A 114,350-nucleotide genomic window follows, 5' to 3' on the forward strand; every position below is an offset into this window, starting at 1 on the left:
CGCGCGTGATCTCTGGCCGGGCAAGAAGAAGACGGATGCCGCGCAATGCGGGCGAAGCTGCGAGGCCGGGGAGCGGCTTGTCGCCGCCGACATCCAGCATGCGGATCGTCACCGATCTGCCGTCGGCCCAGTCAAGGACGCGCCGGTAGATGGCGAGTTGCTTCTCCTCGTTTGCCGCATCAGCGAGTGACGCGACTGCGAATTCGGAGCGCATCAATCCGATGCCGGCCGCCGTCGTTGGGGCGATCCCGTCGATTTCCTCGAGGGCGTTGAGATTGATAGACAACAGAATCTGCGCGCCATCCGACGTCTGCAGCATCCCGTTGTCAGTCGGTACTGTGCTTGATACTGGAAGCTCGGGCCGGATTGGCGCTGCGCCCTCCTTGCCCTTCTGAAGGACGATCACGCCTGCATCTCCATCAACGCGTATATGTTGGCCGCCAGCGGTGACGAAACGTCCCGCGCCGATAACCATCGGGACCGACCGTGATCTGGCAAGAAGGGCGACGTGGCCCGCGGCACTTCCGGCGTAGAGCGCAATGCCGCCGCCTGCAGACCAGTCATGTGCGAGAAAGCGGCTGGGCTCCATGTCCTTGCCGACATAGATAGATCCGGCCGGAAAGTCCTTTACCGGCGTTCCCGTCAGCGCCGCCAGTACGCGATTTTTGATGTCCAGAATATCGACGGCGCGTGCCCGCAGCTGGTCTTCTTCAGCGCTTTCCAGTTCACGGATGTATCCGTCGAGTGTCCCGACCCACGCGAATACGACATTCTCGCCCGCATCGATACGCACACCTGCCATTTCGGCGATCGTCGGATCGCGAAGCACTTCGAGCTGAAAATCGATGATGTCGCCGCCTTCTGCGTCCGTGCCTGTGGCAAGGTTTTGAAGCTCCTCGGTAGCGGTTTCGATGGCCGCTGCCAGCTCCGCGTGCCCCGAAACGGCCGATTGTGACAGGGCAGCGGCAGCCGGCTGTTCCGCGATATAGGCCGGCCCGGATGCGACGCCCGGAGAGGCGCTCGTTGCTTGCAATCTAAGCGGTGCGGCCATGTTTCTTTTCTTCATCAAAGTTACGCTCGATGAGGTCCTTCAATGCCCGGATTGCCTCTTCTGCGAGGATTCCGTCGGCGCGGATCTTCAGCATGGATCCCTTGCGGATCCTGGCGCCCATGATCTTGATGATGCTCTTGCCGTTCAGCCAGACGTCGCTGCCATTGACGGCGACTTCGATCGAGCAGGGAAACGACTTTGCCAGCCGCGTGAACGTCACCGAGGGGCGGGCGTGCAAGCCTACCCCGTGCTTCACTTCGACCTCCGTCTGGCAACTGGCATGCACTTGTTCGGCCTCCCGATTTTCTTTGCGCAATCCGCCGCTCATCACGGTGACAGTTCCTCTGCTGTCGCTACAACCTTTGCCAGCGATGCCCCGCCGGAGGCCTCGGCAGCGGCGATGACGGCGCCTTCCACCACCGGAGCATTGCAGATCGAGATGAGCTTTGCGCGCGGCAAACCGAGCATTTCGATGGCCATCTCGCTGTTGGTTTCGGCCCCGCCAAGGTCGACGAAAACGGCGACACCCGCCTCTGACCAGGCCTCCTCTATGGCTGTCAGGATACCGCCGGCATCCGTGCCGAGCTCTCCGCGACTATTGCCGCCCGACCAGGCGAGCGGCACGCTGTCGCCCACCATCTGCCGCACCATGTCGGCCGTGCCTTGCGCGACCAGCGGCGAGTGGGAGACGATCACAATCCCGACGTTTGGGGTCTTCACACTCATGCCGGGCGGTGCTCCTCAAGGTAGCGGCAGATAGCAATTGTCAAGAGAGCGCAGCTCGAGGCGCCCGGATCAACGTGGCCGATCGAACGCTCTCCAAGGTAGGCTGCTCGGCCGCGCATGGCCTTCATGGCGGCGGTGAAGCCTGCGGAAAGCTCCGCCCGACGCACGATATCGGTCAATGGCGAGCGGTGCGCAAGCGCATCTTGCACAGGGTACAGCACGTCGAGCAGGGTCTTATCTCCGGCGTGCGAACGTCCGCGACGGGCAACAGCATCAATGGCCTGCTTTAACGCCGAGGAAAAATCCTGTCCCTGATCCGATTTGCGAAGCTCGCGTCCCATCTCCATTAGCAGCGTTCCGTAGAGTGGGCCGGCCGCACCGCCTATGCTCATCACCAGTGTCAGGCCAATCCTTTCCAGCGCGTCAGGCAAGGGGAGGCTTGAGACCGTTGCCTCTTCGGCGCTAACCGCTTCACAGCCTCGCTGCATGTTGGTTCCATGATCGCCGTCACCGATTGCGCGATCCAGTGCGCAGAGATGATCGCTGTTTGCCGCAATCGTCGCACGGCAAACTTCAATCAATCCCGCAAGAAGAACTGGTTCTGCCTGCACGTGTTACCCTCCCAGCAGCAGCGCCGGCTATGTCAGCGTCGCTGCAACTTCGAATGCGTTTGCCACAGCGACGGCGCCCGGATCCGGCACTCCCTCCAGATCCTTCTCGCCGACATAAGAGGCGCGGCCGGCTTTTGCCTTCCGCATTGCCTTGGTCGACTCGGCACCGGCTGCCGCAGCCTTTGCCGCGGCCGCGACATTACCGGATGCCAAAGCCGCAAGTGCCGGAGCCAGCGCATCGACCATCGTGCGGTCGCCGACGCCGGCCCCTCCATAGAACGTCATCCGCTCGAGCCCGGCAAGCAGGGCAGCAGCGAAATCAGCCTTTTCCGCCATGGCCTTGGATGCGGCCGTAAAGAAGATCGAGAGCAGCACGCCGCTCGAGCCGCCCATGCTCGTGCTCAGGACCTCGCCGACCGAGGCCATGGTGGCGGCAGGATCCTTCAACGGCAGCGTGTCGATGCGGGAAAGAATACTGCGCGCTCCTGTTGCCACGGTGGAACCCGTATCGCCATCGCCGACGCGGCTATCCAAGCGATTCAGCTCGATTTCGAGGGAAATCAGATGCGCGCAAAGCGCCGTCAATAAGCGACGATTGCGACTGTCGGCGCTGGGCGGCGTCGCTGCATCCCGCACGGATACTCGCGGTGCAGCAACAATGGCGATCGCGTGCCGTTCGGTGGCAGGTACCCAGGCATGCGGCTCGACGGCAGCCTTCAGCGCGGCTTCGCGAACCGCATCCAGCCGGATCAGTGAAAGTGAGAAGCCGTTCATGTTGAGTGCGGTCATCATCGGTCCCGGGCCGATGATCAGCCGAACACGGCCGGAGAGAGGTGAAGACAACACCGCGTTGGCGATAACGCCCATCTCGAGCGGCGGCACCGCGCCAAGGTTGTTGATCAGCAGCCCAAAGTCTCCTGCCTCGTCAATCTTGGCGGCCAACCGGTTGGTCATGGTGGCCACCAGATCGGCAACCGGCTGTAGGGAAATGCGCTCGACCCCTGGCTCGCCGTGGATGCCGAGACCGAGCTCTCCCTCGTCGGCGCCAAGCCGATCCTCATGCGCCTGACCGGGTACGCTGCAGGTCGAAAGCGACATGCCGAGCGAAACGATGTCGTGTGCTGCGGCCGCCGCCTGGGCTGCGACCGTCTTCAGCTCGGCCCCGGCTTCCGCGTGATAGCCGGCGATCTTGTGCACGAACAGCGTACCGGCAACGCCGCGCGGCTGGTTGATGCCAGGAATTGCGATGTCGTCGGCGACAATCACCATCTCGACGGCGAATCCCTCGGCGCGCGCCTTCTCGGCGGCAAGGCCGAAGTTCAGACGGTCGCCTGTATAGTTCTTGACGACCAGCAGGGCGCCCCTTGGGCCTGTTACGGCACGGATGGCTGTGAGCACGGCATCGACACTGGGCGAGGCAAAGATCTCGCCGGATACGGCCGCCGTGAGCATGCCCTTGCCGACGAAGCCGGCGTGTGAGGGCTCATGGCCGGCTCCGCCGCCGGAGATGATTGCAACCTTCGATTTATCCCAGTCCGCGCGCAGGATCACCTTGATCTCGGGGAAGGTATCCAGGCGGGCAAGACGACCGGCGCTGCTTGTCAGGAGCAGACCGTCGAGTGCTTCAGTAACGATGGTTTCCCGGCGATTGAAGAAATGCTTCATGGAATGAGACCCGTCTTTTGATGCCAGTGTATTCGTTTCGTTCAATATTTATCCGAGGCGCTGGCCGCTGGCGTCGAAATAGAGCGGATCGCGCAACGTCAGGCCGATTCGATCACCCGGCCGGATCGCGAGATATGGATCGGCAAGCGTGACGAGCTTGTGGTCACGCACCCGGATGTGCAGGTGGTTCTGGTCTCCCAGGTGTTCGATCCAGTCGATTTTGGCATTGGCGTTCTGATCGACGATGATATCGAGATGCTCTGTTCGCGCGCCGATCGTCTTGGTCCCGGGAGGCGGATTGGCGCCAGGAAGAAGATCGGGGGGCAGTAGGTTGATGTGCGGTTGGCCAAGACGGGCAGCGACATGAAGACTGGCAGGATTGCCGTAGATTTCGCGGGGCGTTCCCACCTGCAACAGCCTTCCTCCCGCAACAATGCCGATCCGATCCGCCATCGTCATGGCTTCGACCTGGTCGTGGGTTACATAGAGCAGCGTCGAGCCGAGCTCCTTCTGGATCCGCTTGAGTTCCAAGCGAAGTTCCGCCCGTAGCTTTGCATCGAGCGACGACAGTGGCTCGTCCATCAGATAGATGGCCGGGCGGCGCACCAGCGCCCGCCCAATCGCAACGCGCTGCATTTCGCCACCCGACAATCGTGTCGAACGGTTCTCGAGCTTATGGTCGATCCTGACCATGCGCGCAATTTCCCGCACGCGCCGGTCGATTTCTTCGCCGCTGAGCTTGCGCACTGGCGCTCGTAGCGGGAAGGCGAGGTTGTCGTAGACCGTCATATGCGGATAGAGCGAATATTGTTGGAAGACGAATGCGACGTCCCGGTCGGCCGGAGCTTCGCCTGCGACGTTGCGCCCGCCTATCTCGATGCGGCCGCTGTCGGGGCGTTCCAGGCCGGCAATCAGCCGCAGCGTCGTCGTCTTGCCGGCGCCCGTTGGCCCAAGCAGGACGACGAACTCACCGTCATGGATCGATAGGTCCAAATCAGCCAGAGCCTGTGTATCGCCAAAACGCTTGCTGAGGCCTTTGAGAGCGACGTCAGCCATGTCGTGCCTCCGAATAGAGTGCCGAAGCAATGGCGCGGCCCGACTTGCAATCGAACAGCGCGAGCTTGGCCGGGTTGAACGCAAGACCAACCGTCTCGCCGATACGAAAGTTGCGATTTGCCGGAACGCGAGCCTTGATGACGCCGCTCGACGTCTCGATTGCCACAACCTGATTGGTCCCGAGATATTCGCTGCCGTAGACCGCTCCGCGCAATGGAGAGGTATCGCTGAAGCGAATATGTTCAGGCCTGACACCAAGCGCTAGTTCGGCTTCGGCCACGTCCTGGTGCACCTCAGGAATGCTGACATCGACGCCATGAAGCGATATCGACCGTGCTCCCGTCTGAAGGCCTGAGGTGAAGCGCATGAAATTCATCGGCGGCGAGCCGATGAAATCCGCGACATACATGGTGGCTGGCTTGCTGTAGATTTCCTGCGGTGTGCCGAATTGCTCGATGACACCATGGTTCATGACCGCGATCTTGTCGGCCATAGCCATGGCCTCGTGCTGATCATGCGTGACGTAAACCGTCGTCGCATGGATGCGGTTGTGCAGTTCGCGCAGTTCGTGGACCATGACTTCGCGGAATTCCGCGTCGAGCGTGCCGAGGGGTTCGTCCATCAGGAAACACTTCGGACGGCGCACGATCGCCCGGCCAAGAGCCACGCGCTGGCGGTCGCCGCCGGCAAGTCCGGAAACGGATCGGTCAAGGATATGATTAATCTGCAGCAGCCGCGCAGTTTCCTCGACGCGCTGGCGGATTTCCATCTTCGGCATGCCTTGCGAGAGCAGGGGAAAGCCGATGTTCTTGCGCACGTTCATATGCGGATAGAGCGCAAACAGCTGGAACACGAAGGCTATGTCCCGGGCACTGGCGCGATTGAAGGTGACGTCTTCGCCATCAAGATGGATCTTGCCGCTGGTCGGCAGTTCAAGTCCGGCAATCATACGAAGTGTCGTCGTCTTGCCGCACCCAGACGGTCCGAGCAGTGCCAGGAACTCGCCGTCATGAATGCGCAAGGTCGAGTCCTGCACCGCGACGAAGCTGCCGAATTGCTTGCGGAGATTTTCGATTCTGATGTCCGCCATGGCTCACTCCGGGAACTTCGAGACGATGATGAACATGGCCGTGCCTGCAAGCAGCGTTACCAGCGAATAGGTATAGAGAACCAGCAGGAACGGCTGGAAGAGCGTGAGAAAGCCGATCGCAATCAGTGTGGTTGCGATATTTTCCATCGGACCGCGGCGCAGGAAGAAGGGGCGCTTAGGGCGGGAAGGGGGCGGTGTTTCGATCAGATGCGTCATTTGCGGACCGCTCCGAAGGTTATGCCACGCAAGAGCTGCTTGCGCAGGAGGATGGTGAAGACGAGGATCGGGATGAGGAAGATCGTCGTTCCCGCCGCGACTGCCGGCCAGTCCTGACCGCCCTCGCCGATGATGGTCGGAATGAAGGGTGGCGCGGTTTGAGCTTCGCCCGATGTCAGCAGGGCCGCGAAGGCGTATTCGTTCCAGGCGAAAATCAGGCAGAAGATCGCGGTGGCGGCGATGCCTGTGGTTGCCTGCGGCAGGACAACCTTCCAGAAAGCCTGCAGCCGGGTATAGCCGTCGATCATTGCGGCTTCCTCGTATTCGCGCGGGATCTCGTCGATGAAGCCCTTGAGCAGCCAGACTGCGAGCGAGACGTTGACCGCCGTGTAGAGCAGGATCATGCCGAGCGCCGTATCCGATAGGCCAAGCTCGCGGTACATGAGATAGATCGGGATGGCGACGGCAATGGGCGGCATCATGCGCGTCGACAGGATGAAGAACAGCAAGTCGTCGGCAAGCGGCACCCTGAAGCGGGAGAAGCCGTAGGCGGCGAGCGTTCCCAGAAAGACCGCCAGGAACGTCGAGCCAAAGGCGATCACCAGCGAGTTTGCGAAACGCGGCAGGAAGTTCGAGGGGCCGGCGATCACCATGTTTCGCTTGCGTGTCACCTCGTCGCAGGTGCCGGTCGGCATGGGCAGGGAGGCGATGTATTCCGGCGTCTGGCGCGTCCTCGTCGTCAGAAGGTTGCAATAGCCTTCCAGCGTCGGTGTAAAAACGATCTTGGGAGGGTAGCTGATGGAATCGGGCGGTGACTTGATGCTGGTCAGGAAAATCCAGACAAGCGGGATTAAGGTGATCAGGGCGTAGAGGATCACGATAGCGCCGGCGATGCGTTTGCTGGTCAAGCTCGGCTCTACGACCGAATGGGCTGAGGTGACGGAGCTCATCGTTGCTTCACCCTGTTGAGTGCCTTGACGTAGATGTTGGCGAGGCCGAACACGGCCACGAAGAGGACAATGGCGAAGGCAGAGGCCCGACCTGTTGCCCAGCTCTCGAAGGCCGTACGCTTCAGCGTGATGGAGGCGACTTCGGTGGTCGAGCCCGGGCCACCGCCGGTCAAGAGCGTGACCATGTCAAACATCTTGAAGTTCTCGATGCCGCGGAAAAGCACAGCGAGCATGATGAAGGGGAGGGCCATTGGCACGGTGATCGACCAGAACTGGCGCCATGCGGAGGCGCGATCGACCTCGGCGGCCTCGTAAATGTAGTCCGGAATGGAGCGCAGACCTGCAAGGCATATCAGCATCACGTAGGGGGTCCACATCCAGGTATCGACGATGATGATCGCCCAGGGTGCCAATGAGACACTGCCGAGCATCTGGATCTCGGCTGTCGGTATGCCGGTGACGAGAGAGACGGCGTAGGCGAAGAGGCCGATCTGTGGCTCGTAGAGGAAGCGCCAGAAGTTGCCGACGACGGCCGGCGACAGCATCATCGGGATCAGGATCAGCGTCGTCCAGAACGCGTGGCCGCGAAACTTGCGGTCGATGAGATAGGCGAGCGTAAAGCCAATCACCGTCTGCAACAGGATCGTCCAGAACACGAAGTGCGCCGTCGTCTGCATCGCCTGCCAGATGTCGGGGTCGGTCAGGACGCGCTCGTAATTGCTCAATCCGACGTTCAGGACCGGCGCGTTTGGACGGTTGGCGCGATAGTTCGTGAACGAGAGATAGATGGCCCAGATGAGCGGGAAGATGTTGATGGCGAGAAGAAGGATGATGGTGGGGGCGATGAACACCCAGGCAATCGCTCGATCGGACAGGCCGCGGACGCGGTGAGCGACCGATGTTGGCGTCGCCCTTGCAGTCGCTTCTGCTGCCTTCTCGACCATGGATGAAGAGGAAATGTTCAAGATGTCACCTGGTCTTTGCGTATGTGAGACATCAGGCGGCCCGGCAGTCTTGGCGATCCGGGCCGCCATTCTGGCAAGAATGTTGCGCGTCCAGGTGGACACTAGATCTTGCCGTCGTCCTTGAAGACTTCCGTCCAGTCCTTCACCAGGCCATCAAGCGCTTCCTGAGCGGTGCCGTTGCCGGCCACCACATAGTTATGAACGCGCTTTTGCATATCCTGGAGGAGGGTTGCATAGCTCGGCTCGGCCCAGAAGTCCTTGACGATCGCCATCGAGTCCAAAAACGCTTGGGCGTAGGGTTGGCTGGAGGCAAAGTCAGGCGCATTGACAACCGATTTCAGGCAGGAATAGCCACCGAGCTGCCACCATTTGGCCTGGACTTCCGGCTGGGCAAACCACTTGATGTACTGCAGAGCGGCATCCTTCTTGTCGGAATAGGAGACGACTGAGATGCCCTGTCCGCCAAGCTGAGCGAAATGCTTCTTTTCGGCAGGATTGGGGAAGAAACCTATCCGGTCGCCGCCGACCTTCTCGTCCTTGTAGAGGCCGGGCCACGTGAAGGCGAAGTTCATCTGCATCGCGACCTGGCCGGATTTGAAGGCATCGGCGGATTCGACCATGTAGACGTTCGAACTGCCAGGTGGGGTGCAGCAATCATAGAGAGCCTTGTAGAATTCCAGGCCCTTGACTGCATCCGGCGAGTTGACGAAGCCCTCCATTTCATAGGGCTTGTCCGGGTTGCCATACTGGAAGCCCCAGTCGTAGAGCACGTTCGTCACGCCCATGGTGATGCCTTCGGAGCCGCGCTCGGTATAGATCGAAGCGCCGTAGACGGTCTTGCCGTCGATCTCGCGCTTCTGGAAGAACTCGGCAATCTGCTTCAGCTCGTCGTAGGTCTTCGGGGCCGCGAGATCCCGGCCGTACTTTTCCTTGAATTCCTTTTTCAGTTCCGGCTTTTCGAACCAGTCCTTGCGGTAGGTCCAGCCGACCACGTCGCCCATGGCAGGCAGCGCCCAGTAGTTCGGCGTGTTCTTCGGCCATTCCGAATAGCCAACGACCGTCGCCGGCACGAAGTCATCCATCTTGATGCCTTCCTTGTCGAAGAAGTCGTTGAGCTTGACGTAGTGGCCGTTTTCCGCCGATCCGCCGATCCACTGGCTGTCGCCGATGATCAGGTCGCAGAGTTTTCCGTGGGAGTTCAGTTCATTGAGGAAGCGATCCGCGTAGCTCGTCCAGGGCACGAACTCGAACTTCATTTCCGTACCGGTCTTGGCGGTGAAATCCTTGGAAAGTTCGACAAGTGCGTTCGCCGGGTCCCAGGCCGCCCAGCAGAGTGTCAGTTGGTCAGCTTTTGCGAGATTGGGCAGCGCCGACGATATGATGAATGCCGATGCCAGCCCGAGAAGGGCTTTCGATTTCGTTTGCATACGTTCCTCCCAGAACCAAAGGCCGACGCCTGCCGACCGCGCAAGTTCACCCGTTTCAGAGAATGCCTACATGAACTCCTCAACCCCTCATGTTTAGCAATATGTTTAGTGATAGACGTTTTTATAAACATTGCAAGTGACAATCGTTGCTGCGCTGCACACGGGGTATATGGCGTGCGCTCTTCGTCTGCTGGTCACACCAATGCCATGGCTATTCCGCCAGGTGAACATCATGTGCGGCATACGTCTGATTGGCGATTCCAAATGCTAAGGGGGAGACCCGCAGGAGGATGAGAGCCTTCGCGCTTTCGCTGCGCACAGCAGTGTTTGCGGCCATCCCTGGTTTCTCGGTGGCGCAGTCGGTGTTGACGAAGGTCGAGCTCACAAGTAAAGGCATGGCGCCTGCCTTGGTCCCTGCGAACGACCAAACACGGCCCTGGACGAGTTGACGACCTGCACGGCCAGGAGGCCGCACATCGTCTGGATTGTCGTCGATGACCCTGGCTCCGGCGATCCCGGCGCGCTTGGTGTGGCGTTACGCGGCCACACCCTGTTCAGCTTAAGGGCACGTAATCGCGCCCGCTATCGATCCGCGCGGGCCGGCCGTCGAGGGAGAGCTCGGCGATGCACGGCATGGAGCGGGCGATGACCTTGCCGCGGCGGATGACGCCAAGCCGCGTCGGCTTCAGCCGCAGCGCCTCAAGCGGGTCGGCAGCCTGCAGGATGGCAAAGTCGGCATTGCACCCCTTCTCAAGACCGTAGCCTTCGAGGCCCATTGTCTTAGCCGGAATTGACGGTGATGGCGTCGAAGATCTTCTTCTTGTCTTCGAGCCCGGCCATCTGCGCCACATGGATCGCCATGTGGCCGACTTCCAGCATGTCACCCGAGCCCATCGAATACCAGGGGTCCATGACGCAGTCGTGGCCGAAAGAGACGTTGAGGCCTGCATCCATCAGCTCGCGCACGCGGGTGAGGCCGCGCCGCTTGGGATAGCTGTCATGTCGGCCCTGCAGCATGATGTTGATCAGCGGGTTGGGGATGACGTTGATCTTCGCCTCGGCCATCAGCGGGATTAGCTTGGAGACGTAATAGTTGTCCATTGAATGCATCGAGGTGAGGTGGGAGCCGGCGACGCGGCCCTGCAGGCCAAAACGCACCGTCTGGGCGGCCAGCGTCTCAATGTGCCGCGACATGGGGTCGTCGGTCTCGTCGCAATGCATGTCGACCGCCAGGCCGCGATCGGCGGCGATCCTGCAGAGCGCTTCCACCGAGGCACGTCCGTCGTCCATCGTCCGTTCGAAATGCGGGATCCCGCCGACGATGTCGATTCCCATGTCGAGGGCGCGGTTGAGCGACCCAACGCCGTTTTCGGCGCGGTAATAGCCATCCTGCGGGAAGGCGACGAGCTGCAGATCGATATAGGGCTTCACCTTCTCGCGGACCTCGATCATCGCCTCGACTGTCACCAGGCGCGGATCAGATGTGTCGACATGACTGCGGATGAACAGCAGGCCTTGGCTGACGGCAAGGTCGCAATAGCGCAGGGCTCGCTCGACCAACGCCTCCTTCGTCAAAAGCGGCCGAAGCTCGCCCCAGAGCGAGATGCCCTCCAGGAGCGTACCGGAGACGTTCATTCGCGGCAGGCCGAGCGACAGTGTCGCGTCCATATGGAAATGAGGATCGACGAAGGGCGGCGTTACCAGCCGGCCGGTCGCATCTATTTCCGCTCTCGCAGGGCTGTCGATCTGGGGTTCGACGGCGGCAATCTTTGCTCCCTTTACGGCGTCGACGCCGGTGCGGCCATCGGGAAGGTTGGCCTTTCGGATGATCAGGTCGAACATGGGATCTCCTCGTTATCGTTCGCCGCGGCGATAGGATTGCATCAGCGCCTGTGGCACGCGGGCGCGCCGCGCCATGGCGGCGAGTGCGGCGATCGACAGCACATAGGGGGTCATCAAAAAAATCTGGTACGGTATGCCCTGCACCACGGTCTGCAAGCGTAGCTGGAAGGCGTCGAAGAAGGCGAAGAGCAAAGCCCCGAACAGGGCACGCCCCGGCCTCCACGATGAAAAGACGACAAGCGCGATGCAGATCCAGCCGCGGCCCTGTACCATGGTCGGGAAGAAGCTGTTGAAGGCTGAAAGCGTGAGGAAGGCACCGCCCATGCCCATCAGCGCGCTGCCGACGATCACCGCGCCATAGCGTATCCGCATCGGATCGACGCCCTGCGCTTCTGCCGCATGCGGGTTCTCGCCGGTCATGCGGATCGCAAGGCCAAGCGGCGTGTGGAAGACGACATAGGCAAGCAGCAGCGCCATGACGATGGCGAGATAGGTTGGCGCCGTCTGCGTGAAGAAGGCAGGGCCAACGAAGGGAAGAGTGGACAGAACGGGTATGCTGATCGGCTGAAAGGGCACAATCGTCGGCGGCGTGCCCGCGACCGGCACGATCAGGCGGAAGAGATAGTAGCTGAAGCTCGATGCAAACAGCGTCACGCCCAGACCCGAGACATGCTGGGAAAGGCCGAGCGTGACCGTCAGGGCGGAATGCAACAAGCCAAATATCATGCCTGCGATGGCCGCCACCAGAAGACCGGTCCAGAGATCGGCCCCGTGATAGACTGTTAGCCATCCGATCATTGCGCCAAAGGTCATGATGCCCTCGATGCCGAGGTTGAGCACCCCGGCGCGTTCGCAAAGCAGCGCGCCCAGGGTGCCGAATACCAAGGGCGTCGCGATGCGTAGGATCGCCGCCCAGAGGCCCGCCGATGTGAGGATGTCGACGATCTCGTTCATCGGCGGATCCTGTATTGGGTGAAAAACAGCGCTACCAGCATGGTGAGCAGCGACAGCGCCACCGTTACATCGGCGATATAGGTCGGGATGCCGAGGCTGCGGCTCATGCCGTCCGCACCGACGAACATGGTGGCGGTGAAAAGTGCCGCGAGCACGACGCCGAGCGGGTTGAGATTGGCGAGCATGGCGACGACGATGCCGGAGTAACCGAACCCGGGGGACAGATCAGTGGTGACGTAGCCTTTGACGCCCATGACCTCGATCGCGCCGGCAAGGCCGGCAAGCCCGCCCGAAAGGCAGGCCACTTTGACCAGCGTGAGCGCCAGGGGCACGCCTGCGAACACGGCACCTTGGGGATTGAGCCCGGCAGCGCGCGACTGCATGCCGAAGACTGTCCTGGCCTGCAGGAAATGAACGATGACAGCAAGCGCGATCGCGATCACGAAGCCGATATGCAGTCGCGAGCGGGCGATCAGCTTGGGCAGCACGGCGTGGTCGACGACGGATTGCGACTGAGGCCAGCCGAAGGCCATCGGGTCCTTCAGCACGCCGTTAATCAGCATCGAGACGAAAAGCAGCGCGATGAAGTTCATGAGCAGGCTGGTCACCACTTCATCGACCGAGAAACGGAGCCTGAGCCAGAGCGGGATCAGGATCATTACCATGCCGGCGACCGCGCCAATCACCAGCAGGACCGGAATGAGGATGGGGCCGGGAAGGCCCGCCAGCAGTTTCGAGCCGCACGCGGCGACCGCGACCGCGCCGATATAGAACTGGCCCTCCGCGCCGATATTCCAGAGTCTTGCCCGGAAGGCGACGGCGGCGGCGAGCCCGGTGAGAACAAGCGGTGTCGCCCGGGTCAGGGTCTCTGTCGCCGACAGACGCGAGCCGAATGCACCGGTGAGGATGCGCCGATAGGCTTCGAAGACCGGCCCGCCGGCAATGGAGATCAGGATGCCAGAAAGCGCGAGTGCCGCGGCGACGGCGATGATCGGCATGCCGACAAGAAGGTAGAACGGCCGATGCTCGCGACGCTCAAATCGCATCTTCGGCCTCCCCTGTCGTATCGCTCCAGTCGCCCGCCATCATCAGGCCCAGCCGGCGCGCATCGACATGTTCTGCATCGATTGGCGGAGAAAGCCGACCGCCGACGATGGCCTGGATGCGGTCCGCCAGCGCGATCACCTCGTCGAGATCCTCGGAGATCAAAAGCACGGCCGTGCCCTGGCGGCGGGCTTCAAGGAGCCGGGTGTGCACCGCGGCGACCGCGCCCTCGTCGAGGCCGCGCGCCGGCTGCGCTGCGATCAATATGCGCGGGCGCTGGTGAAGATTGCGGCCAAGGATGAGCTTCTGCATGTTGCCGCCGGAAAGAAGCCGGGTGCGGTTTTGCGGATTGCCGCCGCGCACGTCGAATGCGTCGATAATCTCGCGGGCGAAGGCGATGCCTGCCTTGCGGTCCACCAGTCCACGGCTGGCAAAGGTGGAAAGGCGTTCGAGCACGGTATTTTCCCAGATCGCCATTTCGCCTATCGCGCCTTCCCTGTTTCGGTCCTCGGGAATGCGGCCGATATGCGCTGCCACGATATCGGCGACAACGAGATTGCCGACGGGTTGGCCAAACAGGATGAGATCGCCCGCCGTGCGCGAAAGCGTGCCCGACAGCAGCGCGGCCAAAGCCGCCTGGCCATTGCCCGAGACGCCGATGATGCCGAGCACCTCACCTTCCCGGAGACGGAAGCTTGTATTCTTCAGTCTGTCGACGCCGCCGATCCTAACCGTGATGGAAGCGGCTTCCAGTACGACGGCGCCTGGCGTCGAAGGCTCGCGCACCGGCCGGCTGACCCGGCGGCCGACCATCAGTTCGGCAAGTTCCGCCTTGCTGGTTTCTGACGCCCGGCGCTCGGCCACCATCTTGCCGCCGCGCAGCACGACGATACGGTCGGCTGCCGCCATGACCTCGTCGAGCTTGTGGGAAATGAAGATCAGCGACAGACCGTGCCGTGCCATTTCTTTCAGTGTCGAAAACAGCTGCTCCGCCTCGATATTGGTCAGGACCGCGGTCGGCTCGTCGAGGATCAGAATGCGGGCGTCGTTGAAGAGCGCTTTCAGGATTTCGACGCGCTGCTGCTCGCCGACCGAGAGATCCCCGAGGCGCGCGTCCGGAGAGACCTTGAGGCCGAAGCGGTCGGAAATTGCGAGCAGCTTCTTGCGCGCGGCGCCTGTTTCGGAGCGCCACGCCCAGAGCTTTTGCGTGCCGGTCATGATGTTTTCGAGCACCGTCAGATTCGGCGCCAGCGAGAAATGCTGGTGAACCATGCCGACGCCGGCGCGGATCGCGTCCCGGGGCTTGCCGGGGGGCAGTTCGCGGCCATGGATCAAAATGCGCCCGGCATCCGCGACGTAATGGCCGAAGAGAATGCTCATCAGCGTCGTCTTGCCGGCACCGTTCTCGCCCAGAAGCGCGACGATCTCGCCCTCGTTGAGAAAAAGCGAAATATCATCATTGGCGAGGTTGTCGCCGAAGCGCTTGGAGACGCCGGAAATTTCCAGCACCCGCGTCACGCTGCAAAACCCGCGATCGGGAAGCGATGCTGCCAGCATTCCTCAGCTTCTAGGCGCCTAGCAAGCGAGAGCAACAGCAATTCACGGCCGATCGGCGCCATGAGTTGGATCGGCAAGGGCAGGCCGGCGGCGTCTGTTCCGAATGGAAGTGTCAAGGCAGGAAACCCCGAGACATTGGCGAGTGACGCGAGCAGCGCGAAGGCCGTCATGCGTTCGAAATGCTGCTTCATGTCGCCATGATCGGACGGAAACGAGCCGATCGCAAGCGGCGCCGAGGACAGCATTGGCGATAGGATGCAATCGACCGTTTCGAACAGCATCCACATATGATGGCTGACGAGGACTGCCTCGTTCAGCGATGCCCAGAGCGTAGTCGCGGGCATGGCCCGGCCATAGGCGGCCACTGCCTGCGTCATGGGTTCGGCCATGCCGATGTCGAGATCAAGGTCTGCGACAAACCTGGCCAGGTTGACGGCGACGATCTCCGCGAAGGCACGCGCGCTCGGCTCCACCACGGTTTCAATATCGCTCCAGTCGAGCTGAACGATCGAGTGACCTTTTTTCTCAAGGGCGATAGCTGCGGCCTCGACGGTTTCGAGCCGGTCGGCCCCGGTCGGCCAGCGCGGGCCGGTATCCGCAAGGAGGCCGATCCTGAGTGGGCGGTGTCGGTCCGCATGCATGGCGATGTCGGGAAAGGGGCCGCGGGCATTGCCGCTGAATGCCTCCAGGGCGCGTGCCGTGTCGCGCACCGAGCGTGTGACGACGAGTTCGCTGGCGATGCCGCCCAGATGATTGCCGAAAGAGGGACCGGCCGGCATGGCACCGCGGCTGGGTTTTAGCCCGACAAGGCCGCAACAGGCGGCCGGAACCCGGATCGAGCCGCCAGCGTCCGTGGCGTGTGCAATCGCGACGATACCGGCCGCGACGGCTGCGGCCGCCCCACCCGACGAACCTCCGGCAGTGCGGGTCGGGTCATTCGGATTTCGGCAGACGGGGCCGATTGCCGGTTCGCTTGCCAGCGACAGGCCAAATTCGGGGCTGGTCGTCAGGCCGAACATGCAAAAGCCGGCCGCGCGGAACCGGGCCGCAAGCTCGGAGTCGGCGGCCCCGCCCCGCCGCTGGAAAAGGCGCGAGCCGCCTGTCACCGGCAGACCGGCGAAGGGGCCACCAAGATCCTTCGCCAGCGTCGGCACACCGCCAAACGGTCGAGCGGCGAAGCGCCGGGGCGCAGCCAAACGTTCGTCGTCGGCTGCACGCGCCGCGGCCATCCCCATCTCTTCGTCGAGATGGGCAATCGCGCCCAGGCCGGAATGCCGCACAGCGGCGGCGAGGGAGGACTGCATCGCTTCCGCTGCAGTCAACTGTCCGGAACGGATCATCTCCGCCACGTCGGTGGCGTCTGCTGGCGGCTTGCGGGGCATGATCGAGCCGAATTACTTCGGCTGTTCCATGTTCTGCGGCACCTCGAACTTGCCGGCCTTGATGTCGGCGCGCTTGGCCTCCATCGCCGCTTCCGCCTCTGCCGGCGCCACTCCCTTCACGAAGACGATGTCGCTGCCACCTTCCTTCATCAGGCCATAGGCTGTGTAGTTGCGGCCGACGGGCTTGCCGGCCACAACGTCGGCGATCGCCGCGTTAAGGATCGGCCGGAAGCCCCACAGCGCGTTGGCGAAGACGGTGTCGGGGTAGCGCGGCGTATAGTCGATCAGTGAACCGACGGCCTTGATCTTGCGCTCCTTGGCGGCGTCGGCAGTGCCGATGCGTTCGCCGAACAGGACGTCGGCGCCGGCGTCGATCTGGGCGAGGCCCGCTTCGCGCGCCTTCGGCGGGTCGAAGAAGGTGCCAATGAAAGCGACGAGGTGCTTGCAGTCGGGATTGACGGACTTGACGCCGTCCGCGAAGGCGTTGATCAACATGTTGACTTCGGGGATCGGCATGGCGCCGACGGAGCCCACGACGTTGGACTTGGTCATCTTGCCCGCCAGCATCCCGGCGAGATAGGCACCGTCATAGTTCCAGGTACCGAACACGCCAAAGTTACTGTCTTCCTCCTTGCCGCTGGATCCGAGCACGAAGGCGGTATCGGGGTAATCGGCCGCCACCTGTCGGGCTTCCTTTTCGACGGCATAGGCTTCGCCGATGATCAGTTTGTTGCCCTGCTCGGCATATTCGCGCATGGCGCGCGGATAGTCGGTGCCGGAGACGCCTTCTGAGAATACATATTCGATTACGCCCTCCTTGGCAGCGTCTTGCAAGGCCTTGTGAAGACAGGAATTCCAGGCATTCTCAACGGGCGATGCATGGATGCCGGCCACTTTCAAGGGTGCGGCTGCGCGCGCCAGCGGCGCCAGGCCGCTCACGCCAAGGGCAATGCCCGAAGCGATTATCGCGCGGCGCGACATAAGCAGATCTTTGGTCATCATTGTTCCCCTTTTTTTACCATTTGGTTCAAAACCATATGGAGGGGCTAAAAAAGTGTCAAGCGATCGCCGGGTTCAGAAAATGTGCATCGCTCCCTTGCCGGGCGGGTCGTGGCGTTAGCCCGAATTGCCTGTGCTTCCGGGCAGGGGCAGGCCGGCTTTCGGCATGACCGTCGACCGGATCCTCAAGGATTTCTTCGTCCCATTCGTTGCCTTGCGCAATCGAAGAAGAGGCTATGCCGTCTCGATCATCAAGGCGGGGCTAAAAGGATAGGCCGCGATCGCTATTTGCTGATAGCCACGTCGGCATACCAGTTGACCAAAACCCGTTAAAGTAGTACTGGGTCTATGTAACCATTTGAGTTCGGGCCTAAGCCGACCTCCCTCCACTCACCGCAATCTAATGACTTTCACCTGAATAGACCGAGATTATTGTCCGAGTCCTCGCCGTTTCCGGCGATCTGTAGATGACCCTGGCATTTCGGATACAACGGAGGAGAGAAATTATGATGCAAAAACACGCCCTGTCGCTCGCGATCGGCGTTGGCCTCACGAGTGCCTGTCTTCTTTTCGCTAAACCTTTGGTAGCTGCCGATCAAGAGCCGTGGCCTGGCACCAAGGCTGGAGCGCCCACCCCGAAAGTCGAGGGGATGCCGCCCGAGCTGGCAAAACGCCTAGCGAACTTTGATGACCTCGATTTCCATGTCTACAGCGGCCAGCAGTGGGAGGACCTTCATAAGAGCCACGCCAAGGACATCATCGTGCACTATCCTGACGGTCATACCACTAAGGGCATTCCAGATCACATCAAGGAGCTGGAGTTCTTGTGGACCTTTGCTCCAGACAACCGCATTACCGAACATCCAGTAAGGTTTGGCACAGGCGACGCCGAGTGGACTGCTGTGATGGGATTTCTTGACGGCACCTTTACCAAGCCTATGGCTATGGCGGATGGAACGGTTATTCAACCGACTGGCAAAACCTACCATCTACCCATGGCTACTTTAGGACATTGGAACAAGGAAGGCACAATGGACGAAGAGTATCTGTTCTGGGATAATGCCGCTTTCATGACGCAAATCGGCGTTGGCAAGTAGGGGTCTGCTACCAGCATAGCGGTACCCTCGTGTTTGCGTACCCGGAGCGTTTACGCGAATTGTAATGCCGATAGAGCTAACGGGATGTCGGGGCCGCCCGTCGTAAAACCGAAAATGACCCGCTGCGGCCGCCGCCAACCTGGGCCTCACGACCGAGCCAGGCAGCCTGCTGCGACTGGTTTTTTCAAGCCGCGCATCGATCAACAGGATCTCTCGACGCACCAGGGGCATTTTGCAGTCGAGATCAGGAAACGCGTCGAACCAATGGGTCGGCGACGCTCCGATTGAAGCCGTTCTCGGGCATTGCAACGTCGACGACTCAAGGAATAGCGGTGGGCTGCGATTCGATTCCCCGAAGAGACGCAATCGCCTTTATCGAACCACAGTCAAACTTCGAAGAAACGCCTTAAATTTCAGATACATGTTCGACATTAATTCAGTGCCCCCGGCAAGGGGCACTGAACGGGCGTTTCGAAAATGCCCGCACACTCACGGCTAGACTAACTAGATCTGCGGCGGCCCGACCTTCACCGTCAGCTTGTCGAGCGTGCCGGTAAAGCGGAAAGGCACTTGGTAGTCCTTGTCGTCGATCGGCGATCGGGTGTCGACACCCACATCGAACGACTCGTCGATTGTCGCAATGAAGGGGATGGTATGCGGGATCGCCTGCTTGGCGACCTCGGCGCCATCGACGCTCAAGACACCAGTACCGCCCTTGGCGAAGCCGGGCCCTTGATAGGTGAAATCGAAGACTATGGTGTGTTTGCCGGACGTCAACGCATCCGTGCCTTCCCAGCGGAATCGCTCCAACCCCAGCAGGTTGTAGGTGAAGACCGGCTTGCCCTTCAGCAGATAAAGGCCATAACCGCCAAAGCGCCCTCCGAGCGTATTGATCACGCCTTCGCCGCCGCCCTCCGGGACGTCGACCTCGGCGGTGATCGTGTAGGACCGGGTCAAGGGGCTGGGCGCAGCCGATGGCGGCAGGCCCGAGAGCTCGCCAGTGTAGGTGAACGTATCCCGGCCCGCTGTGGCGCTGGGCTGCTGGCCGAAGCGCGTGGCAACCCTGTTGTCCAGCGGGAACACCTGGTATTTTGCGGCTTCCACCAGGAACTGGTCATGCAGCTCCTTGAGCTTTGCCGGCTCCTTGGTGGCGAGATCGTCGAACTGTGAGAAGTCCTTGGTAAGATCGTAGAGTTCCCAGTTATAGCCGTCGAGTACATTTGGAAGCTTGCCGAGGCCGAGCAGCCACGGCCCGGCGTCCGGCGTGGTAGAGGCGATCCAGCCGTCGTGGTAAATCGCGCGGTTCCCGAACATCTCGAAATACTGGGTCTGACGTGCAGAGGGTACATCCTTTCCCCCCTTCGACCACGTATAGGCCATGCTAATGCCCTCAATTGGCTTCTGGGCAATACCGTTTACCGTCTGCGGCGCCTTGATGCCGGTGGCCTCCAGAATCGTTGGCACGATGTCGATCACATGGTGGAACTGGCTGCGGATGCCGCCCTTGTCGGTGATGTGGCCCGGCCAGGACATCGCTATGCCCTGACGGGTGCCGCCGAAATGCGAGGCAATCTGCTTGGTCCACTTGAAGGGCGTGTCAAAGGCCCAGGACCAAGCAACCGACATATGCGGCGTAGTCACGTCGGATCCCCAGGCGTCATAGTACTTCAGCTGGTCGGCGACCGGCATGTTGATCCCCTGGATGGCAGCAAGGTCAAAGGCGGTGCCGATGGTCGAACCCTCGGCGCTAGTACCGTTGTCGCCCTCGATGTAGATGATCAGGGTGTTATTGAGTTTGCCCTGCTTTCGCACTTCATCGACCACCCGACCAATCTCGTTGTCGGCATAGGCGACATACGCGGCGTAGACCTCTGCTTGGCGGGCGAACATCTTCTTCTCGTCGGGGTTCAGCGTGTCCCACTTCGGCAGGTCATCCGGCCACGGCGTCAGTTGGGTGCTCTCCGGTATCACGCCGAGCCTCTTTTGATTGGCAAAGATCTGGTCGCGCATGGCATTCCAGCCCATGTCAAACTTTCCCTTGAACTTATCGATCCATTCCTTGGTCGGATGGTGCGGAGCGTGGGTCGCTCCCGGCGCGTAGTAAAGGAAAAACGGCTTCTCAGGCGTCGCTGCATTGGTCTGGCGCAGGTAGTTGATGGCCTCGTCGGCCATGGCGGTGGTCAGGTTGTAACCGGGCTGGTCTTCCCAGGGGAATATCTGTGTGTGATCGCGGAAGAGCCACGGGGTCCACTGGTTGGTTTCGCCGCCCATAAAGCCGTAGAAATAGTCGAAGCCCATGCCCGAGGGCCATTGATCGAATGGACCCGACATCGAATAGTTGTAGGTAGGGGTATTGTGGTCTTTGCCGAACCACGAGGTGGCATAGCCATGGTTCTTGAGGATGTTCCCAATCGTTGCGTTCTCGGGACCGATAATTGAATCATACCCCGGAAAACCGGTCGCCTGTTCGGCGATCACCCCGAAGCCCGACGAATGGTGGTTGCGCCCGGTGATGAGTGCGGCGCGCGTGGGTGAACACAGCGCGGTGGAGTGGAACTGCGTGAAGCGCAGCCCATTGGCTGCGATCTGATCAAGCGTCGGTGTCGGGATGACGCCGCCGAAGGTGCCCGCGACGCCGTAGCCCGCGTCGTCGGTTATGATCAGCAGCACGTTCGGCGCGCCCTTCGGCGGCACCACGGTGGGCGGCCACCAGGGGGTTGACGCCTTGGCATCCAAGTTGATGGTCCCCCCGAAAGCCGGCGGCGTAGCCGGCAGCGACTGGCCGTCGATCGTCGACGTGGCGCTGGGTGAACCAAGCGTACCGGTGACTTCTTGGGCGGTGGCAGGAAACACTGAAAAACAACTGGCGGCGAACACTGCTAGATAGACGCGCGTTTTCATCGTTGATTGCTCCCTGTTGAACCGTAGGCAAACGGGAAGAGCGAGCGAATGTCCCGCTCTATAGTGGCGCTCATATGGGCTGCAAAGTTCAGAACCAGCCGGCGTATCGGTCAACTAGCCGTAAGATTGCGGAAAGTATCAGAGTGCTACCACCCACGGAAGTATCTTACCGTATGATACGGGGCCTCTTAGGGGTCAACGAAGGCCATTGACGCCTTGCTCAATCCCGTCGCCTTCATGATCTGAGGGACCGTCATCGTCTCCCTCATGCCTTTGATCTCGGTCACCTTATCTGGTGTCGCCTTAGCGAGGCGTCCGAACCGTGTTCCGCCCGCCTTGGCCTTGGCGATACCGTCCATTTGCCGCTCCGACCTGGTAGCCGTCTCAAACTCAGGCGATTTCTCAAGGTTGATGCCGCAAGACCTTTGCCATCTCGCTCCAAAGACATCACCGATGGTGTCTCAGCGGCGCAACAGGGGAAGCAGCTGGTTACCCTGCCGCCTGATTTCCGCCAGGTAAGGCGTATCCGAGAGGACGAAATGCGTAACGCCCAGATCCTCGTACTTGCGTAGTGAACGCGCGACGTCTGCTGGCGAGCCCACAAGCCATGTGGTGCCGGCGCCTCCGCCCCCGTATTTGCCCGGGGCAGTATAGAGGTTGTCGTCAAGGACATCGCCGCGCTTATGAAGGTCGAGCAATCGCTGCTGTCCGACGGCCACCGACCGTCTGTGGTCATTCCAACCTGCACCTGCGTTCTTGGCCATCTCGGCTACCTTCGCTTCGGCGTCGGCCCAGGCCTGTTGCGTGGTGTCACGCACGAGTGTCGTGATGCGCAACCCGAACTCCAGAGGCGGCAAGTCGCGGTCGAGCTTCCTGCCGAGCCGCTTGAGGCGCTCGATCCGTTCGCTGACACCGGCAATCGGTTCGCCCCAGAAAAGCTGAACGTCGGCTTCAGTGGCCGACACCCGCTCCGCTGCCTCCGACGCCCCGCCGAAATAGAGTTTGGGGTGGCGGCGCTTGCCGCGGACCACTATGCGTGGCGCGACGTTGGATTGACTGACTCGAAAGTGCTCCCCCTCATAAGTGACGGTCTCTTCGGTCCAAAGCCTGCGCACGAGCCGCATGAACTCCTTCGTCCGGGCGTAGCGGTGGGCCTGATCGCCCTCGCTGTCTCCATAGGCAGAGAGATTGTCCTGACCGGACACGATGTTAACGCGAATGCGCCCGCCGGTCAGGTGGTCGAGTGTTGCCGCGGCCGACGCAAAGTGTGCTGGTCGCCAATAGCCGGGGCGGATCGCAACCAGCGGCTCGAAGGTCGTGGTCCGGGCGGCGAGTGACGTCGCGACCGTGAAGGTGTCGGGTCGGCCCCAGCCGGTCCCGATAAGTGCGCCCTTCCAGCCGTGTTCTTCCAGCGCCTTTGCCTGTTCGGTCAACGTATCCAAGCTGTTGTGATGTTCGACCGCCAAATCGCCGCGATGGCCCGGCTTAACGTCGTTGGGAATGTACCAGAGAAATTCGGAGTTGCCGCTCATGATGCGAATTGCCTGTGTGCTGATGGACTGGACGAACAGAGCGAAGGCCCGGGGCCGGTCACTCCAAAACAAAATGACAAGAACCGATGTGCTCTCGTGTTCAGTCTTGTCCTCCCCGTTGAAGCGGTTTCGGCACAACCAAGAAATCGTGTCGTGCTACTCAATGAACGTGCTTCCGATGTCTAGAATGATTTTGGTAGGCGCTCATTGATGGATTGCTTCTCTGCCGGTTCATTTGGTCAGATGGATCCAAGGGGATTTCGAACTTCGATGCCACCGCTTGCCATCATGTCCATTCTTTCGTCGCGTGAAACCTAATCACTATTAAGTGTATAGAGAAGATAGATTATTCTATTTTTTTAATGAGGATGGCCATTTCTCGTTCGCGCACGATCTTCAGCCGAAGCGGCTGCCGGAGATCGAACCGGACGACAAGATCTCAATCACGGAACTCCGAGATGGGCCACGGCGTTCTGGTAGCTGCTCAAGACGGAGAACGGTGTGCGATGGTCTATGATGTGGTGATCGTGGGCGCTGGATTTTCCGCAATTGCCAGCGTCTGCAATCTCATCGAACTGTTGCCTGCCTCCTTTTCGGTCGCGGTCGTCGGCGACGATCCGGGATTCGGGCGCGGTACTGCCTACCGCACGGAGCTTTATCTTCACCGCCTCAACGTGCCGGCAGGGCGCATGAGCCTGTTTGCGGATCGACCAGACGCATTCGTCGATTGGCTTGCTGAGCACAAGCGGCCCGTGGGTGCTGGCGATTTTGCCTCTCGCCAGGATTACGGCCTTTACGTCCGCGACAGTCTGGCGGGGCTTCTTCGAAGGAAACCGCGCTGCCGGGTCGATTTCATCAAGGCAAAAGCGACGGGGTGCCTTGGGCGCTACAACGCGGCCCTCGGCTTTCTGTTCGACAACGGCAACGAGATCGCAGGTCGCAACATTGTGCTTTGCCTCGGCGTTGGGAGCGCCAAACTGCCGATTGACTTGTCCGGACTGCCAGCGCTCGGGGCCAGTCATGTCGTCGACAATCCCTGGCGGTTGTCCTGGCTCGGGCGCGTGGCGTCCGAAGACAGCGTCTGCATCCTCGGTTCGGGGCTGACGATGATCGATCAGGTTCTCGCCCTTCATGCTCACGGCTTCAAGGGTCATATCGATGTCATCTCCAGGCGCGGTCTTGCGCCACTCAGCCATGCGCGCGCACCGAAGCCGCCGGCGGAACTCGATGTTGCGACGCTGCCGACCAGATTGAGCGAACTCATGGGGACACTGCGCCGGGAAAGCAGGTGCGCCGATGATTGGCGCAGCATCATGGACAGCCTGCGTCCGCAGACTCAGACGCTGTGGCAGCGTTTGCCGTTGTCCGAACGAAGCCGGTTTTTGCGCCACGCTCTACCGTGGTGGAACATCCATCGACACCGGGTCGCGCCCGATGTCTTCGAACGATTTGAGGAGATAACAAGAAGCGGACAGATCGCGCTCCACGCGGGTTACCTGCTCAACGTCGAAGCTGGAGATCGGCTCACGCTTTGCTATCGGGCCAGGGGGCGGCGCGATGTCCTGTCCATTCAGACCGATTGGATCGTGAACTGCACCGGCATGGAGCGGGCAGGTATGGCGCATTCGCCGCTATTGCGCGCGATGCAGCACCAGGGTCTGATCGAAGCCGACCCACTTGGGCTCGGCATCATAGTCGATCCTCGGTCGCGCATCCCGAAAACCTCGGAAAATGGCGTGTCCATCTACGCCGTGGGCGCGCTGACTGCCGGCCAGTTCTGGGAAATCACCGCCGTGCCTGATCTGCGGGTGCAGGCCCGCAAGGTAGCAGAAGCGATCGCGAAGCGCCGTTGGGCTAAGAGTGGGCAGGACGATGGTTGAGCCGACTGCAGGCAGGGTCAAGATTGCGGCGTTGCGCGGCCAAGCGCGTTTCGGGCGGCGATCGTTCTGATCATGTGGTTCTGCGGCGCATGTGAGCGCCCCGTTATGGCGTCGCGGTGATGGCGCTCAAGCTGAAAATCACGGTTCAGGCCCGGGTTTCCGGAAAGGTCGAGGGCAAGGCTGGTAATGGCAACGGCATTGTCGATGACAACGTGGCGAACGCTCATGCCCTCCATTCCAACAGGTCTGCCGGCGTCGACGTCTTCGCCAAGCGAACGCAAAAGTCTGGCGTTGGTGGCAAGCCGAACCTCGATCTCTCCCAGTCCGTCCTGGATACGCGGCACGGTAGCGATCGGTGAGCCGAGGCTTGCAGGCCTATGATGGGCGGCAAAGGCGAGCACGCGGTCGCGCGCAGAAACTGCCACGCCATGGTAAACCGCGCCGATGAGCGAGAAGAAGAAGGCTGTTGCGTGCTCTTCGCGACGCAGCGGCTCCGATGCGGGCTGAGCTTCGATGACATCTTGAAGCGGCACGACGACACCGTCGAGTATGATATCGTCGCTGGCCGTCGCATGCATGCCTGCGGCGTTCCATGTCTTTTCTATGTGCAGGCCAGGACTGTCCGTGGCGACGAGGAAGGAAGCAAGCCGCGGCTCCTTCTCATCGGTCAGCGCCAGTAGCGATACCCACTTGAGAACCGGTATACCGGTGACGTAGGACTTACGACCGGTGATGCGCCAGGTGTCGCCATCAAGATGCGCGATCGTTTCGGGCAATGCCCCGTGAGCGGGAGAGCCGATGCGGGGCTCGGCCTGGGCGGCGTTGATCAGGGCAGGGCCAAGCCTGTTTGCCGACAACACCCGTTCGGCGAGATGTGTAGGCCATTTTTTATAGCGGCGCAGGCTATAGTGGCTGTTGTAGTGCATCGCCAGAACAAGCGCGGTCGAAGGTTCGCCGCGCGCGATCTCGCTTACCACTGCCTGTGCCTCGGCAAGCCCGCCGCCATGGCCCCCGTGTTCGCGTGCGGTCACAAGGCCAAGCAGTCCGGCCTCGAACAGACGCGTGAAGTTTTCGAAGGGAAACTCTCCCGTCGCGTCATGGTGGGCGGCGCGCTCGGCAAAATCCGCGGCGAGCCGCCGGGCCTTGTCCACCGGGTCGGTCGGTTGCTGAAGCATGGTCTCGATCGTCCTTTTGGTTCAGGCCACAGCATGCCGGTCGAAGCCGTCGATGTGGCGGCGATCGACCCAGTCGGCGATGCTGAAGTCGGCTTCAAGAAAGCCGAAATCGCGCAGGAAATCCTTGTAGTGGCTGATCGCGTCGACCAGCTCCGGCTGAAGCCCGAGGCCGAGATGCCTGTGGATGTCGGGGCCATTGGCGGCGAGCACCTGGTCTTCGCTGGCGCCAGATTCACGTGCAACGAAACGTCTCGTCTCCTCCGGATGGGCTTCAGCCCATGTGCTTGCCTTGAAAATCGCTTCCAGCAGGCGGGCGACGAGATCCGGCCGCTCGTCGGCCAGGCGTTCGTCCACCGTCAGCACGCGTGGCGAACCGGAATTGATGCGGATCTTCGCATCGGGGTGAAAGCCGAACTCGACGACCTCGACGGCACCGATGAGGTTTGCGACGTTGATGCCGGCCGTTCCCTTCACGTAGATGGCGTCCACGTCGCCGCGGATGAGTGCGGCAACGTCCTCGCCATATGCCTGCCGGCGTTTCAACCCGAAAAGCGACAGGCCCTCCTGTGTCGAAAGCACTGAATCGGCAAGGGTGATGTCGACGATCTCGACATCGCTCAGTGCCAGGTCTTCGAGCGAAAGCGCCGAAACGAGGCCCTTCAATGCGGTGGCGCGCATGAAATCGACAATGCCTTCCGGGCGGCGGGCAATGCCGAAGCGACGCCCCTTCAGATCCTTCGTTGTCTTTATGCCGGTTTCAGGCAGGGTGATGATCGCCTGAAATTCGTCGGTCCAGGTGATGCCGACGAGGCGTGTCTTGCGTCCCTCCGAGCGCGCCCGGATCGGCGGCACGTTGCCGCCATGGCGGAACGACCAGTCGAGCGTATGGTTGAAATGGCTCTGGCGGATGCTGCGGTCGGGCGAATCGATGATCGACTTCAGCGTCACGCCCTCCTTGCGGAAATTTTCTTCGAGGTAACCGAGCTGCGCGGCAAGGCCGACAGGCGTCGGCACGGGGCAGCGCGTGTACCAGATTTCGGAAATGGCATTGCTTGTCATCGCGCCTCTCCTCAGTGCCGAAGGCCAGCTTGTTTCATCAGGGGAAGGACGTGCGAACCGAAGAATTCGAGATCGTCGCGGAAGTCGAAGAAGCTGAGCTGCAGGCCGTCGACGCCAGCCTCCTTCAGCTTGACGAACTGGTCGACCACCTGTTCGGGCGAGCCGATGACGCGGATGTTGCCGCCGATGGCGCGGTAGGGATCCTGGGGATCGCGCCCCTTCCAGGCTTGCGCGTCCGAATTCAGCGACTGGAAGCCCTGTGGTGAACGATGATCGGCATGGGCAACAATTCGCTCGGCCAATTCCCAGGCCTCCTTCTCCGTCGGCCGACAGATCACCATTGGATTGAGAAGCGTGCGGACCGTGCGGCCGACGTCGATTGCGGCGTCCTTGACCCGCTTCGTATGCGCCGGCAGCGATTGCAGGGCACTGTCGATGTCGGCACCCGTCGGACTGGTGATGAAGACGATATCCGAGTAGCGGCCTGCAAAGGCAATCCCTGCATCGGAACCGGTGGCGTTGACGAGGATCGGACGGCCGAAATTCGGCTTTGGTGTCACAAAGCCGCCGCCGAGTTTCCAACTGCTTTCTCCTTCGAAGGAGAAATTTTCCGTATCGCTCCACAGGCGCTGTACAACTTCCAGGAATTCGGCTGCGAGCTCATACCGCCTATCGTGTTCGATGCGCGGCCAGCCGAACATTTCATGTTCGACGGCGCGATGACCGGTCACCACGTTGATGCCCCAGCGCCCGCCGGTGATGTGATCGAGCGTTGCCCCGAACTTTGCCAGATGCAAGGGATGCCACGGGCCATAGAGCACGTGCATGGTCGAAATCAGCATGATCTTCTTGGTGAGGCCCGCCAACGCCGCTATCGATACAAAGCTGTCCAGTGCCTGGCCGTCGAAGACGCCACCATACCCGCCCTTCGGCAGCCATTGAGACAGCGCAAAGACGAGATCGAATCCGAGTTCTTCGGCCTTCAGCGTCAGAGCCTTGTTGTAGTCGAAACGCCAGTCCGTCGATCTTTCCAGCGTCGATTGGGTCCAGCCGCCGGCCTGGATCGGCAGGAAGAGGCCGAGAAGAAGCGGTTGCTTGAGCGCCTGCGACAAGGGGCTTTCGGCAAAGTCGGTCGGGGCCGCAAATTTCGGCAGGCCAACGATCGATCCGGGACGATGTTGAATGGACATGCATAATGCTCCCGTTTGTTGGTCGTTGCATGATCAGGATGCGGCGACGTAGGCATAGGCAAATGCCGGCCACGCCCTCGCCACCAACGGTGTGATCGGAGATGCGCCTGTTATAGATCGTCAGTTCCGGCTGGCTGACGATGTCGATCGCCGGCACGTCCTCGACGAGGATCTGCTGGATGTCGCGCCACTGCGCGATGCGCTTTTCCGGGTCGACTTCGACGGCAGCTGCTTCAAGCAGCTGATCGACCTTCGGATTGCTATAGGCCGCTCCGTTGGAGAATGGCACGCCGGGCTTGAAGTTCTTGCTCCAATAGAGGCGCTGTACGCCGACCGTCGGATCGAAGAGGTTGCTCATCCCTTCGAAGGCGAAGTCGAAGTCGCGATCCGTATAGATGCGCTTGGTGTAGGTTGCAAAATCCTGGCTGCGAACCGTCGCGTCGATGCCGACCTTGGCAAGCGCCTGGCGAATATATTCGGATCCCCGTGGATAGGTCTCGCCGCTCGGCACGTAGTCTAGATTGATGCGGGCGCGTATGCCGTCGGCGCCGCGCGGGTAGCCGGCCTCATCCAGGAGTTTCTCGGCCGCGGCCAGATCGATCGGATAGGTCTTGAGATCGGGCACATACCATTTTGCCAGATGGGGATTGATCGGGCCCGGGATGGCGGCGCCGTAGCCATAGTTGATGGTGTTCAGGATGACGTTGCGGTCGATGACATGGGCAAAGGCACGGCGCACCCGTACATCCTTGAAGAAGGGACGCTCGAGATTGAACTCGATGCGGCTGACGCCATTTGCATATTGGTAGCCGTTGGCCTCGAAGGCGAGCGTTTCGACGCCCTTCAGTCGCTCGAGATCGCTGAGCGGCACGGGCGTTGACGGCGCAAGGTCGATTTCGCCGGTCTCGATCGCGATCGAACGGGCGGCTGCATCCGGAATGAAGCGGACGATCAGCTGGTCGAGATAGGGGCGTGGCTGATCCCAATAGTCGGGGTTGCGTTCATAGACGATGTGGCTGCCGCGCACCCATTCCTTGAACTTGAAGGGGCCGGTGCCGATTGGCGCCAGATTGGCCGGGTTCTCCGCAACCTTGGTACCCTCATAGACGTGGCGCGGCACGATCGGCGTTTCCGATGCGGCAAGAGCAGTGATCAGATAGGGCGCCGGCTTTGACAGTTTCAGAACGACCGTCAGCGCGTCGGGCGTTTCGATGTCGACAAGATTGAGGAAGGTGTTGCGCCCACGCGGGTGCACCTCTTTCAGGGTCTTGATCGAGAAGGCGACATCGGCGGAGGTGAAGGGCTGCCCGTCATGCCATTTCACGCCCTCGCGCAGCTTGAATGTGTAGGTCACTCCATCGGGACTGACGGTCCATTGCTTGGCGAGCAAGGGACGCGGGTTCAGCTCGAAATCGTAGGTGAGAAGGCCTTCCGTCGTCTTCGGCGATACGTAGACCGCATTGAACGCCGTGTGGGCGATCGTTGTCAGGACAGGTGGCTCGGCCGAGAGCAGGAGCGTTGCTGTGCCTCCGCGCGTTGCTGCAGCAAAGGCTGGAAGCCGGGCTGCTGCCGTGACGGCAATTGCGACCGAGGCAAGGAGGAAGCTGCGGCGTGTGGGTGCCGGGAATAGTGACATTTCGTTCAACCCTCATGATCTCAAAGGCCGCTTGGGCCTGGTTCGGTGCCATTGCGCAGATCACTCCCGGCGTAGAGATTTTTGTCAGTCGATCACGATGATGTGGTATAAAATTCCGCAATTGAACAGTTGGCGGTATTGAATTCCTAAAAGTAGGTTGTAGAACGACTCCTTTGGAATTATCTACCTATATGATTTGACAAAACCCACAGAATTAGTCAACTAATTACACAGCAAAACGAGGCGAAATCTTTTCAGGTCGCGAGGCGGGACACATGTCGGCTTACAGGCGGATCGGACGAACCATCGGCAGGACGATTATTCAGGCCGTGCCCACAATGCTCGGGATCGTCATTTTGAATTTCTTCCTGCTCAAGCTGGCACCGGGCGATGCGGCCGATGTCATGGCGGCAGAATCGGGTTCGGCGACGGTGGAGACCATGGCCGCGTTGCGGGAGCGCTTCGGATTAGACAATCCTATCCTTGTCCAGCTGGCCAACTACCTGAACAACCTCGCGCACTTCAGCCTGGGCTTCTCCCCGCGCTACGGAATGCCTGTCGCCGATCTGATTGGTCAGCGGCTGCCCGGCACTCTTGTGCTGATGCTGGCGGCGCTGGCGATCGCAATTGCCGTCGGGCTACTGCTCGGTTCGCTGATGGCAACCTTCTCGGGGCGTTTGCCCGACCGCATCATCTCCGTCGTTTCGCTGCTGTTTTATTCGATCCCTGGCTTCTGGATCGGTCTGATGCTGATCCTTCTGTTTTCCGTCAAGCTCGGCTGGTTGCCGAGCGGCGGCGACAGCACGATCGGCTCGCGGCTGACGGGATTGCCGGAATTGATCGACAGGGCGCGCTACATGGTGTTGCCGGCCACCTCGCTGGCACTCTTCTACCTCGCGATCTACGCACGGTTGACACGCGCCTCAATGCTGGAGGTCAAGTCGCAGGATTTCGTGCGCACGGCACGCGCCAAAGGTGTCTCGCCCTTCGTGCTGACGACGCGCCACGTCCTGCGCAATGCCCTTATCCCCATTACGACGATGGCCGGTATGCACTTTGGCGGCATGCTCGGCGGCGCGGTCGTGGTCGAGACTGTCTACAGCTGGCCGGGACTAGGCCGGCTGGCATTCGAAGCCGTCATGGCGCGCGACTTCAGCGTGCTGCTCGGAATACTCCTGCTGTCTTCCTTCCTCGTGATCGTCGCCAATGCCGCCGTCGACCTCGTGCAGGCATGGATCGATCCCCGAATTGGAGCAAGTCGATGAACAGTCCAAAACTTGGAACTCTTGCCGGTCGAGCAATCGACTTTGCGCCGCAGGCAAAGCTTAAAGACAGCCAGCCGGCGCCGGCCCCGCCCAAGCCGCCGCGCTGGACACATATTCATGCCCCCGACGTGCGTGCGTCGATGTCTGGCACCGCCTGGCGCGGCATGCGGCGGGAGGTGAAGGTCTTCCTAGCCAATCCCAATGCGCTCTTTGGCACAGGCATCCTCCTCGTCGTTGCTCTTTCAGCTTTGTTTGCTCCACTCCTCTATCCGGGCGATCCGCTGGAGATGGTGGCGAGGCCGTTCCTCTGGCCGGGCCAGAATCCAGCGTATCCGCTTGGCACCGACTCCATGGGGCGTGATGTGCTGGCCGGCATCGTTCACGGGGCGCGGATCTCCCTGACCGTCGGGCTTGCAGCCACCGCACTTGGGCTGACGGCCGGGATTGCCATCGGTGCTGCCGCGGGATATTTCGGCGGCCTGGTCGACGATGTGCTCGTCAAGTTCATCGAGATATTCCAGACCATTCCGAGCTTTGTGCTGCTTGTCGTCCTCGTGGCCATTGCCCAGCCGACGACAGCAACCGTTACGGTTGCGATCGCAATTGTCAGCTGGCCGACCGTGGCGCGGCTGACGCGCGCCGAATTCAGGGCCATTCGCGAGAAGGACTACGTGCTTGCCGCCCGCAGCCTCGGGTTCGGCCATGCGCGCATCATCTTCCGCGAGATCCTGCCGAACGCCCTGCCGCCGCTGATCGTCACCTCCTCGGTGATGGTGGCAAGCGCCATTTTGATGGAATCAGCGCTGTCCTTCATGGGGCTCGGCGATCCCAACCGTGTCTCCTGGGGTTCGATGATCGGTGCGGGACGCGATGTCATCCGCACCGCCTGGTATCTGACGGCGCTGCCTGGTCTGGCGATCGTCTTTGCGGTGCTTGCTCTCAACCTGATCGGCGACGGTCTCAACGACGCGCTCAACCCGCGTTTTTCGGAGGAACGCTGATGACAAAGCTCCTGGAGGTTTCCAACTTCTCGGTGCGCTTCCCGTCGGCCGAGCCTGTCAAGAGCGTCAGCTTTTTTGCAAATCCGGGCGAGATGCTGGCGATCGTCGGCGAATCCGGCTCGGGCAAGTCGCTGACGGCGCTCGGACTGATGGGGTTGCTGCCGCGCCAGGCACGCGCCGGCGGACAGATCCTCTTCGGCGGGCGCGATCTTATAGGTCTTTCCGAACGCCAGTTGCGTCGCATTCGCGGCCGCGATATCGCGATGATTTTTCAGGAGCCGATGACATCGCTCAATCCGGTGCTGACGATCGGTGATCAGATCATCGAGGTGCTGCGCATTCACGAGAATCTGACCCGGCGCCAGGCTCGCGAGCGCGCCATCGCGCTACTGGATCTCGTCAGTATTCCGCAAGCCGCCCGTCGTATCGACGAATATCCTCACCAGCTTTCTGGCGGAATGCGCCAGCGCGTCATGATCGCGATTGCCGTTGCCTGCAATCCGAAACTGCTGATCGCGGATGAAGCCACGACCGCGCTGGACGTGACGATACAGGCGCAAGTGCTGCAACTGCTCGACAATCTTCGCGTCCAGCTGCAGATGGCCGTCATCCTCATCACCCACGATCTTGGCATCGTCGCACAATGGGCAGACCGCGTCGTCGTCATGTATGCCGGGCGCAAAATCGAGGAGGGGTTGCCCGATCAGGTGTTCGAGACGCCCTACCATCCCTATACGCAGGGTCTGCTGTCGGCCTCGCCGCGCTTGAAGGCCGACTATCACTACCGTGACGGCCCGCTCCTAGAAATCCCGGGCTCGATCGTGTCGGCGGCCGGCGAGAAGGGCTGTTCCTTCCGCCCGCGCTGTCACGCCGCACGGCCTGCCTGCGGGTCCAGTGTCCCTCAGCTCACCGCTCTTCCGGCCGGTCGGCAGGTTGCATGCCCCTATGTTCCAGCAATTGCGGAGGTCGCCCATGTCGCTCCTGTCGGTTGATCGGCTTTCGACCCATTATCCTGGAACGACCGGCATCGTGCGCGCTGTCGACGGCGTCTCGCTGGAGATCGCCGAAGGCGAGACGGTGGCGCTGGTCGGAGAGTCGGGCTGCGGCAAGTCCACGCTCGGCAAATCGCTGGTACGGCTCGTCGACCCATCCTCGGGCCGTGTGACCTTCAAGGGCAGGGACGTGACCGCCATGTCGGGCAGCGAGCTGCAATCGGTCCGCCGCAGCATCCAGATGATCTTCCAGGATCCATTCGCGTCTCTCAATCCAAGGCAGACGATCCGCGCCATCCTGACCGCGCCGCTTGCCGTTCATGGCGTTGGCGAGCGCAAGCGCCGCGAGGCGATTGCGGCTCAGATGGTTGCCCATGTAGGGCTTCCCGCCGACGCGCTCGATCGCTATCCGCACGAATTCTCCGGCGGTCAGCGCCAGCGTATCGGGATCGCCCGTGCCCTCATCCTGCAGCCGGAGCTGGTCATCTGCGACGAGCCGGTTTCAGCGCTCGATCTTTCCATCCAGGCACAGATCCTCAATCTGCTGGTCGAAATGAAGACCGAGCTGTCGCTTTCCTACCTCTTCATTTCGCATGATCTTTCCGTTGTGCGCTATTTCGCCGATCGCGTGCTCGTGATGTATCTGGGGCGCATTGTCGAAAGTGCCTCGACAAGCGAGCTCTGGACCAATGCGAAGCATCCCTACACGCAAGCGCTGCTCGCGGCTGTTCCCGATCCGTCGCGCCGCAAGCAGGCCGCCCCCATCACTGGCGATCTGCCGAGCCCGCACGATCCGCCTGCCGGTTGTCGTTTCCATACGCGCTGTCCGCTCGCAACCGATATCTGCCGGGCCGAAGACCCGACGTTTCGCCAGTTCGGCACCGGCCACGCCGCTGCCTGTCACCACGCTCAGTAACAAGGAGAAGAAAATGGTCGATTATCGCTATCTGGGGCGCAGCGCGCTGAAGGTATCACCGCTCAGCCTGGGAACCATGATGTTTGGTGGGCCGACGCCTGACGACGTCGCCTTCCGCATCATCGACAAGGCACGTGAGCAGGGGATTAACTTCATCGATACCGCCGATGTCTATCACGACGGCAAGTCGGAAGAGGTCGTCGGCAAAGGCATCAAGGCGCACCGAGATCACTGGGTGCTGGCAACCAAGTTCGTCAACTCCCACAAGAAGGGTCCGAACCTCGGCGGCCATTCGCGCAAGTGGGTGATCGAGACGGTCGAGAATTCGCTGCGCCGCCTCAACACCGACTATATCGACATCCTCTACTTCCACAGAGCTGTCTTTGACGCGCCTCTGGAAGAGCCGGTGCGCGCCATTGCAGACCTCATCCGCGCTGGCAAGCTGCGCTATTTCGGCGTCTCGAACTTCCGTGGCTGGCGGATCGCCGAGATTGCCCATCTTGCCGACGAGCTCGGCATCGATCGTCCGGTGGCAAGCCAGCCGCTCTACAACATCGTCAACCGCACCGCCGAAGCAGAGCAGCTGCCTGCAGCCCATCACTACGGCCTCGGCGTCGTTTCCTACTCGCCCCTTGCCCGCGGCGTCCTGACGGGCAAGTACGAACCCGGCAAGGAGCCAGCTGCCGACACCCGCGCCGGTCGCGGCGACAAACGCATCCTGGAAACGGAATGGCGTCCTGAATCGATTGCAATTGCCACCGAGATCGCCGCTCATGCTGCCCGCAAGGGGATTTCACCGACGGAATTCGCGCTTGCCTGGGTGCTCAACAACAAGCTGATCTCGGCGGCCATCACCGGACCACGCACGCAAGAGCACTGGGACAGCTACATCCGCGCGCTCGACGTCAAGCTCGATGCTGAGGATGAGGCACTGGTCGATCGGCTGGTCACGACAGGGCACCCCTCGACGCCCGGTTTCAACGATCCGAGCCATCCGGTCGAAGGCCGCGTGCCGCGCAGTACTGCTTCGGGCATCTACAATGGGGTGCCGCTGACGCGCGCCGTAGCCTGAACATGCCTCGAGGATCCGCCCGCTGGGCGGATCCTCCGTCCTTTTCTTCAGCGCCGAGAAGGTTCCTGAATGCCGAATATCGCTCCTTCAGCACTGTCTGCCACTGCCGCGCCCGGCCTTTCTGCGCAGGGGAACAATCTTTCCGAGCTTCTTGCGAAGATCCTAACGCTATCGGCCGAAATATCGAAAGAGGCGGCAAGGCGCGACCTGGAGAGGGAGCTTCCTTTCGAAGCTTTCCGCCTTTTCAAAGAGGCTGGGCTCGGCGCGTTACGCATTCCGGTGGCACTCGGTGGTCCGGGTGGATCGGTCGCGGACTACATCGACATGATCATGGCGATCGGTGCCGCAGATTCAAACGTTGCCCATGCGCTGCGCAGCCATTTCAATTTCACCGAAAGCCTCATTCTCAGCCCCAATACGGCCATCGACCGAACGCAGCTCGGCCGCGTTCTCTCTGGCAAGCTTTTCGGGGGTGCTCATACCGAGCAGGGGACCAAGCGCCCGGGCGAAGTGACGACACGGTTGACGAGAACCGGCGAGACCTACCGCCTCAACGGCCGGAAATGGTATGCGACGGGGACAGCCTTTTCCGATTTTGCCTCTTTCAGCGCCCGGAACGACGAGGACGAGTTCGTCAGCGTCCTGCTACCGGTGGATCGCAAAGGCATCACCATTCTCGATGACTGGGACGGCATGGGCCAGCGGCTGACAGCCAGTGGCGGCGTGATGCTCGAAGACGTCGAGGTATTACCGCACGAGATCTCCAAACGGGGTCTGAACACGCTGGTCGGGCGCCATACCTCGACGTTGCGTCAGCTCCACCTGGCCGCCTCAATGGCAGGTGCAGTGCGCGGCGCACTCGCAGAGGGGACCGATTATGTGCGCAGGCAGGCGCGGTCGGCTGCCCACAGTGCGGCCGAGACGGCCAATGCCGATCCCTTCGTGCAGAAGATATTGGGTGAGATTGCTGCAGGCTCCTTTGCTGTCGACACGTTGATCCGCGAGAGTGCGCGTGCGCTGGATCGCTCGGTGGTGGCCTTTGCAGGGGGTGACGCCGAGGCGATCGAAACAGCCTTGATCGAAAGCGCGCTGACGACGGCCCGCACGCAGATCATCGCCTCGCAGCTCGCGCTTGCGGCCGCCACCAACGTCTTTGAGCTTGGCGGCGGGTCGGCGACCTCCCGCCATCTCAATCTCGATCGACACTGGCGCAACATCCGCACGGTGCTGAACCATAACCCGCTGCTGCACAAGGCGAGGGTGGTCGGCGACTATTACATCAACGGAACCACGACGCATCTGGAAGAAGGCAAGGTCTTCTAAGATCGGCCGCCTAAAGAAGGAGTGTCTCATGAGCTCGGAATTCATCGGTCACGTATCGAACCGCGAGGGGTCGGATATCGTGCCACCCAAGGGACCGGTGGTGGACAAGGACTATATCCTCAACCATGCAACGGCCGCTGAAGAGGCGGGTATCGATCGGCTGCTGATCGGCGCTTTTTCGACCTGGCCGGACAACAACCAGATTGCCGCCTACCTGTTTGCCAAGACGAACCGGATCGGCGCATTGCTCGCCCATCGCACCGGTTTCATGTCGCCGACGCTTGCCGCGCGCCAGCTCGCGACACTCGATCAGTTTTCAGACGGGCGACTGTGGGTCCACATCATCACCGGCGGCTCTGACGCCGACCAGCAGCGCGACGGCGATTTCCTCGATCACGACAGACGCTACGACCGCACCGACGAATATCTGACGGTTCTCAAGAAGGTCTGGGAAAGCGAAGAGCCTTTCGACCATGAAGGCGAATTCTACAAGGTCAAGACTGCGGTTTCGCAGGTCCGACCGTCACGGCAATCACGGATTCCGATCTCTTTCGGCGGTTCGTCTGAGGCTGCCTTCAAGGTTGCCGGCAAGCACGCGGACATCTACGCGCTGTGGGGCGAGCCACTCGATGGCGTGCGCGAAACGATCGGCAAGGTGCGAACGGCCGCTGAAGCTTTCGGGCGCGCCGATGACATCCGCTTTACCATCGCCTTCCGGATCGTTGTTGCGGAGACCGAAGACAAGGCATGGGAAAAAGCCAGTTCCATCCTGCAGAAGGTCAAGGCGATAGCCCGGCCCGGCGGTAACGGGGAGAGGTTGCCGTCGAACGCAGGATCAGTGCGTCTGAGGGAAGCGGCTGCGCGCGGCAAGGTCCTCGACAAGCGCCTGTGGACTGAGGTCGCAGCGCTCACCGGTGCCGGCGGCAACTCGACGGCACTCCTCGGTACGCCGGACCAGGTCGCCGAAGCGATCCTCGATTACTATGACGCCGGCGTCTCCAACTTCCTGATGCGAGGTTTTTATCCGACGGAAGACACGGTGACCTATGGGCGCGATGTCGTACCGCTCGTCAAGGCCGGCATTGCCGCACGCAAGTCACGCTCCATCGCTGCTGAGTGACCATGGGCAAGCTCAACATCGTCGATTTTCATGCGCATTTGCTGCCGCAAGGCTGGGAGATCTACCGCGCGCCCGGCTGTCCGCTCGATCCCCTGTGGGCTCGCATCGGAACGAAAATCTCGGATATCGATGCACTGATTGCCGATAGCGACGCAGCAGGGATTGCGCGGCGCGTGATTGGTGTGGCGCTGTCCATGGTCGCCGCACCTGACGCCGATCTCGGGGACGTCAGCCGCAGGCTGAACGACGATCTCGCAACCACGGTTTTGCACCATCCCGACCGTCTGTTCGCATTGGCGACGGTGGACGCATTCGGTGGCGAGGCAGCGGCTGTCGAAGCGCGACGTGCCATCCTTGATCTTAATCTGTCCGGGTTATTTCTCGACAGCGCAAAGGGGGCCAAGCTGATTGACGCGCCGGAGGCCAGGCCTGTCCTGACAGTTGCTGCCGAACTCGGCATCCCCGTCTTCCTGCATCCAATCAACCCCGAGCCACTTTCGAGCCAGCTGGCCGGACTTGGCCGGCTTGGTACCCGCCTGAGCCGCGGCACCATCAACGCGGCCGCCGCGATTGCGCTTGTGACATCGGGCGTTTTCGAGGAGTTGCCCGAGCTTCGGGTCGTCATCACAGCGCTTGGCGTCGCGGCTTTGGCGCTGACTGGTCCGTTCGGCGAACTGCCGTCGATTTTCGCCAGTGCACCTGCCGGCAGGCGGCGTCATCTCTACATCGACATCATGCCGTGGGAAGCGCGTTTCATCCGCTTCCTCACCAGTCTCGTCGGTGCCGATCATGTTCTGGTCGGGAGCGACTGGCCGATCCTTGAACACGGTGCGGCGCGGGAAGAGCTTGCAAGGGCATTCGAGGCGGCCGGTCTGAGCGACCATGAAGCCGAGTTGGTTGCTGGGAGAAATGCCCTTGATCTGCTTGAAGGCCACCGCCGCAGCGGTGGCCGCTTGATCGCGTAGCAACGTTTCGCAGAGCTTGCGTTCGCATGCCGATTTTACACCCCGATCTACCATGCCTGTCATTGCTGACGGGAGAGGAGGTTCATTGCGTATCGATCGTATTGCGCATCATTCGGTGACCATTGTTGGCGGCGGCTTTGCCGGGGCGGTGACAGCGTTGAAGCTTCTGGAGCGGACCGAAGTGCCGCTTGCGATCACTGTGATCGAGCGGCGTGCCGAGCTTGGCCGCGGGGTCGCCTACAGCACGCCCGACCCCGTCCACCTCGTGAATGGGCCGGCTGAAATCTTTTCGCTGTACCCCGAAGACCCCGGCCATCTGTCACGCTGGCTTGTCGAGAATGGCGCCGGCAACGGCTGGGTGCCGCCCGTCGATGTGGGCTCAAGTAGTCCGCCGCGCTATCTTTATGGAACCTATGTTCGCGATGAGCTTGCCCGTGCCGTTTCAAGTGCGCGGTTCGGGTCGACGTTGCGGCATGTCGGGTCGTCGGCATCCGCGCTGGTGTCCACACCGCACCGGATCCGCATAACGATAGCGGACGGGACGGTCGTGGAGGCCGACGAGGCTGTGTTGGCGCTTGGCGTGTTCCAGCCGCGACTGTCCGAAGCTGAGGCCACTCTTGCAAGTCACGCGCGCTTTGCAGCCAATCCCTGGGACGCGGATGCGCTTGACCGCGTGAGCGGCTGTGAGGAGATCCTCCTGATCGGTTCCAGCCTGTCGATGGTCGATGCGATTGCCAGCATGGAAGCGAGAGGCAATCGCGGTCGCTACCGGGTGATATCGCGCCGTGGTCAGTTCGTGGAAGGTCGCAGAACCGTCGCCGCCGCCCGCGATTTTCTCTCTGATGGGCCGTTGCCGGTGACGGCGCGCGATCTGCTGTCGCGCGTGAAGGCGGAGCGGCGTGCGATCTCGGCAGCCGGTACGGACTGGCAGGGCCTGCCTCTCGCGATCCGGCCCCATATCCTTACCTTGTGGCAGGGCGCGAGTGATCGTGAGCGGTTGCGTTTCATCAGGCATCTGCGACCCTATTGGGATGTCACGGCACATCGATCGGCGCCGGAGAGCCACAAGACCATCGAGACCGTGATCTCCGAAGGCCGGCTGGCTCACCGTCGCGCGCGTGTGCTTGGCTTTGGACTCGAAGGAGACCAGATCGTCGCCCGACTAGGGACCGGAACGGGTATCGAGACCGCACGGTTCGACGGTGTCATCGACTGCCGCGGTCATCAGTTGCACGATTGGCGACAGATTGCCGATCCTTTCGTCAAGAGCCTGCTTGCAAGTGGCGAAGTCCGGCCGCATAGCACCGGCTATGGCATCGACGCGACGCCCGAGGGAGATCTCATCAATGAAGAGGGTCGCGTTCATCGCAACCTCAGCGCCATAGGGCACCCGCTGCGCGGTGTCGCATGGGAGTCGAGTTCGATTACCGAGCAGCGCACACAGGCGGTCGCGCTCGCCGATCGCATCCTTGCCAAACTGACGCCGGCGCGCGTCGCCTGATATGCGAGCGAAAAAAGGGGCGCATCGCCGATGCGCCCCTTTCGTGCAGGCCCGCACATCGCCCCGATCAGCCTTCGCCGTCTTTGATGTATACTTCCGCGAAATTGGATTGCACGCCCTCGGCCCCGATCGTGTGATTTTTCACGCGCTTGTTGAAAACGGTGACATTCTCAAGCGCGATCAGGTTTACCACCGGCACCTCGTCGGCAATGATTTTCTGGAAAGCATAGAACTGCTGCTTGCGCGTCTCCTCGTTGGTCTCGACGGAGGCCGCTTCGAGCAGCCTGTCCACTTCTGGATTCGCGTAGTGGCTGGCGTTCGAAAATGGCAGGCCGAGCTTGAAGTTCTTCGACCAGTAGATGCGCTGCACGCCGAGGGTCGGATCGAACTGGTTGCCGAGATATTCGGCCGTCACGTCGAACGCGCGGTCGGTATAGACCTTCTTGATATAGGTCGAAAAATCATAGGACTCGATCGTCGCCGCAATGCCGATGCGGGTCAGGTTCTGCTTCAGATACTCGGCGACCCGCTTGAAGCCCTCATTGTAGGAATTGTGCGTGAGCCGAAGGCTGAAACGGATGCCATCGGCGCCGCGCTTGTAGCCTGTTTCGTCAAGCAGCTGTTCGGCCGCCTTCAGATCATAGGCGTAAGGCTTGATCGAGGCATCGAGGTAGCGCGGCAGGAAGGTGCTGATTGGGCTCGGCGAGACGTGACCGTAGCCGTACCACACGGTGTTGAGGACGACATTGAGGTCGATCGCATGGGCAATCGCTCGGCGGACGTGGACATTTTTGAGGTATTCGTTGTCGAGATTGAAGATCAGCTGGGTCTGGTCACCCTTGGTCTCATAGCCGCGTGAATCGACGCCAATATTAGGCAATGCCTTGACGCGCTCGAGATCGCTCAGTGGGATCGGATTGTCACCACCGATATCGAATTCACCGGTCTCGAAGCCCGCCGCACGTGCTGCGCCATCCGGTACGAAGCGCACGACAATCCTGTCGAGATAGGGCTTTCCGGCATCCCAATAGTCCGGATTGCGCTCCAGGATAATGTGGGAGCCACGCACCCATTCCTTGAAGACGAAGGGTCCGGTGCCGATCGGCGCGCCGCCATTCTGGTTGGTTGGTACGTCGGCAATCTTGACGCCGCCATAGACGTGCTTGGGTACGATCGGCGACTCCGCGGCATAGAGGGCGCTCAAAAGGTACGGCGCGGGTTTGGAAAGCCGGATTACCGCGGTCAACGGATCGGGCGTGTCGACCTTTGTTACGTTGGCGAAGGTGCCACGACCGCGTGGGTGTACTTGTTTCAGCAGCTCGATCGAATAGGCGACATCCTCGGATGTGAATGGTTTGCCATCGTGCCATTTCACGTTTGGGCGCAGCTTGAATGTGTAGCTCAATCCGTCTTCGCTGATGGACCACTCGGTTGCAAGCTGCGGCTTCGGCGCGAGACCGAAATCATAGGTCAGCAATCCCTCGGTGATCTTCGGACTGACCTTCTGCGTGCCGCCAGCAGTGTGAGCGAGCGCCAGGATCGTGGGGGGCTCCGGCTCGACAATGAAATTCAAAGTGCCGCCCGTTGTTGCCCCTGACGTCTCTGCGAAACTACTGAGCGGCACGAGTGCGGTCAGGCCCGTCAAGGCAAGAAGCTTGTTGAGTTGGCGTCTACGAATGTCCATCAATACCCCCTGAGTCTGTGACGCCTCGGTCGAAACGTCCGTCAGAGGCATCATCGGGCCGGCTGAGGGAAAATCGGAAGAATGTTTTTCTCCGTGATTAGAAAAGGAAAGCTTCGCGCCTGTCCAAATTGGCGGAGAGCGGTTGCTATAATCTACCAAAAAGATAGACAATTTATGAAAATGAGTTTTTGCATCTCCAATTGATGTCCACGACGCAAGAAAATGTTCTGCCGGCAGAGCTGGAGGAAATGCCGGTGCTCGCCTCGAGCGGCCCGATTGTGGTGCAATCGGTGTCATGAGCACGCTTCCCAACTCCCGCCGGAAAGCAATCCAGCCCACACTTGCGCGGCTTCCGCCGTTGACGTCGCTACGCACCTTCGTGGCAACGGCAAGGCACTTGAATTTCGTTCGCGCTGCCGAAGAACTGCATGTCACGTCCGCCGCCGTCGGGCAGCAGATTCGCCTGTTGGAGGACTATCTCGGACAATCCCTGTTCAACCGTGTCCGCGGCCAGCTGCAACTGACGCCGGCCGGGCTGGCATTGGTGCCAGGATTGACGGATGCCTTTGATGCGGTGCTCGCCGCAATGGCCCAGTTCGCTACGAGCGATCACGAACAGCCGATCCGCGTCTCAGTGGCACCATCCTTTGCCAGCAAGTGGCTCATCCCGCGCCTCGATGCACTGCGGCGAGCGGCTCCCGGGCTGCAGGTCCTTGTCGACGCGTCGACTCAGCTGACTAATCTCGACGCGGGCGACGCTGATTGTGTTATTCGCTACGGAAGCGGTGCCTATGCTGGGCTCGTCGTCGACCATCTCTTTTCCGAGGCCGTCCTGCCAGTCTGCAGCCCGGAATTTGCCGATGCCCATTCGCTATGGGACGGGCCGCATGCAATTGACGGTGTGCCGCTGTTGCACGAGGAGGGGCCAGAGCATGATCAATCCTGCCCGGACTGGAGCGGATGGCTGCGTGCGGCCGGGCTCTCCTGCCATGCCTCGCAAGGTGGTTTCCGGCTGAGCCAATCCTCTCTGGTACTCGATGCGGCGCTGGCCGGGCAGGGACTGGGGCTCGGGAAGATCAGGCTTGCGGAAGCCGAGATCCGGTCCGGACGGCTGGTCAGCCCTTTCGGCGTGCCCCAGCCTGTCAGTTCCTCCTACTTCTTTGCGACCACTGCGCATACGGCGCGGCTGATGCGCGTCGATCTGTTTCGCGAGTGGCTGCTGGCCGAGGCGCGCACCTTGCAGACAATGGACAAGATCGTCGCACGCCGTATTCGCCCGGCAACGGACATGATTGCCGCCGAGTAAGCTGGCGCGGTGTCTTCATCGTTCTATTTCAGCTGGAAACCCAGTCTGCGCGCTGCAGCAGCAAGTACGTGCCGGCCCTTCAACGCTTCGAGCGTACCGATGCGGTGGCTGACCTGATCTGTCCAGTCGACTGATGGCATGGCTTGTTCGGCCTGGAAGCTTCTGAGCACCTTGTTATAGGCGGCAAGATCCTGGGTGCGTCTTTCCTTGGTATATTGCTCGCGGTACAGGACAGTCGATTGCGGTAGCCGCGGCTTGACTGCGGCGGGCTGGGCCGGATCGTGAAAGCCTACCGTCAAGCCGAAGACTGGGAAGACCCCGTGGGGTAATGCAAGCTCGCGCGCGACGCCTTCCGGGTCGTTGCGGATGGCACCGATGTAGCAGGTTCCAAGGCCCAATGATTCAAGCGCAACGACGGCGTTCTGGGCGGCAAGTGCGGCGTCGATCACGCCAAGCAGAAAGCTCTCGATGTAGTCGAGCCCATCGGCGGTCGATCCGCCGTCTTCAGCGATCTCGCGAGGCCGGGCAAGGTCGGCCAGCCAGACGAGGAGAAGCGGTGCCTGCGCAATCTGGCGCTGATTTCCGGCAATAGCGTTAAGCCGGCTTCGGCGTTCGGTATCTTCTACGGCCACCACGCTCCACGCCTGCAGATTGGACGAACTCGGCGCCGACTGGGCCGCGGCAACGGCAAGCTCCACTGCCATGTGCGGAACCGGTTTTGGCAGATAGCTGCGTACGCTGCAATGGGAGAGAATGGTCTCCAGGGTCTCGTTCCAATCGCCCCCAAGCTGCTGCGCGTTTCGGTAGCGCTCGGCGGCAAGTGCCGCCAGCCGATCAGCGTCGTCAGCCTTTGTCGCAAGGGTTGGCGTCATGGCAATGTCCTTTTGTCGTCTGTCATTCTGCTGCCGCAGCATAGGGATTGTCCGGACGGGCAAGACCGAGATGATCGCGCAGTGTCCGACCGCTATATTGGTGCCTGAAGAGCCCGCGTCGACGCAGGATCGGAACCACCTCGTCGACAAAGACATCAAGCCCATGGGGCAACACGTCCGGCATCAGATTGAAGCCGTCCGCCGCACCAGCGGTAAACCAGGTTTCGATGTCATCGGCGATATCCTTCGGCGTGCCGACAATCGTACGGTGCCCGGTGCCACCGTTGAGCGCACGGATCAAACCTTGAACCGTCAATCCCTCTCGCCGTGCGAGCGCCACGGTTGCGCGGAAGAATGTGTGACCGCCTTCGGCCGGCAGCGGTATGTCACCTGGCAACGGAGCGTCGAGTTCGAGCCTCCGGCGATCGACCTGCAGCACACCTGCCAGCCGCGCAAGACTGTATTCAAGAGGGATCAGGTCGCGCAACTCGTCCTGGCGGCGCTTGGCTTCTGCCTCAGTGCTTCCGATGATCGTGGCCAGGCCCGCCAGCACCAGGATACTGTTGTCTGGACGGCCATAGAGGGTAGCGCGCCGGCGAAGATCTCGCACATAATCCAGCGACTCCTCGAAGGATTGCGAAGCGGAGAAGACGGCTTCGGCATGCTCGGCGGCAAGCTCCCGCCCATCATCTGAGCCGCCTGCCTGGACGATAACCGGGTGACCTTGAGGCGGGCGGGGAATGTTGTGCGGTCCATGAACTGAGAAGTGCTTTCCGCTGTGGGCGATCGGATGGACCCGACCGGCATCGACGAAGCGGCCTGTCGTGGCGTCGCCGATGAAGGCCTCTTCCTCCCAACTGTCCCAGAGCGCCTTGACCACGGCTGCGAATTCACTGGCGCGCTCATAGCGGCTTGCGTGGGCCACAGGCTTTTCAAGGCCGAAGTTTCGGCTTTGCGCCAGGTCTGCGCTGGTGACCATGTTCCAGCCGGCGCGCCCGTTGCTGGCGTGATCGAGCGTCGCGAAACGCCGGGCGATGTTGTACGGCTCGTTATAGGTCGTCGAGGCGGTGGCGATCAGACCTATCCGCTCCGTGTTGGCCGCGACCATGGCCAGAACGATGGTCGGTTCAAGTGACGTCAACGGTCTGAAATCAACCCGGTCGGAGATCGCCGCCTGGTCGGCAAGGAAAACCGCGTCGAAGGTACCGCGTTCGGCAATCTGGGCGACCCTGACGTAGTGGTTGACGTCGAAGGACGCTCGCGGATCGCTGCCTTCCATTCGCCACGCCGCGGGCGAGAAGCCGGAATGGAGGATATTGATATTGAGATGGAGCTGTCGTCCGCTCATTGGAAGATACCAGGCTCTGGATAGTCGCCGGTCAAAAACCAGGCGCCGACATTGCGGGTCTTGTATTCAGCAGGATTGTGGAGAGTGTGGATACGCACGTTGCGCCAGAAACGGTCGAACCCAAGGGGTCGTACAGCCGACCGGGCACCCATCACCTCGAAGATCTCGCTGGTGACTTCGAGCGCTACCTTGCCCGCCAGCACGTTGGCACAAGCAACCGCGATCGCCGTTGCGCCGCGCTCTTGCGCTGTCAATGCGGCGCCCTTGGCGTAGGCGGAATCCATGGCCGATGCCGCCCTATCCGCCAATGCGGTTGCAGCCTGCACCTTTGTCCATAATTCGCCGTATTGCCGCTTGATCCAGGGATCGTCTGAATGGCGTTCGACACCGGAATAGATCCATGGGCGCGACGTCGTGACGGTGTATTCGCGCGCTGCGATCAGGGCACCCTGCGCGCTGCCGACGAAGACGTTGAGAAGAACGCTCTGCTGTTGCTGGGGTATGAGAAGCGCGCTCGGATCCTTCGGGCGTTCTAAGAGGATCTCGTCATCCCTGACTGTTACGTCCTTGTAGAAGACGCGGCCGCTACCCGTCTGACGCTGGCCGATGCCGTCCCAGTCGTCGGCAATGGTAATGCCGGCCCGGTTGGCAGGAATATAGGCGACGTTTCGCGCGTTCGTCTTCTCGTCTTCCCAGGCGACCATCAGATAGTCGGCGACATGGGAGCCGGAGGCGAATGGCCGATCGCCATTAAGCAGGACGCCACCTTCGACCTTTCTGCCAAAGAGGCTTTTGGAAAAGCTATTCGTGGTGTTGCCCCAGAACCAGCGACCCTCAGCCGACCGTCGCAGGATCGCGGCGGATCGTTCGTCGCTCCCGCTCGTCACGGCGTTCTGGATCGGACTGAAATGATATCCGAACAGATGAGCGAGCGAACCGTCGACCTTGGCGAATTCGCGCACGATGCGCAGCGCCGTCGAATAGGGTTGCCCCTCACCGCCAAACTCTGTGGGAATGAGCAGATTGACGAGATCGCTTTCCTTGAGACGCCGGATCTCATCGCTCGGGCGCCCGCCCTGTTGATCCCGCTCGGCGGCGTCGAGCGCAAAGATCTCTCTCAGTTCGATTGCCTTGGCAAGGTAGGGATTGGTCTGGTCCTGTTCGAAAAGAGCGGGTGGCAGAGCTGGTTCGAAGCTCGTGGGCTTTACGGTCATCGTCTTTCCTCCGTCATACCAACGAGCGCTAATCAAAACCGGTGCGCCCAATCACGCATTCCAATTGACATGATCTTCCACGGCTGCGCGACCAGCTTGTTCCATGCGTCACAGCAATGGGAAACGATGTCGTCGTAGTCTTTGAATATCCGGTTGGACAACCAGTTCTCCCTCATAAATTGCCACAGGTTCTCGACAGGGTTCAATTCGGGCGACCGCGGCGGCAGGAACAGCAGGGTGACGGTGTCGGGTACTTTGAGTTTCGGCGTGACGTGCCATCCAGCCTGATCAACGATCAGCACGGCATGAGCACCTTCATCGACCGCCTGGCTGATTTCGAGCAGATGCTGGTTCATGGCATGGTTCATGGCATCGGTGTCGCAGTAGGGAAGAACAAGGCCCGCAGCTTTGCCCTTCTTGGGGCAGATGGCGCCGAAGATATAAGTCCACATCGTGCGTTGATCGAGTGGTGCCGAAGGCCTTGTGCCCTTGCGTGCCCATCGTCGGGTGATCTTGTTCTTCTGCCCTATCCGAGCTTCGTCGGCCCACCAGAGCTCGATCTCGATGTTCTTGGGGAGCCTGCTTTTGATGGTTGCCAGTGTGGCGGGGAAGTTTTTTTAAAACTCTCCAGGTCACCCTCGTTCTGGGCGTAATGGCGCGGACGAGCAGACAGCTTTGCAAAGCCGAGCGCCTTCAATTCGCGGCCAATGGTCGTCTCGTCCACAGAGATCCGGTATTCCTGGAAAGCCATTGAACCAGATCCTTGCGCCGCCAGCGAACGACGCCATGCACTGCTGGTATCGGCCCGCTTTCGACAATCTTCGCCAAAGCCTGGCGATGCACAGCGGAAAGCTTTCCTTGATTGCCAGGCGCTTTGCCGTTGATGAGCCCTGACGGACCGCGGGCATTGAAGCGCATAACCCAATCGCGGACAATCTGCAGGGTCACGCCTCCGATCCTGGCCGCGTCGCTGCGTGAATGACCATCATAGATTTCGGCAAGGGCAAGAAGCCGCCGAGCCTGTGCCGCATCCTTCGTGCTCTTGGCCAATGCCCGCAGGGCAAAACCGTCGAAGTCATCGCGCAGTGGAATTCCCAATGTCATCCGCAAACCTCCGTTTGCGACAGAGATTCAGAATTCAACTGATTTGGAAACCGCAAAACGAGTCAGAAACCGCTCACGTTGGTATCATACCAACGAGCGCTAATCAAAACCGGTGCGCCCAGTCACGCATTCCAATCGACATGATCTTCCACGGCTGAGCGACCAGCTTGTTCCATGCGTCGCAGCAATGGGCGACGATGTCCTCGTAATCTTTGAAGATCCGGTTGGACAACCAGTTGTCACGCAGAAATTGCCACACGTTCTCGACGGGATTTAATTCGGGCGAGCGTGGCGGCAGGAAGAGCAGTGTGATGTTGTCGGGCACATCGAGCTTCGGCGTGACATGCCACCCCGCCTGATCAACGATCAGCACGGCATGAGCGCCGTCATCGACGGCCTGGCTGATTTCGATCAAATGCTGGTTCATGGCGCTGGTGTCGCAGTAGGGAAGAACGAGACCCGCACCTTTGCCCTTCTTGGGGCAGATAGCGCCGAAGATATAGGTCCACATCGTGCGTTGATCGTGTGGTGCCGAAGGCCTTGTTCCCCTGCGTGCCCATCGCCGGGTGATCTTGTTCTTTTGGCCTATCCGAGCTTCGTCGGCCCACCAGAGCTCAATCTCGACGTTCTTCGGGAGCCTGCCTTTGATGGCTGCCAGTGTGGCGGGGAACTTTTTTTAAAACTCTCCAGGTCGCCTTCGTTCTGGGCGTAATGGCGCGGGCGGGCAGACAGCTTTGCAAAGCCGAGCGCCTTCAATTCGCGGCCAATGGTCGTTTCATCGACGGATATCCGATATTCTTGGAACAGCCATTGAGCAAGATCCTTGCGCCGCCAGCGCACAACGCCATGCACCGCCGGTATCGGGCCACTTTCGACGATCTTTGCCAAAGCCTGGCGATGCACGTCGGAAAGCTTTCCTTGATTGCCGGGTGCTTTGCCATTGATGAGCCCCGACGGGCCACGCGCATTGAAGCGAATAACCCAGTCGCGGACAATTTGCAGGGTCACGCCTCCGATCCTGGCCGCATCGCTGCGGGAATGGCCATCATAGATTTCGGCAAGGGCAAGAAGCCGCCGAGCCTGTGCCGCATCCTTCGTGCCTTTGGCCAACGCCCGAAGAGCGAAGCCGTCGAAGTCATCGCGCAGTGGAATTCCTGATGTCATCCGCAAACCTCCGTTTGCGGTATTGATTCAGAACTCAACTGATTTGGAAACCTCAAAAAGAGTCAGAGATCGCTCACGCTGGTATCAGTCGTGAAGTCGTGGAAAACCGTGCCGCTCGGCAAGCAGCTCGAGAATGCGACCGGTCTTGGTGACGAAACGCTTGCCTTTCCAATCGGCAGCATCGGGCGGCGCGTTGGCGGAGAGAACCAGCACCGGCAAAGACTGGTTCTCTTCGCCCAGCGCCTCGATCACGCGCGTTCGCGGACGAGGGAAGGGGACTCTCTCCACGTCGATCCGGGATGCAAGCTCGGGGAAGCTTGCAAGCAACCCTTCGATCGCATTGCAGTAAGGGCAGATGAACGTCTGGCCAGGTCGCTTCGGGGCCGAGAAGCCGGGTGCGATGAGAAACAGTTTGTCGCGGCTCATTGTTGTTCTCCTATTCAGCCGCGACTGCGCCGCCGTTGGCAGCAAGGCGGTTCTCGGGACGTTTGAGGCCCAGGTTTTCCCGCAGCGTGGCCCCCTCGTATTCGTGGCGGAAGAGACCGCGACGCCGTAGCTCCGGCACGACGAGTTCGATGAAATCGGCAAGTCCCCCCGGCATGATCGGCGCCATAATGTTAAACCCGTCGGCGCCGTAGTTCTCGAAGCGCTCTTCCAAGGCATCGGCGATCTCGTTTGGCGTGCCGACGACCTGCCAGTGACCACGCGCGCCGGCGATGCGCAGATAGAGCTGACGGATCGAAAGGTTCTCGCGGCGGGCGAGGTCCAGAACGAGCGCCTGCCGGCTCTTGCCGGCATTTGTCGAAGGCGGATTTTCCGGCACCGGCCCGTCTAGCGGGAAGTCGCGAAGATCGACGCCGGAAAGCTGAGAAATCAGGTTGAGCCCGACCTCGGGCTGAATGAGCTCCTGAAGCGATTCGAACTTTTCCTGCGCTTCCGATTGCGTGTGACCAACGGTCGGGAAAATACCCGGCAGGATCTTCAGATCCTCGTGCGATCGACCGTATTTCGCGAGCCTTGCCTTCACGTCGGCGTAAAAGCCGGTGGCTTCCTCCAAGGTGATCTGGGCAGCAAAGATGGCTTCTGCTGTTCGGGCTGCAAGCTCCTTGCCGGGTTCGGAGGCACCCGCCTGGACGACGACAGGTCGCCCCTGCGGCGAGCGGGGAATGTTGAGCGGGCCACGGATCTTGAAGTGCCGGCCGCTGTGATTGAGGCGATGCAGCTTGGCTGGATCGAAATAGCGGCCGCTTTGGCGGTCGCGCAGGAAGGCGTCGTCTTCCCAGCTGTCCCAAAGGCCGAGCACGACATCTGCAAATTCCTCGGCCCGCTCATAGCGATCGGAGTGAAGGATCTGCGTCTCGTGGCCGAAATTGTAGGCCGCATCCGGATCCGAGGATGTCACGAGGTTCCAGCCGGCCCGGCCGCCGCTTAGTCGGTCGAGTGAGGAAAATTGCCGAGCAAGATTATAGGGGTCGGAGTAGCTGGTGGAGGCGGTGGCGATCAGGCCGATGTTGCGGGTAACCGACGACAGCGCCGAGAGCAGAGTGACCGGCTCGAAGGGATAGACACCGTTATGGGCATTGCGGCTTGCCGCTTCGACGTCCTTGATGCGTGCGGCAACACCATCTGCGAAGAAGATCGTGTCGAACTTCGCAGCCTCGGCAAGCCTTGCCAGTTCCAGATAGTGTTCAAACTCGGTGCCGACCGATGCCTTCGGGTGGCGCCATGCGGCGACATGGTGGCCGGTAAAGAGCAGGAAAGCGCCGAGCTTGATCTTATCCTTGCGTCTCGCCACTGCTGTTCCTTTCAGCGATAGATCGCCGGCACGGGAAATTCGCCCGTCAGCAGCCAGGTGCCGACGGTGCGTTTCTTGTACCTGGCGGGATTGTGGAGCGTATGGGTCCTGACATTGCGCCAAAACCGATCGAAGCCGTTGGCATTGGTGGCCGAGCGCGCGCCCATCAGCTCGAAAACCTCGCTCGAGACGGCAAGGCCGACTTCGCCGGCATAGACGTTGGCGGTTGCAATATCGATTGCAGCTGCGCCACGGTCGGCGAGGCTCAGCGAGGGACCCTGGGCGTAAGCCACGTCGAGACTGCGAGCCGCCTTGTCCGCGAGTTCCGTTGCCGCCAAGGTGCGGATATAGAGATCGCCGTACTGCCGCTTGATCCATGGATCGTCGACATGGCGTTCTACGCCTGAATGGATCCAAGGCCGCGAACTCCTCGTCGTATAGGCGCGACCCTCCTCCAGCATGCCCTGGGCGCTGCCGATGAAGACATTGAGCAGAACACTCTGCTGGAGGAGTGACGTGAGCGAGGAATAGGGCGTCAGCGGTACATCAGGCGAGCTGATCAGCTCGTCGTCATGAACCTGAAGATTGACGAAACGCACCGTACCGCTTCCGGTCTGCCTCTGGCCAATGCCATCCCAATCGTTTTCGATGACAATGCCTTCGCGATCGGCAGGCACGGCAGCGGTCAGCCGAGCGCCCTTGGCATTCTCCCAGGAGATCTGAATGTAGTCGGCGACATGCGAGCCCGAGGAGAATGGCCGGCTGCCATTGATGACCCAGCCCATTGCCGTCTTTTCACCCGATGATGTCCTCGACATGGCGTTTCCGGAATTGCTCCAGACCCAATTGCCCGCCGCGGAACCCATCAGCCATTTTTCCTTCTGGGCGGCCGAACCGCGAAACAGGATGAGGTTGAGCGGCAGATGGTGATAGCCGAAAAGATGGGCGAGCGAGCCGTCCGTCTTGGCGAACTCCCTGACGATCCGCAGGATCGTCAACCACGATGCACCCTGGCCGCCATATTCCCTAGCGATCTGCGCGGAGGGAAGAGAGCTTTCCTTCAAGAGCCTGATCTGCTCGACAGGTCTACCGCCCTGCTTGTCTCTCTCGACGGCATCGAGATGAAATGCTTTGCGAAGCTCAGTAGCCTTCGCCAAGAGTGGGTCATCAACGTCTGTTTCGAACGGCATACTGCCTCCCGGATGTCGGAGCAGGGATGTGCCCCTACCTTCGGCACCAACGGTTGGCCGGCTGACTGCTCAAGTCCAGAAATATCTGATTGATTTTACGGAAAGAAATTCTTTTCGGAGTTTGCAAAACGCCATTCTCGCCATGGACAAGATCGCCGTGGTTTGCGCGGCAGCAGAACGTCGTCATTCGAAACGCGGCGTTGCCGATTGCAAAAATCCTGCTTCGTCGAGCTAAATAGAATACTATTTCTATAGATAATACTTTGTGCTGTTAGCCTATCGTCTTCCTGACGACGGAGGCTGATATGAGTACCGCGCAACGACAGCTCAAACTTGGCGCCTTCCTGTATCCGACAGGCCATCATGTGGCTGCCTGGCGGCATCCGGAGGCACAAGCGGATGCCGGTTCCAACATCGCTCACTATATCGAGCTTGCGCAACTCGCCGAAGCGGCAAAATTCGATCTCATCTTCATGGCGGACGGCGTCGGTACTCGCGGTACCGACATCGACGCTCTGAGCAGGACCGCGGTACGCTACGTGGCGCAGTTCGAGCCGATTACGCTACTCTCGGCTCTCGCCACGGTGACAAAAGACATAGGCTTCGTCGCCACAGCGTCCACCTCCTACAACGAGCCCTACCATATCGCCCGGAAATTTGCCTCGCTCGACCACATCAGCGGCGGACGCGCGGGCTGGAATCTGGTTACCTCCTCCAGCGAGCACGAGGCGCATAACTTCGGCCGTGATGAACACTATGCGCATGCGGAGCGATACGAGCGCGCCGAAGAGTTTGCCGACGTCGTACGCGGTCTTTGGGATACCTGGGAAGAAGATGCGTTCTTGCGCGACAAGGAAAGCGGCATCTACTTCGATCCGGACAAGCAGCATATTCTCAATCACAAGGGCAAGTTCTTCAAGGTCAGAGGACCCCTGAACGTTGCCCGAGCGCCCCAGGGCCATCCCGTGCTCGTACAGGCGGGATCGTCGGAACCAGGCAAGGAGCTTGCCGCGCGCACCGCGGAAGTCGTCTTCACGGCGCATCAGACGATCGAGGATGCGCGGGGCTTCTATATCGACCTCAAGGGCCGCCTGGCCAAATACGGACGCCGGCCCGACGAGCTGAAGATCATGCCGGGGATCTTCCCGGTTGTCGGCCGAACGCAGGCGGAAGCCGAAGGCAAATTCCAGGAGATCCAGGATCTCATTCACCCGGTCGTCGGCCTCTCGATGTTGAATGGCATGGCTGGCGGCGTCGATCTTTCGAAATATCCTCTGGATGGTCCCGTTCCCGGCGTGCCTGAGACGAACGCGAGCAAGAGCCGCCAACAGCTGCTTGGCGACCTTGCCCGACGCGAAAACCTGACGATCCGCCAGCTCTATCTGAGGGTCGCCGGCGCGCGAGGGCATTGGCAGATTGTCGGAACGGCGAGCCGGATCGCGGACGAGATGGAACACTGGTTTACGACCGGCGCCGCCGATGGCTTCAATGTGATGCCGCCACACCTGCCGGTCGGACTGCGAGACTTTGTTGAACTGGTGCTGCCCGAACTGCGGCGGCGTGGTCTGTTTCGCACTGAATACCAGGGCAGGACCCTGCGAGAGAATCTCGGGCTCAGCGTACCTCAACATCCGGCGCGCCTTCAGGCCGCGGCAGAGTAGGGGCACAAAATGAACCGGCCCCATCTTACAGTCGAGCATATCACCCGGCAGTTCCAAATCGACGGCGAGCCGCTTGTCGCACTTGACGATATCAACCTCGATATTGCCGAAGGCGAGTTCGTGACGATCGTCGGCGCCAGCGGTTGCGGAAAGTCGACGTTGCTGCGTCTTTTCGCCGGTCTGGATGTCGCGACATCGGGCACCATTCGCCATGCGGGCGAGGCAGTCAACGAGCCTAGCCTCGATCGCGGCATCGTCTTTCAGGAACCGCGCCTCTTTCCCTGGCTCACGGTCGAGAAGAATGTCTCCCTTGGCCTTTTGAACAGCAGACTGCCAAAGGCGCAAAAGTCGGAACTCGTGCGCGACCATCTGGAGCTGGTCGGGCTTTCCCGCTTTGCCAATGTCTACCCGTACCAGCTGTCGGGCGGCATGGCGCAGCGCGCCGGTATCGCCCGTGGCCTCGTCAGTCGGCCAAACGTCCTGTTGCTCGACGAGCCCTTCGGCGCGCTCGACGCCATCACCAAGGCGCATCTGCAGGACGAGCTGGAGGAGATCTGGGCCAAGGAAAACATCACCATGGTGATGGTCACGCATGACGTCGAAGAGGCGGTCTATCTCGGGGACCGCGTCGTCGTGATGTCACCGCGCCCAGGCCGCATCCGTGAAATCATACCGGTCAGGCTGGCGCGTCCGCGCCGCCGCACATCCAGCGAGATTGCCAGTGCGCGCGATCGCGTCCTGAAAAGCCTTCATGCGACGGGCGAGAACACGCAGTCCCAGGCCAAGGGGTCTAAGCCATCCGATGACGGCGGTCGCACCGAACGCACGGTTGCTCTGGCGAGGTAAGCTTCACAAAACGGAGAGAAATCATGAAACGCGCATTTCTGTCACGACTGGCCGTCAGCCTCGCCCTGATGCTTGCCGCCGCGCCGGTCACGGGCCAGGCGGAGGAGCCGCTGGTTATTCATGTCGGCTATGCCGCCATCGGCGTCGACAATCGGCCTTATGCGGAAGGCACCTCTGCCGCGACCGCACGGGCCGGTGAATTTCTGGAAAAGGAATTCGCCAATGATCGGAACGTTAAGATCGAGTGGACCTTCTTCAAGGGCGCTGGCCCTGCCGTCAATGAAGGCTTTGCCAATGACCAGCTCGACTTCGCCTATCAGGGCGATCTTCCTTCGCTGATCGGCCGCGCCAACGGTCTGAAGACGAAGTATCTCCTTGCGAGCGGCGCGCGAAAGCCGCTCTATCTCGCCGTGGCGAAAGCCTCCGGCATCAAGTCGATCGAGGATCTGAAGGGTCGCAAGATTGCCCTCCAACGCGGCACGAACGGTCATCTCGCCGCCATCAAGGTTCTCGAGGCGCACGGCTTGAAGGAGCGCGACGTTCAGGTCGTCAACCTCGACAGTGCCGGCACGGTTGCTGCATTAACCAGCAAAGACATCGATGCGGCCTTCGGCGACACGCAGTTGATCAACCTTGCCGCCAAGGGTGCCGCCGACGTCATCTACACGACGAAGGGTGACGATCCGCGCTTTGGTCGCAATGCGGGTATCATCGGCCGGGAGGCATTTATCGATGCCCATCCGGAGATTACCCAGCGGGTCGTCGATGCGTTCGTCAAGGCGGCGCAATGGTCGTCCGATGAGCCCAATCGCGCAGCCCTTCTCGAACTGTGGCACAAGTCCGGAACGCCGGTTCCGATCCTCGAGGAATACTTCAAGGGCGATGCGCTTGCCTATCGCAATTCGCCGTTGATCGATGAGCTCCTCGTCTCGCAGTACAAGGAGCAGGGCGAAAAGAGCAAGGAATTCGGGCTCATCCGCCGCGATGTCGACCTCGAAGGCTGGTTCGAGCCACGTTACCTGAACAGCGCGATCGAGCGCTTCGGCCTGCTGCACTTCTGGCAGGCTTACGGCGCCGACGGCAAGCCGGTCGCCTCGTAAACCGGGACCGGAGTAGCAGGCTAATGGCAACCTATCTTGAACGTTCTGGCCATGACGGCATCAAGGACTGGCCGAGATATCTCAGGGGACTGCTCTTTTCGCTCTTAGCCTTGCTTCTTCCCGTACTGCTGATCTCAGTCTGGTGGCTTGCCTGCGCAAGGGGGTGGCTGCCAGAGCAGATCCTTCCGGCACCCGCCTATGTGCTGCAGACGGGCCGCGATATGATTGCGAGCGGTGAACTGCTCTATCACGCCGCAGTCAGCTTGCGGCGCGTGATCTTCGGTTTTGCGATCGGTGCGGTGTTCGGTCTGGCGCTTGGCATCGCCATGGGGCTGTCGCAACGCGCCGAAGACTATATCAAACCGCTCTTCCTCGCCTTTGCGCAGATCCCGACGCTTGGGTGGATTCCGCTCCTCATGCTGCTGGTCGGTATCGAGGAGACGCTGAAGATCATCATCATCGCCAAGGGGGCGCTCGTCCCGATTGCGCTCAACACCTTCTCGGGTATCCGCAACGTTCCCGGCAAGTATATTGAAGTCGGAAAGGCGCTGCGTTTCAGCCGCTGGCAGACGCTTCGGCTGATCGTTCTGCCCGCTGCCGTTCCGTCGATCTTCACCGGAATCCGCTACGGCCTCACGCACGCATGGACATCGCTCGTCGGCGTCGAGTTGCTGGCATCGTCCGAAGGGCTTGGATACCTGCTCGTCTGGGGCCGGCAGATGTTCTGGCTGGATACCGTGATCGTCGCGATGATTGTGATCGGGCTCATCGGCTTTGCGATGGACAAAGGACTGAGTGGCGCCGAGGTCTTCATTCAGCGCTGGAAGAAAGAGGGGCTTTAAACGATGGCCGCCACATCAACGGATACCGTCCGCCTCCGGCGGGGCCTCACGCTTCCATTTCTTCTTCTCGTCGCATGGGAAGCTTCCAGCCGCTTGGGGCTCGTGGATCCACGCTTTTTGCCATCCATCGAGGATGTCATTTCGACGGCCAAGCGCGAGATCATCGACAATGGTCTGACGGGACAGCTCGGATCGAGCCTGTTGCGCAATCTTGCCGGCTTCCTGATCGGCTGCGTTTTCGGCGTCAGCTTCGCTACGCTGGTCGCCGTTACCCGAACGGGGGATCGGCTGATCATGCCGACCTTCAACGGCCTCAAACAAATTTCCCTGCTGGCGTGGATTCCGCTGATCTCGGTATGGTTCGGTTTTGGTGAGCAGGCGAAGGTCGTGTTTGTTGCGCTCGCTGCCTTCATCCCCATCGCTCTCAACACCTATGACGGCATCAAGGGCGCGCCAGCCGATCTGGTCGAGGTCGGCCGTTCGCTGCGGTTCAGCCCGTGGCAGCGCATCACCAGAATCTACCTGCCCTCGGCCCTGCCGGCGATCGCAACCGGCATTCACCTCGGCCTGATATACTCGTGGTTGGCAACGGTTGGCGCGGAATACTTCCTCGCGGTGGGCCCAGGCATCGGCGGCCTTGTGATTGCCGGGCGCGAGCGTTTCGATATGGCATTGGTGATGGTTGGCGTGATCATTCTCGGCCTCGTCGGGTTTGCACTCAACAGGCTGGCTGGCGCGGCCGAAGCAAGGCTCCTGCGCTGGCGCAGTTGAGAGCAGCGAATTTCAAGCTTCCCAACCGAACGTCGTTTCTCTTGTCCACGAATGTGGCGCTTCGGGTTTCGAGCCGACGGGCAATGGCGAGGGCTGTTCGGGCAGGGACGAGGGTACAAGGCTGCGCGAGCCTCGGCGGCCTGACACGGCCGGACAACAGGTTTCTCGCTGGTTTTTGATCCGTACCGCGCGAACCGGCCCACCGACCATCGCGCCCTACGATACGGTTTTTGCCAATCCTTTTGCGGGGTTTGCCGCTGCATACGATATTTCTTCGTTTCCCTTTTTGCTTCGCCGGCGCAATCGTCCTGCTCGGTGCGAAGCTGCCGGAGCATGCGCATTCTCGCAATCTCGTCAGCGGGACGAAAAATCTTCTGCGCGCAGTTATTCTTTCCCATGCGAGAAGAAACTTTGACTTCGTGTTTCGGCACGCGAGACGGATGCTTCTGTCGAGGACCATTTCGGAACCAAGAGGAGCCTTCGCGTGTCCATCAACCGTCGTAGTTTCAATCAGTTAATTCTGCTTGCCGGCGCGGGTGCATTTCTTCCGTCGATCTCCTTCGGGCAGGGCGCCGCGCCAGCTTCCGGCGGCACCTTGAATTGGATCTACCGCGTGGATCCGGGCAACGCATTGCTTGCGATCAACACGTCGTCGGGAACCGGCCAGGCCATCGGTCCGAAGATCGTCGAGGGGCTCCTGACCTTTGACTTCGACGTCAAGCCGCAGCCACTCTTGGCAACCGACTGGGCCGTCTCTGAAGACAATCTGCGCTACACGTTCAAGCTCCGTAAGGGTGTCAAATGGCATGACGGAGCCGACTTCACCTCCGCCGACGTTGCCTTTTCGATCCTGCGGCTGAAGGAGGCTCATCCGCGCGGTCGCATCACCTACCAGAATGTCGTCGAAGTCCAGACACCTGATCCGCTTACCGCCATCATCGTACTATCCAAGCCCGCACCCTTCCTGCTAGCGGCACAATCGAGTTCGGAATCGCCGATCGTTCCGAAGCATATCTTCGAGAGGCTCGCACCGGGCGATGGCCAAACCCTGCAGACCACGATCGGCACCGGGCCCTTCAAGCTGACGGAATGGGTGCCCGGCAGCCATCTGATCTTCGAGCGAAACACGGACTACTGGGATGCCGGAAAGCCCTATCTCGATCGCATCATCCTGCGCGTGGTGACGGATCCGGCAGCGCGGTCTGCCGCCTTGGAGACGGGCGAGGCCGACATAGGCGACAATCCCGTGCCGCTCGCTGACCTCGACCGGTTGAAACAGGATCCCCATCTTGTCGTTGACACCACCACCTACGCCTATTCAGGTCCGCAGCAGCAGTTGTTCTTCAACTACGACAATCCGCTGTTCGCCAAGCGCGAGGTGCGGCTTGCCATCGCCAAGGCAATCAATCTGCAAGAGATCGTCGATGTTGCGCTTTACGGCTATGCGCAGGTTTCGCCGAGCCCCGTCAGTACGGCATTGCCGAAGTGGTACGATCCAAGCGTTGTGGCGCATCGGTTTGATCCCGTCGCTGCCGAAAAGCTCCTCGACGAGGCAGGCTATCCGCGCAAGTCGGACGGAAAGCGCTTCGATCTCCGGCTGACATACAATTCCTATCTGCCGCAAGGCTATGCCGATGTCCTGAAAAGCCAGTTGGAAAAGATCGGCATCGGCATCGAGATCAAAAAGTACGACCTCCCCACATTCTTGAAGACTGTCTACGCCGACAGGGCCTTCGACTTGGTGGTGGAGTCTCTCTCGAACACCTTCGATCCTTCCCTCGGCGTCCAGCGCGCCTATTGGAGCAAGAATTTTAAGATCGGCCTGCCGTTTTCGAATGCGAGCCACTACGCCAATGCTCAGGCAGACGCGCTGCTCGAGGCGGCTGCGATAGAGCCGGATGAGAATAAGCGATGGGAGACCTGGAGCAAATTCCAACATCTCATCCACGACGAAGTTGCTTCCGTCGACCTCGTTGCTGCTGGTGCGCAGATCGTTGCCAACAAGCGGGTGAAGAACTTCGTTACGGGATCGCAGGGGCTGAACTGGAGCTTCGGCGACCTGTGGATCGATCCGAACGCTTGAGATCAAGGATGGATAGAAAAGCGCCACATTGATCGATTGGCTGGGTGATGGGATTAAACTGGCGGCACTCGACATCGGGCCGGTTGAGGGGATCGGCTGTGCCTTACCGCTGTGTTTGCGACGCGCAACGGCGACGTTCGATTTCTTCAGGGATTCCAGACCGCGTATCGCTCGATCAAGTAGCGCGTGCCACTGCGACAAGCGCGGCCTCCACATCGGGGTTCCGCTCGCCCGTCGTCCGCTTCACTGTCGCGTATATGTTCTCCAGCTCCACATGGGGGATGCCATGAGTCTCGGCGAACTCAACGCTCGTGCCAGCTCCTCTGCGGAGATAACCCGCTTGTAAGGGGCATTGACCGTCCCGAGCACAAGTGCATGGACAGCCAAGGGGCTGTGATGAATTGAGCAGTGAAGATTGCTCAGGTCATTGCCGTGCGGCGAATATGGTTCAATCCCACATGGTTGTCATGGCGTGGTCCGGTTGACGCTGGGATGTCCGCCGCGGTGAGTGCTTAGCGCTTCCTCATCATATCACGAGTGCGGCCATCGCAGCGGTGGTGCCTTCTTCCGTCACGATTCCCCGCGCGTTGGATCGCCCACAGAGCAAATTCGCTACAACTGCTCGCCTGGCGTCTCGTTGCCCGCAGCGAGAAACCGGAAAACCGCTGTGATCACCATCCCAGCCGCGTCCGGTTCACACGGCCCGCGCTCGGAGAGGAGGGATGACGATGCAGCCCGAAAGTTCCACGAAGAAACCCAGCGCTGCCCGAAGAACAACCGATGACCAAGGGCCTTCGACGACGTCCCCTTCCTGAAGAGCAGTGCGTCCCGAACGCTCAAAACAGCCTGACGCCTGTCAGATGTGCCAGCCTAGCCATCAGCCTGTCCTGATAATCCGGGCCTGTAACTTCCGCAGCGGGTCGACGCTGCTGGCGGTGATGCCAATAGGCACCGTTGATCTTTGCGTCTTCGTCGTCGCTCGTCGCCAGCCAGGTCTGGGTCTGATGACCCATTTGAAGATCATCGGGCGCTCCGGCACCGCCCATCTTGGTTGGCACCCAGCCGGGATCCACCGCATTGCTGAGGACATCGGGCCAGTGCCGAGCAACGGCCGCTGCGATGGTGGCCACGTGAAGCTTGCTTTCGGAATAGGCCTGGCTTGTATTCCAAGCGCGCGTTTTCCAGTCGATATCATCGGTGGAGCTACCGCCACTCTGGTGCATGCCGCTGGTAAGGTAGACCAGACGGTCAGGTCGGTCGATCAATGCCGTGAGCAGGTATGGTGCCAACGTGTTGACAGCCAGGATCTTCGCATGACCTTCGGGTGTGTTCCCACGGCTCCTCTCGGAGTAGATGCCGGCATTGTGGATGACGGCGTCCATCTGTCCGACCTCATTGACCTGTTCAGCAATGGAACGCGTCTCCGCATCGCTGCTGAGATCGCCGATGACCACCGCCAAGGCTCTGGTTCTAAGATTTGCGACGGCCGAGGCCCTGTCGTTGGAGCGCGCATGCAACACGACCTCATGGCCTTCGTCTATCAAGGTGCAGGCCGCAGCCAGCCCCAGTCCGTCGGTTGATCCAGTAATGAAAACGCGGCTCACGTCGATACCTTTCAAAATTCCATCTCCAGCGGAGATAGGTAAAGGTGCGAGCCCGACCACCCCTTCATGTGTGACTACGGCCCGCACCGCCTGAAGTCGAATTGTCTGTATTCGTGCGGATCCTTTTCAAGCCCGGCGCCGGGACCATGATCCGGACAGCGAGATCGAAGCCAATCTTGCCGTGTGCGTCGGCGTTGTCTTAAATTAATTCATTGCCGCTCAGGCAATTTAGGCACATCGTCTTATCTTCAGCGGTCATTTTCAGGGCGCTGTTGATTGGGGCCATCAAACCCTACTTCAAACAGAGGGCGTCATGCCTCAGGGCACACAAGCGATTGCCCGAAATCTAAGGCCAGGAGCCAGGTGATGCACGCCAGGGAAAAACGACTTTATCGAAAACGCTTCATCGGCCAATGCCGCGTCAGTCGTTTGACCGGCGGATGATCAAAGGGATTAGACAAATGGCAAGCACCAATTTCCGCCCCCTTCACGATCGCGTCGTCGTCCGACGCGTTGAGTCCGAAGGAAAGACCAAGGGCGGCATCATCATTCCCGACACCGCCAAGGAAAAGCCGCAGGAAGGCGAAATCGTCGCCGTCGGTTCCGGCGCTCGTGACGAGTCCGGCAAGGTCGTCGCTCTCGACGTCAAGGCGGGCGACCGCGTCCTGTTCGGCAAGTGGTCGGGCACCGAAGTCAAGATCAACGGCGAAGACCTTCTGATCATGAAGGAAGCCGACATCATGGGCATCATCGGCTGATCCAGCCGTTTTGCTCATTATCCGAAGTCGCTGACAACCCTATTCAGGAGTTCTCAAAATGGCACCTAAAGAAATCAAGTTTGGCCGCGCCGCGCGCGAAAAGATGCTCAAGGGCGTCGACATTCTCGCTGACGCAGTGAAGGTAACACTCGGCCCGAAGGGTCGTAACGTCATCCTCGACAAGTCCTTCGGCGCTCCGCGCATCACCAAGGATGGCGTCACCGTCGCCAAGGAAATCGAACTGGAAGACAAGTTCGAGAACATGGGCGCCCAAATGGTCCGCGAAGTTGCTTCGAAGACCCACGACATCGCCGGCGACGGCACCACGACTGCAACGGTTCTCGCCCAGGCGATCGTTCGCGAAGGCGGCAAGGCGGTCGCAGCTGGCATGAACCCGATGGACCTGAAGCGCGGCATCGATCTCGCCGTTGCTGAAGTCGTCAAGGATCTCCAGGCCAAGGCCAAGAAGATCAACACGTCTGGAGAGATTGCCCAGGTCGGCACGATCTCGGCAAACGGCGAAAAGGAAATTGGCGCTTATATCGCCGACGCCATGCAGAAGGTCGGCAACGAAGGCGTCATCACCGTTGAAGAAGCCAAGACCGCCGAAACCGAACTCGAAGTCGTCGAAGGCATGCAGTTCGACCGCGGCTACCTCAGCCCCTACTTCGTGACAAATGCCGAGAAGATGGTGGCCGAGCTGGAAGATGCTTACGTGCTGCTGCACGAAAAGAAGGTCTCGAACCTGCAGGCAATGCTTCCGGTTCTCGAAGCTGTCGTTCAGAGCGGCAATCCACTCCTCATCATCGCTGAAGACGTCGAAGGCGAAGCGCTTGCGACCCTCGTCGTCAACAAGCTGCGCGGCGGCCTGAAGATTGCTGCCGTCAAGGCTCCTGGCTTCGGCGACCGCCGCAAGGCCATGCTCGAAGACATCGCGATCCTGACCGGTGGTACGGTCATCTCCGAAGACCTCGGCATCAAGCTCGAATCCGTAACGCTCGACATGCTCGGCCGTTCGAAGAAGGTTTCGATCTCCAAGGAAAATACGACGATCGTCGACGGCGCTGGCGCCAAGTCCGACATCGAAGGCCGCGTTGCCCAAATCAAGGCTCAGATCGAAGAAACCACTTCGGACTATGACCGCGAAAAGCTGCAGGAACGCCTTGCCAAGCTCGCTGGCGGTGTTGCCGTCATTCGCGTCGGCGGTTCGACGGAAGTCGAAGTGAAGGAAAGGAAGGACCGCATCGACGACGCGCTCAATGCGACGCGCGCTGCCGTTGAGGAAGGCATCGTACCGGGCGGCGGCGTCGCTCTGCTACGTTCGTCCACGAAGATCACCTCCAAGGGTGAAAATCAGGATCAGGAAGCCGGCGTGAACATCGTCCGCAGGGCGCTGCAGTCGCTGGTGCGCCAGATCGCTGAAAACGCAGGCGACGAAGCCTCGATCGTTGTCGGCAAGATCCTCGAAAAGAACGAAGACAACTATGGCTACAACGCCCAGACGTCCGAGTATGGCGACATGATCGCCATGGGCATCGTCGACCCGGTCAAGGTTGTGCGCACGGCTCTGCAGAACGCAGCTTCGGTTGCTTCGCTGCTGATCACCACCGAAGCCATGATCGCTGAACTGCCCAAGAAGGAATCCGCTGGCGGCGGCATGCCTGACATGGGTGGTATGGGTGGCATGATGTGAAGCAATTTCATCTCGGATGAAATTTGAGTGATTGGATTTTTGCTCCGTTCGAGCGACTGGGACGGGTCGTTCGTGGTCGCGCCTTGCACGTATCGAGTGACGCCTTCGTTGACACCTTGCTGTGGGAGCAGAACGCAAGACTGGCTGGCTGATTGCCGAGCGGCTGGGCTGGAGCGCCCTTATCGGATGCAGTCGCTATCGGGGGTCCGGGCCTATGCGGTAGGGACGCTCGGTGACGCGGACGGCGTTTTCGTGGTGGGCGAGACCAGTTCCTGAAGAAGGGCGCGCGCTCGGTCGGGTGGCCCGGCAACATTCCGGGACGGCTTTGCGGCTTGAAAACTGCCAGGTGGGTGTCTTCCCGATGACGTCCTTGAAAAGCGTTAGAGTCGCTTGGTTGATTCTCCGCGGACGAATCTCGGTGTTAGAATGAGGTCTTGCGGGCGCGCGGCGGCGCCTTCAGGACTTTGGATTCTTGCCAGCAGGCGCTGTGCTGTCAGTTCGCCGAGCTTTTGGGCGTCCTGTACCACCATCGTGATGCGGGGCGTGATCACGCTGCTCCAAGGAACGTCGTCGACCATTGCCAGCGACACGTCGTCCGGGCAGCGGAAGCCCATCTCCTGCATCACCTGCAGGGCCGCAAGGCCCATCATGTTGTTGGCGCCGATGATGGCGGTCGGTCGATCACGGCGAGCCAGCAGGCGCATCGCTTGGGTATGGCCGCCGGCCCGCGTGTAGCCGCCTTCGACCACCAGCGAAAGGTCGACTTCCACGCCAGCACCGGCCATCGCTTCCATATAGCCCGTCAAGCGCTCGTCGGCGGTGTACAGTCCGGCCGGGCCCGAGATGAAGGCGATGCGTCTATGACCGAGCTGCAGCAGGTGTTCCGTCAGAATCGTGGTGGTTAGCGGGTTGTCGGAGCCGACGAAGTCGCGCTCGGCGCCTTCCACCCTTTGGTCAAACATGACGATCGGGGTCTTGAAGTCGCGAAGGAATGCGGCGTAATCCTCGCCGCGCCCGTTTGTCGCCAGCACGATGCCGGCCACCTTCTGCGCTTCCAGCCGCTCCAGCAACGCCCGTTCAAGGTCCGCCTTGCCGGAGGAGTCGGCGATCAGAACGAAATAGCCGTTGTCCAGCGCCTGGTGTTCTATCTCGCGGCGGATGTCACCAAAGAACATATTTCCCAGATTGGCTGAGACAAAGCCGATCAGCGAGCTGCGTCCGCGTGCCAAGGTCTGTGCTACCGGGTCGACGCGGTAACCGGTTGACTTTACCGCCTGCTGAATGCGGTCGAGCGTCTCGGCGCCGACCCGCTTCGGGCTGTTGAGCGCGAGCGAGACGGTCGAGATCGAAACTCCCGCAAGGCGCGCTACATCTCGGATGGTGGCCATTATGATCGAACCGGTTCTAAGCCCTTCTTGTGACAGATTCTTCTTGCCTGCGCAACACACCGCTGCTCAATTTGCCTGCGTTTCAAGGCGTTCGTTCAAATTGCGTGAACCTTGATTCCTGCTTGACAGCCAGGATATCAAGGAAGATGATCAAGATGCCGAACCGGTTCGATACGAGGGCTTGAACCGGAAACGAGGAGGAGAGGCCTGTGGCGATTGCAATGCATCAGTCGGGGAATCCGGCATCCGGGGAGGTGGACAAGCATGCATGGTTCAGTCGCGACCGTCTGGGCCTGTTCATCCATTGGGGCCTCTACGCACTGGGAGCCAGGCACGAGTGGTTGAAAAACCGCGAGGAACTAGATGATGAGCGATACCAGCGCTACTTCGATAATTTCGACCCCGATCTCTACGAGCCCAAGGAATGGGCTCGCCGGGCCCGCCTCGCCGGCATGAAATATGTCGTGGTGACGACCAAGCACCACGAAGGATTCTGCCTGTGGGACAGCAAGGTGACGGATTACAAGGCGACGAACACGCCTTGTGGCAAGGATCTGCTGACCCCACTGGTCGAGGCGTTCCGCGCCGAGGGGCTCAAAATCGGCTTCTATTATTCGCTGATCGACTGGCATCACCCGGACTTCCCGATCGACGTCCATCATCCGCTGCGCAACCATCCTGATGCGAAGGCGCTGAATGCCGGCCGCAACATGGCCAACTATGCCGCCTATATGCGCGAACAGGTGCGCGAGCTTTTGACCGACTTCGGCCGCATCGACATCATGTGGTTTGATTTCAGCTATCCGCGACGGGAATATCGCGGCCTGTCCGGCAAGGGACGCGCCGATTGGGAGAGCGAGCGCCTGGTTGAGTTGGTGCGCGAGTTGCAGCCAGGCATCATTGTCAACAACCGCCTCGATTTGCCGCTCGACGCCAACACCCTGCCCGACATGGTGACGCCGGAGCAGTATACGCCGCGGGTGGCGCCCACCATCGCGGGTCAGCCCGTGCGCTGGGAAGCTTGCCATACCTTCAGCGGTTCCTGGGGCTATCATCGCGACGAGGACACCTGGAAGAGCCCGGAACAGATCATCAAGCTGCTCATCGATTCCGTCGCCATGGGAGGCAACCTCCTGATGAATGTCGGTCCGACCGGCCGAGGTACGCTCGATGCGCGCGCCATCGGCGCGCTTGAGGTTTACCAGAACTGGATGGCCCTTAACGGGCGCTCCATCTATGAAGCCGGGCCGTCCGACTATCCGGTGCCGTCAGGCTGCCGCTACACCCAACGCGGCAACCGCCTCTACCTGCACGTCTGCGATTGGCCATACCGCCACATCCACATCGAGGGTATCTCCGACAAGATCGCCTATGCGCAGCTCCTGCACGACGCCAGTGAAGTGCGCTGGCTAAGCCACATCAAGGAGGTGGATTCCAATGTCGGCGTGACTGTGCCGGAAGGCATGATCACGCTCGAACTGCCGGTACGGCGGCCGAATGTCACCGTGCCGGTGATCGAGATCATCCTGAAACCTTAGCGTTCGACCCCACTGCGTATCCATTGCATTCATGGAGGGAGGAGAATCCCATGAAGGTTCTGAAGAAAGCGCTGTTGCTCGCCGCAGTCGGCGGCAGCCTCTTTGCTACGGCCGCGTCGGCTGATCAGGTCAACCTGACCTGGCAGATGTGGACCGGCTCAGAAGCCGATACCAAAACCTGGCAGCACCTGGCCGACATGGTGAGCGTCAAGCACCCGGACATCAAAGTGACGCTGCAGACGACGGGCTGGGTCGACTACTGGACCCGGCTGCCGGTGTTAGCCGCGTCGGGCCAGCTGGCCGACATCGTCTCCATGCAGTCGTTGCGCATGCCGAACTTCTATTCGCTGCTCGAGCCCCTCAATGAGAGGATAAAGGCGGACAAGCTCGACATTGGCGCCTTCACTCCCTCGATCATCGGTGGGATGTCGGTCGACAAGGAGCTTTACGGCCTGCCTTACGACGTTGGTCCATGGGTTATCTATTATAACCAGGACGCGTTCGAGGCCGCCGGCGTTCCATTGCCGAAGCCGGGCTGGTCGCTTGCGGAGTTCACCGACGCTGCCAAGAAACTGACAAAGGACGGCAATTACGGCTTCGGCGTCGCCCCGGTCAACTATTCGGTCATGGCTTCGGCCTGGGGCGACAAATACATCGATGACGCCGGGCAGCTCGACCTCGTCAATCCGGCTGCCATTGCCGCAGCCGACAGGGTGATCGGCTTCGCTGCCAAGGATAAGATTGCGCCGCTGGTGCCGTCAGGCAACGATGCTGGCACGGTCATCCAGGGTCGGTTCAATTCAGGCAATATCGCCATGTATGTCGATGGTCCCTGGTCCATCATTGGCATGAAGGACCAGGTCAAGTTCAAGGTCGGTCTCACCACCCTGCCACGCGACGCCGGCGAACTGGCGGCCGTAACCGCGGGCTCCGGTTTCGGCATTTCCACCACCAGCCAGAACAAGGATGCGGCCTGGAAAGCGATTCAGGTGCTCACCAGTCCAGAAGCGCTGTCGTACCTCGCTGAGAAAGGGCGTGCGTTGCCGGCGCGCACCGCTGCGCAATCGTCCTGGTACCAGGTGGCGGCCAAAGACATCACCAATGGTGGCGAGGCCCTCGACTACTCGTTGGCGCATTCCATACCCTATGCGATCACCAGCAATTGGGCGGCGGTGGAAAACCTCTTCAACCAGTATTTTCCTCCGGCCTTCGCCGGCAGTGCCGACGCCAAGCAGACGATGGAGACCATCCAGAGCCTCGCACAACAATAGCTCTCGCCGCGGCAGGAATTGCCGCGCACGGAGGAAAACATGTCAGAAAGCGCCGTCGCCGAAATTCCCATGCAGCCCAGTCAGTCGCGGCGCCTTCTGAGGCCAGATACGCAGACGGCAATACTGTTCCTGCTGCCGAGCTTCCTCGGCTTCATCGCCTTCATGGCGCTGCCGATCTTGGCGTCGCTGGCGCTCAGCTTCACCAACTGGCAGTTGATCTCGACGCCCTCCTTTGCCGGCTTTCAGAACTATGTCCGCCTCTTCACCGTTGATCCGGCCTTTTACACCGTATTGCGCAACACACTCTTCTTCGCCGTCGAGTATCTGACGCTGAACATCATCGTCTCGTTGACGCTTGCTGTCTGGATATCGAGCCTGAAGCACGGCAAGGCGCTCTTCCGGGTGATCTTCTTCCTGCCGACCTTTACCCCCACGATCGCAGCGTCGGTGGTATGGCTGCTCATCTTCACCCCTGATGGACTGGCCGACAGCCTCATCCGTTCGCTTGGCCTCGGCCTGCCGAATTTCCTGCTCAGCACGACCTGGGCCATGCAGGCGATCGTGCTTGTCACTCTGTGGGCCAATGTCGGTTACAATGTCGTGATGTTTAACGCCGCGCTCGACCTCGTGCCAAAGCACTATCTAGAGGCCGCGACGATTGACGGCGCCAACGCCTGGCAGCGCTTCTGGCGCATCCGCCTGCCACTGATCTCGCCGACGATCTTCTTTGCCACCGTGATGACGGCCATCACCTCGCTGCAGGTGTTCGATGAGATCTATGCGATGACCCGCGGCGGCCCGGGCTCGGCGACAGCCACGCTCGGCTTTGCCATCTACCAGAAGGGCTTCGCCAACTTCCAGATGGGCTACGCCTCGGCACTGGCCTGGGTGATGTTCGTCATGATCATGGCCTTGACGATCCTGCAATTCCAGATGCAGCGCAAATGGGTGCACTATGACGACTAGCGAGGGCGCCTTGCACCCGGATTCTGTGTCGCGGAACAAAACCCTGCGGCGCATTGGCACGTTCGTCAGTTACGCCGCGCTTTCGCTGATCGCGCTACTGTTCCTCTTCCCCTTCTTCTGGATGGTGTCGAACGCGGTACGCTCCAACGCGGAAGTCCTGGCCGTACCGGTCCGCATCCTGCCACAGGAGTATCAATGGGGAAACTTCGTCGAAGCATTGGTTTCCCTGCCGTTTGGAACCTTCTTGTTCAACTCCTTCGTGGTCGCTAGCGGCGTCACGGCGATCGTGATTGCGGTGTCGTGCCTTTCCGCCTACTCTTTCGCCCGGCTGAAGTTTCCCGGCCGGGAGGGTCTGCTGCTCGCTTATCTCGGCACGCTGATGATTCCGCAGGTGATGTTGGTCATCCCGCTTTTCCTGGTGGTCAGTAAGCTCGGCTGGGTCAACACCTATCATGGCATGATCCTGCCGATGGCGTTCGGCTCCTTCGGCGCATTTTTGCTGCGGCAGTTCTTTCTCGGCATTCCCAAGGATCTCGACGAGGCGGCGATGATCGACGGGGCTTCGCGCCTGCGCATCCTGGTCACGATCATCGTTCCGCTTGCAATGCCGGCCATCGGCCTGCTGGCGCTGTTCACCTTCATGGGGCAGTGGAAAAGCTTCCTGTGGCCGCTGATTATCACCAACGGCATGGACAAAGCTACGCTGCCGCTCGGGCTCACCTTGTTCCAGACACAGCAGGGCACGTCGTGGAACTACATCATGGCCGGCGCGGCCATCTCCATGCTGCCGGGCATCTTCCTGGCCGTCGTGCTGCAGAAGGTGATCTACCGGGGCATCGCCATTAGCTCCGGATTCGGCGGGCGTTAATTCCAGCCGAAAACACGCGAAACTGGCAGGCCGCCGAGGGAAACTAGCACGCGGCATTAACTGTCGAAATGGCGTTTTCGGCCTTGAGCACTGCTTGCGCCTCATCGGCGAGCGTGCCCTGGCGGTAACGAAGCCGTGGAGGACCGACTCTGTCCATGCTGCAAGCAATGAGACCAAATTCGTTATTGTCGAGGGTGCCTTCGAGAGGAAGCTCCCGCTGACGTCCAGGCAACAACTTCCCTCTCGCTTGACGCGCCTGTCGCTTGGACAGGGTTTGTACGACACGCGAAAGGCAAGGTCTGCTGAAGGAGGCAATCCCAATCCAATGCCCCGCACAAAGCGGTGAGACAGCTCTTTCGAGAAGCCAATTCGCTTTCGGCTGCGCGCGTGTGGTGTGCGATATCGACTTGACCTGCGCTTCCGGCAGTTGGCGTGCCCGACGCCTAGTCCGAGCTGGAGGAGGCAATCAGACGAGCACAGGAAGGTTCGACCAGTGTCCAAATGGCTTCGGTCACGTCGCCGAGCGTCACTTCCGTCAGTTGAATCGATCGAGCGTAAGCCCGCCATTGACCCTGCAGCCGATATTGAATCGCCGCCTTCACCAGACGCCGGGGACCAATCTCCACCGCACCCGATTGGAATAATCGTTATATCCAGGAAGCTCGGCCCGCAACAGCCGGTCTTCCCAACATGTGCGCAAGACGAGTAGCACTGCCGCCAGCGCAGCGGGACCGAGCGCCCAGAATGAGCCCAGCGCAAGCGCCATGCCGAAGAAGAGCAACAGCGCGGCGATATACCCGGGGTGACGCACAAAGCGGTAGGGACCGATGGAGATCACACGCTGATGTCGCTCGGACTGGATTCGGACGCCAGGCTCGAAGAACGGATTCACCGCCTGCGCCCATCCGGTCACGGCGATGCCCACGACCACACCGATATAGCCCAATAGCACCGCCCAGGCGGGAACAGTCGACCAATGGAACCGCCCGGCATCTAGCGCGGCGACCGGTAGGACCGCCGCCATCGCCGGCAGGATGACCGCAAGCAGCGCCTTGTCCCAGCTTTTCGTGCCCGCCTGAAACCGGCTGCGCGCGCGGTAAATAATGGGATTGACCCGGGCGAGCACGAGGGCCGAAGTGCCAAAACCCAAAAACAGAACTGCAAGGAATATCCATCCGGGCCGCCAAGCGATCGTGCCGGCCGGCAGGAAGATCAATTCAAGCAGCGAAAGCGGCAGACCGATCGCATAGGCAATTGCCGTGCTGCGCGACATTGCACTCGGCTCCCGGGGCTTTTCTGCCTGTTCCATGTTGCTCACTCCTTCCACGAGATATTGCCAGACCGGCTTTGGCCCTAAGCGGGGGAACGCCGATCGAGCGCGTCGATCAGGATCGCGGCTTCTTTGTGCGCCACTGCCCGAGCGCTGTCTCCATTGCCTGGCGTATCGCGAGGTAGAACTCCGCCATTTCGTCGAGGCGGTCCCGCGTTGCTCCCGATGCGACGGTACCTGCTCCGTTCTTCAGGAGATCGGCGAGCGCATCGAGCAGGCGGTTCTGCTCGGTCAGCATGCCTTCGTAATTGTCGGAAACCGCGTATAAGGCCCGTTTACTTCCGCGCTCGCTGTGACGCCGGGCGAGTGTATATGCTTCCAGCAACCGCGCGGCGACGCTGGCGCTGCTCTTGCTGATCTCGAGGTCGGCCGTGATGCGGTCGAGGCTGACTGGCTCGGCGCAGATCAGTAGATAGCCGTAAAGGCGCGCCGCTGTCTGGGGCACGCCCCAGGGCATCAGCAACCGCGCCGCCTCCTCGATGAAGCTTTGCTCAGTGGACGTCATGTGCTTGTTTGACATATTCGGTATGTCCCGAATATAAAGTATATGAAAACGCATGTCCACCGAGCGAAGGTGGTTGAAGGAAGTCCATGCCCGCCACACCGGAATCCAAAGCGCGGACGCGGGTGTCCAGCTTCTTCGAGACTCCGCTCATCGTGTGGTTTGCCGGCGCGCTGCTGCTGTTCGGTGGTCTGCTGATCATCGCGTTCCATCAATATTGGTCGAGCGCCGCGGCGATCGTAATTTCCCTGTTTGGTTGGTTCCTAGCGCTGCGCGGCGCAGTGCTCCTGGCCACGCCGCAACTGATCCAGCGTGGCGCGGCTGTGTCGATGAGGACGCAGTCGCTTGTGCAGATGGGCTTCGGCGTCGCCGTACTGATCGGCCTCTGGCTCACCTATGTCGGCTGGGCCGCGAAGCCCAGCCCGTAAGCAATCGCGCGGGATCAAACGATCCATCGTCACGGTGCATTGAGGATACGAATCCGACCTTGTCATAGTGCGCGGAACGAAGCCAAGCCGAGAGCGTAGCATAGGTCGCCGCGAGCTACCGCGGTGTTTCAGGGATCATCCGCTTTCGGCGAAAGCATTGCGGACATCCATCGGCCAGTCCGCGAATGAGCGCAATGGACCAGAAGTAGCCCCGGAGGGATGTCTCGTTCGCGCCAATCCGGATCTTTTAAGTCAAGCATGCCGCGTGTAACCCTTGAAGCTCAGGAAAGCACCTAGCGTACCGGCTATCAGCGCCACCACGATGGTAGAGGCGGCGCCGCTGCAGATCATCGAACCTACCGCGATTGCGACCTGCGGTAAGACGATGCGGATAACGCCACCGACTGTCATCAGCCAGCCCAGCACTGTGATGATCACGCGCCATTCCATCTTCCATCTATTGTGCAGATTGACGATTGCGAGGCCGGCGAGCAGCGACAGTAAGCCGGAAAGATAGAGAAGGATGCCAGCGCGCAGCCCCTCTACGATCATGCTCTCATACATGCCGAGATTGATCAGCATGCCGAGCGCGACCGCGACGAATGTCGGTCCTACGAGTCTGGCGAGAAACAGCGATCGATCCAAGAGGCACCTCCGCGCCCGCACTCACCAATTGATATGTAGCTCCAGCAGATAACGCGTCAATATGGTGAGCATCGAACCTAGGGTCCAACAAACGTGAGCGAAACCCGCCAATGCGGCCGATCCATATTGAAAGCGCCGGCAATAAGACCACGCGATGAGTGCCATCATGTGACCTGTTGTCCTCACACCATCCGTTCCCTATTGTGGGCGCTTGCTTCACCTTGAGGGACGTCGGAAGCGCGATGGCATCACAACTTGACATGTTTGCACAGACCTCGGCGGAACACGACGGGACTGTTATAAGACTGCGGTCGGAGATGAAGCGGAGCGATGGCAGACCTCGTAGCGAAGAGGACATGGTGCGACATCTGGAAGAGAGCGGCAACTATAGGATCCTTCGCCGGCTAATTCCCCGTCCGGTCGCCGGTTTTTCCCGCGCGGAATATCCTCGCAATGGCGTTATCGTTGACACCGAAACCACCGGCCTTAATCATAGCAAAGACGAAATCATCGAGATAGGCGCCATCGCTTTTACTTTCAGCGATCAGGGAACTATCGGTGACGTCACTGGCGTCTATGGCGGCCTGCAGCAGCCGACAGCTTCGATCCCATCAGAGATCACACGGCTCACAGGCATTACCGACGAGATGGTGGCGGGGCAGGTGATCGACACGTCGCAACTCCGTGCCCTAGTCGATCCGGCCGATCTCGTCATCGCGCACAATGCGGGCTTCGACCGGCCATTCTGCGAGACCTTTTCTCCAATCTTCGCCGGAAAGCCGTGGGCTTGTTCGGTTTCGGAAATCGATTGGGCGTCTCGCGGCTTCGAAGGCACCAAGCTCGGTTATCTGATCGGGCAGGCGGGCTATTTTCATGACGGCCATCGGGCGGTTGACGACTGCTTTGCCCTGCTTGAGGTTCTCGCGCAGGGCGGGAGAGAATCGAGGCGAACGCCCTTTGCCGAGCTCTACGAAGCAAGCCAGCGATCACGCGTCCGCGTCTTCGCCGAGCACAGCCCCTTCGATATGAAAGATCACCTGAAGGCGCGCGGCTATCGCTGGTCAGATGGCAGTGACGGCCGTCCGAAATCCTGGTGGATCGAGCTTGCTGAAGACGCACTTGATGAGGAACTCGGCTATCTGCGCTCGGAAATCTATCGCTGGGACGAGGCCGATCCACCGATCAAGCGTCTGACGGCATTCGACCGTTTCAAAGCCTGAGAAATATTCCCGGCACCCGGGCGTATGGCTGGATTGCGAATGTCTGCCTACGAGTTGGGCATGCTCATTGTATCGTCTGTCATCGAAGCGAGGCATCTCCTCCGGCCGTTCCCGTCATGGACAGCCGCGATATCAGCGAACGACCTTGTGCGAGTTTCAAACACGGTTGCAGCGAGTTCCACATCTTACCGGGATCGATTTCGGTGCGACGGCTTAAACCCTTCGGGGGAACAACCGTCGCAGCTTGGTTGCCGCACGGAAGCCTTCGTTTTAAACGATTTGAAAGTTTTACTTCAAAAACTAATCGATTTTAAATCTGTGATTAAAATTTTCTTGTTGCAGTGCGAAAGATTTCGGCCTTAATTTCTGCCATCGAGCAGTTGTTTTGTTTGGAGGATCTCGCATGACTGTTACTTTTCCGCTCACCGAAAAGCGCCATGCGGACGAATTGCTAAGTATGTATCCGAGCAATCACGCGGGATGAAGGCTCGCGCGTGAACTTCAGCCGGGTTATGATCGAGTGATACGGTTCAAGTTGGGTCCTTTTGCATGCCTTCAGATTTTTCGGCGCGCTCTTCGGGCCCATTTGGCAGCCAGATCGTCGACGGCTTTGTTGAGTTGGCTGAGGTTGGCATTGCCAGGATCGTAATCGCTGCCGCCCCACCATTCGACGAGTTCGGCATGTCGCTCGTGTGCCGGATCGACAAGCGCCTCGCGGAACTCCTGATACCCCCATGGGCCACCGACGTCCTCGGGTGGGCAGTGTCCTGCCGCTTCGAGGAGCATCGGGCCTTCCGTGCCGATTGCCGGGAAGGTGCGCTCGATCTTGATGCTGTGCGTCCAGCCGTCGCCAAAGTCGTAAAGGTATTTGAACGATTTCGCGCCGGTGTCCTGGACTGCCGACAGCAGCGAGACTTTGCGAGCGTCGATGGGACCATCCCCCCATTCCTCGTCAGGCAATCCAAAACCGACGTCACGCATGCGGAATTCATAAAGATGGCTGTTGGTCCAGCCCATCGCCGCCTGCAACACCTCGTGCAGCCGACTGAGCCTGATACGGAATGGCACGACAACACGCCGCATCACCATTGGATCGACTTGATCGAGGGTGACCTTCAGGCGGACGACGGAGGCAGCCATCTTCAGGCCGCCAGCATATGAGCTGTCGCCGACGCACTTTTCCAGTTCCATGGAAGCAGTTCGTGCAGGCGAGAGGCGGGAAGATCAGCGATGCGGGCCAGGACGTCGGCGAGCCAGGCTTTCGGGTCGATGTCGTTGAGGCGGCAGGTCGTAATGAGCGTCAGCATGACGGCGGCACGATCGGCCCCGCGCGGGGAACCGGCGAAGGTCCAATTCCGCCTTCCCAATGCAATACCTCTCAGCGCGCGCTCGGCGGCATTATTCGTGAGACAAACTCTTCCGTCTTCGAGGAAGCGGGCAAAACCATCCCAACGTTTCAGCATGTAGTCCATGGCTTTGATGAGGTCGGAGGATCTGCTGAGCGCGGCACGTTCGCGTTTCAGCCACTCGTGCATGTCGTCGAACAGAGGCTTGCTCTTTTCCTGCCGCACGGCCAGTCGTTCTGCTGCACTCAAGCCGTTGATCTGTCGTTCGATTTCAAACAGGGCGTCAAATCGTTTGACCGCCTCCAGCGCGATCGGGGAGATCGGCCTGCCGTTGCGTTTGCTATCGCGGGCGCTTTTCTCGATATCGGCCAGCTCAAAGAATTTCCGCCGCGCATGGGCATGGCAAAAAGCAAACGTGATCGGCACTTCTTTCTTTTCGGCAACCGATATCGGTTCGAACCCGTTGTAACAATCCGTCTGTAGAATGCCGCCATATCCGGCCAGATGTTTTTGCGGATGCTCGCCCCGACGGTCGCTTGAAGCATAGTAGATCGCCGCCGGCGCGGCCCCGCCGCCATAGGGCCTATCATCACACACGTAGGTCCATATGCGCCCGGTCGTGCATTTGCTTTTGGCCCGGATGGGAATGGTGGTGTCGTCGCCAAAAAGCCGCTCAGCCGCAAAGACATGCTTCTCGATCAGATCAACAACCGGCATGAGAGCGGATGTTCCAAAACCAACCTGATCGGCTAGCGTCGAAGTCGAAAGATCGATCCCTTCGCATTTGAACCGGGTGCTCTGGCGGTTGAGCGGGCTGTGCATGCCGAACTTGTCAAACAGGATCGTCGTCAGGAGATGAGGGCCGATAAAGCCGCGCGGCGTGGCATGGAAAGGCGCTGGCGGCTGGCTGATCGCCTCACAATCACGGCAAGAGAACTTTTCCCGCACTGTTTCGATCACTTTGAACCGGCGCGGTGCGCGGCGACAAACAAGGTGAGACTCAGCGTCAATCAGGATGAGACTCGGCGGCGGGGGTGTGACGAAGGGAGGGCGTAGCCCGACTGGAGTTACACCCCCGCCGCGGCGCAATTTTTCGGCGTCTCATGATCGCGGTTGGCCCGGTAGCGTCGGTGATTTTCTGAGAATGGAGAATCACCTTTGTGCCGGGTCGCCATGTAACCGATCATCAGACGAGGCTTTTTATGAAGTACCGACAAAACAACCCCATTGAGGTCGCTGCCGCCAAGGCGTCGATCAGCCGGGCGACGGCTTACCGCATCGAGAAGGATGCGCGTCTTCCATCGCAGACCAAGCCGCCGCGCGACCGGCGTCGCCCCGATCCCCTTGAGCACATCTTCGACGCCGAGGTTGTTCCGCTCCTCAAGGCCGCGCCCGGCATCCGAGCGGTCGCCGTTTACAACGAGATGCTGCGGCGTCATCCAGAGCTGTCAGAAGGTGTTCGCCGTACGATTGAGCGTCGTATCCGATCATGGCGGGCTGTTCACGGTCAGGAGCAGGAAGTGATCTTCCGTCAGATGCACGAACCCGGTCGGTTAGGACTGTCGGATTTTACCGACATGGGCAGCCTCGGCGTGACGATCGCCGGCCAATCGCTCGATCATCTGCTTTATCACTTCCGGCTGGTCTGGTCGGGCTTCGAGCATGCCCATGTCATCCTGGGTGGAGAGAGCTTCGTCGCTCTGGCCGAGGGGCTGCAGAACGCCCTGTGGTCGGTTGGCGGTTCGCCGCTCTATCATCGCAGCGACAGCTTATCGGCCGCCTTCCGCAACCTCGATGCCGACGCCAAGGTCGATCTGACGCATCGCTACGACGAACTGTGCGCCCATTATCGCATGACGCCGACGCGCAACAACAAGGGCGTCGCGCACGAGAACGGCTCGATCGAAAGTTCCCACGGCCATCTCAAGAATGCGATCCGCGATGCTCTGCTGATGCGCGGAACCAGGGACTTTGGCGACCTCGGATCCTATCGCGCCTTCATCGATGAGATCGTCAGCCGCCGCAATGCCGCACATGGCAAGCGCATCGATGCCGAGCGCACGCATCTGCAAGCTCTTCCCGATCGTCGCACCACCGACTTCGAAGAGGTCATCGTCACCGTATCGAGCACCGGCGGCTTCGCCTTGCGCAAGGTCTTCTACACCGTGCCTTCCCGTCTGATTGGCCACCGGCTGCGGGTGCGTCTGTTCGACGATCGCCTCGACGTCTTCATCGGCGGCACGCATCTGCTGACATTACCCCGAGGCCGCGCCCATGCGAGTGGCAAGCACGATCAAGTCGTCAACTATCATCACGTCATTCATTCCCTGCGCAAAAAGCCGATGGCGCTTTTGGGGCTCGTCTATCGCGACAAGCTCTTCCCCAGGCCGGAATATCGCAGGACTTTCGACGCGCTCATCGAGCAACTGCCCGAGCGGCAGGCTTGCAAGATCACCGTGGAACTGCTTGCCTTGGCTCACGATCGCAGTTGCGAGCGTGAACTGGCCGAGGAGCTTGCCAAAACGCTCGACGCCCACAAACTGCCTGATCTGGCGGCTTTGAGAGCGGTCTTCAGCCCGGACCCGGATCAGTTGCCGATCGTTCATGTGCAACTCGCGTCGCTCAATGGTTATGAAGCCCTGATCGGCACGGCCTATGCGGGAGAGGTCGCATGAAGAGCAACATCCACACAGTCGATGAAGCCCGCCTCGGCATCATGCTCAACGAACTGAGGCTGCCGACGATCAAGACGTTCTGGCACCAATTTGCCGAGCAGGCCGATCGGGAAGGATGGCCTGCTGCCCGTTTCCTCTCGGCCATCGCCGAGCATGAATTGGCCGAACGCGCCCATCGCAGGATCGAAAGACACCTCGCCGAGGCCCACCTGCCACCCGGAAAGACGCTCGACAGCTTCGCCTTCGACGCTGTTCCCATGGTCTCCAAGGCCCAGGTCATGGCGATTGCAGCCGGCGATAGCTGGCTCGCCAAAGGCGCCAATATCCTGATGTTCGGTCCGCCCGGCGGCGGAAAGAGCCATCTCGCCGCAGCCGTCGGCCTCGCGCTAATCGAGAACGGCTGGCGCGTGCTCTTCACCCGCACGACCGATCTCGTCCAGAAGCTTCAGGTCGCGCGGAGGGAGCTTCAGCTCGAAGCCGCCATCGCAAAGCTCGACAAGTTCGATCTTCTCATCCTCGACGACCTGGCCTACGTCACCAAGGACCAGGCCGAAACGAGCGTGCTCTTCGAACTCATCTCCGCAAGATATGAGCGGCGTTCCATCATGATCACCGCCAATCAGCCCTTCGGAGAATGGAACCGCGTCTTTCCAGACCCGGCCATGACGCTTGCCGCGGTGGACCGACTTGTCCATCACGCAACAATCTTCGAGATGAATGTCGAAAGCTACCGGCGGCGTTCGGCCATGGAAGCCAAACGCCAGCGCGGCAGACCCGCCTCATTCGCGACAATCAAAAGCTCTTCCCAGCTTGTCGCGGAGCGGCAATCAGAACACGATGAAACTCTTGCCAGCGACAATCAACATGATAACTTCGCTCCAACCGCGACATAAGAATCTCATCCAGATTGTCGCTCGCGTCTCATCCTGATCGTCGCGCTATAGGCGCGGGATCTCTTCCAGCGTTTCGGTGACGTCCTCACCCAGTTTAGACAGGCGCGAGCCACCGCAGCATACACAATTGATCGGAGGATCGATCACCACGCGCTCGCGCTCGATATCCTCCGGCCAGGGCTTTCGCACCGGCCGTTTGCGCACAAACGGACGCACGGACGAGGTCCGGGCGGCGGCAGTCTGCGCTGCAATCTCATCTTCCGTAGCTGCCGTGACCAGTTCCTCAAGCTGCAATTCCAACTGGTCGATCAGGCGCGCCGTGCGCTCGCTGCTCTGACCGCGCAGTTCGCGCTTGAGCTTGTCGATCCTCAATTCAAGACTGGCGATCAGGGCGTCGCGGTCGGACAGCAGGGCTTGCGCATTAGCAGCTTCGGCAACCGCCACATCACGTTCAGCCTGCAATACCTCGCGCTCGGCCAGCAGCGCCATATAGGCGCCGGCAAGGTCCGCAGGAAGATCGTCAGGCTTCACAGTCATGAAGTCATTCGATCAGATTCTCACTGTATTTTCAATGGAATAATGCTATCCAACCCTCGTTGGACGCCATGTTTCCTGCGGATGGCGCCAGTCTATGCCAGACAGGAGATAGCTGAGCTGTGCAGGTGATATTGCAACCGCACCACCTTCGGCAGAAGGCCATATGAACTTCCCGCGTTCCAATCTTTTTGTGAACAAGCAACTGCCCTGGCCGTCATGCCAAACCAATTTTATCAGGTCACCGCGCCGGCCCCTGAAGCAAAACAAATGACCGCCGAGCGGGTCATGCTTCAAGACCTCCTGCACCCGAAGCGCCAGAGAGGGAAAGCCACAGCGCATGTCCGTATACCCCGTCGAAAGCCAGACTTTGACCCCTGTTCCCATCGGAAACGGGTTCATCGCAATGTCTCCAGTCCTCGGACAATCCGCAGCAGAGCCTCAACGTCGACATCGCGGTCCACGATCACACGGCGGCCGTTCGCGCTCAGCACCTCCATAAGGCCACTTTGTGCCATCGAAGGCTTGGTCGCAGCGACCGGGATGCCTGGCTCCGGAACCAACAGGGCAGGAATAAACCCCTCAATGCCACGGCCACTGCCAAGCCGTCCCTCACGTGCTGCCTTACGCCAATCGTTCAACTGAAAGCGCGTGATGCCATGTCGCCGTGCCGTTGCCGTGACCTGCTGGGGAGCGGAATAACTCTCCGCAACGATCGCAAGTTTGGCCTCGTTACTGAAACGGCGACGCCGCCCACTGTCGACAATCTCCATCCGGCTGACTTGCGGCCGGCCCTCTATCGTTACGTCCATCGCTATTACACCGTCTATATTGACGTCCATATAGACAGATCATCCAATTCCGCTCACTTCTCAGCAAGGCGGCCTCCCCCGGATGCATACATTGCTAAAGCACCTGACAGCCCACAAACTCACTTATCCAGGAAACTGTGCCGTATCGGTAAGAGCCCTCGTTGCACACGTCACGTCCTCCCATACTACTGCATTGGGTAGAGCACGTACTGCTTGGTAAGTGCCCGCGTTTGAAGAAGCCCGCCTGGCTTGTGGAGCCGTCGCGCTGGGACGGATAGCTTCCGCCGCCTCTGGGATAGTCGCAAAGCTCAACGCAGCCATCGCGGTTTCCCCCCTCGATCCGCTGCTGGACGGCAGCAAGTATCATCCTGCTGCAGCAATGTCGTCAGCCGCCTTGCATGCTTCAAGACGTTCAAGGCAGGCGCTGATACGAGGCCGCGCGTCGACACCGGAGGTCTGGATCGAGCCAACGAGCTCTCGGGCTTCGGCATGCGCAATCCGCAACCTCTCCTCGCCTCTATTGTTCACGATCACGCCAAGTGTGAAAAGCAACGTTTCCATGAGGGCTTCTTCATCGCGTTTCCTTGCCTATCGGTTCGTACCTCACGCACAAAAACGGGCCATCGGAAACCGAGGCCCGTAGGTGTGAAGGTCTGCACCTTCATAGGGGAACAACTGCTGCGACGGGCCTGGAGGACACCCGTATGTTGCAGCGGTCATACACGATATAGGCGAGTTGGCGCCTTTTGACAACGGATCTCTCAACATTGCGTTGGAGCGGCTTTCTTCCCCGTCGGCACAACCTGATCCGCCGATTACTGGATGGCGACCCTCGAGCTCGACCCCGGGGCGCGATACAGGGGCGTGTTGGGCTCGAACAATTCCACCAGATTTCCAGAGGGGTCTTCTAGCAGGATCTGCTTGCCGCCGGCGCCCTGGATAGCCTCGTTGCGGAAGCGACAGCCCGCCGACTTTAGTTGCTCTACTATTCTGTTCAGGTCTTCCACCGTGAGATGGATGCGGTTCCAGCCGCCCGGCGCCTGCTGCTCTCCTGATGGCATAGGCGAACCGCCGCCACTGCGCGGGTTCGGCTGGCTGAGATAGAGATGCATGTCGTCACGCGAGATTTCGGCAAAGGACGGGGCAGGATGCATCTCGAGCGTGAAGCCGAGATGTTTCGTGTAGAAATCGATCGAGGCACTGACGTCATCGACGATGTATCGGAAGCATGCGGCCATGGTCTATGCCTTTGCTACTTCAGTACGATATCCGGGTTTAGCCTACGCCTCTCGCAGTGAACCGCAAGCGTCCAACTCTGCCCGCGTGGGAGGTTCCGGATACTCTGGTCCGGTTTGTGGTCACGTCGATACCAGAGCGACGAAGTCGGGACCGCGGCGAGCCGGTCACCAAAGTGAACTATGTCCGGCCCGTCACAGAGGACGAATTTGAATCGGTCCTTGCAGCTTGGGGCCAAGGCTATTCAGCCTACCGAAGTCATCAGACCTTGCGGTAGCGCTTGTCTTGATTTTGATACCGGCGATCGCTCCGTCGTCTCGCTCGAGGGCCATCCGGTATGCTGGCCCTTCATTTCCTACCGTGTGGCACCCAAGACAAATGCGATTGCTGCCACAATCCCAACGGCCGTGAGCGGGCTTTCTCTCACCCGTTCCTCCAGATCGGCCAAGAGCGATCTTCCTTGTGTCTTCGCCACCCGGACCGACCCTGATGCAAGCTCAGACACAGATTCCGAAATGCGTGCGGCCTCGGAGCGCAGCGCGCGCACTTCCGCGCCGCCAAGTTCGCTTGCTTGAGCGCGACGGGATTCCAACGCTTCCTCCACCAGTGGCTCTTCCGGGTCATTGGGCTGCGCCTTCACACGCTCCGCTTCTTCGTGGTCGGTACGGCCGGTGGGAATGGTCGTTCGCGTCATTGAAACCGGATCGGACGCCGGGAAGGTGTCTTCCAGTCCCTTGTCCAACTCTCCTTTCTTACCTTTGCGGAGCTGCCGTGCCTGCTCGCGTTTCATTGATTCAACCGCAGGCGATGTTTCATTCGAGCTGGCCATTTTCTTCTCCTTCGCGTCATCTGATCTGGCAGCAAAATCGCTGCCCCCGACCGTATCCTCGTCCTCGAGGTTTCCAAGGCTGAGAGCGTCGTAGTCGTTGACGCTTCCGCCACTGTCACGCGCGCCGAAGGCCGTAGGTTGCACCATCATCGCCTTGGCATGGTCGATCGCAGTCTGGACCGAGTTTGGGATTCTCGTCGTCCATGCGAACAGATACTACCTCGCCGCCTTCACCGATGAAGTCGACCCTCAGCGCGTTGCCGTCGAGCGTAACTTTCGTGTCCATGACTTGCATGAGTACGCCTTTCGCTGGAACACAACTCCGGCCGAGCGCCGGGGTTCCGCAAAAGTCGTCGGAAGCCGACTAATGCATCCTTTTGGAAACTTGTGCGTTATGCGCAGCACAATAGGGAGTATGCGATCCCATGACCAAAGGAACTCATGGATGCCGGACTAGGCATTACATCCGCGGCAATGACCCGACCGCTTCAGGAGGGCTGTCGATGTCGGCAAACCGCTGTCGGCCGACCACCGTCGCAACGCTAGGAATGTCGCCGGGTTGGGCGACGGCGACCCGGGCGACCATCCAAGGAAGGAAACATTGACATGAGCGCGATCCGGCCACGAGCGCCCGGCTTCGACACCGACGACGAGCTACAGGAGCATCTTGCTCACCTTGAGACCGATGCGCCGTCCGACGAAGAGATATCGGTTCCAGAAGACTTCCGCCGGGACAGGCGCACATTCGAGGATGTGCGGGCCGATATCGAGACTGTGCGGGATGAGATGAACCATCTTCGGGCTCGTCTGGCCGTCCTCACTCACCAGGCGGAACTCGCGATCAGATCACGGGCCGAATGGGCGGACGCCAGCGCACATGCTCAACTCGGCGAATACCCGTGGGCGAAGCTGGCAGGTGCCATGGCGGGAAGCTTCGCGCTGACACGGCTAGCGAGACGGCTCCCCTTTGGAAGGTTTGCGACGGCGGCCGCACCGCTCATTCTGGCAGCGTTTAGCAAACGCGCCGATCGTTAATGCGTTGCCTCTTCAACAGCTCGCTCCATCGACTGTGGCCAGACTGCGTCCTTCGTCGCGAGGCCTTCAACTTCAAGAGCGACCAGGAGTGTGGTGGAGGTCTTTAAGACTAGACTCGGCACCTGCCGCTTTAGCGTACCTCTCTGACCACTCTGCGTACTACGTGTTCTTCGCGAGGTGCCGGTCGAAGTCGGCGCCCCATCATTCCACCAAATCGGGGACTCAATCCTTCGTCGCCACCACATAGGTCGGACCGAACTCCGCCTTGGCGACCGAAATGCTGGATCAAGTCAGCGTCTGGCCAGACACCGAGGCGACGCTTGGAAATCGTGCGGTATAGAATGACCGCTCGACGTCATGCACCAGGCGCCAAAGCTTGATCCAATACGATCGTGGCCGAAACGCCACCCTCGAATTTAAGGTTCATTATCTCCTGTTTGGCCCTGGCCAAAGCGAACCTCCAGGTTGACGTTCTTCAGCTTCGCGTATCTCCACGAACCGGAGAATGTAGTCCGTCATGCTTCGTCAGGGCGCGACTAGTGCCGCGCCACAGAGATTATGACTCTTTGACGGGGTAAGCTTTGCGGAGCTTTTGGCGGGCTTTTTCGGTTGTGAACATCCATTGGATCTTTGCGCCATTAGCGTTGCGTTGCTGCTCCCAGGCTGCGACTTCGGCGATTATGGTGTCTTTATTGTCGATACGACGGTCGAGGCATTGGCTGCGCAGGACACCGATCTCGATCTCGACCATGTTGAGCCAACTGGCGTGCTTGGGCGTGTGGTGGAACTCCAGTCGCTTCAGCACCCTTCGAGCCTCCGGGGCTGGAAATGCGTCGTAAAGCGCCCCGGCGGAATGGGTGGAGAGGTTGTCCATCACCACGCGGATGATCGGGGCGTCGGGATAATCGACGTCGACCAGTTCGCGCATGCACTGGGCGAAGTCTTGGTTGGTTCGCCGATCGGTGACCTTCACCCTGCGCCAGGGCTGGTGGGCGTCCATGAAGACAAACAGATTGACCGTGCCGTTTCGGCGATACTCGCAGTCGTAGCGTTCAAGCTGGCCAGGCTTGGCCGCAATGGGCTCGCGCACTTCGCCGATGAGTTGGGTCGGGCTCTCGTCGAAGCAGACCACGGGCCTTTGTGGATCAGGCGTCTCTGCGTAGAGGTCGAGAACATCCTCCATGCGCGCGACGTATTCCCCATCGAGCTTTGGGATGCACCACATGTCTTTGCGCCAAGGTTTGAGATGATTCTCAGCCAGCCGGCGACGTACGGTCTCCGAGGACAACTCGTCATGATCGGTGAGTCGGACCATCTCATCGGCCAGAAGCTCCAGGGTCCAGCGGGCTCGCCCGGGCGGCGGCTTTGAGCAGGCGGTCGCCACCAACAGCGCCTCCTCCTTGCTCGATAGCTTGCGCTCAACACCCGGGCGCGGTTCTTCACTGAGCGCGCCTTCCAGATTGGCTTCCACAAACCGGCGCTTGGTCCGGTAAATCGTCGATCCGCTGACGTTCAAGGTTGCCGCGATCACCTCGTCGCTGAAGCCTTCGTCCGCCGCCACCAGGATCTGGGCGCGCTTGATCTTGCGCGACGCATGGCGTCCCCCGCTCAACAAAACGGCCAGTTGATCACGTTCCGATTGGCTAAGCTCTACGTGAAACTTTATATTCATCGACACCTCCTTCAGCGCGGAGACGCAGATGAATCCGAAAATGAGTCCCTCACTTGACCCGCAAGCCGCAACGGCAAGACATGGCCTTACGCAAGTCCAAGGCCAGTACCTGGCCTTCATCTACGCCTACAGCCGCATCTTCAAACAGCCTCCGGCCGAAGCCGACATGCGTCGCCACTTCGCCGTTACGGCTCCGTCTGTTCACCAGATGGTGCTGACCCTCGAGAAGGCAGGATTTATATCCCGCGTGCCAGGCGCAGCACGCAGCATCCAACTTCTCATCCCACCAGAAGACTTGCCCATTCTACGATAACCCAACCCGTCATAATCTCTGTGGCGCGGTACTAGCTGCTTTGCAAACGTCGGCCTTGTTATACCGATTGGAGTTGATTAACCCCGGTAGCGCAGGGCGTCGACCAGCACCGAGAACGCGGCCGACGGCTGCCTGCGGCTTGGATAGTAGAGATGGTAACCGGCGAAGGAGGGGCACCAGTCTTCGAGGACGCGCACAAGGTGTCCGTCGGCAAGCTGCTGGCTCACGTGGTCCTCCATGACGAAACCCAATCCGAATCCGTCTTCGGCGGCGCGCACGATCATCTTGACGTTGTTGAACGCGAGTTGGCCTTCGACGCGTACGCGCAGTTCGCGGGCCTCCTTCTCTAGTTCCCACGCATACAGCCCTCCTCCGCTCAACATACGGAGATTGATGCAGCGCTGCGACGCGAGATCCTGCGGAACGATCGGCTTCGGATGCTTAGCGAAGTACTCGGGCGATCCGACAATCGCCATTCGAAGATCCGGCCCGATACGGACCGCAACCATGTCCTTGGCGAGGGCCTCGCCAAGGCGCACCCCCGCGTCGAAACGCTCGGTAACGATGTCGGTGAGGCTGGAGTCGGTTGCGAGCTCGACGTTGATCTCCGGGTACTCAGCGAGCAGGTTCCGCAACACCGGCCAGAGGACGGTCGTCGCCCCATGTTCCGAGGTGGTGATCCGGATATTGCCGGCCGGCCGTTCCCTGAGCGCACTGAGGGACGCGAGCTCTGATCCGATGCTATCAAGCGCGGGGCGGAGTGTGGCGAGCAACTTCTCGCCTGCATCGGTCGGGGCGACGTTTCGGGTCGTCCGGGTGAGGAGGCGGACGCCAAGCCGAGACTCAAGACGCCTGATCGTATGGCTTAGCGCCGACTGCGACGTTCCCAACCTTGCCGCCGCGCGGGTGAAGTTTTGTTCCTCCGCCACCGTCATGAATGCGTTTAGATCGACCAGTTCCTCACGTCTCACTCATGAACTCCTGATATCGATGGCGGGGGATTGCTCAAGTTGAAGCAAGCAACTGCTGCTCCGTCAAGCGTTTGGTGGCAGTAGCACAAGGCTCAGAAGGCTTCCGACGCCTGCCACGGCGACGACAAGGGCCAGCGGGAAAGGTGTTCCATCGGCAAGCCGACTAACCGCGGCGGAGCCGACGATCCCGGACCCATAATGGAGCGCGCCGACGAGAGCGGAAACCGCGCCCGCCTGCGCGGGAAAGTCCTGCAGGGCGCCGCCGATCGAGTTGGCGACGATCAATCCCGACCATGACACGAATACGAAAAGCGGGATCGCAAGGCCAGCCAGCCCGCCCCAGCCGGTGGAACCCGTTACCAGCAGCACCAGACCGCTGACCGCCGCGCCCGCCGAGCCGACCTGCAGAAGACGGCGGCTGCCAAAGCTCGTCACCAGTCGAGCGTTGAAGATGTTGGCAAGCATGATGCCGACGATCCCGAGCGCGAAAAGAACCCCATAGAGCTGCGGCGCCACATGGTAGTATTCGATGAACGCGAACGGCGTCCCGGCGATGTAGGCGTAGACGCCCGCGTAGAAGAAGCCGCCAGCGGCGGCGAAGCTGAGGAGGCGCCTATTCGAGACAAGCCGGAGGTGTCCACGTAGCGCGTCTAAGATCGAATCCTTGCTGCGTCTCTCGACCGGCAGCGTCTCCGGAATGGTGAAGAGCGCGGCAAGCGTGACCAGGCCGACAATTACGAGAAGCCAGAAGATCGCACGCCAGCCGGCGATAGCAAGGACCTGTCCTCCGACGATGGGCCCCAGAAGTGGAGCAATCGCCATCACGATGATCAAGGTTGACAGCATCTGCGCGGCGCGACTGCCCTCATAAAGGTCGCGCACCATAGCGCGTGAGAGCACGACGCCCGAGCAGGCGCCGACGGCCTGCACGATCCGCCAACAGATCATCTGCTCGGGGCTTCCGGAAAGGGCACAGCCGGCCGAGCCTAGCACGAACAGCAGGAGCCCCGCCGCGACGGGGAGCCGCCTGCCGAACCTGTCTCCCAGTGGCCCCCAAAGGAGCTGGCCGAGACTGAAACCGATTAGGAAGCCGGACACCGTCAGTTCCATGGAGCCGGCGTTGGCGTCGAGCTCCTTCGCCATGGTCGGCATCGCCGGAAGATAGAGGTCCGTTGAGATCGAGGCAAAGCCCATAAGGGCACTCAGGATGGCAAGCAGCCGCAGGCGCTGCGGCTTGGGACGTGCTTCCGCAGTTTCGTCCGCGACGAAGGCGGTCGGCCGCTCGGCGAAATCTTGTGACATGACGTACTCACTCGCAAAGAAGGAAGGCGCCTCGCGGCGCCTGCGAAGGAATCAAAGACCCGTGGTCTTCATCAGGTGCTCGGGGTAGCGCTCGCCCTCGACCTGGATCTTCGCTGCGGCGTCGTCCAGTTCGGTGAGATCGGCTGTGGTCAGCCCGACCTCAACTGCGGCGAGGTTCTCCTCAAGGCGGTGAAGCTTCGTCGTTCCAGGGATCGGCACGATCCACGGCTTCTGAGCCAGCAGCCACGCCAACGCGATCTGGGCCGGCGTCGCTTTCTTCTCGTCCGCTACGCGCCGGATCAGGTTGATCACGGCCTGGTTCTTTTCCATCGCCTCGGGCGCGAAGCGTGGCAGGATCTTGCGGAAGTCGTTCTCTGCGATCTTGCTGTCCTTACCCATCGCGCCGGTCAAGAATCCCTTGCCGAGAGGGCTGTACGCGACCAATCCGATGCCAAGTTCCTCGCATGCCTGCAGGATACCGTTCGTTTCGGGGCCGCGGGTCCACAGCGAGTATTCGTTCTGGAGCGCGGTGATCGGCTGCACCACCTGTGCCTTCCGCACTGTCTGCGCACCCGGTTCGGAAAGACCAAAGTGCTTCACTTTGCCTTCGGTGATCAGCTCCTTGACGGCCCCCGCCACGTCCTCGATGGGAACGCTCGGATCCACACGGTGCTGGTAGAAAAGATCAATAACGTCGACGCCCAGCCGCTTAAGCGACGCTTCGGCAACTTGCTTGATGTGCTCGGGGCGGCTGTTGACACCGGCCATCTTGCCGTCCTGGATGTTGAAGCCGAACTTCGTGGCGATAACCACCCGCTCGCGCACGGGGCGCAGCGCTTCACCGACGATCTCCTCGTTTGTAAACGGGCCGTAGACTTCCGCCGTGTCGAAGAACGTGACGCCGCGATCCACGGCGTCGCGGATGAGCTTAATGCTCTCATCGTTGCCGAGCGCGTGGCCGTAGCTGAAATTCAGGCCCATGCAGCCGAAACCGAGCGCCGAGACCTCCAGGCCTTGCCCGAGTTGTCGTTTCTTCATCGTCGTCACCTTTCGTGTTGCGAGACCGGAAGATAGGACGAAGTGCTTGGAGCGATTAGTCTGCTAAATCGGCATGCGGTCATGAAATCGGTTCATAGATCCCGCCGGTGGCCCAGCCGCTTTTGAGACGGACGACACGCGCCTTCGCGACGACAAGAACAGAACGTAATGAGACACGACTGCCCCGCGAGGTAAGGCGACGGCAGTCAGACGGACACCGCACCGCCGCTTGCATGTCCCTACGAAGCTCATTCATAATTCCCGCCGGATTAGGGTGGCGATCTGACGTTGGCGGAGCGAATGGCTGAGCGGCCTGATCGCGTTCGAAAGTCTGGACGTGGGTTATGCGCGCCGCATTCATGAATTCCGCGCATAGGTACATGCCACCGAGAGCGTCTAATCAGATCAATCTGGCGGCGCTATCTTCCTCCGCGAGATGCAAGGAAAACCAGAGATGCAACGGATGAACGTGCTCGTCATCGGTGCGACAGGAAGCATCGGTCGCCTCGTCGTGGAGCAGGCGCTACGGAAGAACCATAACGTACGTGCGCTCGTGCGGAACACCTCCCGCGCCCGCCGCCTTCCGGAAGGCGTGGAGGCCGTCGTGGGGGACGTGACGAGGCCCGAGACGCTTGGACCGGCTCTCGACGGAATGGACGCCGTCGTCCTGACCGTAAACGCCGACGGTCAAGGAAAGGAAGCCGCGGAGGCGGTGTATTACCGCGGGCTTCGCGACCTACTGACCGCCATCGGCAGGCGGAGCGTGCGCATTGCTCTCATGACCACGATAGGCGTCACGGAACGCCGCGGCCACTATAATCGGACTAATGAAGGCCACGACTGGAAGCGGAGGGCCGAGCGCCTCGTTCGTAAGAGCGGTCTGCCTTACACGATCGTGCGCCCCGGCTGGTTTGACTACAACGCGGCCGACGAGCATCGCCTAGAATTCCTGCAGGGCGACCGGCGACATGCTGGCACGCCAAGTGACGGGGTCATTTCCCGACACCAAATCGCCGAGGTGCTGGTTGAGAGCCTCACGTCGGACGCCGCGACCAGGAAGACCCTCGAGCTCGTCGCGGAGAAAGGGCCAGCTCCTGCCGATGTCGATCCATTGTTCGCTGCGCTTCAGCCCGATGAAGAGGACACGCTCGATGGCGTCCTCGACCTCGACAACATGCCTCTCGACCAAGAGCCCGATCGCGTCCGGCGGGATTTGGTTTTGGTTGCGAAACATCGCGCAACGGCTTGACCGGCGCTACGTCGAAAGGAACCGACATGACAAGCGTAGTCGTCGTTATCGGCGCGGGTTCGATCGGTCAGGCGATCGCCCGACGCGTCAGTTCTGGAAAGCGCGTGCTGCTCGCCGATCTCCGGCTTCAAAACGCGGAAGCCGCCGCCAAAGTCCTGAGCGAAGCCGGCTTTGAGGTCAGCACGGCGACCGTCGACGTATCCTCCCGTGCTTCGGTGCACGCGCTCGTCGAGGTGGCGACCGCCATCGGCGACGTAACGGGCGTCATCCATGCGGCCGGCGTCTCTCCGTCCCAGGCGCCGCCAGAGGTCATCTTGAAGGTCGACCTCTACGGAACAGCGGTCGTACTCGAGGAGTTCGGGCAGGTCATCGCCGCTGGGGGATCATGCGTCGTCATCGCCTCGATGTCCGGGCACCGGCTGCCGGCCCTTACCGCCGAACAGGACAAGGCCCTCGCCACGACTCCTGCCGAGGAGTTGCTGGCGCTGCCGATGCTCCAGCCGGACAAGGTCACCGACCCGCTAAACGCCTACCAGATCTCCAAGCGCAGCAACGCGCTGCGGGTCAAGGCCGAGGCGGTGAGGTGGAGCAAGCGCGGCGCGCGGGTGAACAACGTGAGCCCCGGCATCGTCATCACGCCGCTTGCCAGGGACGAGCTGACTGGCCCGCGTGGCGAAGGATACAGGCGCATGATCGACCTCTCGCCCGCAGGACGCGCCGGAACGCCGGACGAGATTGCATCGTTGGCCGCTCTCCTCATGGGACCAGACGGGGCCTTCATCACGGGCAGCGACTTCTTGATCGATGGCGGCGTGACCGCCTCGTACTTCTACGGCGAGCTAGCACCCAAGTGACGGGATCTGGCTCAACTTCAACAATGAAAGGACAACAGTAATGTTGGGAACGAAGCTTTACGGGCCGGGCGACGTCCGCTGCGAAGAAGTCGCCGAGCCGAAGATCCTCAAGCCGACCGACGCCATCATCAAGCTGTCGGCGAGCTGCATCTGCGGATCGGACCTTTGGCCGTTCCGTGGTGCTAACGAAGTCACCGAGCCGCTCGCCATGGGTCACGAATACTGCGGCGTAGTCGTGGAAGTGGGAAGCGCGGTGAAGACGGTCAAGCCTGGTCAGTTCGTGGTCGGCTCCTTCTGCCTGTCGGACAACACGTGCCCCCACTGCAAGTTCGGCTTCCAGTCCTCCTGCGAGCAACGCGAGTTCATGACCGGCGCGCAGGCGCCGTTTGCCCGCGTTCCTCTCGCCGACGGCACTCTCGTCGCAACAGCGCAGCTTCCGTCTGACGATCTCATTGCGAGCCTGCTCGCGGTTTCCGACGTTCTCGGAACCGGATGGTACGCGGCCGACGCCGCCGGCGTCCAAGAGGGCGGTACCGCAGTGGTCGTCGGCGACGGCGCGGTCGGCCTGATGGGCGTGCTTTCCGCCAAGCAGATGGGCGCGTCGCGGATCATCGCGATGAGCCGCCATAAGAGTCGGCAGGATCTCGCGCTCGAGTTCGGGGCGACCGACATCATCTCCGAGCGTGGCGACGAAGGCGTGGCCCGCATCAAGGAACTCACGAAGGGCGTCGGCGCGGATTCCGTTCTCGAATGCGTCGGCACCCAGGAATCCATGAGCCAGGCGGTCAACTGCGCCCGTCCGGGCGGCAAGATAGGATTCGTCGGCGTTCCGCACGGCGTCACGTTCGACGGTCAGAATCTCTTCTTCCAGCAGAAGAGCCTGCTCGGCGGACCGGCGCCCGTGCGTCGCTATTGCCGTATCTGATGGATCTTGTGCTCGATCGAAAGGTCAACCCCGGAAAGGTGTTCGATCTCGAGGTGCCGCTTGCCGACGTCGCCGAAGGTTACCGCGCCATGGACGAGCGCCGGGCGATCAAGACGCTTCTTCGCGTCTGATGGAACAGGCCGCTTCGCAGGTCTTTTCTTCTACTCCCTCAAACCAACATCGACGGAGACGAGCTCATGAAGAAGATTGCAGCCACCATCGCAATGTCGGCTTTGGCAGCGACGGGCGCCGAAGCCCGGGAGAAGCGTCAGCGCGTCGCGCCGCAGGCCGTGTACGAGACGGCGCCGGGGCTCGGCGATTTCACGGACAATGTCCTCTTCGGCGAGGTTTGGGAACGCAAGGAGCTGTCGCCACGGGACCGCAGCCTTGTCACCGTCGCGACGCTCGTCTCGACCGGGAAGATCGCGCAAACCGGCAGCCACCTCCGCAGAGCGCTCGACAACGGCGTGAAGCCCGAGGAGATCGGCGAGCTGATCACGCAGCTCGCCTTCTATTCCGGTTGGCCGAACGCGATGTCGGCCGTCGTCGAGACGAAGAAGGTGTTCGAAGAGCGTGGGATCGGCGCCCTCGCCAACAGCGACGCCGCGCGCATCGAACTCGAAGCTGCGGCCGAAGCGGCACGTGCGACCACAGTCGACGCGAACGTTGCGCCGACGGCGTCGGCACTGGCCGATCTCACCAACCGTGTTCTCTTCGGTGACCTTTGGCAGCGTCCAGATCTGTCGGCCCGCGACCGCAGCCTGGTGACGATGGCGGCCCTGGTCGCGATCGGACAGCCCGAGCAGCTTCCATTCCATGCTAATCGCGCGATGGATAACGGCCTGACGCGCGCCGAGGCTTCGGAGGTTGTCACGCAAGTGGCTTTCTATGCAGGATGGCCTCGGGCGATGTCGGCCGTCCCGGTTCTTAAGAAGGCCTTCGAAGGTCGCGAGGCCGCGTCTCAGGCCGCCACCGCTCCGGCCGACCTGAAGGTGACCCGGGCAGGCGAGGGCAGGGCGGCCGCGCCGGAGCAGTACTTCACCGGCAAGGTCGAAACGTCGGGCTTCTATCGCGGCGACGCGCCCGCTCGGATCGGAGGTGCGACCGTTTCGTTCTCGGCGGGAGCACGGACTGCATGGCACACCCATCCACTCGGCCAGACTCTCTTCATTATGTCCGGGCGTGGTTTGGTTCAGAAGCAGGGTGGCGCAGTCGAGGAGGTCGGTCCAGGTGACGTCGTCTGGATACCACCTCAGGTCAGGCATTGGCACGGCGCCTCCGCCGAGGAGGCGATGACGCACTTCGCGGTCGCCGAGGCCCTCGACGGGAACTCGGTGACGTGGATGGAGAAGGTCTCCGATGAAGACTATCCGGCCGGCCGCAATCTTGATTGAGCGGTGCGAACCAGCGATGGAGGCCTGAATGTTTCGACGCCACTTCCTGCAGGCCCTGCCGCTCGCCGCGGCCGCCGTGTCGACTGTTCCGAAAGGCGCCTTTTCGCAGGCGGTTGGTGGCGGCTCGAAAACACTGGTCGCCTACCTCTCGCGAACAGGAAACACAAGGGTGATCGCATACCAGATCAGGAGAGCGAAGGACGCCGCGCTGTTCGAAATCGATCCGGCAGTCGCCTACTCGGAGGACTACGAAGAGACGGTCGCGCAGGCTCGCCGCGAGACAGCGTCCGGATACCTTCCACCCCTCAGAGCGTCGGTCCGTCAGGTTCGTCAGTACGACGCGGTCTATCTCGGCTTTCCAATCTGGGGGATGACAGCGCCGCCGGTGATCCGCTCGTTTATCCGGACTCACGACTTGTCTGAAAAAGCGGTATATCCCTTCATAACCCACGGGGGATACGGCGTTGGAAACAGTATCGACGTGGTGACTTCCTTGGCGCCTCGGGCACACTTGAAGCCGGTGTTGTCGATGGAGGCCGATCAAGAACGACAAACGCTTGAGCAGGTTAGAGGCTGGTTGGACGGCTAGGTGGAAAGAATGACGGAGACAGCAGCGGATCAGGACGCCGTGACGGTTCGCCCCGCAGTTCCGGCGGACGCGCAGCTTCTCGGGATATGGGGAGCGGCGCTTGTCGCGCTTCACCATCAGTTCGACGCCGCGCGGTTCTTTGGGGCCGGGTCTGCCACGCCGTCGAAGTATGCGAGCTTTCTTGAGAGGGAACTTGGCCGACCAGACGCGGTCGTTCTCGTGGCCGAAGATCGCGGGTCTCTCGTCGGCTACGTCTACGCGGCGCACGAGGGCAGGGATTACATGTCCTTGCGAGGACCCGCGGGTGTCATTCACGATCTCTTCGTTGATCCAGCCCGGCGCGGTAAGGGCATCGGCAGGTCGCTCCTTGAGGCAGCCATTTACGATCTCAAGTCCAACGGCGCCGAGCTCCTCGTGCTCTCGACGGCATACCGCAACCAGGCGGCTCAGAGCTTGTTCGCTGCTGTCGGTTTCCGTCCCACAATGATCGAGATGACATATGGGGCGGACAAGAGACGTCCCAAGAATGCACTGAGCACGGATCGGGACCGCTAAGTCCACGCGTCTCGCGATCCGCAAATCCTCGTAAGGACATCCCATCGGCCGAGCTCCGTTGCGTTGCCGATGATGACGAGTTTCCCGGTCTTCGTTTCGCGCAATCTACTCCGCCGCCTCGATGAAGCGGTGGCGTTCGTAGAGGAACTTCAGCACGGCTTCGCGGCATTTGAGATATGTTCGGTCGGAGGCGAGTTCGATGCGATTGCGGGGACGGGATATCGTCACATCAAGCACTTCGCCGATGCGGGCCGCCGGGCCGTTGGTCATCATCACGATGCGATCGGACAGGAGCACGGCTTCATCGACATCATGGGTGATCATCACCATCGTGTTGCCAAGCCGGGCGTGGATATCCATCACCGCATCCTGAAGATGCGCGCGGGTCAGCGCATCGAGCGCGCCGAAGGGCTCGTCGAGCAGCAGGATCTTCGGTTCCATTGAAAGCGCGCGGGCAATGCCGACGCGCTGTTTCATACCCCCCGAAATTTCCGAAGGCCGCTTGTCCTTGGCATGCCCCATCTGCACGAGGTCGAGGTTGGCCATGACCCAGTCATGCCGCTCGGCCTTGGTCTTTGTTCTGTTGAAGAGTTTGGAGACGGCAAGGCTCACGTTCTCGTAGACCGTCAGCCAGGGCAGGAGTGAGTGGTTCTGAAAGACGACGGCGCGTTCCGGACCCGGTTCGTTGACCTCGCGGTTTTCAAGGAGCACGGCGCCTGCTGAAACTGGGGCCAGGCCGGCGATGAGGTTGAGCAGGGTGGACTTGCCACAGCCCGAATGGCCAATGATCGAGACGAATTCACCTTCGGAAATCGTCAGATTGATGTCCTTCAGAACCTCGGCGCTTACGCCGCCCCGATCGAAATGTTTGTCGATGTGGTCGAGCTTGAGATAGGCGTTCATCAGTAGGCTCCTCAGTTGGCGACGGCGCCGCGGGTGACGAGTTTGCCGAGCGCGGCCACCAGCTTGTCGAGGGCGAAGCCGACGATGCCGATATAGGCGAGCGCGACGATGATGTCTGGAAGGCGCGACGAATTCCACGCATCCCAGATGAAAAAGCCGATGCCGACGCCGCCAGTCAGCATTTCGGCGGCGACGATGGCAAGCCAGGAGAGGCCCACGCCGATCCTGAGACCGGTAAAGATGTAGGGTGCTGCCGACGGCAGCATGATCTTGAAGAAAAATTCGAACTGGTTGAGCCGCAGCACCTTTGCGACGTTGCGGTAGTCCTGTGGGATATTGCGCACGCCGACGGCGGTGTTGATGATCACCGGCCAGATCGAGGTGATGAAGATAACGAAGATGGCCGAAGGATTGGAATCCTGGAAAGCTGCGAGCGACAGCGGCAGCCAGGCGAGCGGAGGAACCGTACGCAGCACCTGGAAGATCGGATCGAGGCCACGCATCGCCCAGACCGACTGGCCGATGATCGCACCGATGATGACGCCGCAGACGGCGGCAAGGCCAAAGCCATAAACCACGCGCTGGAGCGAAACGAGCACGCGCCAGCCGAGCCCGATATCCTGGGAGCCGTAGTTGAAGAACGGATAGGCGATCAGGTCATAGCTTTCCTGCCAGACCTGATGCGGCGAGGGCAAAGACGCATCGGTTGATGAACAGAGCACCTGCCAGACGAGCAGGATGAGTGCCAGCACGACGGCCGGCGGAACGACATTGCGAAGTGCGGCCAATCCCGCACGACGAAAATCGAGCCGCGTTCCATGCTTGCCGGAAAATGGCAGAACCTTTGCCGCCATCTTGGCAGCGGCGGCCGTGGGGGGATTTTCTTTATTTGCCAGGGCGGACATCAACGCGCTCCTCACGTGAATGAAAGGCCGGCGCGCCGGTTGCGCGCCGGAGGCGGGGTCAGGAGGCAGCCTTGATCGAAAGGCTGTCGAGATAGGCGGAGGGATTTTCAGGATCGAAGACCTTGCCGTCGAAGAAGGTCTCCTTGCCGCGGGAAGACGATGCGGGAATGTCGGCTGCAGCGACGCCGAGATCCTTGGCGGCCTCGCGCCAGATGTCTTCGCGGTTCACCTGGTTGACCAGCGCCTTGATGTCGGTGTTCGCCGGCAGATTTCCCCATCGGATGTTTTCCGTCATGAACCAGGTATCATGGCTCTTGAACGGGTAGGAGGCGCCGTCTTTCCAAAACTTCATATAGAGGTCGGTGGCATTGACCTCGCGGCCGTTGCCATAATTGATGTCGCCCTTGAGGCGGCCGAGCACATCCTTCGTCGGGACGTTGAACCATTGGCGCTTGCCGAGGATATCAGCCATCTCCGCCTTGTTGTCCATGCTCTCGCACCACTGCTGCGCCTCCATCACAGCCATCAGCAGGGCCTTGGCAGCATTGGGATTCTTTTCGATCCAGTCGGCCCGGAGCCCGAGCGCCTTTTCAGGATGACCCTTCCAGAGCTCGCCGGTCGTGGCTGCGGTGAAGCCGATGCCCTGGTTGACGAGCTGCTCATTCCACGGTTCGCCCACACAGAAGACGTCCATGTTGCCGACCTTCATGTTAGCAACCATCTGTGGTGGCGGCACGACGATGGTCGAAACGTCCTTGTTCGGATCAATGCCACCGGCGGCGAGCCAGTAACGGATCCAAAGGTCGTGGGTGCCGCCTGGGAAGGTCATGGCGGCCTTGACCTCCTTGCCTTCCGCTTTCTTTTTCTCAAACGCGGCCTTGAGCTTGGAGGCGTCCAGTTGCACGCCGGTTTCGGCATATTCCTTGGCGACGGAAATACCCTGGCTGTCGAGATTGAGCCGGGCGAGGATTGCCATCGGCACCGGCTTATTGTTCTGCGTCACCTTGCCGGTATGCATGAGATAGGGCAGCGGCGAAAGGATGTGAGCGCCGTCGATGCCGTTTGCTGCGCCGCCCAACACAAGATTGTCGCGGGTCGCGCCCCAAGATGCCTGTTTGGCGACATCCGTTTCCGGAAGGCCATGCTTGTCGAAAAGGCCCTTTTCCTTGGCAATGATCAGCGGCGCGGAATCCGTGAGAGCGATAAAGCCCAGCTTGACACCTTTCACTTCAGGGCCTGCCCCGGCTGCGAAGGCGCCGGACGGAAAGGCCGTCTTGACGGCGCCGATGAGGGCAGCCGTTGCAGTCGTCTTGAGCATGCTGCGGCGGGTAATGCCGGTTGTCGAAATCCCAGTCGAAATCTTTGTCATGCGCAGGTTCCCTCTGCTGGCCGAATTTTGGACACAAAAAAACGCCGCCGGAAATTGCGGTCACGGGATCGGAGGATCCCGGACATCAAAAACCTTGCGACGTCGGTGTCGTGTGTAGGCGCCTATGCCGCGCCTATCTGCGCCGGTCGCCGTTGACCGGTGCGTCTCAGACCTTGCAATCAGCGTGCCAGTTGTAAGGAGAGCTCGTAACAGTATGAAGAAAAAGGAGAAATCAGATGGTTTCGCGATTGTCTATTTCTTGGGCATATATACAACGTGATCAATTTGTGTGCGATTGCTTGCTGGGATCATCTTCGTGAGAGCGCTTATTTGTGCAGTGCACACGAGAGTAAGGTAGTAATGCGGGAGCTTAGCCACGCGCCTTGGCCGCAACGGCTGCTTCTGCCCGTCGCCCGGATCGCGGTCTGTTTTATGGCATCGCGCTTTCACCGCCTGCTTTCATGACGACTTGCCTTCCCTTACAATCCCTTGAGGACACACAGGAGTTCCGTCATGAGTGAAGACGCTTTCAACATGTCGATCCGCAAGTTCCTGAAGGAAGTGGGCGTCACTTCGCAGCGCAAGATCGAGGAGACGGTGCGCGAAGGGCAGACCAGCAGTAGGAAGCTGAAGGTCCGCATGACGCTGACGGCGGAAGGCACCAGCCTCAACCACGTGGTGGACGGCGAGATCGAACTTCCATAGGCCGGCTTGGTCGCCTGGAGCCGGCAGGACCGACCGCGGCGTCATTGGGCGTGATACGCTCTTATTTGGGTCTGAATCGACGCCAACAGCACACAGGCTGGCATGAAAGTCGAGACTGCGGAACAACGCGCAAATGCCACAGTTGAACGAACGTCGATTGACGACTATCAGGGCAGGCGGTCAATGCTTGAGGCACTTGCGGCCCATTGCCATTGCCTTGTAAGTTCCCTTCAGATCGACGACGAACATTCCCTTGGTTTCCGGAAACACGATCATTTCATATTTCTTCGCTACGGCGCGCTTGAACTCCGGGTTGTCTGTCAGGATGTAGCCGCCAGAATATCCGCCCTTGAGTTCGCCGTGGGTGCTGGTGGCTACGCCACCATAGAGATGACCTCCGATGGAGACGAAGACTTCCGACTTGGTCCCGTTCGTAAGGCCGATATCCGCCTTCGAGAATACGCCAAGGTATCCCAGATCCTGATTTGCGGTGACCCCCATTTGCACCGAACCTGAGCCATAGTCGCGCACGATCAAGCAGTCTCCGCGGGTTTGATTTGTATAGACGGTCCAGCCCTCGACCTCCCCATATTTAGCAAGCACGTCACTGGCCTTGGGAACGGGAGCCTGTGCATAGGCTGCCATCGCAGACGAAATCGCAACTGACGTCGCCGCGATGAGTGTCACGAAGCTTCTCATTGATATCCCCTTTTGTGTGCAGACTGAATCGCTCTGGGATCGTGGTGGTGATCTGCGCGACCCAGTGATAACCCGAAAAAATCAGCGCCAGAATCGATATCCAAATGCAAGGAAGCCGTGAAATTCTTGGGACACTGCTCTGGCGGTTGACATGGCCCCATGCCGGATTCGGATGTTTGGAGCCTCCATTCCAATCACCGCAGCGCCACCGAACGTGACCATATATTCACTTGCTAAATAAGGAAAACGGAATTCTTCTCGATTTAAAAAAAAGAAAGTACTTCCAAACTTATGGCGTCTGCTCCCTTATCCCGGAAATATGAACGAGCACCCAGCGAAGGCGCGGTCCCTTGCCTTCAGGACATGCCAATGCCAGGTGGACTCACCCAGTTATAGGGGTTCTGCAATTATCTTGTGACCCCGAGAGCTTGAGTGCACTAAAATACCAGGGTTATGTCATTCGCCGAACGACCCAGAGTGACCGGCCCGCATGAGCGATCCCGGACACGGGCCGGACGCGAGGATCATCTTTGAGCCGCTCGGCCTCTACGACGTCAAGAAGCAGGACCTGCTGATCGGTCTCGTTTGCATTCGGCGTGATCCACCAGTGTAGATCCTCGCAGCAGAGCCCAGCCTCCGGGTGCTCCTGGAGGTACTCAATGGCATATTCGGCGTCCACTTTTCTCGGTACGGCGGCGACGGACATCTGCTCTCTCCTCCTCCGTCTGCGATCTTATGGACTATACTTGATCTATTGCGGCTGTTGCGTAAGCGCTCATTTCCATGCGCGTTGACGTGGCCCATTTGACGTGGGTCGCTTTGTGACGGCCCTATCGGATCAGGCAGCGGTAGTTTTGGCGAAGTTGAAGGGCAGCAAATCAGTGATGTCGGAATCTGTTGCGCGCTGCGGCAGTTCGGTAAGCACGTGGCGCAAGTAGGCCAAGGGTTCGATGCCGCAAGCTCGGCAGGTCAGCATTAGGCTGTAGACGACGGCACTGGCCCTCGCTCCGTCCACGGTGTCGCTGAACAGCCAGGATTTTCTGCCAGTGGCAAAAATTCTGATATCGCGCTCGAGTAGGTTGTTGTCGATCGGCATCCTGGCGTCTTCTGTGTAGCGCGTCAGGTAGTCCCACTGATTTAGGGTATAGGACACGGCATCGCCGATCTTGCTGTCGGGCAAGACCTTCGGGGCGATGTCGTTGAGCCATACCTTGAGAGCATTCAGGATGGGGACACTGTGTTGCTGGCGGAAACGGCGAATGCAATCGGCTTGCGTTTCGCCCTTGTCAGGCTTTGCGTTGCGCGCCTGGCTTTCAATCCGGTAGATCTGCTCGAAGAATTTCAGCGCCTGCTCCGGCGGACCGCCGCCTTTCTTTCTTGCCTTGAGGGCATCGACGAAGCGACGCCTGGAATGCGCCATGCATCCCAGATGGGTGGCCCCTGCCAGCGTGCGCCAGGCGGAATAGCCATCGCTCATCAGGATGCCGTGGTAATCGCCGAGGAAGGCCTGCGGATAAATCTGGCCGCGGCCGGGTTGATAATCGAGCAGCACGATCGGCTCGTCGCTGTCCTCTCCACTCCGATACGCCCACATGAATGATGTGCTGGTGGCCTCCCTGTCCTTTTCCTTCAGCACCTGGACCGTCGTCTCGTCGCCATGGATGATGGCTTGAGACCTGAGCCGCGATTTCAGCGCGTCATAGATGCGGGAGAGATGCCTCTCGCTCGAGCCGATCACCCAATGGCCCAGAGCACCGCGGCTGACGGGAACGCCGGCGCGCTCGAAGGCCTGGGCCAGGCGGTAGAGCGGCGTGCCATCGACATATTTGTGAACAAGAGCAAATGCCAGCGTCGAGGCCGTGGCGATGCTGCCCGGCAAGGGCTGCGCGGGCATTGGCGCAAGGACAACAGGCGTGTTGATCCCGGTGCGATCGCAATGGCGGCAGGCATACTTGAGCCGCACATTCTGCAGGACCTTGGCCTTCACCTCGATGTGGAGCTGCTCGGTGACGGCCTCGCCCATGCGATGCATCTGGTGACGGCAGCAAGGACAGGCCTTCTGGTCGTCGGCAAGGTCATATTCGACGCGCTCGCGCGGCAGATGTTCCGGCAGGGGCTTGCGGCCACGTTTCTTGCCCTCTGGCTTCTCGATCGCCGCAAAGCCCGTGTCCGGCAGGTCGACGACCTCCCCATTGTCTCCGCCGGCGTCGTCTTCATCGGCAACCTGCTCGGCTTCATCGAAGAGGCGGTCCACGTGCTTTTCGCTTTTCGGCGCAAAACGATGAAGCCGCGCCAACACCAGTTCTTCCTCGAGCTTGACCACGCGTTCCGTGAGCTGACGGTTCTCCGCCTGCAGCGCCGCAATGCGCGCCATCAACTCCTCAACAGTGGGTTCGCCGGGTCGGATCATCAGATTCTTGAATCTGAACCGTTTCGCCCCGTCAACCGCAGACGTCGAGAACTGTCAGCCGGCGATCTGGTATTGCCGAACCGGATGGCGGACCATCGCGTCGATATCAATGCCGTCGAGAATCCAGTGTAATTGCTCGGTCGTCAGCGTTACCACCATCATCTCCCGACGTGGCCATCGGAACCGGTCTTCCGACAATCGCTTCAGCACCATCACAAAACCGGACCGATCGAAGAACAGGAGCTTCATCCGGTCACGGCGGCGATTGCAAAAGGCAAAGACCGCAGGCGCAAACGGATCGAGCTCCATCACCTCCTGCACCAGGACCGCAAGGCTGTTGATACCGGCCCGGAAGTCGATCGGCTCGCGGTGCAGGTAAACCTTGATATCAGCGCCCAGTCTGAACATGACCCAGAGCTCCGATGATCGCCGTCAACGCATCCACATCACCGCATTCCAGCGAAAGCTTCACGCCGTTCGGCAGCAACGCGCTGATTTTGGAAAAACCTGACAGATGGGCCGTCTTCTCCAGTGATGCCGGTTGTTCTTCACCATACGCGACCGGTATATCCAGCGAGCGCATCCCGACAGGCAGGCTGCCGTCTGCTGCGACGACCGGGATAAACGGCGAGCTTGCAGATACCGCCGACAAGCCAGCCTCCCTGGCCTCCTTGACCCACTTGCGTAGAAGGTTGGCATTGACCCCATGGCCAAGCGCAAGGCCTGATATAGAAACACCAGGCTGGAGGCAAGCCGTAACAAGCCGCGCCTTTGATCCTGGATCATAGCGCCGCCGACCATCACGCCCCACCAACCGCACACGCAGCTTCTGCTCTTCGTCATTCATATTTGGTGTCCACCTATTTCAAGTGGACACTTCATGCGGCAGAGAACTCAACGCGAAAAGGCGCATGGAAATGAGCGCTTACGCTGTTGCAGGGGGCAGGCCATTGCTTTCGCTGTTGGCATGGACAGCTTTACGCCAGCCCGCTGGGATCGATGAATGATATCGCGCGTTGGTGGTTGCCGTCACTCGTGATCCCGGCCTTCTCTTTAAGCATTAATCGATTGTCAGGTGCATCCCTCGCACAAATCGGTCCGCTTGCTCGAAAAAAGGTCGTGGATTTCCGCTCAAGCCACTACGTCCGTTGCAGGTTCCGGGATGGCCGATACGGAAGCAAGCATGGTCACAGGAGTGGCGCCGACGAATAGCGAAGAATGCGAATTGATGATCCGGCCCGTTTCGAGCTTCAGAAGCGGCCCATCGATGTCGATCACCTTCTCGGTAAAGGAAAGCTCGCTCCAGCCTTCGGAAGTTCCCTCGATCATTACAAAGCGATAACCGGTTCCGATGTCAAACATTAGAAGTCCTCCGACCTTCCGATAACCTGCCATCTGGGGCCGTAGTGTCAAGTACGGCGTCCGGTGGGGCCGCCGCCGAAATCGCCTTTGTCAAAATCGCAACGGTATCTAACCTTGCCTTCGCCGTTCGATCAGACGAAGAGCATGTGGCGAAGATCGAATTAGCTCTCCAGCGCCGGCAATAACCTATCGGTCGTCCGTGACGTTACTCCTTTGCACCGTGACGAGCGCGGTATCTCGCTGTCGCATTTTCGCTTGCGAAGGAGAAGCGTCGGCTCCATGTTGGTGCCGTCTCGTAGTTCGTGAGGTAATCTATGCCAACGGGTACAGTAAAATTCTTCAATGCCGACAAAGGGTTTGGTTTTATAAGTCCCGATGGAGGCGGCAATGATGTGTTCGTACACATCTCGGCTCTTCAGGCTTCCGGCATCCAATCGCTTCGTGACGGGCAGAAGGTGTCGTTCGATACGGAGCCAGACAATAGGGGGAAAGGCCCTAAAGCCGTAAACATCGAAGTGCGGTAATCCTCGAACGCAGTGCGGGGTCCCCTCCGTCGGCCGACTCGATTTCGTCGCCGACGACTGCGGAACCGTGCGCATCCTTCAAGCTGTCGTCCACAGATTCTGCCACTACGCACGCTTGGCTAGTCTTCCCGGCCGTCCCGTTATCGGCGACGAGCAACAGCTCAGGTGCGCATGACCCTTGTCGGGCAGCTCGTCCTCACTAGTTAATTAACTTGAGCATTTGTAAGACTTCAGTTCCTCTTGATTCATCCATGCAATAAGCGCGCGGCTGCCATAACTTGTGTCGCCCAACAATCGTCTCCATCTGCCAGGTACGCCACCCGTGTCTATTGCATACCGGCGCTGCGACCTATCGTCGGCACGCGCGAGGAGACAATCATGAACGACATTTCGAAAACTCTGACTGATATGACCGTTTTCGAGAGATCAAGCCTGATCGAAACCGTTGCCGATGCCCTCGAGGCAACCGCCGACGCAGCAGGCGATGAAGGCGATGCGCGCTTCGTCGCCAACTCACTGTTCGTTGCCAATACAATCCGAGGCTTATCCGGCGACCTTGCGCCAGGGGATATCAAGGCAGCAGAGGTCCTCCTCGAGCAGGGCATTATGCTCGTCCAGCAGTTCTCGAATCGGGGAAGGCAGCGCGCAGTCCTCAACTAGCGGCTCACCAGGCAGACATCTTTCCTACATGCCCCAAGCGGGGGCTCTAAGGCAACCAGTTCGACCATTTTTACTCGCGCTCATCGTCGTTCTCTATTTTAGGATACACTAAAGGACAAAGTGACTTGGCTGAGAATGTCCCCATTCGATGCTGGGTTTTTCGTAAGATGGCCATGCGCCGTCCAACGGGGAGATGACGACTCGATGATCGATCACGTCAAGCACGGATGGGCTCTCTTGGCCCTCAGGCTCCCAGAATGCCGCGTACTTTCGCCAGTTGCACCTGAGATGGGTGAACTTCTGGAATGCTACCGCCTAGCAAATCTACACTTGGAAAAGCTTCGTCGGGAGCACGATAGCGAAGAAGTTGAATGTTATGAGGAGTTGCGCCTCGGGACGAGGCGGAAGCTCGCTCCTATCTACAGCAATTCCGCCGAATGGCGGGATAGGATCGACTCGAACCGCAACGAAGCGGTTATGAGACGCCGGCTCTTCACACCGAATAACAAGATCGGTGGTTCGAATTCCAAGGCGGACATTCTCCCAAAGGCCTACAATGAAAGGCGCTCTGTGCAGACTGTTTCCACAAGACCCTGCAGACCTTTCACGCGCTCAACCAACCAAGCGAGTTCCTCGTCGGCAATTTTGTATTCCGAAGAGTATCTGGCCTCCACATAGGCGCGCGACAGCAACTCGAAGCATCGACGGGAAAAACGATTGTCGCGCGGCCAAGCGGCGATTAGTCGGCTATCCACCCCCTCGGCCTGAGAGCGCAACACTTTTATTCGATGTGACTTGGGGCTGTAGAGGGTGAGCGTCAGCAGGACACAGTGGTATAGCGCCTCTGTGGCTTGATGAAGCAAGAAAGCCTGTTGTTTTGGAAATGTCCCTTCGAGCGATCCTTGAGCCGCCAGGAAGCCGGCGGCATTCCTTGACCACTCCATGAAGTTCGTTCTTGCCTCACGCTGCTTCTCTTCCGCCGTCAGCGGCTTCGGCTCCGCCAGCGGATGGCCAGGCTGCTCGTAGAGGACGATGCCGTCTCTGGCGATGTCGACGAAGAAGGGGCGCCCGCGGGCGAGCTGATCGTTGACGTCTGCCAGCGTGTGGACGATCGGGACGACCGGTGTTTCGATGCGATGGCCGATCTGCTCTTTCAACAGCTGCTCTTCGATGCCTTCCCAGAGTTCATGCTCATCGGCAAAGGGCTTCTTGTTGACGACGATCAACAGGTCGTAGTCGGAGCGGTAGCCGCTGAGGCGATCCTCGACCCAGTCACCGCGGCCGTACGAACCGTACAGTATCACCTTCAAGATCTTGCCGAAATTTCGCTTTGCAGACAGCTTGCTTGCCTGAAACGCCTCGACCTCAGCAAACAGGATTTCGATGATCCGCGCCAACTCGCGCCGCTTTCTGTCCGGCAGGTGCTCAATGTGGTCGGTCAGGGTCAAGGCAGCGTCGAAGCCTTCAGTGTGAATCGCATCCATCGTAGCGGTTCCAGCGTAATTGCGCATCTAAAGCTTTTACGGGAAAATACATGTCGCTGCAATCACAAGGGTCTTTGGAGCGAGCTGATAAACGTCTCGCGTTTTCTTCGATCGTCGACTCGAAGCGGTCAGTGCACTGGACCGCCGCGTAGATGTCCGCCTGCCCTTCGATAACAGCTACTTTTCCACCCCTCGGGCTCATTCTCGATGAACCACTTGGCGACGCGCACGCCATTGTCGCGCTGGACATTGCCGACGTAGTGTTGAGGCTGCAGAATGACGGCGTCGTTCACATCAACGACCGCTACCTTGGCTTCTTCGGAGCAAGTCGTCCAAGGACGAGGAACGGCGCCTGACCCCGCATTCATCTCCGCAACTCAGTCCAGCGCCTGCGGCTGTCATCAGGAGACACCCTCCGGACACCAAGCACTCCTTCCGATGCTGTATGGATAAGGACAGGGGGATCGTCGCAGCCGAGGAGTTACGAAATTCGGCGATTGTGCTGACGATGCTGGCCTCCTCCACTCCCATTGTGACCAACCGTGTCGCAGAGGCGCTGGTTGGCTTGGTGCGGAATGAAGCGGTCAACAGCGGAGAGTGTCACGGACGCCTCGCACATCGCCTGACATGGCGTCTTGGTCATGAGATCCACAGGCGCTTCGTTCCGCCGCTCCGTGACGTGCGTCCACGGTATTCCAGTAGATGATGATCGCCGTGAGCAGGTTCAGCCCGGCGATCCGATAGTGCTGACCTTCATTCGTGCGGTCGCGGATTTCACCCTGGCGACCGATGCGCAACGCATTTTTGAGCGCGTGGTGGGCCTCACCCTTGTTGAGACCGATCTGGGCACGCCGATGCATATCCGAGTCGAGGATCCACTCCGATTCGAGAACCTGAATCAAAAAACGGGCGACGCGCTTTAGATGTCTATCTCGGGCCCTCCAGAAAGCCACGAGGAGAACTGAGTGCAGATCATTGCGGGAAAGGGATGGAACACCACCTCCGCCTCTACAGCCTGTTCCAGCCGTTGATACTACAAGACCTGGCGTCGGGGCGAAATCACGTTGCTTGGAGGTTGAACCGGAGGCGCGGGGGCTGACCCGGTCCGCAGCCCAACTATCGAGAGGCAATGTGCTCAAGCGCAGCCCGCAACGGCTCGTCCGAGACGTGGATGACACCGAGATACGGATCGCCATGTCGATGACAAGGAAGACCGCTGCTGCGACCGACAGCGAGCAGACCAGCATGACGCTGATCACGGTCGGAGTGGCCGGAGCTTGGAGCCCGAAGGTCAGGAACAGCCACGCGAGCCAAAAGACGAGGATGACGAGAAACGCGGTCGGCAACCCTTCCGAACTGCTTTCGACGAGCATCCAGTGAGCTTCTGCCAGAAGGCCGCTGACCTCGAGCGCCCGAGTCTGAAGCAGTCGCTGCGGTTCGGTCGCCGGAACCAGGTTGCGAAGTTCCTGTATAGGCTCGATGCCCTGGTTATCATCGTATGGTTCATTGCCCGGCTGCTCGACAGCGGTGCCCCATCCCTGAACCAGTCGGTTCTCGACTAGACGATGCAGCCGGCCGCGCGCATTCGCCGTCTCTGGGCCGTAGCGCGCCATCACCCGGCCAAGCAACAGCAAGTGGGCAACGGAGGTCCGCAGTTCGGCTTCGGCGTTGGTGTAGACCTTATTCGCTGAGGCGATCAGCAGCCCGAGGGCAAGGGCAGACAACGTGCCGACGACCGCCGTCGACAGGCGGATCACGTCCTTGGATTCGGAGTCCAGGTGATGTGCTGGCAGGCGGTTACGGACGAGGATGCCGATCAGCGGGGCCCCGAACAGGCAGATGAAGACGACCGTGCCAAGGGCGATCGAACTCAAGCGGACGCCTCCTGCTATCTCTGCTTCCGGCACGCCGGGTCAGTCGGCGTCGCCGCGCAATTCTTGACCGCAATTTTCTGCTTGCTGTTATCCTGTCCGGTCAGGGCGCCGACATGACTGGCGTAGTTGCCGCGAGTATCGGCGTCAAACACCGCGACGGGGGCGGTCAGTACGAGGCCCGCGGCACTTCCGGCGGCGGCAGCCACGTTGGTTGTTCCCGCAAGGATGGTGTCGCCGAAACCGACCCGACTGTCCGTCAGCGTCTGCCCTTCGGATAGCCGCGCGCCGATGAGCTGGACGACTTCCGGGGATTCTGCGAACTTGCTGTGATTGAGATCGTCGCTGACCTTGATCTTCGTCAGGTCGATCACGGAAATCTTGTAGTCTGCAAGCTCCGCCTTGTACGGCGCGGTTTCGGGATCGATCGATCCTAGGCGCGGAATGTTGCCCCAGACCCGGCGCGAGAAAGCGAGCGCCTTGTCGTCACGGGAGACGAACAGGGTGAACTGCGGGTGCGGGTCGCCCATGTCCTCGATCTGCGAGCGGAAGACGTCGACATCGACGTCGGGAGCCGCCAGCATGACGTTCCTGAATTTCGCGGGAAGACCGTCATTGCGGATCGCCATCTGCCGCAGCGCCTCCAGCGCCAGCCAGTTTCCCATCGAGTGGGCCAGCACGTTCACTTCCTTCACATCGCCGTCCTTCGCCAGATATTGGAACAGCATTTCAAGGGCGTTTCGCGTGTAGTTGGTGCTTTCGCGGTCATAACCGTAGGCCAGCAGGCTGCCGCGCGAAGGCCAGGTCACCAGGACCGGGGCGCTGTGGACGTTGGAATCGTGGACGATCTGGGCGAAGCGGTAGACGCTATCTTCGAAGCGGTTGTTGAAGCCATGGATGAAGACGAGAACGCTGTGATCGGGACTTCGTTTGACCGATGCCTTCAGCCAGCCCTTGGCACGATCCACGTCGAAATCCTGGGCTTTCAAAGTCGCGAAATCGGTCTGCGGATTTGAAGGCAGCCTCTTTGGCCAGGCGACGTCGCCCTCCTTGCGGACCTTGGGCAGTGAAACTGTCATCTCCGCGAAGGACGGCGTCCGGGCGCGCTCGCCTGTGAACATCTCGCCGGGAACAGTGGATCGGGCGCGGGTCGTCGCGACCAGCATGTCGACGCGGCTGGTATCCGGCACGGTATCCGCAACGGGGGTCAGCACGTCTTTCGGGTGTCCGCCGCAGCCGACGAGCACGATCAGCGCAAGGCATGGAAGAGATCGCCGGATACGACCAGCAGTCAACGAGTTAAACAAGCGCAAGTCATCTCCCATTAGCATTCCGACATCGGTGCGCAGTGACGTACCCCAAGGCAGACAGTAGTTTGTAGATGCGACAGACACGCGTGCTGTTCGCGTAGTGCTCTTGCCCATGAGACGACACGAGCCATAGTCCTCCACCTGCGTGAATGTCGCCCTGACCTGTCTGCGGTTGTCCGTCCAAAGCTGTCGCCGTCCATCCTCATGTCGATTTCATAGCACGTTATCGCGGACGGACATCCCAGAAACCCGTCTTCTTGGTGCTGTCGGTAAAGCCAGCACATGCCAGACTACGGCGGGGTCTGAGCGAGCATTGGTGCGGCCACCATCATCAGGAGGGCCGTAGCCGTGGCGACGTTCTGAAGGTGCTTAATGAGCTTCATGAGTCCGTCCTGGTTGAGGGCATGGGTAAAAACGTCGGCCCAGCGAATTCCTGACCAGGGTGCACCATGCCTCAATCAACGCGATTTCCTCAGTAATATTACTGGTGGTTACGGCGCAGCGGCGCCAGCCTGGGAGGGCACGCCGAGACGGATTGCTTTCGAGAAGTTGGGCGATAATCCATCCGCCCGCGCCCGCGCGTCGATTTTGGAAATCTCTCGCAACCGGGCGAGCGGCATCGACGTGTCGATGGCTGCCCGGTCATAGGCGTAGTCGGGGAGATAGCCATTGACGATCAGCCGCCAGTCGAACGGCACTTTGTCTCCGGCGACACGCATCAGCTTGCCGACGGTCGTCGTGCAGTTCGTCGTAATCGAGTTGTAGAACTGCGGAGTCTGGGCAAGGGCGTTGGCCTCGGCGACGTATTCGAGCAGCAGATTTCGTGCCTGTTCGGGACTGGCTCTCAGCCGGTAGATTTGGACATCCTCGCCACGCACGTTGGAGCGGACGCCGACAACGTCGCGTTCGTCCGCAGCAAGGATCACCAGTGGGTCGTTCTTGAAGAGATCGGCAAGGGGAGAAAACGCGCCACCGACCTTGTGGCGTACCTCGATCGACCAGGCGAGCTGCGCGCCGCCTTCGAAGCCGAAGCTGAAGATGACATGTGCGATCTTCGGCCCCGCCCAGTATGACATAAACAGGTCGACGGTCCTCACCTTGCTGACATCGTAGGTTCGTATCGTCCAGTGCTCCGTGAAGTCGGAATTGCTTCGCCACTCGAAGTCCCGGACATCAGTCAAGGTAAGCGAATTTCCGCCGATGCTACCCGTGACCTGTCGGGCGACATCTGGTGACCATGTAGCGTTCGCTTCCGGCTTGATCGAGCTCCACCAGAAGAGAACCAGGGCGAAGATGACAGCGAACGAAAGGATGGCTCTCATGCGCAGCCGGCTGGCAAGCGCCGCTACGGTAAAGAGACCGAAGACGAGGAAGACGCCCGCTGCAATTGCCCGTCCGGCATCAGGCAGGGACAGGCGATACCAGAGGGCCAGTGAACACCAGGCTGTCAAAGCCGCCGCGAAGATGAAGGTGATCGCCATCATTCGAGGCATGTTATTCCTTTTCTGCGGCAGTGCCGCCATGAAACGGAGATCGCGCGTTCAACGGGCGACACGGAATGACACGACCTTGGCAAGATCCAGCATGGTGTGGATCTCTTGCCGAGGTCATCCATGAGTTCGAGCGTCTTGGCGTAATGTTCGTCTCGCTCCGGAGCCGTATATGACTCTCACGCTCGCACGAGATAGTCCGCAATGGAAAAGTCGTGCACAGTTCTCGGAAGCTTTCAATTGCGGGAGGCAAGCGCGTCGATCTCCAGCGCCTGCTCGGGAAACCTGCGCTTGGCGTCTCCGTATCGTATTCCATTCTTTCGCTCCCGGACAGGCGATGTGAGGGGGCCGCATATCGCCCGCGCAGTCGTCATGAATATGACACAGAATCCGACCTACACCATGTAGGTTACAGTCCCACGGCGAGTTTCTTGCGGTGCGCGGCCACCGTGGCTTCGGCCATCGCCGCAGCGGGATCCGGGCGCTGCCCACAAGAGGGGCTCAACAAAATGGAGGACTGCCAGAGAGCCGATTGTGACGGCAAGCAAAAGATTGGTCCGCCAATGCGACGTGAAGTTATTCAAGTGGACCCAGGACTTCGCTGAAGCGCTGGTCGATTGTCCGAATGCCGACACCGCGTACGAACATGATCACAACCACCATCAAGGTGCCCAGCACAATTTCAAGAAATGGACTAGGAGCCCGAAAGTTCGTCCATTGCGTCATCCAGAAACAGCGCCAGCCCCCAACCCGAAGAAGTAACCGGTTGAGGGCCAGCTTGTGTCAAACAGGCGGTTTTTCAGCGACACCCATCAAAATGGATGCCGTAAAGTTTTCCTATTTCGGGAACAAGAACGTGACCACTGCCCGAACTCCCCAGCCGTCCGGCCCGTTTTCCGGCGAATCTGCCCAGTAACGCGCGCCGACGCCAAAGCTCACGGGCTGTTCGCCGAACTTCACCACCTTGGAGACCTGGAAGTTGATCGGGACCGACCAGTCATTGGTTTCCCAGTCGTATGTGCTCTCGGTATTCAATGAGAAGGTCCAGGCCTCCGGCGTCGTGTAAGAGATGAAGGGTTGCAGGTATGTCGAACTGACGTCCGCCCGGTCGCTCTGTCCGGCGAACGACCACAAATGGTTCGCCAGTATACCGAAGGTCCATGGCCCGTCTTGCTTGAGAGCCACGCCGGTTGGACCCGCGGCCCACTTTCCGCTTCCGAGGAACTCGTCGGTTGCTGTGGGAACCAGGAACGCCGGGCCGACGCCCCAGATAATTCCATTTTCGGTTGGCTTGGCTGGCGACAGGAAGAAACTCTGTAGCGTGTCACCGAGCCCGAACTGCTCTCCTGACGGGCCAGCGATGTCGTCTTGCCACGTCACAGGCAGGATCGTTCGGGAAATGAGGTTCCAGTCTTCATTGAGCGCGAATGGAATTACCGGCTGAATGTTCACGACGGTATGATCGCCGTCTTGCGGTCCGTAGCCTTGATCGTAGTTGAATTGAAACGGAACGCTGATCAGCGAGGCAATTGGGTTTGAGAGTTTTTTTGCCAGGTCCTCGCTCGATTCCTGTGCCGAAGCGTCGAAACTGATCAACTGCGACACAGCGATTGCAACGACCGGGACGGCATGCCCAAACTTAACGATATCCATGTCTGATCCCCCATCAGCATTGTATCGCCGGCACCGTAACATCGTTCCTGAGTGCGTGCCACGGATCGGTCGATGCCAGCGATATTATATGGACCCGTGCGGCAGCAGGGCAGCACGCGCTGTCTTTCGCGTGGCACTGGACTGTGCCGCACACTCCGTGTTTCCTCCACGAGACACAGCAATAGATTGGGAGACTGAAGATTGGTCTGTCCTGATCAATTTCTCGGTTGCCAATCCGGTGAACGTCAACAAACAGCCAATTCAGCGGCAGGTCGGTATGCGGTATTGGACCGAGGGTCCGAGCAATGGATCGGACGGATTTAGCGCGAGGCTCGCCGTGACATTTTTGTTTCCGAAATAGCGAACATGAAATTGATCGGCGCTGCCTTTTTACTTGCTGGATCGGCAGCTGGGTGGTGATGCAATGCAGTTGAAATTTAAGGGGCTGACCTTTGAATATGGACCGCCGACCAGCGGGTCACATGGTCCAGCATGGGCTTTACGATGGAAGGTTTGGGGATTGCGACACTTTCTCCAATCCCTCCTGAGTTTGATTTTCTCGAACTCGATGTGGATGGTGCCGGGCCGTGGGAATGGTGGCGGTGGAGCAACAGTCCGGAGAAAAAGTCTTGGATCTCGCGGGTTCATTAGCGAAGTTGCAGGGGTTGGTGTACACATCGCAAAGAGGATTTCGGGGGACTTGAGATGAGAAATATCCGATCGATCTTGTCGGCCTGGGCGGGACTGGCGGCAGTGCTGGTCACGACACCGACAATCGCTGCGGATGCCGAGACGCAGCCTCTTGAACCCGCGCCTGGGTGGAGCTTCACGGTGGAGCCCTTCTTCTGGGCGGCAAGCCTTGACGGCAATGTCGGCGTCCGCGGCCTTGGGCCCGCGAATGTCAAAGTCGATTTCGATCAGATTTTCGACCACATCGATTGGTCGCCGCCGCCGGTCATGATTAACGGCGAGGCACGCAATGGCAGTTACGCCCTTTTCACCGAGTTCATCTACCTTGGACTGGAGGCCGAAGGATCATCGCCCGGCCCGTTCCACATTTCGGCAGAAGAGAATTTGAACTTGTTTCTGTGGACCTTCGGGGGCTCCTATCGCGTGGTTGACAATGGTCGCGCGACCTTGGACGTTCTGGCCGGCGGACGGCTCTGGTCCTTGGACTCGGACTTGACCCTTACTGGGCCTCGCGATGTGAGGGAGGCAAGCGGCAGCAAAACCTGGGTCGATCCGCTAATTGGTGTGAGTGGCAATATTGATCTCGGCAATGGCTTCGGGCTCCACGCTGAGGCCGATGTCGGTGGCTTCGGAGCCGGCGCCGACATCGATTGGCAGGTGCAGGGCACGCTTCAATACCAGTTCAACAACTGGTTCACGCTGGAGGCAGGTTACCGTTACCTTGCCGTGGACTACGATGATGATGGATTTGTGTGGGACGTATCCATGCAGGGGCCAGTCATTGGCGCTAAATTTAGGTTCTGATCGCATCGGCCAGCATTCGCTTCCCTCACAACGCCGGGCAGAGCGCACTGTGCCAAGTTCGTCATTGAAAACATCAATGACGCGGACCGGGAGTGTCCTCCGCGCCGCATTCCAATAGCCCTTCAGCGTCGCCGAAGCGTGCCAGGTTTCATTGCAGTTCATCACCAAGGCCGCGTTCAGCAATGCCTGGACTAAACAGCTAGCGATTGCCGGCCGTATCTGGCGTGTGCTTCTCAGGCACCTTTTCGAGGCCGTACTCCGTTCGAGACAGGTCACGCCAGGCTGACAACTCACCGGGCTTAGCGAACCGATATGCTCTCCAAGATGCTTTCTCGTGTCCTGATCAACAGCGGCTATGGGAGTTGCGACGACTAGGCCGGCTGTGCTACCCATTGTGGCCGCAGCGCCAGTCGCTCGGGTGTGCCGCCGGAGGGGAAGGCTTGGAAAGACCTCGCCATCGAGTACGCCCAGCGCGAGGTCATCGCTCTTCCGCCTGAGAAGGCCGAGCAGCGCGACGCGGCCGAGGCTATCGGTGTCTGCCCTGCTGACACAACCGACATGCCCGAAATCAAGTGGATGCAGCTGCGGTTCATAGAACTGCGTACCAGTGCATTCGAAGCGAAGAGGAGCGCGGCATGGAGGAGCCCGTGAACTCATCTCATCGTTGGCGGAAACTCTTTTGGGCCGGGGGTTGGGTTTGGAACTTCTTCCGGCGGCAAGTCAGGTTCGGGCTCTTCGATCGGCGGCTGCGGAACATCGGGCGGCAGATCGGGAATGGGACCAGGCTTAGGAGTTGGAGCCGGTTCGGTTGGAATGGTTGTCATGGCGAGTTCCTTTCTAGAGACCCAATCCTCTCGCAGGTCGGTTTGTTCCGGAGGAGCGCGGCATGAGGTTCTTCAACTGGCCATGGGGCGATCTGCAGCCTCATTCCTATGAAGGTCTATGCCGCGTGTGATGACGTTCTCGCCAAGGTCGGCCGGACCAACAGCGAAGCCTTTCCAGCAAGCTCGTCGAAGAGCTCGGCCTATATGAGATGGACCTGCCCGGAGTTGGGCTGGGTAGGGTCGGCCCGGACCCGCGAACGATGCTTCACCGCAACCCCGAGGGTGCGCGTCGCCGTCGACGCCCAATCCGGCCAGAATACGGATTTCGTTCGCCAGCTCTTCGAGAGGCGATGACGGCCATCAGCGGCCACTGCGATGACCCGCACGCGATCGCCGGTCGATCGGTCGATCCGTCCTTCCTGCTTGAAACAAAGGAGCGCCGGCACCCGCAGGTGCGGCCGCCGTGACGCGGACGTGGCGGTATGTAGCCGGCCGCGTCCTGTCTCCTCAACCCGCCTTCAACTTCAGCATGTCGAGGTGTGCACGGTCGTCAGCTATGTGGATGAGGGTGCGCGGTACGCTACCGGCATTTCGGATTTCGAGAGCGCGGCTGGCCTCGGGGTGGTCGAGGCGGTCGCGGACATCGCTCTATAGCTTGGGGAAGAACCCCATCGGATTCCCTAAAGGGCAATATCTGCACCCGCTAATACGATGTAGAAAACATATGGAAGAGTGGACATGCCCTCTTCCCGCAAGTCGAGGGGCAATATCGCGCCGCAGAGGGCGCTTCCGTGTCAAAATGATCTGTCCAATTTATGTCGCTAAATAACCCCCCGTTTTGCCTTGAATCGTCTTTCAACCACCTTGGCCATCCACGTGGAGGCCCTTCAGGGAGGCATTCGAAATGAGACGGACCACGCAATTATTAACAGCAGCGGTCGCCGTCGCAGCCAGCCTTCTGGCGAGTACTGCGACGATGCACGCGCAGGACGCCGCCAAGAAGCCGAACATCCTGTTCATCATGGGCGACGATATCGGCTGGATGCAGCCGGGTATCTATCACAAAGGCTTGATGGTCGGTGAAACCCCGAACATCGATCGCATCGGTCAAGAA

At 60.3% G+C, this 114,350-nt stretch carries 99 protein-coding genes and 11 pseudogenes (2 of these 110 running past the window's edge); 42 read left to right on the plus strand and 68 right to left on the minus strand.

Annotated elements, in window-relative coordinates; translation table 11 throughout:
* From WGT02_RS36590 to WGT02_RS36670, 17 genes and pseudogenes are all read right to left on the minus strand, one after another.
* On the minus strand, positions 1-1,051 hold the 5' portion of the coding sequence (locus WGT02_RS36590; RefSeq protein WP_024315032.1) for a putative PEP-binding protein. 527 nt of this gene lie to the left of the window's left edge; only the first 1,051 of its 1,578 coding nucleotides appear in the window; it begins with the start codon at positions 1,049-1,051; its stop codon lies beyond the left edge, outside the window.
* Positions 1,035-1,379 carry an HPr family phosphocarrier protein gene (locus WGT02_RS36595; RefSeq protein ID WP_024315033.1) on the minus strand — a complete coding sequence of 115 codons (345 nt, stop codon included), beginning with the start codon at positions 1,377-1,379 and terminating at the stop codon, positions 1,035-1,037. The genes WGT02_RS36590 and WGT02_RS36595 overlap by 17 nt, the downstream gene beginning before the upstream one ends.
* The gene (gene dhaM / locus WGT02_RS36600; protein WP_024315034.1) at positions 1,379-1,777 is read right to left on the minus strand and encodes a dihydroxyacetone kinase phosphoryl donor subunit DhaM; all 399 of its coding nucleotides are present in this window, start codon (positions 1,775-1,777) and stop codon (positions 1,379-1,381) included. Before dhaM ends, WGT02_RS36595 begins: the two co-directional genes overlap by 1 nt.
* Positions 1,774-2,388, minus strand: a complete 615-nt coding sequence (gene dhaL / locus WGT02_RS36605; RefSeq protein WP_024315035.1) for a dihydroxyacetone kinase subunit DhaL — start codon at positions 2,386-2,388, stop codon at positions 1,774-1,776. Before dhaL ends, dhaM begins: the two co-directional genes overlap by 4 nt.
* Positions 2,389-2,415: 27 nt before the next feature.
* Positions 2,416-4,053 (minus strand): dihydroxyacetone kinase subunit DhaK, encoded by a 1,638-nt coding sequence (locus WGT02_RS36610; protein WP_024315036.1) that lies wholly within the window; start codon positions 4,051-4,053, stop codon positions 2,416-2,418.
* Positions 4,054-4,101: 48 nt separating this feature from the next.
* Positions 4,102-5,109 carry an ABC transporter ATP-binding protein gene (locus WGT02_RS36615; protein WP_024315037.1) on the minus strand — a complete coding sequence of 336 codons (1,008 nt, stop codon included), beginning with the start codon at positions 5,107-5,109 and terminating at the stop codon, positions 4,102-4,104.
* Positions 5,102-6,199 (minus strand): ABC transporter ATP-binding protein, encoded by a 1,098-nt coding sequence (locus tag WGT02_RS36620; protein ID WP_024315038.1) that lies wholly within the window; start codon positions 6,197-6,199, stop codon positions 5,102-5,104. Before WGT02_RS36620 ends, WGT02_RS36615 begins: the two co-directional genes overlap by 8 nt.
* A 3-nt stretch (positions 6,200-6,202) precedes the next feature.
* Entirely contained in the window at positions 6,203-6,415 is a 213-nt protein-coding gene (locus WGT02_RS36625) for a hypothetical protein (protein ID WP_024315039.1), read from the minus strand.
* Positions 6,412-7,365, minus strand: a complete 954-nt coding sequence (locus WGT02_RS36630; protein WP_024315040.1) for a carbohydrate ABC transporter permease — start codon at positions 7,363-7,365, stop codon at positions 6,412-6,414. The genes WGT02_RS36625 and WGT02_RS36630 overlap by 4 nt, the downstream gene beginning before the upstream one ends.
* Positions 7,362-8,330, minus strand: a complete 969-nt coding sequence (locus tag WGT02_RS36635; protein WP_208245232.1) for a carbohydrate ABC transporter permease — start codon at positions 8,328-8,330, stop codon at positions 7,362-7,364. The genes WGT02_RS36630 and WGT02_RS36635 overlap by 4 nt, the downstream gene beginning before the upstream one ends.
* 101 nt (positions 8,331-8,431) lie before the next feature.
* Positions 8,432-9,757, minus strand: a complete 1,326-nt coding sequence (locus WGT02_RS36640; RefSeq protein ID WP_024315042.1) for an ABC transporter substrate-binding protein — start codon at positions 9,755-9,757, stop codon at positions 8,432-8,434.
* A 554-nt stretch (positions 9,758-10,311) separates the two neighbouring features.
* Positions 10,312-11,599, minus strand: a pseudogene (locus WGT02_RS36645) (amidohydrolase family protein).
* Positions 11,600-11,611: 12 nt separating this feature from the next.
* Positions 11,612-12,553 (minus strand): ABC transporter permease, encoded by a 942-nt coding sequence (locus WGT02_RS36650; RefSeq protein ID WP_024315045.1) that lies wholly within the window; start codon positions 12,551-12,553, stop codon positions 11,612-11,614.
* On the minus strand, positions 12,550-13,599 hold the full coding sequence (locus WGT02_RS36655) for an ABC transporter permease (protein ID WP_208245231.1): 1,050 nt from the start codon (positions 13,597-13,599) through the stop codon (positions 12,550-12,552). The genes WGT02_RS36650 and WGT02_RS36655 overlap by 4 nt, the downstream gene beginning before the upstream one ends.
* A complete protein-coding gene (locus WGT02_RS36660) occupies positions 13,589-15,154 on the minus strand; it encodes an ABC transporter ATP-binding protein (RefSeq protein WP_208245230.1) in 1,566 nt (521 codons plus the stop codon). The genes WGT02_RS36655 and WGT02_RS36660 overlap by 11 nt, the downstream gene beginning before the upstream one ends.
* On the minus strand, positions 15,112-16,536 hold the full coding sequence (locus WGT02_RS36665; protein WP_208245229.1) for an amidase: 1,425 nt from the start codon (positions 16,534-16,536) through the stop codon (positions 15,112-15,114). Before WGT02_RS36665 ends, WGT02_RS36660 begins: the two co-directional genes overlap by 43 nt.
* A 12-nt stretch (positions 16,537-16,548) precedes the next feature.
* On the minus strand, positions 16,549-17,535 hold the full coding sequence (locus WGT02_RS36670) for a BMP family protein (RefSeq protein WP_024315049.1): 987 nt from the start codon (positions 17,533-17,535) through the stop codon (positions 16,549-16,551).
* A gap of 169 nt (positions 17,536-17,704) precedes the next feature.
* On the opposite strand from WGT02_RS36670, the pseudogene WGT02_RS36675 reads away from it, so the two are divergent.
* Both WGT02_RS36675 and WGT02_RS36680 read left to right on the plus strand, forming a co-directional pair.
* Positions 17,705-17,803, plus strand: a pseudogene (locus tag WGT02_RS36675) (5-dehydro-4-deoxyglucarate dehydratase); the annotation flags it as partial.
* 238 nt (positions 17,804-18,041) lie between these two features.
* Entirely contained in the window at positions 18,042-18,632 is a 591-nt protein-coding gene (locus WGT02_RS36680) for an ester cyclase (protein WP_208245228.1), read from the plus strand.
* Positions 18,633-19,136: 504 nt separating this feature from the next.
* Here WGT02_RS36680 and WGT02_RS36685 read toward each other — a convergent pair.
* From WGT02_RS36685 to WGT02_RS36695, 3 genes are all read right to left on the minus strand, one after another.
* Positions 19,137-21,533, minus strand: coding sequence for an arylsulfatase (locus tag WGT02_RS36685; protein WP_208245227.1), 2,397 nt, complete (start codon positions 21,531-21,533; stop codon positions 19,137-19,139).
* 188 nt (positions 21,534-21,721) lie between these two features.
* Positions 21,722-21,892, minus strand: coding sequence for a hypothetical protein (locus WGT02_RS36690; protein WP_225040531.1), 171 nt, complete (start codon positions 21,890-21,892; stop codon positions 21,722-21,724).
* A 102-nt stretch (positions 21,893-21,994) separates the two neighbouring features.
* A complete protein-coding gene (locus WGT02_RS36695; RefSeq protein ID WP_024315052.1) occupies positions 21,995-23,065 on the minus strand; it encodes an LLM class flavin-dependent oxidoreductase in 1,071 nt (356 codons plus the stop codon).
* Positions 23,066-23,571: 506 nt separating this feature from the next.
* Between WGT02_RS36695 and WGT02_RS36700 the strand changes: the two genes are divergently transcribed.
* Positions 23,572-24,945 carry an FAD/NAD(P)-binding protein gene (locus tag WGT02_RS36700; protein WP_024315053.1) on the plus strand — a complete coding sequence of 458 codons (1,374 nt, stop codon included), beginning with the start codon at positions 23,572-23,574 and terminating at the stop codon, positions 24,943-24,945.
* A 17-nt stretch (positions 24,946-24,962) separates the two neighbouring features.
* Here WGT02_RS36700 and WGT02_RS36705 read toward each other — a convergent pair whose 3' ends face one another.
* From WGT02_RS36705 to WGT02_RS36720, 4 genes and pseudogenes are all read right to left on the minus strand, one after another.
* Complete coding sequence (locus WGT02_RS36705; protein WP_208245226.1) at positions 24,963-26,120, minus strand: acyl-CoA dehydrogenase family protein; 1,158 nt, start codon at positions 26,118-26,120, stop codon at positions 24,963-24,965.
* Positions 26,121-26,141: 21 nt separating this feature from the next.
* Complete coding sequence (locus WGT02_RS36710; RefSeq protein WP_024315055.1) at positions 26,142-27,179, minus strand: ABC transporter substrate-binding protein; 1,038 nt, start codon at positions 27,177-27,179, stop codon at positions 26,142-26,144.
* Between the two features lie 11 nt (positions 27,180-27,190).
* Positions 27,191-28,369 (minus strand): LLM class flavin-dependent oxidoreductase, encoded by a 1,179-nt coding sequence (locus WGT02_RS36715; RefSeq protein ID WP_024315056.1) that lies wholly within the window; start codon positions 28,367-28,369, stop codon positions 27,191-27,193.
* Between the two features lie 33 nt (positions 28,370-28,402).
* Positions 28,403-30,005, minus strand: a pseudogene (locus tag WGT02_RS36720) (ABC transporter substrate-binding protein).
* Positions 30,006-30,280: 275 nt separating this feature from the next.
* Between WGT02_RS36720 and WGT02_RS36725 the strand changes: the two are divergent.
* From WGT02_RS36725 to WGT02_RS36765, 9 genes are all read left to right on the plus strand, one after another.
* The gene (locus WGT02_RS36725; protein WP_040680797.1) at positions 30,281-31,270 is read left to right on the plus strand and encodes an ABC transporter permease; all 990 of its coding nucleotides are present in this window, start codon (positions 30,281-30,283) and stop codon (positions 31,268-31,270) included.
* Complete coding sequence (locus WGT02_RS36730) at positions 31,267-32,271, plus strand: ABC transporter permease (protein WP_208245225.1); 1,005 nt, start codon at positions 31,267-31,269, stop codon at positions 32,269-32,271. Before WGT02_RS36725 ends, WGT02_RS36730 begins: the two co-directional genes overlap by 4 nt.
* On the plus strand, positions 32,271-33,263 hold the full coding sequence (locus WGT02_RS36735) for an ABC transporter ATP-binding protein (RefSeq protein WP_024315060.1): 993 nt from the start codon (positions 32,271-32,273) through the stop codon (positions 33,261-33,263). The genes WGT02_RS36730 and WGT02_RS36735 overlap by 1 nt, the downstream gene beginning before the upstream one ends.
* Positions 33,244-34,179, plus strand: a complete 936-nt coding sequence (locus WGT02_RS36740) for an ABC transporter ATP-binding protein (protein ID WP_024315061.1) — start codon at positions 33,244-33,246, stop codon at positions 34,177-34,179. The genes WGT02_RS36735 and WGT02_RS36740 overlap by 20 nt, the downstream gene beginning before the upstream one ends.
* A 13-nt stretch (positions 34,180-34,192) precedes the next feature.
* Complete coding sequence (locus tag WGT02_RS36745) at positions 34,193-35,251, plus strand: aldo/keto reductase (protein ID WP_024315062.1); 1,059 nt, start codon at positions 34,193-34,195, stop codon at positions 35,249-35,251.
* A 69-nt stretch (positions 35,252-35,320) separates the two neighbouring features.
* Positions 35,321-36,574 (plus strand): acyl-CoA dehydrogenase family protein, encoded by a 1,254-nt coding sequence (locus tag WGT02_RS36750; protein ID WP_024315063.1) that lies wholly within the window; start codon positions 35,321-35,323, stop codon positions 36,572-36,574.
* Positions 36,575-36,602: 28 nt separating this feature from the next.
* Positions 36,603-37,694, plus strand: coding sequence for an LLM class flavin-dependent oxidoreductase (locus WGT02_RS36755; protein ID WP_024315064.1), 1,092 nt, complete (start codon positions 36,603-36,605; stop codon positions 37,692-37,694).
* A 2-nt stretch (positions 37,695-37,696) separates the two neighbouring features.
* A complete protein-coding gene (locus WGT02_RS36760) occupies positions 37,697-38,659 on the plus strand; it encodes an amidohydrolase family protein (RefSeq protein WP_208245222.1) in 963 nt (320 codons plus the stop codon).
* 85 nt (positions 38,660-38,744) lie between these two features.
* Complete coding sequence (locus tag WGT02_RS36765; RefSeq protein ID WP_024315066.1) at positions 38,745-40,160, plus strand: FAD/NAD(P)-binding protein; 1,416 nt, start codon at positions 38,745-38,747, stop codon at positions 40,158-40,160.
* Positions 40,161-40,227: 67 nt separating this feature from the next.
* Here the strand turns inward: WGT02_RS36765 and WGT02_RS36770 are convergent, their stop codons facing one another.
* On the minus strand, positions 40,228-41,844 hold the full coding sequence (locus WGT02_RS36770; protein ID WP_024315067.1) for an ABC transporter substrate-binding protein: 1,617 nt from the start codon (positions 41,842-41,844) through the stop codon (positions 40,228-40,230).
* 295 nt (positions 41,845-42,139) lie between these two features.
* Here WGT02_RS36770 and WGT02_RS36775 point away from each other — a divergent pair, with 295 nt between their 5' ends.
* Positions 42,140-43,150, plus strand: a complete 1,011-nt coding sequence (locus tag WGT02_RS36775; protein ID WP_024315068.1) for a LysR substrate-binding domain-containing protein — start codon at positions 42,140-42,142, stop codon at positions 43,148-43,150.
* 23 nt (positions 43,151-43,173) lie between these two features.
* Here WGT02_RS36775 and WGT02_RS36780 read toward each other — a convergent pair whose 3' ends face one another.
* The 8 genes and pseudogenes from WGT02_RS36780 to WGT02_RS36815 form a co-directional block, all read right to left on the minus strand.
* Positions 43,174-44,022, minus strand: a complete 849-nt coding sequence (locus tag WGT02_RS36780; protein WP_024315069.1) for an NADPH-dependent oxidoreductase — start codon at positions 44,020-44,022, stop codon at positions 43,174-43,176.
* Between the two features lie 22 nt (positions 44,023-44,044).
* A complete protein-coding gene (locus tag WGT02_RS36785; protein ID WP_040680798.1) occupies positions 44,045-45,370 on the minus strand; it encodes an LLM class flavin-dependent oxidoreductase in 1,326 nt (441 codons plus the stop codon).
* Positions 45,367-46,584, minus strand: coding sequence for an acyl-CoA dehydrogenase family protein (locus tag WGT02_RS36790; RefSeq protein ID WP_024315071.1), 1,218 nt, complete (start codon positions 46,582-46,584; stop codon positions 45,367-45,369). Before WGT02_RS36790 ends, WGT02_RS36785 begins: the two co-directional genes overlap by 4 nt.
* Positions 46,585-46,616: 32 nt before the next feature.
* A pseudogene (locus WGT02_RS36795) lies at positions 46,617-47,688 on the minus strand (IS630 family transposase).
* Between the two features lie 103 nt (positions 47,689-47,791).
* Positions 47,792-48,852 (minus strand): IS630 family transposase gene (locus tag WGT02_RS36800; RefSeq protein ID WP_208245220.1). Its coding sequence is split into 2 segments (ribosomal slippage): positions 47,792-48,360 and positions 48,360-48,852, totalling 1,062 coding nucleotides; the frame shifts between segments, so codons are not numbered across the junction.
* Positions 48,853-48,936: 84 nt separating this feature from the next.
* Positions 48,937-49,278: a DUF3088 domain-containing protein gene (locus tag WGT02_RS36805; RefSeq protein WP_208245218.1), complete on the minus strand. Its 342-nt coding sequence runs from the start codon at positions 49,276-49,278 to the stop codon at positions 48,937-48,939.
* Positions 49,279-49,288: 10 nt separating this feature from the next.
* Positions 49,289-50,647 carry an LLM class flavin-dependent oxidoreductase gene (locus WGT02_RS36810; protein WP_208245216.1) on the minus strand — a complete coding sequence of 453 codons (1,359 nt, stop codon included), beginning with the start codon at positions 50,645-50,647 and terminating at the stop codon, positions 49,289-49,291.
* An 11-nt stretch (positions 50,648-50,658) separates the two neighbouring features.
* Positions 50,659-51,837: an acyl-CoA dehydrogenase family protein gene (locus WGT02_RS36815; protein ID WP_208245213.1), complete on the minus strand. Its 1,179-nt coding sequence runs from the start codon at positions 51,835-51,837 to the stop codon at positions 50,659-50,661.
* Between the two features lie 305 nt (positions 51,838-52,142).
* Between WGT02_RS36815 and WGT02_RS36820 the strand changes: the two genes are divergently transcribed.
* The 6 genes from WGT02_RS36820 to WGT02_RS36845 all read left to right on the plus strand — a co-directional run bounded on the left by WGT02_RS36820 (position 52,143) and on the right by WGT02_RS36845 (position 59,140).
* Complete coding sequence (locus WGT02_RS36820; protein ID WP_208245211.1) at positions 52,143-53,498, plus strand: LLM class flavin-dependent oxidoreductase; 1,356 nt, start codon at positions 52,143-52,145, stop codon at positions 53,496-53,498.
* 9 nt (positions 53,499-53,507) lie between these two features.
* Entirely contained in the window at positions 53,508-54,344 is an 837-nt protein-coding gene (locus tag WGT02_RS36825) for an ABC transporter ATP-binding protein (RefSeq protein WP_024315076.1), read from the plus strand.
* A 23-nt stretch (positions 54,345-54,367) separates the two neighbouring features.
* Positions 54,368-55,444, plus strand: coding sequence for an ABC transporter substrate-binding protein (locus WGT02_RS36830; protein WP_024315077.1), 1,077 nt, complete (start codon positions 54,368-54,370; stop codon positions 55,442-55,444).
* A 23-nt stretch (positions 55,445-55,467) separates the two neighbouring features.
* Entirely contained in the window at positions 55,468-56,286 is an 819-nt protein-coding gene (locus WGT02_RS36835; RefSeq protein WP_024315078.1) for an ABC transporter permease, read from the plus strand.
* Between the two features lie 3 nt (positions 56,287-56,289).
* A complete protein-coding gene (locus WGT02_RS36840; protein WP_208245209.1) occupies positions 56,290-57,057 on the plus strand; it encodes an ABC transporter permease in 768 nt (255 codons plus the stop codon).
* A 484-nt stretch (positions 57,058-57,541) separates the two neighbouring features.
* Positions 57,542-59,140: an ABC transporter substrate-binding protein gene (locus WGT02_RS36845; protein ID WP_024315080.1), complete on the plus strand. Its 1,599-nt coding sequence runs from the start codon at positions 57,542-57,544 to the stop codon at positions 59,138-59,140.
* An 836-nt stretch (positions 59,141-59,976) separates the two neighbouring features.
* On the opposite strand, the gene WGT02_RS36850 is transcribed toward WGT02_RS36845, so the two are convergent.
* A complete protein-coding gene (locus WGT02_RS36850) occupies positions 59,977-60,744 on the minus strand; it encodes an SDR family NAD(P)-dependent oxidoreductase (RefSeq protein ID WP_208245636.1) in 768 nt (255 codons plus the stop codon).
* Between the two features lie 461 nt (positions 60,745-61,205).
* Between WGT02_RS36850 and groES the strand changes: the two genes are divergently transcribed.
* On the plus strand, positions 61,206-61,502 hold the full coding sequence (gene groES / locus WGT02_RS36855) for a co-chaperone GroES (protein WP_037120589.1): 297 nt from the start codon (positions 61,206-61,208) through the stop codon (positions 61,500-61,502).
* 58 nt (positions 61,503-61,560) lie between these two features.
* On the plus strand, positions 61,561-63,195 hold the full coding sequence (groL, locus tag WGT02_RS36860; protein WP_208245207.1) for a chaperonin GroEL: 1,635 nt from the start codon (positions 61,561-61,563) through the stop codon (positions 63,193-63,195).
* Between the two features lie 380 nt (positions 63,196-63,575).
* Here the strand turns inward: groL and WGT02_RS36865 are convergent, their stop codons facing one another.
* Positions 63,576-64,583 (minus strand): LacI family DNA-binding transcriptional regulator, encoded by a 1,008-nt coding sequence (locus WGT02_RS36865; protein WP_024316629.1) that lies wholly within the window; start codon positions 64,581-64,583, stop codon positions 63,576-63,578.
* 221 nt (positions 64,584-64,804) lie between these two features.
* On the opposite strand from WGT02_RS36865, the gene WGT02_RS36870 reads away from it, so the two are divergent.
* Genes WGT02_RS36870 through WGT02_RS36885 form a run of 4 tightly spaced genes read left to right on the plus strand, consistent with a single transcriptional unit; the run spans position 64,805 to position 69,226 of the window.
* A complete protein-coding gene (locus tag WGT02_RS36870) occupies positions 64,805-66,121 on the plus strand; it encodes an alpha-L-fucosidase (protein WP_029710224.1) in 1,317 nt (438 codons plus the stop codon).
* Positions 66,122-66,171: 50 nt separating this feature from the next.
* Positions 66,172-67,392 (plus strand): sugar ABC transporter substrate-binding protein, encoded by a 1,221-nt coding sequence (locus tag WGT02_RS36875; RefSeq protein ID WP_208245205.1) that lies wholly within the window; start codon positions 66,172-66,174, stop codon positions 67,390-67,392.
* Between the two features lie 39 nt (positions 67,393-67,431).
* The gene (locus WGT02_RS36880) at positions 67,432-68,358 is read left to right on the plus strand and encodes a carbohydrate ABC transporter permease (protein ID WP_024316632.1); all 927 of its coding nucleotides are present in this window, start codon (positions 67,432-67,434) and stop codon (positions 68,356-68,358) included.
* Positions 68,348-69,226: a carbohydrate ABC transporter permease gene (locus WGT02_RS36885; RefSeq protein WP_024316633.1), complete on the plus strand. Its 879-nt coding sequence runs from the start codon at positions 68,348-68,350 to the stop codon at positions 69,224-69,226. Before WGT02_RS36880 ends, WGT02_RS36885 begins: the two co-directional genes overlap by 11 nt.
* 598 nt (positions 69,227-69,824) lie before the next feature.
* Here the strand turns inward: WGT02_RS36885 and WGT02_RS36890 are convergent.
* Positions 69,825-70,499: an isoprenylcysteine carboxylmethyltransferase family protein gene (locus tag WGT02_RS36890; RefSeq protein ID WP_024316634.1), complete on the minus strand. Its 675-nt coding sequence runs from the start codon at positions 70,497-70,499 to the stop codon at positions 69,825-69,827.
* A gap of 112 nt (positions 70,500-70,611) precedes the next feature.
* Positions 70,612-71,076 (minus strand): GbsR/MarR family transcriptional regulator, encoded by a 465-nt coding sequence (locus tag WGT02_RS36895; protein WP_024316635.1) that lies wholly within the window; start codon positions 71,074-71,076, stop codon positions 70,612-70,614.
* Between the two features lie 71 nt (positions 71,077-71,147).
* Here WGT02_RS36895 and WGT02_RS36900 point away from each other — a divergent pair, with 71 nt between their 5' ends.
* Positions 71,148-71,486 carry a hypothetical protein gene (locus tag WGT02_RS36900; protein ID WP_024316636.1) on the plus strand — a complete coding sequence of 113 codons (339 nt, stop codon included), beginning with the start codon at positions 71,148-71,150 and terminating at the stop codon, positions 71,484-71,486.
* Positions 71,487-71,738: 252 nt separating this feature from the next.
* On the opposite strand, the gene WGT02_RS36905 is transcribed toward WGT02_RS36900, so the two are convergent.
* Positions 71,739-72,131, minus strand: coding sequence for a hypothetical protein (locus WGT02_RS36905; protein WP_208245201.1), 393 nt, complete (start codon positions 72,129-72,131; stop codon positions 71,739-71,741).
* 317 nt (positions 72,132-72,448) lie between these two features.
* On the opposite strand from WGT02_RS36905, the gene WGT02_RS36910 reads away from it, so the two are divergent.
* The gene (locus WGT02_RS36910) at positions 72,449-73,351 is read left to right on the plus strand and encodes a 3'-5' exonuclease (RefSeq protein ID WP_375680024.1); all 903 of its coding nucleotides are present in this window, start codon (positions 72,449-72,451) and stop codon (positions 73,349-73,351) included.
* A 555-nt stretch (positions 73,352-73,906) separates the two neighbouring features.
* On the opposite strand, the gene WGT02_RS36915 is transcribed toward WGT02_RS36910, so the two are convergent.
* Entirely contained in the window at positions 73,907-74,491 is a 585-nt protein-coding gene (locus tag WGT02_RS36915; RefSeq protein ID WP_208245634.1) for a plasmid pRiA4b ORF-3 family protein, read from the minus strand.
* Between the two features lie 2 nt (positions 74,492-74,493).
* Positions 74,494-75,672, minus strand: a pseudogene (locus WGT02_RS36920) (IS66 family transposase); the annotation flags it as partial.
* Positions 75,673-75,899: 227 nt separating this feature from the next.
* Here WGT02_RS36920 and istA point away from each other — a divergent pair.
* Together istA and istB are read left to right on the plus strand one after the other, a co-directional pair.
* Entirely contained in the window at positions 75,900-77,372 is a 1,473-nt protein-coding gene (istA, locus tag WGT02_RS36925) for an IS21 family transposase (RefSeq protein ID WP_208245170.1), read from the plus strand.
* Entirely contained in the window at positions 77,369-78,265 is an 897-nt protein-coding gene (gene istB / locus WGT02_RS36930) for an IS21-like element helper ATPase IstB (protein ID WP_208245168.1), read from the plus strand. Before istA ends, istB begins: the two co-directional genes overlap by 4 nt.
* Positions 78,266-78,316: 51 nt before the next feature.
* Here istB and WGT02_RS36935 read toward each other — a convergent pair.
* The 6 genes and pseudogenes from WGT02_RS36935 to WGT02_RS36960 form a co-directional block, all read right to left on the minus strand.
* Positions 78,317-78,802, minus strand: a pseudogene (locus tag WGT02_RS36935) (IS66 family transposase); the annotation flags it as partial.
* 45 nt (positions 78,803-78,847) lie between these two features.
* The gene (tnpB, locus tag WGT02_RS36940; protein WP_208245196.1) at positions 78,848-79,201 is read right to left on the minus strand and encodes an IS66 family insertion sequence element accessory protein TnpB; all 354 of its coding nucleotides are present in this window, start codon (positions 79,199-79,201) and stop codon (positions 78,848-78,850) included.
* Positions 79,198-79,641: a transposase gene (locus WGT02_RS36945; protein ID WP_375679911.1), complete on the minus strand. Its 444-nt coding sequence runs from the start codon at positions 79,639-79,641 to the stop codon at positions 79,198-79,200. Before WGT02_RS36945 ends, tnpB (WGT02_RS36940) begins: the two co-directional genes overlap by 4 nt.
* A gap of 333 nt (positions 79,642-79,974) precedes the next feature.
* The gene (locus tag WGT02_RS36950) at positions 79,975-80,172 is read right to left on the minus strand and encodes a hypothetical protein (RefSeq protein ID WP_208245194.1); all 198 of its coding nucleotides are present in this window, start codon (positions 80,170-80,172) and stop codon (positions 79,975-79,977) included.
* A 254-nt stretch (positions 80,173-80,426) separates the two neighbouring features.
* A complete protein-coding gene (locus tag WGT02_RS36955; protein ID WP_024316640.1) occupies positions 80,427-80,849 on the minus strand; it encodes a VOC family protein in 423 nt (140 codons plus the stop codon).
* 353 nt (positions 80,850-81,202) lie between these two features.
* Positions 81,203-81,676 carry a hypothetical protein gene (locus tag WGT02_RS36960; RefSeq protein ID WP_024316641.1) on the minus strand — a complete coding sequence of 158 codons (474 nt, stop codon included), beginning with the start codon at positions 81,674-81,676 and terminating at the stop codon, positions 81,203-81,205.
* Between the two features lie 606 nt (positions 81,677-82,282).
* On the opposite strand from WGT02_RS36960, the gene WGT02_RS36965 reads away from it, so the two are divergent.
* Complete coding sequence (locus WGT02_RS36965) at positions 82,283-82,711, plus strand: hypothetical protein (protein WP_024316643.1); 429 nt, start codon at positions 82,283-82,285, stop codon at positions 82,709-82,711.
* 556 nt (positions 82,712-83,267) lie between these two features.
* On the opposite strand, the gene WGT02_RS36970 is transcribed toward WGT02_RS36965, so the two are convergent.
* On the minus strand, positions 83,268-84,383 hold the full coding sequence (locus tag WGT02_RS36970) for an IS630 family transposase (RefSeq protein WP_208245192.1): 1,116 nt from the start codon (positions 84,381-84,383) through the stop codon (positions 83,268-83,270).
* Positions 84,384-84,411: 28 nt separating this feature from the next.
* Here WGT02_RS36970 and WGT02_RS36975 point away from each other — a divergent pair, with 28 nt between their 5' ends.
* Complete coding sequence (locus WGT02_RS36975; RefSeq protein ID WP_225039569.1) at positions 84,412-84,696, plus strand: LexA family transcriptional regulator; 285 nt, start codon at positions 84,412-84,414, stop codon at positions 84,694-84,696.
* Between the two features lie 77 nt (positions 84,697-84,773).
* Here WGT02_RS36975 and WGT02_RS36980 read toward each other — a convergent pair whose 3' ends face one another.
* The 3 genes from WGT02_RS36980 to WGT02_RS36990 form a co-directional block, all read right to left on the minus strand.
* Complete coding sequence (locus WGT02_RS36980) at positions 84,774-85,667, minus strand: LysR family transcriptional regulator (RefSeq protein ID WP_024316644.1); 894 nt, start codon at positions 85,665-85,667, stop codon at positions 84,774-84,776.
* A 63-nt stretch (positions 85,668-85,730) separates the two neighbouring features.
* On the minus strand, positions 85,731-86,969 hold the full coding sequence (locus WGT02_RS36985) for a multidrug effflux MFS transporter (RefSeq protein ID WP_024316645.1): 1,239 nt from the start codon (positions 86,967-86,969) through the stop codon (positions 85,731-85,733).
* A gap of 51 nt (positions 86,970-87,020) precedes the next feature.
* Positions 87,021-88,007 (minus strand): aldo/keto reductase, encoded by a 987-nt coding sequence (locus WGT02_RS36990; RefSeq protein ID WP_208245190.1) that lies wholly within the window; start codon positions 88,005-88,007, stop codon positions 87,021-87,023.
* A 463-nt stretch (positions 88,008-88,470) separates the two neighbouring features.
* Between WGT02_RS36990 and WGT02_RS36995 the strand changes: the two genes are divergently transcribed.
* From WGT02_RS36995 to WGT02_RS37020, 6 genes and pseudogenes are all read left to right on the plus strand, one after another.
* Entirely contained in the window at positions 88,471-89,256 is a 786-nt protein-coding gene (locus tag WGT02_RS36995) for an SDR family oxidoreductase (RefSeq protein WP_024316647.1), read from the plus strand.
* Between the two features lie 26 nt (positions 89,257-89,282).
* Positions 89,283-90,110 carry an SDR family oxidoreductase gene (locus WGT02_RS37000; protein WP_024316648.1) on the plus strand — a complete coding sequence of 276 codons (828 nt, stop codon included), beginning with the start codon at positions 89,283-89,285 and terminating at the stop codon, positions 90,108-90,110.
* Between the two features lie 40 nt (positions 90,111-90,150).
* Positions 90,151-91,166: pseudogene (locus WGT02_RS37005) on the plus strand (zinc-dependent alcohol dehydrogenase family protein).
* A 66-nt stretch (positions 91,167-91,232) separates the two neighbouring features.
* Positions 91,233-92,429 (plus strand): carboxymuconolactone decarboxylase family protein, encoded by a 1,197-nt coding sequence (locus WGT02_RS37010; protein WP_208245186.1) that lies wholly within the window; start codon positions 91,233-91,235, stop codon positions 92,427-92,429.
* Positions 92,430-92,457: 28 nt separating this feature from the next.
* Complete coding sequence (locus WGT02_RS37015) at positions 92,458-93,018, plus strand: flavodoxin (protein WP_225040529.1); 561 nt, start codon at positions 92,458-92,460, stop codon at positions 93,016-93,018.
* Between the two features lie 9 nt (positions 93,019-93,027).
* Positions 93,028-93,573 (plus strand): GNAT family N-acetyltransferase, encoded by a 546-nt coding sequence (locus WGT02_RS37020; protein ID WP_024316649.1) that lies wholly within the window; start codon positions 93,028-93,030, stop codon positions 93,571-93,573.
* Positions 93,574-93,678: 105 nt separating this feature from the next.
* Here the strand turns inward: WGT02_RS37020 and WGT02_RS37025 are convergent, their stop codons facing one another.
* The 3 genes from WGT02_RS37025 to WGT02_RS37035 are packed head-to-tail and all read right to left on the minus strand — an operon-like array spanning position 93,679 to position 96,750.
* Positions 93,679-94,476 carry an ABC transporter ATP-binding protein gene (locus tag WGT02_RS37025; RefSeq protein ID WP_208245629.1) on the minus strand — a complete coding sequence of 266 codons (798 nt, stop codon included), beginning with the start codon at positions 94,474-94,476 and terminating at the stop codon, positions 93,679-93,681.
* 11 nt (positions 94,477-94,487) lie between these two features.
* Positions 94,488-95,381: a nitrate ABC transporter permease gene (gene ntrB / locus WGT02_RS37030; RefSeq protein ID WP_024316650.1), complete on the minus strand. Its 894-nt coding sequence runs from the start codon at positions 95,379-95,381 to the stop codon at positions 94,488-94,490.
* 58 nt (positions 95,382-95,439) lie between these two features.
* The gene (locus tag WGT02_RS37035) at positions 95,440-96,750 is read right to left on the minus strand and encodes a CmpA/NrtA family ABC transporter substrate-binding protein (protein WP_024316651.1); all 1,311 of its coding nucleotides are present in this window, start codon (positions 96,748-96,750) and stop codon (positions 95,440-95,442) included.
* Between the two features lie 513 nt (positions 96,751-97,263).
* Here WGT02_RS37035 and WGT02_RS37040 point away from each other — a divergent pair.
* The gene (locus WGT02_RS37040; RefSeq protein WP_024316652.1) at positions 97,264-97,455 is read left to right on the plus strand and encodes a DUF6494 family protein; all 192 of its coding nucleotides are present in this window, start codon (positions 97,264-97,266) and stop codon (positions 97,453-97,455) included.
* Between the two features lie 180 nt (positions 97,456-97,635).
* Here WGT02_RS37040 and WGT02_RS37045 read toward each other — a convergent pair whose 3' ends face one another.
* The 6 genes from WGT02_RS37045 to WGT02_RS37070 form a co-directional block, all read right to left on the minus strand.
* Complete coding sequence (locus WGT02_RS37045) at positions 97,636-98,154, minus strand: hypothetical protein (protein ID WP_024316653.1); 519 nt, start codon at positions 98,152-98,154, stop codon at positions 97,636-97,638.
* Between the two features lie 451 nt (positions 98,155-98,605).
* Entirely contained in the window at positions 98,606-98,860 is a 255-nt protein-coding gene (locus WGT02_RS37050) for a hypothetical protein (protein ID WP_208245628.1), read from the minus strand.
* Positions 98,861-98,992: 132 nt separating this feature from the next.
* Positions 98,993-100,564: an IS66 family transposase gene (locus WGT02_RS37055; protein WP_208245164.1), complete on the minus strand. Its 1,572-nt coding sequence runs from the start codon at positions 100,562-100,564 to the stop codon at positions 98,993-98,995.
* Positions 100,565-100,618: 54 nt separating this feature from the next.
* Positions 100,619-100,972, minus strand: a complete 354-nt coding sequence (gene tnpB, locus WGT02_RS37060) for an IS66 family insertion sequence element accessory protein TnpB (protein WP_208245162.1) — start codon at positions 100,970-100,972, stop codon at positions 100,619-100,621.
* A complete protein-coding gene (locus WGT02_RS37065; protein ID WP_208245161.1) occupies positions 100,953-101,411 on the minus strand; it encodes a transposase in 459 nt (152 codons plus the stop codon). Before WGT02_RS37065 ends, tnpB (WGT02_RS37060) begins: the two co-directional genes overlap by 20 nt.
* A gap of 284 nt (positions 101,412-101,695) precedes the next feature.
* Positions 101,696-101,926 carry a hypothetical protein gene (locus tag WGT02_RS37070; protein ID WP_208245627.1) on the minus strand — a complete coding sequence of 77 codons (231 nt, stop codon included), beginning with the start codon at positions 101,924-101,926 and terminating at the stop codon, positions 101,696-101,698.
* 314 nt (positions 101,927-102,240) lie between these two features.
* On the opposite strand from WGT02_RS37070, the gene WGT02_RS37075 reads away from it, so the two are divergent.
* Together WGT02_RS37075 and WGT02_RS37080 are read left to right on the plus strand one after the other, a co-directional pair.
* Positions 102,241-102,450: a cold-shock protein gene (locus WGT02_RS37075; protein WP_072381072.1), complete on the plus strand. Its 210-nt coding sequence runs from the start codon at positions 102,241-102,243 to the stop codon at positions 102,448-102,450.
* Positions 102,451-102,828: 378 nt separating this feature from the next.
* Entirely contained in the window at positions 102,829-103,110 is a 282-nt protein-coding gene (locus WGT02_RS37080; RefSeq protein ID WP_024316657.1) for a hypothetical protein, read from the plus strand.
* 551 nt (positions 103,111-103,661) lie between these two features.
* Here WGT02_RS37080 and WGT02_RS37085 read toward each other — a convergent pair.
* The 8 genes and pseudogenes from WGT02_RS37085 to WGT02_RS37120 form a co-directional block, all read right to left on the minus strand.
* Entirely contained in the window at positions 103,662-104,594 is a 933-nt protein-coding gene (locus WGT02_RS37085; RefSeq protein WP_208245626.1) for a HEPN domain-containing protein, read from the minus strand.
* 94 nt (positions 104,595-104,688) lie between these two features.
* Positions 104,689-104,908: pseudogene (locus WGT02_RS37090) on the minus strand (ABC transporter substrate-binding protein); the annotation flags it as partial.
* Complete coding sequence (locus WGT02_RS37095) at positions 104,889-105,125, minus strand: 3-oxoacyl-[acyl-carrier-protein] synthase III C-terminal domain-containing protein (RefSeq protein ID WP_208245625.1); 237 nt, start codon at positions 105,123-105,125, stop codon at positions 104,889-104,891. The pseudogene WGT02_RS37090 and the gene WGT02_RS37095, both read right to left, overlap by 20 nt.
* A gap of 53 nt (positions 105,126-105,178) precedes the next feature.
* A pseudogene (locus WGT02_RS37100) lies at positions 105,179-105,523 on the minus strand (Tn3 family transposase); the annotation flags it as partial.
* A gap of 187 nt (positions 105,524-105,710) precedes the next feature.
* Positions 105,711-106,468 (minus strand): annotated as a pseudogene (locus tag WGT02_RS37105) (DUF4239 domain-containing protein).
* Positions 106,469-106,482: 14 nt separating this feature from the next.
* Positions 106,483-107,790, minus strand: a complete 1,308-nt coding sequence (locus WGT02_RS37110) for an alpha/beta hydrolase (protein WP_375679919.1) — start codon at positions 107,788-107,790, stop codon at positions 106,483-106,485.
* Between the two features lie 476 nt (positions 107,791-108,266).
* The gene (locus tag WGT02_RS37115; protein WP_208245623.1) at positions 108,267-109,268 is read right to left on the minus strand and encodes a DUF4105 domain-containing protein; all 1,002 of its coding nucleotides are present in this window, start codon (positions 109,266-109,268) and stop codon (positions 108,267-108,269) included.
* An 834-nt stretch (positions 109,269-110,102) separates the two neighbouring features.
* Positions 110,103-110,918 (minus strand): transporter, encoded by an 816-nt coding sequence (locus WGT02_RS37120; protein ID WP_208245621.1) that lies wholly within the window; start codon positions 110,916-110,918, stop codon positions 110,103-110,105.
* Positions 110,919-111,623: 705 nt separating this feature from the next.
* On the opposite strand from WGT02_RS37120, the gene WGT02_RS37125 reads away from it, so the two are divergent.
* Positions 111,624-112,412: a hypothetical protein gene (locus WGT02_RS37125; protein ID WP_208245619.1), complete on the plus strand. Its 789-nt coding sequence runs from the start codon at positions 111,624-111,626 to the stop codon at positions 112,410-112,412.
* A 935-nt stretch (positions 112,413-113,347) separates the two neighbouring features.
* On the opposite strand, the pseudogene WGT02_RS37130 reads toward WGT02_RS37125, so the two are convergent.
* Positions 113,348-113,613, minus strand: a pseudogene (locus WGT02_RS37130) (MOSC domain-containing protein); the annotation flags it as partial.
* Between the two features lie 527 nt (positions 113,614-114,140).
* Here WGT02_RS37130 and WGT02_RS37135 point away from each other — a divergent pair.
* On the plus strand, positions 114,141-114,350 hold the start of the coding sequence (locus WGT02_RS37135; protein ID WP_024316662.1) for an arylsulfatase. The gene runs 1,512 nt beyond the window's last position; only the first 210 of its 1,722 coding nucleotides appear in the window; it begins with the start codon at positions 114,141-114,143; its stop codon lies beyond the right edge, outside the window.

Source organism: Rhizobium sp. T1470, assembly GCF_042140505.1.
Taxonomy (GTDB): Bacteria; Pseudomonadota; Alphaproteobacteria; order Rhizobiales; family Rhizobiaceae; genus Rhizobium; species Rhizobium favelukesii.

What these genes read in the sequence shown, in the direction of transcription:
- WGT02_RS36595 (WP_024315033.1), bottom strand. Translation starts at nt 1,379, where the DNA reads ATGAGCGGCGGATTGCGCAAAGAAAATCGGGAGGCCGAACAAGTGCAT.
- dhaM (WP_024315034.1), bottom strand. Translation starts at nt 1,777, where the DNA reads ATGAGTGTGAAGACCCCAAACGTCGGGATTGTGATCGTCTCCCACTCG.
- WGT02_RS36610 (WP_024315036.1), bottom strand. Translation starts at nt 4,053, where the DNA reads ATGAAGCATTTCTTCAATCGCCGGGAAACCATCGTTACTGAAGCACTC.
- WGT02_RS36615 (WP_024315037.1), bottom strand. Translation starts at nt 5,109, where the DNA reads ATGGCTGACGTCGCTCTCAAAGGCCTCAGCAAGCGTTTTGGCGATACA.
- WGT02_RS36620 (WP_024315038.1), bottom strand. Translation starts at nt 6,199, where the DNA reads ATGGCGGACATCAGAATCGAAAATCTCCGCAAGCAATTCGGCAGCTTC.
- WGT02_RS36625 (WP_024315039.1), bottom strand. Translation starts at nt 6,415, where the DNA reads ATGACGCATCTGATCGAAACACCGCCCCCTTCCCGCCCTAAGCGCCCC.
- WGT02_RS36630 (WP_024315040.1), bottom strand. Translation starts at nt 7,365, where the DNA reads ATGAGCTCCGTCACCTCAGCCCATTCGGTCGTAGAGCCGAGCTTGACC.
- WGT02_RS36640 (WP_024315042.1), bottom strand. Translation starts at nt 9,757, where the DNA reads ATGCAAACGAAATCGAAAGCCCTTCTCGGGCTGGCATCGGCATTCATC.
- WGT02_RS36650 (WP_024315045.1), bottom strand. Translation starts at nt 12,553, where the DNA reads ATGAACGAGATCGTCGACATCCTCACATCGGCGGGCCTCTGGGCGGCG.
- WGT02_RS36655 (WP_208245231.1), bottom strand. Translation starts at nt 13,599, where the DNA reads ATGCGATTTGAGCGTCGCGAGCATCGGCCGTTCTACCTTCTTGTCGGC.
- WGT02_RS36660 (WP_208245230.1), bottom strand. Translation starts at nt 15,154, where the DNA reads ATGCTGGCAGCATCGCTTCCCGATCGCGGGTTTTGCAGCGTGACGCGG.
- WGT02_RS36665 (WP_208245229.1), bottom strand. Translation starts at nt 16,536, where the DNA reads ATGCCCCGCAAGCCGCCAGCAGACGCCACCGACGTGGCGGAGATGATC.
- WGT02_RS36670 (WP_024315049.1), bottom strand. Translation starts at nt 17,535, where the DNA reads ATGACCAAAGATCTGCTTATGTCGCGCCGCGCGATAATCGCTTCGGGC.
- WGT02_RS36680 (WP_208245228.1), top strand. Translation starts at nt 18,042, where the DNA reads ATGATGCAAAAACACGCCCTGTCGCTCGCGATCGGCGTTGGCCTCACG.
- WGT02_RS36685 (WP_208245227.1), bottom strand. Translation starts at nt 21,533, where the DNA reads ATGAAAACGCGCGTCTATCTAGCAGTGTTCGCCGCCAGTTGTTTTTCA.
- WGT02_RS36690 (WP_225040531.1), bottom strand. Translation starts at nt 21,892, where the DNA reads ATGGACGGTATCGCCAAGGCCAAGGCGGGCGGAACACGGTTCGGACGC.
- WGT02_RS36695 (WP_024315052.1), bottom strand. Translation starts at nt 23,065, where the DNA reads ATGAGCGGCAACTCCGAATTTCTCTGGTACATTCCCAACGACGTTAAG.
- WGT02_RS36700 (WP_024315053.1), top strand. Translation starts at nt 23,572, where the DNA reads ATGGTCTATGATGTGGTGATCGTGGGCGCTGGATTTTCCGCAATTGCC.
- WGT02_RS36705 (WP_208245226.1), bottom strand. Translation starts at nt 26,120, where the DNA reads ATGCTTCAGCAACCGACCGACCCGGTGGACAAGGCCCGGCGGCTCGCC.
- WGT02_RS36710 (WP_024315055.1), bottom strand. Translation starts at nt 27,179, where the DNA reads ATGACAAGCAATGCCATTTCCGAAATCTGGTACACGCGCTGCCCCGTG.
- WGT02_RS36715 (WP_024315056.1), bottom strand. Translation starts at nt 28,369, where the DNA reads ATGTCCATTCAACATCGTCCCGGATCGATCGTTGGCCTGCCGAAATTT.
- WGT02_RS36725 (WP_040680797.1), top strand. Translation starts at nt 30,281, where the DNA reads ATGTCGGCTTACAGGCGGATCGGACGAACCATCGGCAGGACGATTATT.
- WGT02_RS36730 (WP_208245225.1), top strand. Translation starts at nt 31,267, where the DNA reads ATGAACAGTCCAAAACTTGGAACTCTTGCCGGTCGAGCAATCGACTTT.
- WGT02_RS36735 (WP_024315060.1), top strand. Translation starts at nt 32,271, where the DNA reads ATGACAAAGCTCCTGGAGGTTTCCAACTTCTCGGTGCGCTTCCCGTCG.
- WGT02_RS36740 (WP_024315061.1), top strand. Translation starts at nt 33,244, where the DNA reads ATGTCGCTCCTGTCGGTTGATCGGCTTTCGACCCATTATCCTGGAACG.
- WGT02_RS36745 (WP_024315062.1), top strand. Translation starts at nt 34,193, where the DNA reads ATGGTCGATTATCGCTATCTGGGGCGCAGCGCGCTGAAGGTATCACCG.
- WGT02_RS36750 (WP_024315063.1), top strand. Translation starts at nt 35,321, where the DNA reads ATGCCGAATATCGCTCCTTCAGCACTGTCTGCCACTGCCGCGCCCGGC.
- WGT02_RS36755 (WP_024315064.1), top strand. Translation starts at nt 36,603, where the DNA reads ATGAGCTCGGAATTCATCGGTCACGTATCGAACCGCGAGGGGTCGGAT.
- WGT02_RS36760 (WP_208245222.1), top strand. Translation starts at nt 37,697, where the DNA reads ATGGGCAAGCTCAACATCGTCGATTTTCATGCGCATTTGCTGCCGCAA.
- WGT02_RS36770 (WP_024315067.1), bottom strand. Translation starts at nt 41,844, where the DNA reads ATGGACATTCGTAGACGCCAACTCAACAAGCTTCTTGCCTTGACGGGC.
- WGT02_RS36775 (WP_024315068.1), top strand. Translation starts at nt 42,140, where the DNA reads ATGAGCACGCTTCCCAACTCCCGCCGGAAAGCAATCCAGCCCACACTT.
- WGT02_RS36780 (WP_024315069.1), bottom strand. Translation starts at nt 44,022, where the DNA reads ATGACGCCAACCCTTGCGACAAAGGCTGACGACGCTGATCGGCTGGCG.
- WGT02_RS36785 (WP_040680798.1), bottom strand. Translation starts at nt 45,370, where the DNA reads ATGAGCGGACGACAGCTCCATCTCAATATCAATATCCTCCATTCCGGC.
- WGT02_RS36790 (WP_024315071.1), bottom strand. Translation starts at nt 46,584, where the DNA reads ATGACCGTAAAGCCCACGAGCTTCGAACCAGCTCTGCCACCCGCTCTT.
- WGT02_RS36805 (WP_208245218.1), bottom strand. Translation starts at nt 49,278, where the DNA reads ATGAGCCGCGACAAACTGTTTCTCATCGCACCCGGCTTCTCGGCCCCG.
- WGT02_RS36815 (WP_208245213.1), bottom strand. Translation starts at nt 51,837, where the DNA reads ATGCCGTTCGAAACAGACGTTGATGACCCACTCTTGGCGAAGGCTACT.
- WGT02_RS36820 (WP_208245211.1), top strand. Translation starts at nt 52,143, where the DNA reads ATGAGTACCGCGCAACGACAGCTCAAACTTGGCGCCTTCCTGTATCCG.
- WGT02_RS36825 (WP_024315076.1), top strand. Translation starts at nt 53,508, where the DNA reads ATGAACCGGCCCCATCTTACAGTCGAGCATATCACCCGGCAGTTCCAA.
- WGT02_RS36830 (WP_024315077.1), top strand. Translation starts at nt 54,368, where the DNA reads ATGAAACGCGCATTTCTGTCACGACTGGCCGTCAGCCTCGCCCTGATG.
- WGT02_RS36835 (WP_024315078.1), top strand. Translation starts at nt 55,468, where the DNA reads ATGGCAACCTATCTTGAACGTTCTGGCCATGACGGCATCAAGGACTGG.
- WGT02_RS36840 (WP_208245209.1), top strand. Translation starts at nt 56,290, where the DNA reads ATGGCCGCCACATCAACGGATACCGTCCGCCTCCGGCGGGGCCTCACG.
- groES (WP_037120589.1), top strand. Translation starts at nt 61,206, where the DNA reads ATGGCAAGCACCAATTTCCGCCCCCTTCACGATCGCGTCGTCGTCCGA.
- groL (WP_208245207.1), top strand. Translation starts at nt 61,561, where the DNA reads ATGGCACCTAAAGAAATCAAGTTTGGCCGCGCCGCGCGCGAAAAGATG.
- WGT02_RS36865 (WP_024316629.1), bottom strand. Translation starts at nt 64,583, where the DNA reads ATGGCCACCATCCGAGATGTAGCGCGCCTTGCGGGAGTTTCGATCTCG.
- WGT02_RS36870 (WP_029710224.1), top strand. Translation starts at nt 64,805, where the DNA reads ATGCATCAGTCGGGGAATCCGGCATCCGGGGAGGTGGACAAGCATGCA.
- WGT02_RS36875 (WP_208245205.1), top strand. Translation starts at nt 66,172, where the DNA reads ATGAAGGTTCTGAAGAAAGCGCTGTTGCTCGCCGCAGTCGGCGGCAGC.
- WGT02_RS36880 (WP_024316632.1), top strand. Translation starts at nt 67,432, where the DNA reads ATGTCAGAAAGCGCCGTCGCCGAAATTCCCATGCAGCCCAGTCAGTCG.
- WGT02_RS36885 (WP_024316633.1), top strand. Translation starts at nt 68,348, where the DNA reads ATGACGACTAGCGAGGGCGCCTTGCACCCGGATTCTGTGTCGCGGAAC.
- WGT02_RS36890 (WP_024316634.1), bottom strand. Translation starts at nt 70,499, where the DNA reads ATGTCGCGCAGCACGGCAATTGCCTATGCGATCGGTCTGCCGCTTTCG.
- WGT02_RS36895 (WP_024316635.1), bottom strand. Translation starts at nt 71,076, where the DNA reads ATGTCAAACAAGCACATGACGTCCACTGAGCAAAGCTTCATCGAGGAG.
- WGT02_RS36900 (WP_024316636.1), top strand. Translation starts at nt 71,148, where the DNA reads ATGCCCGCCACACCGGAATCCAAAGCGCGGACGCGGGTGTCCAGCTTC.
- WGT02_RS36910 (WP_375680024.1), top strand. Translation starts at nt 72,449, where the DNA reads ATGAAGCGGAGCGATGGCAGACCTCGTAGCGAAGAGGACATGGTGCGA.
- WGT02_RS36915 (WP_208245634.1), bottom strand. Translation starts at nt 74,491, where the DNA reads ATGGCTGCCTCCGTCGTCCGCCTGAAGGTCACCCTCGATCAAGTCGAT.
- istA (WP_208245170.1), top strand. Translation starts at nt 75,900, where the DNA reads ATGAAGTACCGACAAAACAACCCCATTGAGGTCGCTGCCGCCAAGGCG.
- istB (WP_208245168.1), top strand. Translation starts at nt 77,369, where the DNA reads ATGAAGAGCAACATCCACACAGTCGATGAAGCCCGCCTCGGCATCATG.
- tnpB (WP_208245196.1), bottom strand. Translation starts at nt 79,201, where the DNA reads ATGAACCCGTTTCCGATGGGAACAGGGGTCAAAGTCTGGCTTTCGACG.
- WGT02_RS36945 (WP_375679911.1), bottom strand. Translation starts at nt 79,641, where the DNA reads ATGGACGTCAATATAGACGGTGTAATAGCGATGGACGTAACGATAGAG.
- WGT02_RS36950 (WP_208245194.1), bottom strand. Translation starts at nt 80,172, where the DNA reads ATGGAAACGTTGCTTTTCACACTTGGCGTGATCGTGAACAATAGAGGC.
- WGT02_RS36955 (WP_024316640.1), bottom strand. Translation starts at nt 80,849, where the DNA reads ATGGCCGCATGCTTCCGATACATCGTCGATGACGTCAGTGCCTCGATC.
- WGT02_RS36960 (WP_024316641.1), bottom strand. Translation starts at nt 81,676, where the DNA reads ATGGCCAGCTCGAATGAAACATCGCCTGCGGTTGAATCAATGAAACGC.
- WGT02_RS36965 (WP_024316643.1), top strand. Translation starts at nt 82,283, where the DNA reads ATGAGCGCGATCCGGCCACGAGCGCCCGGCTTCGACACCGACGACGAG.
- WGT02_RS36970 (WP_208245192.1), bottom strand. Translation starts at nt 84,383, where the DNA reads ATGAATATAAAGTTTCACGTAGAGCTTAGCCAATCGGAACGTGATCAA.
- WGT02_RS36975 (WP_225039569.1), top strand. Translation starts at nt 84,412, where the DNA reads ATGAATCCGAAAATGAGTCCCTCACTTGACCCGCAAGCCGCAACGGCA.
- WGT02_RS36985 (WP_024316645.1), bottom strand. Translation starts at nt 86,969, where the DNA reads ATGTCACAAGATTTCGCCGAGCGGCCGACCGCCTTCGTCGCGGACGAA.
- WGT02_RS36990 (WP_208245190.1), bottom strand. Translation starts at nt 88,007, where the DNA reads ATGAAGAAACGACAACTCGGGCAAGGCCTGGAGGTCTCGGCGCTCGGT.
- WGT02_RS36995 (WP_024316647.1), top strand. Translation starts at nt 88,471, where the DNA reads ATGAACGTGCTCGTCATCGGTGCGACAGGAAGCATCGGTCGCCTCGTC.
- WGT02_RS37000 (WP_024316648.1), top strand. Translation starts at nt 89,283, where the DNA reads ATGACAAGCGTAGTCGTCGTTATCGGCGCGGGTTCGATCGGTCAGGCG.
- WGT02_RS37010 (WP_208245186.1), top strand. Translation starts at nt 91,233, where the DNA reads ATGAAGAAGATTGCAGCCACCATCGCAATGTCGGCTTTGGCAGCGACG.
- WGT02_RS37015 (WP_225040529.1), top strand. Translation starts at nt 92,458, where the DNA reads ATGTTTCGACGCCACTTCCTGCAGGCCCTGCCGCTCGCCGCGGCCGCC.
- WGT02_RS37020 (WP_024316649.1), top strand. Translation starts at nt 93,028, where the DNA reads ATGACGGAGACAGCAGCGGATCAGGACGCCGTGACGGTTCGCCCCGCA.
- WGT02_RS37025 (WP_208245629.1), bottom strand. Translation starts at nt 94,476, where the DNA reads ATGAACGCCTATCTCAAGCTCGACCACATCGACAAACATTTCGATCGG.
- ntrB (WP_024316650.1), bottom strand. Translation starts at nt 95,381, where the DNA reads ATGTCCGCCCTGGCAAATAAAGAAAATCCCCCCACGGCCGCCGCTGCC.
- WGT02_RS37035 (WP_024316651.1), bottom strand. Translation starts at nt 96,750, where the DNA reads ATGACAAAGATTTCGACTGGGATTTCGACAACCGGCATTACCCGCCGC.
- WGT02_RS37040 (WP_024316652.1), top strand. Translation starts at nt 97,264, where the DNA reads ATGAGTGAAGACGCTTTCAACATGTCGATCCGCAAGTTCCTGAAGGAA.
- WGT02_RS37045 (WP_024316653.1), bottom strand. Translation starts at nt 98,154, where the DNA reads ATGAGAAGCTTCGTGACACTCATCGCGGCGACGTCAGTTGCGATTTCG.
- WGT02_RS37050 (WP_208245628.1), bottom strand. Translation starts at nt 98,860, where the DNA reads ATGTCCGTCGCCGCCGTACCGAGAAAAGTGGACGCCGAATATGCCATT.
- WGT02_RS37055 (WP_208245164.1), bottom strand. Translation starts at nt 100,564, where the DNA reads ATGATCCGACCCGGCGAACCCACTGTTGAGGAGTTGATGGCGCGCATT.
- tnpB (WP_208245162.1), bottom strand. Translation starts at nt 100,972, where the DNA reads ATGTTCAGACTGGGCGCTGATATCAAGGTTTACCTGCACCGCGAGCCG.
- WGT02_RS37065 (WP_208245161.1), bottom strand. Translation starts at nt 101,411, where the DNA reads ATGAATGACGAAGAGCAGAAGCTGCGTGTGCGGTTGGTGGGGCGTGAT.
- WGT02_RS37070 (WP_208245627.1), bottom strand. Translation starts at nt 101,926, where the DNA reads ATGTTTGACATCGGAACCGGTTATCGCTTTGTAATGATCGAGGGAACT.
- WGT02_RS37075 (WP_072381072.1), top strand. Translation starts at nt 102,241, where the DNA reads ATGCCAACGGGTACAGTAAAATTCTTCAATGCCGACAAAGGGTTTGGT.
- WGT02_RS37080 (WP_024316657.1), top strand. Translation starts at nt 102,829, where the DNA reads ATGAACGACATTTCGAAAACTCTGACTGATATGACCGTTTTCGAGAGA.
- WGT02_RS37085 (WP_208245626.1), bottom strand. Translation starts at nt 104,594, where the DNA reads ATGGATGCGATTCACACTGAAGGCTTCGACGCTGCCTTGACCCTGACC.
- WGT02_RS37095 (WP_208245625.1), bottom strand. Translation starts at nt 105,125, where the DNA reads ATGGGAGTGGAGGAGGCCAGCATCGTCAGCACAATCGCCGAATTTCGT.
- WGT02_RS37110 (WP_375679919.1), bottom strand. Translation starts at nt 107,790, where the DNA reads ATGGGAGATGACTTGCGCTTGTTTAACTCGTTGACTGCTGGTCGTATC.
- WGT02_RS37115 (WP_208245623.1), bottom strand. Translation starts at nt 109,268, where the DNA reads ATGCCTCGAATGATGGCGATCACCTTCATCTTCGCGGCGGCTTTGACA.
- WGT02_RS37120 (WP_208245621.1), bottom strand. Translation starts at nt 110,918, where the DNA reads ATGGATATCGTTAAGTTTGGGCATGCCGTCCCGGTCGTTGCAATCGCT.
- WGT02_RS37125 (WP_208245619.1), top strand. Translation starts at nt 111,624, where the DNA reads ATGAGAAATATCCGATCGATCTTGTCGGCCTGGGCGGGACTGGCGGCA.